Raw genomic sequence first — 111,410 nt, 5'->3', positions numbered from 1 at the left:
AGTCCAGGCTGACTCCACCAACCTCGCGGTCTTACGCCAACTGGGCGTTGCTGACTTTGCCCACGCTATCGTGGGCATTGGTACCGATATGGCTGCCAGCCTCATGACCATCATGGCGTTGACTGAATTGGGTATCCGGGATATCTGGGTCAAGGCACGAACGGCCGAGCATGGGCAGATAGCTCAGCGTATAGGTGCTCACCATGTCGTCTACCCAGAGGCGGATATGGGGGAGCGCGTCGCGCACCTCATTACGGGGCGGATGATCGATTTCATCGAGTTTGATGACGGCTTTGCAATCGCAAAAATTCACGCCCCACTGCCGAGTCACAACAGCACACTTATTGACTCCAATATTCGTGAGAAATATGGCATCACAGTCGTCGGATTGAAGCGCGCCAATGAAGACTTCCAGCATGCCACTCCCAGTACCCTGATCCTGCCGGGAGATGTACTCATCGTGTCTGGTTTGACCCATCTCATCCAGAAATTTGCGGGGCACTCAAAGTAACTTGGGCTGCCTCCTTCACTGCCCCATTCAGTACACACAAACACCTGATTTTTATAGAGACGGTCGAGGGAGCTGTGGTTTCTGGCGTCTGAGAAACGGCAGCCCGGTCGCGACACTGGTGGAATTGATAGTGAACAATCCGAGTCTCAGGATGGGAACAAATGGTCATGCAAAAACAAAATACTTCCGTACTGTCTCTACCACTTCCCAAGTTCCTTTCATGCCAGGTTCAACTATAAAAATATCCCCCGCTCTAAGGTGGATAGGGTCTTTTCCATCGGGAGTGATTATGCAATATCCTTCCCTAAAATCGCAGTATTCCCATTTCAGATAATCAATTCGCCATTTTCCTGGGGTGCAGATCCAGGTACCCATGATCTTGCTGCCGTCTTCGCTGGTGTAGGCGTTGAGGTTGACGGTATGCGGGTCGCCTTCGAGTTTTTCCCATTTGCAGGCATCCAGGACCGGCAGGGGATGGGTGTCGCGCAGAACAGTGATCGGCTGGGGCATGATGACTCCGAGGCAAGGAAACAGAAGTTGAACCCTATAGCGCCGAGCTGTTTGCCAGTGGTCTGAACTCGACATCGGGATGCCCAGAACCGCAGCAGTCAACTGTGGGAGGGGGCAAGCCCCCTCCCACAGGGTCATCGCGTGAAACTTCCGAGCGTGAATACGCTATTTCTTCGCAGTAAGTGCGAAAGATTTCCCGCTTTGCGCCAGAATTCGCAAGAAAATTCACAGCTGGCCCTCGTATCATTCACCTCAGTGACAGCCGAGAGCCTTGAAATGAACCCAATAAAAACGTGGTGGGATATCAGCCCGCCCTTGAGCGCGGCGACCCCGACCTGGCCGGGCGATACGCCGTTCCAGGAAGAGCGCGTGTGGCAGTTCGGTCCGGAGTGTCCGGTGAATGTGGGGCGCGTGACCTTCTCGCCGCACACCGGCGCCCACGTGGATGCGCCGCTGCACTACAGCGCCGACGGCGCGCCGATTGGCGAGGTGTCGCTGGATATGTACATGGGCCCGTGCCGGGTATTGCACTGCCTGGGTAGCGGTGCTCTGGTGCAGCCCCATCAACTGCAAGGGCGTGTGGATAACCTGCCTGAACGGGTCTTGCTGCGCACTTATCCACAAGCGCCAGTGACGCGATGGGATTCAAATTTCACCGCCATCGCCCCGCAGACCATCGAGCTGCTCGCCAGCCTTGGCGTGCGCCTGATCGGTATCGACACCCCGTCCCTGGACCCGCAACAGTCCAAGACCATGGATTCGCACAACGCCGTGGCGCGTCATGGCATGGCGATCCTCGAAGGCATCGTGCTCGATGATGTGCCGGAAGGCGACTATGAACTGATCGCGCTGCCGCTGCGCTTTGCCCATCTGGATGCCAGCCCGGTCCGCGCAATCCTGCGCCCGCTTTTGGAGCCCACGCGATGAGCCAATGTCCCTTCTCGCCAGAATATAAGCCTGCCGACGACCAACCCCCGCAGGATTGGCACAACGCTGAGCTGAATTTTTCCGAGTCCATGAGCTACGGCGACTACCTGGACCTGGGCAAAGTCCTCAGCGCCCAGCACCCGCTGTCGCCGGATCACAACGAAATGCTGTTCATCATCCAGCACCAGACCTCGGAGCTATGGATGAAGCTGATGCTGCACGAACTCAAAGCGGCCCGCGAACATGTGCGCCTGGGCGAGCTGCCGCCGGCGTTCAAGATGCTGGCGCGGGTCTCGCGGATCTTCGACCAACTGGTGCACGCCTGGGCGGTGCTGGCGACTATGACTCCGTCGGAATACAAGGCGATCCGCCCGTTCCTCGGGCAGTCGTCGGGGTTCCAGTCGTTCCAGTACCGTGAGATCGAATTCATCCTCGGCAACAAAAGCCCGGCGCTGTTGCGGCCCCATGCCCATCGCCCGGAGTTATTGCTGCAATTGCAGGTGGCGATCGCCACGCCGTCGCTGTATGACGAGGCGATCAACCTGATGCTCAAGGCGGGCCTGGCGATTGACCCCAAGCGCGCCGAACGCGACCCGACGGCCGCTACCGTGCACGATGACTCCGTGGAAGCCGCGTGGCGTGAGGTGTACCGCGACCCGAGTCGGTACTGGGATTTGTATCAATTGGCCGAGAAGTTCATCGACCTGGAGGATTCGTTCCGCCAGTGGCGCTTCCGGCACGTGACCACGGTGGAACGGATTATCGGCTTCCAGCCCGGAACTGGCGGCACCGAAGGTGTGGGGTATTTGCGCAAGATGCTCGATACGGTGCTGTTTCCCGAGTTGTGGCGAGTGCGCTCTACGCTCTAAACAAAAATCTTCATATGCAATGCAATCCAATGTGGGAGGGGGCTTGCCCCCGATAGCGGTGGGTCAGTAAACATATCAATGACTGACACACCGCCATCGGGAGCAAGCCCCCTCCCACATGGGTTACTGCGCTGTCACAAGTTTCGTGTTTCGGACCCGCAAGCGGTAGGCCACATAGATAATCGCTACCCACACCGGCATCGCATACACCGACTCACGTATCCCCGGAATGGCCAGCATCACGCTGATGATCATCAGCATGAACGCCAGGCACAGGTAATTGCTGAACGGGAACCAGAAGGTCTTGAACGACGGCGTCACGCCTTGTTCGCCCATGGCCTTGCGGAACTTGATGTGGGTGATGCTGATCAGCGCCCAGTTGATCATCAGCGAGGCAACCACCAGAGCGAACAGCAGCTCCAGGGCACTCTGCGGCGCGACGTAGTTGACCACCACGCACAGCAGGGTCACCGCCGCCGAAATTGCCAGCGCGCGCAACGGCACGCCTTGCTTGTTGAGCTTCATCAGCGCCTTGGGCGCGTCGCCTTGCTCGGCCAGGCCGAACAGCATGCGGCTGTTGCAATACACGCCGCTGTTGTACACCGACAGCGCCGCGGTCAGCACCACGAAGTTGAGGATGTGCGCCGCGGTGTCATTGCCGATCAGCGAGAAGATCTGCACGAACGGGCTGCCGCTGTAGGCATCGCCCGAGGCGCCGAGGGTTTGCAGCAGTTGGTCCCACGGGTACAGCGACAGCAGCACGGTGAGGGCGCCGACGTAGAAAATCAGGATCCGATACACCACCTGGTTGATCGCCTTCGGGATCACCTTGCGTGGCTCGCTGGCCTCGGCGGCGGTGATGCCCACCAGCTCCAGGCCACCGAACGAGAACATGATGAACGCCATGGACATCAACAGCCCCATGCCGCCGTTCGGGAAGAAACCGCCGTGGCTCCACAGATTGCTGACCGACGCCTGCGGGCCGCCGGTACCGCTGAACAGCAGGTAGCAGCCGAGCACGATCATGCCGACAATCGCCACCACCTTGATGATCGCGAACCAGAACTCGGCTTCACCGAAGAACTTCACGTTCAGGGTGTTGATCAGGTTCACCGCGACGAAGAACACCAGCGCGCTGACCCAGGTCGGGATTTCCGGCCACCAGAACTGGATGTATTTGCCCACGGCCGTCAGTTCGGCCATGCCCACCAGCACGTAGAGCACCCAGTAGTTCCAGCCCGCCAGAAAGCCCGCGTAGCCGCCCCAGTATTTATGCGCAAAGTGGCTGAAGGAACCGGCCACCGGCTCCTCGACGATCATCTCGCCGAGCTGGCGCATGATCAGGAAGGCGATAAAACCGGCGATCGCGTAACCCAGGATCATCGACGGCCCCGCCGACTTGAGCACCCCGGCCGAGCCGAGGAACAACCCCGTGCCGATCGCCCCTCCCAAGGCGATCAGTTGAATGTGCCGGTTTTTCAGGCCGCGCTTGAGGCCCACCGGGTTAACCATGTCATCCGCCATTAACGTTCCCTTCTACTTGTTTTTCTTAAGGGTGAGCGCAGGCCGCATCAGCCCCTCAGAAGTGCTGAGGGTCAGATATTACTCTGCGTAAACTTTTCGTAATACAGCTGAACGCCATCAAGTGCCTGATCCGCCAGCCATTGTTGGATCGATTCGACCATTGGCGGCGGGCCACACACATACATATCCGCCGATCTGTCCCGTAATTCGGCCAGGTCGAAATGTTCGGTGAGGTAGCCGCGCTTGCCGGTCCACTGGGTCGAGGCGTCGCTGAGCACTTCGGTGTAGCGAAAATTCGCGATCTTCGACGCATAGCCATTGATGCGCGCGGCTTCGCACAGGTCCTGCTCAGTGCGCACGCCATAGTAAAGGTGCACCGGTTGATCGCAGCCGCGCGCCACCAGCTCATCGAGCATACCCAGCAACGCCGACAACCCGGTGCCGCCAGCGACCAGCACCAGCGGTTGAGTGACGTGCCGCAGGTAGAACGCCCCCAGCGGCGCTTCCATCAACAGCTCATCGCCCACCTGGCAACGCTCGCGCACGTAGTTGCTCATCACCCCATCGGGCAACAGGCGCACCAGGAACTGCAATTGATTACCCGGCAGGTTGGCGAAGGAATAGGAGCGCCAGCTGTCGGTACCGGGCACCGCCAGCCGCGCATATTGGCCCGGTAGAAAATCCAGCGCAGCGTCCACCTGCAGGCGCAGAATTGCCGTACCGGCCGACACCAACTGCACCTCGCTTACCGTGCCGCGCACGTGCACCGGCCCCGGCGCGTTGCACAGGCTCGAATCGAAGTCGAAGTAAAAGGTAGCGTCGGACTGCACCCGCGTCTGGCAACTAAGCATTTTGCGCTGTTGCACGTCGAGGCTCGACAGCGCTTCTTCGTCGACATAATCCTGGGTGTAAGCGCCGGATTCGCAGCGCCCCTGACAGGTGCCGCACACGCCTTCGCGGCAGTCCAGCGGGATGTTGATGCCGTTGCGCAAGGCCGCGTCCAGCAGGAGTTCATGAGCGCCCATCGGGAAGAACAAGGTCTTGCCGTCGGCGAAACTGAAGGCCACTTTGTGATTCATTCGCGAAACTCCACGCGTGTATGGCTAGCACATGATCTGTGGCGAGGGAGCTTGCTCCCGCTGGAGTGCGCAGCGCTCCCAAGCTTTTTGGGGCCGCTGCGCAGCCCAGCGGGAGCAAGCTCCCTCGCCACAGGTGGGATGTGCTTCAAAGGTGATAGAAATCCAGCACCGAGTTGATGGTGTCGTTCAGCAATAACGCGTGCTTGCGGGTGATCAGCCAGCTGTCGCCGTGTGGCTTGAGGCGGTAAGTGGCCTGCCCGTAGAACTGCTCCGAGGTCGCCAACCGGTAGAACAGCGTGTGCCAATTCAACTTCACGTCCAGCCCGCCGCCCGCCAACTCGGCAATGCGCACGTTGTTGATCAGGTGCAAGGTGCGCGGCATCGGCGTGGCCGAGGCGGCCTTGCCGGTTCGCAGGCGGAATACCCGGTCCTCCAGCCCTGAGCGGTTGGCGTAATAGATCAACGACATCTCGCGCTTGGGGTCCTGGGTGTAGACATGCTCTGAGTCCCATTGCGGCAAGTGGAATTCGCTCTGTGGGTCGAACAGCTGCACATAGGCATCCCAGTCCTGGGCGTCGCACAGTGCGGATTTGCGGTAGAAGAATTGCTCGATCTGGTACTGCAACTGCGCGTTCATCACTTCACCTCTCGCAGTTTCAGCGCTTGCTGGTCCAGGCCGTTGAGCAGGAATTGCTGCCAGTTGCGGTGCTGGTTGACGTACAGGCCTTCGTGGGTGAATTCGGTGCCGGTCATGGCCGGCTGGATACCAATGGCTTCGCTGTTGGGTGTCGGCCCGGTCTGCCAGCGGTGGCTGCCGCGCGAGATATCGCTCCAGCGCTCCAGGCGGCCCTGGAAACCGCGCTGGGCTTCGCGAAACTCCACCAGGTCATCCGGCGTGCCCATGCCCGACACATTGAAAAAGTCCTCGAACTGGCGAATACGGTTTTCGCGGTCGGCGTCGGACTCGTGCTTCACCCCCAGGCACTGGCTGATGATCTCGGTCTTGTTCCACGCCAGCGGGCGGATGATGCGCAGTTGGGAGCTGATCTGGTCGAGAAAGAATAGGCTCGGGTAGATATTCAGGTTGCGCAGGCGGTGCATCATCCATTCGGCCTTCTGCTGGCCGTGTTCGGCCACCAGGCGCGGCATGATGGTGGCGTAGCCGGAGCGCACGCTGGGGTTGGGCATGTCGCTGAACAGCAGGCTGTGGCCGTTATTGAACGCAAACCAGCCGTCGTCGGTATTGGCGTCGCCGGCGCCGAGCTTGCTGTAGTCCAGGGTGGTGCCGGCACTGGCGCCGTTTTCGCTGTTCACCTGCTGGCGATGCTGCACCGTGGCCACGTAGTTATAGTGCACGGTGCTGACGTGATAACCGTCCAGGCCGTTTTCGTTCTGCAGCTTCCAGTTGCCGTCGTAGGTGTAGGCGGACTTGCCCGGCAGCACCTCCAACTCACCGGTGGAGGACTGCGCCACCATCATGTCGAAGAACGCTTTGGCATCGCCAAGGAAGTCTTCCAGGCTGTCGGTTCCAGTCACATCGAGGCTGATAAACACAAAGCCCTTGTAGCTGTCGATGCGCGCCTTTTTCAGGCCACGGGTGGCTTTGTCGAAACCTTCCGGGTATTCCCCCGGCGCCTTGACCTTCACCAAGCGGCCATCGCTTTTGTAGCACCAGGCGTGGAACGGGCAGGTGAACGTAGACTGGTTACCCTTGCCCACGCGGGTGAGGGTGGTGCCGCGATGCTGGCAGGCATTGATCAGCGCATTGAGCCGACCTTCGCCGTCGCGGGTGATGATCATCGGCTGGCGCCCGGCGCGCATTGTCACGAAATCGTGGTTATTGGCCAGTTCGCTTTCGTGGCAAGCGTAGATCCAGTTCTTCTCGAAGATCAGTTCCATTTCCAGGTCGAACAGTTCGGGCTCGGTGAACATGTCGCGGGCGATGCGGAACACTTCATCGGCCGGGCGAAAGTCCAGGCAACTTTCGATAAAGGTTTTCCACTGCTCGACGTTTCTTGCACCACTCATGGGAGGCACCTTGTTTGATCGGGGCTAATCGGTGATTCATTAGAGGCAGCGGTGCAGGGTGCGGGCTATCCGCTTAATCGGGGAAGATGGGCCGCAAAGTTGGGCGGCAAATACCCAACCCGGTGCGCTGCGGTGACGTGATGCGCTACTGTCAGTGCGGGTAAGGGCCGAAAACCGCCGGGCGTTATCCACTTAGTCGACCTTTGCTATCCACCCAGTGAGCACTGCGCTGGCGTGGCGTGGAACTTGCTGTCGAACCCTGACGACGCGCCGCCAGAGCGCGCAAACGCCTGACCGCCGTGGGTGCACCTGATGAATAGCCAGACACGCGATATCCGTATTCAACGCTTCGACCTTGAAGGCGCCTGCAGCTGGATGTGCGGCATCTGCGGGCCCCATCGTTTGGCGACGGCCACGCCGGAACGCCTGCGCTTTCACCACAGCGCCAATGTGTTCAAGTCCCGTGCCACCACCCTGGGCGTGATCGAATACGGCACCGACGTGACCATCGACATCGAAGACGCCGAGCACTTCAGCAGCTACAGCCTGAGCCTGCCGTTGATCGGCGAACAGGAGCTGAGCAAGAACGGTGAGCGCCTGAGTTCGAACCGCGACCAGGGGGTGATCATTGCGCCCAACGAGCATCAGGTGCTGGCGATTTCCGGTGACTGCCGCAAGCTGCAGGTAGTGATCACGCGTGCGGCCATGAGCGAGTCGCTGGAAGGTTTGCTGCAACGGCCGATCGAGGCGCCGCTGCGCTTCGAACCGGTGATGGACGCGGTGGACGGCGCCCCGGCCTCGTGGTGGCGTATGGCACGCTACTTCATTGCCGAGTTTGAGCACCGTAGCGAGTTGTACGAGCAAGCGGCGTTTACCCGCGACCTGGAAAGCTCGCTGATCAAGGGCTTGATCCTGGCCCAGCCGAACAACTACTCCGAAGAACTGCGCGACGTGTTGGGCGTGAAGTTGCCGCACTACCTGATCCGGGCGCGCCAGTACCTGCACGACAATGCGCGCGAGGCAGTGCACCTGGAAGACCTGGAGGCGGTGGCCGGCGTGTCGCGCTTCAAGCTGTTCGATGCGTTTCGCAAATACTTCGCGCTGTCGCCCATGGCGTATTTGAAGAAGCACCGGCTGGTGGCGGTGCGTCAGGACATCCTCGAGCAGGGTGACACGCGTACCATCTCCGAAATCGCCCTGGGCTGGGGCTTTACCCACTTGGGACGGTTCTCGGCGGAGTACCGCAAACTGTTCGATGAGACCCCCAGCCAAACCTTGCAACGCAAGCGCCTGCGCAGTCTCTAAAAACCATGAAGATCCAATGTGGGAGGGGGCTTGCCCCCGATTGCGGTGTTTCAGTGACAGATGTACTGACTGACACTGCGCTATCGGGGGCAAGCCCCCTCCCACATTTGAATTGCAGCGACTGGGATAACTCAGAGCAGCTCTTCAACCAGTTGCAGGCAATGCCGCAGCCCCGGCGATTGATCATTCACCCGTCGGCTGAGAATGATCGGCGAGGTCGCGGTCGCTTCCACAATCGGCGTGTAGCCGATATCCGCCCGGTGCAGCGCCTGCACCGACGCCGGTACCAGCGTCACACCCATGCCGGCGCCCACCAGGCCGATAGCGGTCTGCAGCTCGTTGGTCCACTGCGCCACGTTAAGGCTCAGGCCATGGGCGTCGAACAGCGCGATCACGTGGTCGGCGTAGCTGGGTCGCGGGTTGCCGGGGTACAGCACAAAGGGTTCGGCGGCCAGTTGCGCAAGGCTCGCGGGCGCGCCGAGCAACGGGTGACCACTGGGCAACACCGCCACCAGTCGGTCTTGCACCAGTACACGCTGGACGATGGCCGGGTCGTCGATGCGGATCCGCCCGAAGCCCACATCGATGCGCCCGGCCTTGAGCGCTTCGACCTGCTGCACGGTGGTCATCTCCGACAAGCCCAGTTCCAACGCCAGCGACTCATGGGTGCGCAGCCGCCGAATCAGTTCCGGCAGCACGCCGTACAAGGTCGACGGCGCAAAGCCGATGCCCAGCCAGGTCTTCTCGCCCAGGCCGATGCGCCGGGTGTTGTCGCACACCGTGCCCAATTGCTCGAGCAGCACATTGGCGTGCTCATAGAAAAACCGCCCGGCCTCGGTCAGCCGCAGCGGTCGACCGCGTTCGAGCAGCACCACGCCCAATTCGTCTTCCAATTGCTGGATCTGCCGACTCAACGGCGGCTGGGCGATGTGCAGGCGTTCGGCCGCACGGGTGAAGTTGAGGGTCTGCCCCAGTATCTGGAAATAGCGCAGGTGACGCAGTTCCATGTTGGCTCCTTTAATACCTTCAAGGTATTGAACCAGACCAATTCTATATTGGAACCCTCTAACCACGCAGCACAGAATCGACGCAAACCTATAAAGAACCCAACGGGTATTGCCATGCCGATTTGCCCCATCGAGTCGATCGAAACGATCATCGTCGATCTGCCCACTATCCGCCCGCACACGCTGGCGATGCACACCATGCAAAACCAGACTCTGGTGATCATCCGCCTGCGTTGCGCCGATGGCATCGAGGGTATCGGTGAGTCCACCACCATCGGCGGCCTGAGCTATGGCAACGAGAGCCCTGAGAGCATCAAGGTCAACATCGACCGGCACTTCGCGCCGCTGCTGATCGGCCAGGACGCGAGCAATATCAACGCCGCCATGTTGCGCCTGGAGCGCAGCATTCGCGGCAACACCTTCGCCAAGTCGGGGATCGAAAGCGCGTTGCTCGATGCCCTCGGCAAGCGCCTGAACCTGCCGGTCAGCGCACTGCTCGGCGGGCGTGTGCGCGATGCCTTGCCGGTGGCCTGGACCCTGGCCAGCGGCAACACCGCCCAAGACATTGCCGAGGCCGAGAAGATGCTCGACTTGCGCCGCCATCGCGTCTTCAAATTGAAGATCGGTGCCGGTGCAGTCGAACGTGACCTGGCCCATGTACTCGCGATCAAGCGCGCGCTGGGTGAGCGTGCCAGCGTGCGCGTCGATGTCAATCAGGCCTGGGACGAGGCCGTGGCCCTGCGCGCCTGCAAGGTGCTGGGAGACAGTGGTATCGACCTGATCGAACAGCCGATCTCGCGCAACAACCGAGGCGGCATGGCGCGGCTGAACCTGTCGAGCCCGGCGCCGATCATGGCCGATGAATCCATTGAATGTGTCGAGGATGCCTTCAACCTGGCCCGCGAAGGCGCGGCCTCGGTGTTCGCCCTCAAGATCGCCAAGAACGGCGGTCCGCGTGCGGTATTGCGCGCGGCGGCGATTGCCGAAGCGGCGGGCATCGGCCTCTACGGCGGCACCATGCTCGAAGGCGGCATCGGCACGCTGGCCTCGGCACACGCGTTCCTCACGCTGAACAAGCTGGCGTGGGGCACCGAACTGTTCGGCCCGTTGCTGCTCACCGAAGACATCCTCACCGAACCGCTGCTGTATCGCGACTTTGAGCTGCATGTCTCCACCGCGCCGGGCCTGGGCCTGGCGATCGATGAAGAGCGCCTGGCGTTCTTCCGTCGGGATAAACACTAAGAGGCGCCTGCCATGTTGTTCCACGTAAAAATGACCGTGAACCTGCCGCTCGACATGCCCCCCGAGCGCGCCGCCAACCTCAAGGCCGAAGAAAAAGCCCTGGCCCAGCACCTGCAACAAGAGGGCAAATGGCGCCACCTGTGGCGCATCGCCGGGCACTACGCCAACTACAGCGTGTTCGATGTGGAGAGCGTGCAAGACCTGCATGACACGCTGATGCAACTGCCGTTGTTCCCCTATATGGCTATAGAAGTGAATGCGCTGTGTCGGCACCCGTCGTCGATCCATGACGACGACCGCTGAGCCTTTTTTGCACCCGATAATTACAAGATGAGGATTGCACCATGTCCATCCGACTGTCCCAGACGGCCCACGCCCAGCAGTTTCTCGAACAAGCCAGCGGCAATCTCAATGATGGCGGCAACCCGCGCACCAAGGCGCTGATCTACCGGATCCTGCGCGACACCGTGAACATCATCGAAGACCTGGAAGTGACCCCGCAAGAGTTCTGGAAGGCGGTCAACTACCTCAACGAACTGGGCAAACACCAGGAAGCCGGCTTGCTCGCCGCCGGGCTGGGCCTGGAGCATTACTTGGACCTGTTGATGGACGCCGCCGACATCGAAGCCGGCAAATCCGGTGGCACGCCACGCACCATCGAAGGCCCGCTGTACGTGGCCGGTGCGCCGTTGTCCAAGTACGAAGCGCGCCTGGATGATGGCACGGACGATGCCGTACCGCTGTTCATGCGCGGGCAGGTGCGCGACACCGACGGCAAGCCGTTGGCGGGGGCGATTGTCGATGTGTGGCAGGCCAATACCGGCGGCACGTATTCGTGGTTCGACCCGACGCAATCGGAGTTCAACCTGCGCCGACGCATCGAGACCGACGCCCAGGGCAACTACCGTTTTCGCAGCATCGTGCCGTCCGGCTACGGCTGCCCGCCGACCGGGCCGACCCAGCAGCTGCTCGACCAATTGGGGCGTCACGGGCAGCGTCCGGCGCACATTCACTTCTTCATTTCGGCGCCGGGGCATCGGCACCTGACCACCCAGATCAACCTGTCGGACGACCCGTACCTGCATGATGACTTTGCCTACGCCACGCGCGATGAATTGATCGCCGAGATTCGCTTCAGTGACGACCAGCAACTGGCGCGGGAGTTTGGCGTGGAGGGTCGGTTTGCGCAGATTGATTTTGACTTTGAATTGCAGCCAGCCGCGGCGCCGATAGAGCAGCAGCGCATGCAGCGAGTCCGAGCCCTCGAGGACTGAACGCGGTCAAAAAAATGTGGGAGGGGGCTTGCTCCCGATAGCGATGTGTCAGTCAGTAAATATGTCACTGACCCACAGCTATCGGGGGCAAGCCCCCTCCCACATTTGAACAGTGGTGTTGCTGGTTATTTGCGCACCACCAGATCCAGCACCTCATCCCGATCCTTGATCTTCTGCAACACAATCTCCGAACGGATATCCATCACCCCCGCCGTGCGGTTCAGGTGGTTCACGATAAAGTCCGAAAAATGCTTGAGGTTGCGCGCCTGTACCCGGAGCACATAATTGCTGGCGCCGGTGATCACATAGGCACTGGCCACTTCCGGCCAGCCCTGCACTTTCTGGATGAACGTCTCATGCCAGTCCTCCACATCCTGGCGCAACGACAGGTGCACGATGGCCTCAAGCTCAATGCCCAACTGCTCGGCATTGAGCACCGCGCGATAGCCGCTGATCACGCCTTCGCTCTCCAGCAGGCGCAAACGGCGCAGGCAGGCGGAAGGCGACAGCGCGACTTTTTCCGCCAGTTCCTGGTTGCTGATGCGGCCATCCTGTTGCAGGAAATGCAGGAGGCGCAGGTCGGTGGCGTCAAGAATCATGGTTGGCATAAATCCGCGTGTTTGCAGGTTAAATTCGAATTTCCTACAGCTTAAATAGCTCTTCGCCCACCACTTTGCACGAAAATTCTCTAAAAGTTCGTTCATTATTTGCTGCATATTCCCGATAAAAACCAGGACCACCCATGACCACCCGAAGCCATTGCCAAGCCCTCGACGCCCAGGACCCGCTGGCGCCATTGCGCCGCGAATTTGCCTTGCCCGAGGGCGTGATCTACCTCGACGGCAACTCCTTGGGCGCGCGCCCGGTGGCGGCGTTGGCGCGGGCGCAACAGGTGATCGCGCAGGAGTGGGGCGATGGCTTGATTCGCAGCTGGAACAGCGCGGGCTGGGCGGATTTGTCCCAGCGCCTGGGCAATCGCCTGGCGCCGCTGATCGGTGCGCGGGAGGGCGAAGTGGTGATCACCGATACCACTTCCATCAACCTGTTCAAAGTCCTCAGCGCCGCGCTGACCGTGCAGCGCCAGCGCCAGCCGGCGCGCAAGGTGATCGTCAGTGAAGCGAGCAACTTTCCCACCGATCTGTACATCGCCGAGGGGCTCGCCGAGTTGCTGCAACAGGGTTACTCGTTGCGCCTGGTCAACAGCCCGGACGAACTGCCCCAGGCCATCGATGAGGACGTGGCGGTGGTGATGCTTACCCACGTCAACTACAAGACCGGTTACATGTACGACATGCGTGCGCTCACTGCCTTGAGCCATGAATGCAGCGCGCTGAGCATCTGGGACCTGGCCCATTCGGCGGGCGCGGTGCCCATCGACCTGCACGCGGCCGGCGCCGATTATGCGATTGGCTGCACCTACAAATACCTCAATGGCGGCCCCGGCTCCCAGGCGTTCGTGTGGGTCAACCCGGCGTTGGTGGACCTGGTGCGCCAGCCGCTGTCGGGCTGGTTCGGGCATACCCGCCATTTCGCGATGGAATCCAACTATGCGCCGAGCGCCGGCATCGCCCGCTACCTGTGCGGCACCCAGCCGATCACCTCGCTGGCCATGGTCGAGTGCGGCCTGGAGATTTTCGAGCGCACCGATATGAGCAGCCTGCGCAGCAAATCCCTGGCCCTGACCGACCTGTTTATCGCCCTGGTCGAAGCACGCTGTGCGGCCCATCACCTGGTGCTGATCACACCCCGTGAACATGCCCGGCGCGGCAGCCATGTCAGCTTCGAACACCCGCAAGGCTATGCAGTGATCCAGGCCCTGATCGCCCGCGGTGTGATCGGCGACTACCGCGAGCCGCGCATCATGCGCTTCGGTTTTACCCCGCTGTACACACGCTTTACCGACGTGTGGGACGCCGTGGAAATCCTCGCTGACATTCTCGACAACGTCACCTGGGACCAGCCGCAATTCAAGGTTCGTAACAGCGTTACTTAAGAGCACCACAAAACCAATGTGGGAGGGGGCTTGCTCCCGATAGCAGTGTGTCAGTAGGCATATCAGTGACTGACACACCGCTATCGGGAGCAAGCCCCCTCCCACAGGGGATCTGTGGCAACAGCAGCAATCACAATAATAAAAGAGGCACATCACGTGACCACGCCAGACAACGGCTTTGCAGACATTACCCACCGCGAACTGGGCCTGAGGCGCCAGCTCACTTCGGGCCAGATGAGCATGATCGCCATCGGTGGCGCTATCGGTACCGGGCTGTTCATGGGCAGCGCCTACGCCATCGGCTATGCCGGGCCCAGCGTGTTGCTGAGCTATGCCATCGGGGCGTTGATTACCTTGATATTGATGGGCTGCCTGGCGGAGATGACGGTGGCCCATTCCACCTCCGGCTCCTTTGGTGCCTACGCCGAGTTCTACATCAGCCCCTTGGCCGGGTTCCTGGTGCGTTACGCCTACTGGGCGGCAATTGTGTTGGCGGTGGGGGCCGAGGTCACGGCGGTGGCGATGTACATGAAGTACTGGTTCGCCAACGTGCCGGAGTGGGTGTGGATCGTGTCGTTTTCCAGCGTGCTGATCCTGCTCAATGCGATCAGCGTGAAGACCTTCGGCACCTTCGAATACTGGTTTTCCACCATCAAGATCAGCGCCATTGTCGGCTTCATCATCTTGGCGGTGTACGTGGTGTTCGGCTCCGGCAATCCGGATTACGGCGTGCAGAACTACACGGCCCACGGCGGGTTTTTCCCCCATGGGTTAAGCGGTATGTGGGTGGCGGTAATCGTGTCGATCTTCAGCTATTTGAGCGTGGAAATGATCGCGGTGGCGGCCGGTGAAGCGGCCGACCCGGAGCGGGCGGTGAAGAAAGCCTTTCGCGCGACCATCGTGCGCCTGGTGGTGTTCTACCTGCTGACCCTGGCGCTGATGCTCGCCATCGTGCCGTGGAACCAGGCCGGCCAAGCCCAGAGCCCGTTCGTCACGGTGATGCAGACCATCGGCATTCCCGGCGCCACCGGGGTGATGAATTTCGTGATCCTGATCGCGGCGTTGTCGGCGATGAACAGCCAGCTCTACATCACCACACGCATGATGTTCAGCCTGTCCCGCGCGGGTTTTGCGCCCAAGTCCATGGGCGCGTTGAGCAAGAGCGGCATCCCGCTGAATGCCTTGCTGCTGTCCAGCTCCGGTATCGCCTTGGCGACCTTGCTCAACCTGGTGTACCCGGAAAGCTCGTTCACGCTGATGATGGCGATCTCGATGTTCGGCGCGATCTTCACCTGGTTCATGATCTTTCTCACGCACCTGTTTTTTCGGCGCTACCGCAAGCGCCACGGCGGGGCGAAGTTGTCTTTCGAGATGCGCCTGTTTCCCTACAGCACCCTGCTGGGGCTGTTGCTGATGGGCGCGGTGATGATCACCACGTATTTTACCGAGGCGTTCAAGATGACCCTGGTGTTTGGCGTGCCGTTCCTGCTGATCCTGAGCGCGGTGTACTACGGGTTTTTCCGCAAGGGCAGGGCCAAGGCATCGAACAAGGCCCTGGCATAACCCGGCAGCTGTTCGAACGAGCGTGCGCAGAGCAGCAAGTGGCGACAGGCCCAGTCCTCCTTGAGTGGCTGGGCCTTGATGCGAGCGTCCGGCGGCCAGCGGTCCAGGGCGGCCTTGGGCACGATGCCCAGGCCCGCGCCCCGGGCGACCATGCGAATCACCCCATCGAAACCCTCGGCGCGGATCCGCGTTTGCAGGCGAAACCCCGCATGCAGCGCCTGTTCCTCCAGGTACACCGCCAACGCACTGCTGGCGGCGAGGCCGACGTAGTCGTGTTGCAGGCTGTCGATGAAACTCACCGTGCCGGCTGCCAGCGGATGCTCCACGGGCATGATCAGCACCAGCGGATCGTCGTGAAAGGGCAGGGTTTGCAGGCCGGAGGTGTCCACCGCATCGGAAATGATCCCCAGGTCGGCCGTGCCTTGGCGCAGGGCTTGGGTGATGCGCAGGCTGGGCAGCTCCTGCAGGTCGATATCGAGATTGGGATGCGCGCACAGAAAGTCCGCCAATCGCTCCGGCAGGTATTCGCTCAGGGCCGTGGTATTGCACAGCAGGCGCACCTGGCCTTTGACGCCGTTGGCGTATTCAGCCAGGTCTTGTTGCAGATGCTCGGCCTGTTGCAGCAGCAGGCGGGCGTGGCGGCCCAGGGCTTTGCCGGCGGGTGTCGGGGTGACACCACGGCGGCCACGCTCCAGGCATTCGACGCCCAGTGAAGCCTCCATCGCCCGAATGCGGGCGCTGGCGGCAGCCAGGGATAAATGGCTGCGGGCGGCGCCGGCGGTGATGTTGCCGGCGTCCAGTATGTGCAGGTAGAGGCGCAGGTCGATCAGGTCAAAGTGCATGGCTCAAGATTTCCTCTGCCTCATCCAAAACAAGAGGCTGCCTCAGTATATGGCGAATTTCCAACGGTTCATCCACACCGCACACTTACGTCATGACGACTTTATTGGCTTTCTACCAAACCCTCGGCCCGGCCCTGACGGTGCTGGTAATCGGCACTTTCCTGCTGGCTGGCACGGTGAAGGGCGTGATCGGCCTTGGCCTACCCACCGTGGCCATGGGCATGCTCGGCCTGGCTATGTTGCCGGCACAGGCTGCGGCGTTACTGATCATCCCTTCGACGGTCACCAACCTCTGGCAACTGGCGCTGGGCGGTCACCTGGGCACCTTGCTCAAGCGCCTGTGGCCGATGCTGTTGCTGATTTTCCTCGGTGCCGGGCTGGGCACGCTGTGGCTGGGCATGGACGCCGGGGCGTGGATGGTGCGCGCGTTGGGCGGGGCGTTGTTGCTGTATGCGGTGAGTGGATTATGCCTGCCCACTTTCCAGGTCGGGCCGCGAACCGAGCGCTGGTTGGGCCCGTTGTGTGGGCTGATCACGGGCTTCATTACCTCAGTCACCGGCGTGTTTGTGATTCCTGCGGTGCCGTATCTGCAAGCATTAGGTTTGGGCCGTGATCAGCTGGTGCAGGCGCTGGGGCTGTCGTTCAGCGTGTCGACCCTGGCGTTGGCCGCCGGGCTGGCCTGGCGCGGTGCGCTCGGTGGTGGTGAAGTCGGTGCGTCGTTGTTGGCGCTGGTGCCGGCCTTGCTGGGAATGTGGCTGGGCCAGGCGCTACGCCAGCGCATCAGTGCGCTATGGTTCAAGCGGGTTTTTTTCACCGGCATGGCGCTGTTGGGAGGCCATTTGTTGCTGAGTGGTCAATAATGAGCCCGAGCCCATAACCAGGACCGCCCGTGAAAGCCCGATCCGATGAACTGCAGATATTTGTCAGCGTGATTGAATGCGGCTCGATTTCCGCCGCCGCCGAGCAGGTCGGGCAGACGCCATCGGCGGTCAGTCGCACCTTGTCGCGCCTGGAAGCCAAGCTCGATACCACCCTGATCAACCGCACCACGCGGCGCATGGACCTGACCGAGGAGGGCCGGTATTTCTTCGAGCAGGCCAAGGTGATCCTGGCGCAGATGCAGGCGCTGGAAGAACGCCTGTCGTCACGCCAGAAAAAACCGGCTGGGCGGCTGCGCATCAATGCGGCGGTGCCGTTCATGCTGCATGGGATCCTGCCGTACGTCGGCGAGTTTCGTGATCTGTACCCAGACATCCAGTTGGAGCTCAACAGCGACGACGTGATCATCGACCTGCTGGAGCAAAGCACCGACATCGCCATTCGTATCGGCACCCTGGCCGACTCGACCCTGCATGCCCGCGCGCTGGGCAACACGCCGCTGCACATCCTGGCCAGCGCCGACTACCTCAAGCAACACGGCACACCGAGCACCGTCGCCGACTTGGCCGAGCATACCTTGCTGGGCTTCACCCAGACCGACACCCTCAACCATTGGCCGCTGCGCCATGGCGAGGGCGACCGCTGGCTGATCCAGCCGGGCATTGCCGCGTCCAGCGGTGAAACCGTGCGCCACCTGGCTTTGCAGGGGCAGGGCATTTGTTGCCTGTCCAACTTCATGACCCACGAAGACATCGAGGCCGGGCGCCTGGTACCGCTGCTGGAAGCATTCAATAGTGGCTATCGCCAGCCGATCCATGCGGTGTATTACCGCAATTCGCAACTGGCGTTGCGTATCCAGTGTTTCCTGGATTTCATCCAGGCCAAGCTGGCACGTTATGCGGTGTGATTCGTGACTGGCGCGCAAGAGTGAATTGGCCTGTACGGGGTTATTCGACGCCAGGGCGTGCTTGATACTGGGGTCATCACTTACCCAGTCAGGAGCACTCTCCATGAATGTATTCGTTACCGGCGCAGCCGGTTTTATCGGCGGCTCCATCGCCACCGGCCTGGTCAAGGCCGGCCACGCCGTCACCGGCCTGGTGCGTAGCGCCGAGCAAGCCGCGCAAATGACGGCACTGGGCATCACTCCAATGATCGGCACCCTGGATGACGCCGCTGTATTGACCGAGCAGGCGCAGCACGCCGATGCGGTGATCAATGCCGCCAGCAGCGACCACCGTGCGGCTGTCGAAACCCTGCTGGGTGCCTTGAAAGGCTCCAACAAGGTGTTCCTGCACACCAGCGGTTCGAGCATCGTTGGCGATGCGTCGGGCGGCAAGGCCAGTGAGGTCATTTACGTTGAGGACAACCTGCCGGAGCCGACCGTCGACAAGGCCGCTCGCGTGGCGATCGATAACCTGATCCTGGCCGCTGCCCAGGAAGGTGTGAATTCGGCGGTGATCTGTAACACCCTGATCTATGGTCACAGCCTGGGCGTGAAGCGTGACAGCGTGCAATTGCCACGCTTGCTCAAGCAGGCCCGCAAGAGTGGAATCGTGCGCCACGTGGGACCGGGGCAGAACATCTGGTCCAACGTGCATATCGAAGACGTGGTCGCGCTGTACCTGCTGGCGCTGACGAAAAATGTGCCGGGCACGTTCTACTTCGTGGAAAGCGGCGAAGCCTCGTTTATCGACATGACCACGGCCATCGCGCAAGCGCTTGAACTGGGCGAACCGCAGGACTGGCCGCTGGCCGAGGCTGAGGCCGAGTGGGGTTATGAAATGGCCAACTACGGCCTGGGCTCCAACAGCCGGGTGCGCGGCAAGCATGCCCGTGAGCTGCTGGGCTGGGCGCCGAAGCGTACCTCGGTGGTGGAGTGGATTCGCCACGAGATGGTGTGATGTTCGCTTGATATTGAGGTGAGGCTATCGGGGGCAAGCCCTAATGCCGGTCAGTTAAGAAGTAGCAGGAGCGAGAACTAACTTGTGGCGAGGGAGCTTGCTCCCGCTGGGGCGCGAAGCGGCCCCAAACAATGGGACTGCTGCGCAGTCCAGCGGGAGCAAGCTCCCTCGCCACAGGTTCGGTGTCGCCTTAACTGACTGGCATTAGGGCAAGCCCCCTCCCACACTAGACCGCGTCGCACCGGCTGTGCTCGGTCAAATGTGGGAGGGGGCTTGCTCCCGATTGGCCGCGCCTCGGTCCCGAAGGCTAGCCCCGCGCCGCTCAATTCCGTACCATTCCTCGCCTCTTCCCCCGCAACTCCCTGGTATTCCATGAAGCTCACCCGTCTGCGCGCCGATGCCCTGGCCGGCCTCACCACGTCATTTGCCTTGCTGCCCGAATGCATCGCCTTTGCCTTGGTGGCCCATCTCAACCCGTTGATGGGGCTTTACGGCGCTTTCATCATTTGCACCCTCACCGCATTGTTCGGTGGTCGCCCCGGTATGGTGTCGGGGGCAGCCGGTTCGATGGCGGTGGTGATCGTGGCGCTGGTGGTGCAACACGGCGTGGAATATTTGCTGGCGACGGTGCTGCTGGGCGGGTTGATCATGGTCGCTTTCGGCCTGTTGCGCCTGGGCAAGCTGGTGCGCATGGTGCCGCACCCGGTGATGCTGGGGTTCGTCAACGGCCTGGCGATTATCATTGCGCTGGCGCAGTTGGAGCACTTCAAGAACGGTGAAACCTGGCTCAGCGGTACGCCGTTGTACATGATGGCCGGGCTGGTCGTGGTGACCATGGCCATCGTCTACCTGCTGCCACGCCTGACCCGCGCCGTACCACCGGCCCTGGTGGCGATCCTCGGCGTGGGCCTGGCGGTGTACCTGCTCGGCCTGCCCACCCGCACCCTGGGCGATATGGCGCACATCGCGGGTGGCCTGCCGACCTTCGCCCTACCGCAGATTCCCTTGACCTTGGAAACCCTCGGCATCATCGCGCCGTATGCGTTCCTGATGGCCATGGTCGGTCTGCTGGAAACCCTGCTGACGCTCAACCTCACCGACGAGATCACCGAAACCCGTGGCTACCCCGACCGCGAAAGCGTGGCCCTGGGCGCGGCGAATATGGTCTCGGGCCTGTTCGGCGGCATGGGCGGATGCGCGATGATCGGGCAAACCGTGATCAACCTCAGTTCCGGCGGGCGTGGACGTTTCTCCGGGGTGTTCGCCGGGGTGATGATCCTGCTGTTCATTCTGTTTCTGTCGCCGCTGATCGAGCGGATTCCGCTGGCGGCCCTGGTGGGGGTGATGTTCGTGGTGTCCCAGCAGACCTTTGCCTGGGCGTCGTTGCGGGTGATCAACAAGGTGCCGCTCAATGACGTGCTGGTGATCATGGCGGTGACGGTCATCACCGTGTTCACTGACCTGGCGACCGCAGTGCTGTGCGGCATCGTGATCGCGGCGCTGAACTTCGCCTGGCAACAGGCCCGTGAGCTGTATGCCGATGAACACCTGGAAGCTGACGGCAGCAAACTTTACCGTCTGCACGGCACGTTGTTCTTTGCCTCGACCACTCCGTTCCTGAATCAGTTCGACCCAGCCAACGACCCGGCCCAGGTGACGCTAGATTGCCGGCACCTGAGCTTCGTCGATTATTCAGCGATTGCCGCGCTGATGACCTTGCGCGAGCGCTACCGCAAGGCGGGCAAGCATGTGCGCGTGCTGCATTTGTCGGAGCGCTGCAAGAAGCTGCTCAAGCGGGCGAAGGTTCATCACGACTAGGGTTACGGGCCGACCAGGTCTTCCAGTTCCTGGGCGCGGGTCTGGGTCATGTCCAGCACGCAGCCGGAGCCGTTGACTTGGTCGATGGTGCCGCCGGTGGCACTGCCGGCAAAGGCGCAATTGGCGTCACGGTATTTGATCCACAGGCGCTGCAGGTCCTGCAACTGGTCCTTGCGGTTGCCTTCCTGAGCGGCCAGCGCGGTCTTGTAAGCCTTGTTCAGCCGGGCATCCTGCACCTTGGCCTCCTTGACGTTGCAACCGACCATCTCGGCGGTGGTGTTGGCGCCGTCCATGCATTTTTTCAGCGCCGGGTTATCGGCGGCGGCGGCGCTGCCGCACAGGGTAATCAGCAGGGCGGCTAGTGTGATACGCATCATGTTCAGTTCCTGGCAGCAGTGGATGTGCATTCTATGACTCAACCGCGTGGGTTGAGTTTCCAGCCTTTTCTGATCCTCATGTAAGAACACTCCTCGAATTTTCATACGACAGTGTCGGGCATATCCCACCGCGACAGCGCTTATCCCTAGGCGAAAATTACTTTCATATAATTTGAAAATCCTCCTCGGTAATGATTTATGAGTTTCACAACCTATTCGACGTGACCCTTTCCGAGGAGTACCGCATGGCCGCATCACCGGGCTTCGGGCTATTGGCATACGCTGCCATCGCCATCATTGCTTTGATCGTGCTGATTGCACGTTACCGACTCAACCCGTTTATCGTTATCACGCTGGTGTCCATTGGCCTGGCGCTGATGGCCGGGATGCCGGCGGACACCATCATGGGCTCGTACGAAGCGGGGGTCGGCAAGACCCTGGGGCATATCGCTTTGGTGGTGGCGCTGGGCACCATGCTCGGCAAGATGATGGCCGAGTCCGGTGGCGCCGAGCAGGTGGCGCGCACGTTGATCAACCGTTTCGGCGAACGCAATGCCCACTGGGCCATGGTCTGCATCGCGTTTCTGGTGGGGCTGCCGCTGTTTTTCGAGGTGGGCTTCGTGTTGCTGGTGCCGATCGCCTTTACCGTGGCGCGGCGCGTGGGCGTGTCGATCCTGATGGTCGGCCTGCCGATGGTCGCCGGCCTGTCGGTGGTGCATGCGCTGGTGCCGCCGCACCCGGCGGCGATGATGGCGGTGCTGGCGTATAACGCCTCGGTCGGGCAGACCGTGCTGTATGCGATTCTGGTCGGTGTTCCTACGGCGATCATCGCCGGTCCGGTGTATGCCAAGTTCATCGTGCCGCGCATTCACCTGCCGGCGGAAAACCCGCTGGAACGCCAGTTTATCGAGCGTGAACCGCGTACCCGTCTGCCGAGCTTCGCGCTGACCATGGGCACTATCCTGTTGCCGGTGGTGCTGATGATGATTGGCGGCTGGGCCAATGTGATTTCCACGCCGGGCACCGGCTTCAACCAGTTCCTTTTATTCATCGGCAACTCGGTGATCGCGCTGCTCGTGGCGACCCTGGTGAGTTTCTGGACCCTGGGGCTGGCCCAGGGCTTCAACCGTGAGTCGATCCTCAAGTTCACCAATGAATGCCTGGCGCCGACGGCGAGCATCACCCTACTGGTGGGCGCGGGCGGTGGCTTGAATCGCATCCTGGTGGACGCCGGTGTCACCCACGAAATCCTTGGCCTGGCCAATGCGTTCCAGCTGTCGCCGCTGGTGATGGGCTGGTTGTTCGCCGCGCTGATGCGGATCGCCACGGGCTCGGCCACGGTGGCGATGACCACGGCGTCCGGCGTGGTCGCGCCGGTTGCCTTGGGCCTGGGTTATCCACACCCGGAATTGCTGGTACTGGCGACCGGTGCGGGTTCGGTGATTTTTTCCCACGTCAACGACGGCGGCTTCTGGCTGATCAAGGAATACTTCAATATGACGGTGATCCAGACCTTCAAGACCTGGACCGTGCTGGAGACGTTGATTTCGGTGGTTGCCTTCGCTCTCACCTACGGCCTGTCTCTGGTTTTATGAGCCGCATCCTGTCACTCGGAGCCCCATGGACATCCTCTACCAGATCCGCGCCCGCCAGGCTTCCTTCAGCGCCGGCGAAGGGCGTATCGCCAGGCTGCTGCTCGATGACGTGGGCTTTGCCGCGTCGGCCAGCCTGGAAGCGTTGTCGCAACGGGCCGAGGTCAGTACGGCCACCTTGTCGCGCTTTGCCCGCAGTGTCGGTTGCCGCGACTTGCGTGACCTGCGCCTGCAACTGGCCCAGGCCAGCGGCGTGGGCAGCCGCTTTCTCGACCCGGCGGGGTTGCCGGAACAGTCGGCGTTTCATCGGCAGATTCTGGGTGATATCGAAGCGACGCTGCGCCAGCACCTGTCGGGGTTCAATCAAGACAGCTTTGTCAATGCGGTGAGCCTGTTGGGTAAGGCGCGGATGATCCACGCGTTTGGCATGGGCGGCCCGTCGAGCCTGTGCAGCGATGAGTTACAGGTGCGCCTGGTACGCCTGGGCTATCCGATTGCAGCCTGCCATGACCCGGTGATGATGCGCGTGACCGCCGCGACCCTGGGGCCGGAACACGCGTTGATTGTGTGCTCGCTGACCGGCCTTACGCCCGAGCTGTTGGATGTGGTGACGCTGGCGCGCAACTACGACGCGCGCATTGTCGCCATCACCCTGGCTGATTCCCCGCTGGCCGAGTTGGCGGATGTGCTGTTGCCACTGCAACCGGCTGAAACCAGTTTTATCTACAAACCCACGGCTGCGCGCTACGGCATGCTGCTGGCTATCGACCTGCTTGCCACCGAACTGGCGCTGGCCATGCCTGACGCCAACCAGGAGCGCCTGCGCCGGATCAAGCTGGCCCTGGATGACTATCGCGGCGGCCCCGACAGCCTGCCGCTTGGAGACTGATATGAAGTACGACACGCTGATTCGCCAGGCGCAGATCATTGATGGCAGCAACAGTGCAGGTTATGTCGCTGACGTGGGCGTACGTGATGGGCGCATCGAGGCGATCGGCGACTTGTCGACAGCGATGGCCGAGCAAGAAATCGACGCGACAGGCCGCGTATTGGCGCCGGGGTTTATCGACGTACACACCCACGATGACACGGTGGTTATCCGCCATCCGCAGATGCTGCCCAAACTCAGCCAGGGCGTGACCACGGTGATTGTCGGTAATTGCGGCATCAGCGCCTCACCGGTCAGCCTGCGCGGCAATCCGCCCGACCCGATGAACCTGCTGGGCAACGCCGACGCTTTTGCCTACCCGCGCTTTGTCGACTATCGCGCCGCCGTGGAACGCGCCCACCCTGCGGTCAACGTCGCCGCCCTGATCGGCCACACGGCACTGCGCAGCAATCATATGGACGACCTGCACCGCACGGCCACGGCCCCTGAAATCACAGGCATGCGCATGCAGTTGCAGGCGAGTCTGGAGGCCGGAGCCCTGGGTTTATCCACTGGCCTTGCCTACGCCAGCGCATTCAATGCAGACACCGACGAGGTGCTGCAACTGAGTGAAGAGCTGACGGCTTATGGCGCGGTGTACACCACTCACTTACGCAGTGAATTCGAGCCGGTACTGGAGGCAATGGACGAAGCGTTCCTGATCGGCCGGCACGCCAGGGCCCCGGTGATTATTTCCCACCTCAAGTGTGCTGGTGCGGGAAACTGGGGACGTAGCCCGCAACTGCTGGCGGCACTTGAAGCGGCGGCGAAAACCCATCCGGTAGGGTGTGATTGTTATCCCTATGCGGCCAGCTCTTCGACTCTGGACGTCAAGCAAGTCACCGATGCGTTCCGTATCACCATCACCTGGTCTACACCGCATCCTGAAATGGGCGGGCGTGACCTGCAGGACATTGCCGCCGACTGGGATATTTCGTTGATGGACGCAGCCCGCCGCCTGCAACCGGCGGGTGCGGTGTACTACGGGATGGATGAGGCGGATGTGCGGCGCATTTTGGCGCACCCCTTGTCGATGGTCGGGTCGGATGGGTTGCCTGAAGACCCGTTTCCCCATCCGCGCTTGTGGGGCGCGTTTCCCCGGGTGCTGGGGCATTTCAGCCGGGATGTCGGATTGTTCCCGTTGCACACCGCTGTGCACAAAATGACCGGGCTGTCGGCGGCGCGTTTTGGCCTGGCTGAGCGAGGCGAAATTCGTGAAGGGCACTGGGCTGACCTGGTGTTGTTCGACCCGTTACGCGTGCGGGATGTAGCGGACTTCAAAGAACCACAGCGGGCAGCCGAGGGCATTGATGGCGTGTGGGTCAACGGTGTGTTGAGCTACCGCGAAGGGCAGGCGACGGGGCAGCGCTCGGGTCGATTCCTGGCGCGCAACGGGGATTTGCGTCGGGGTTTTTCGCCTCTATAGTGGGGGCTTTCAAACAGGGAGCCATCGCGATGCACTTAGGAAAAGTCACCCCCATCCTGCGGATTTTCGACGAGGCCAAGGCGCTGGAATTCTATGTCGACTTTCTCGGGTTCAAGGTCGATTGGCAGCATCGTTTCGAGGCGGATTTTCCGTTGTACCTGCAGGTGTCGCTGGGCGAGTGCGTGCTGCATTTGTCCGAGCATCATGGCGATGCGTCGCCGGGCGCAGCGGTGCGTATCCAGGCGCAGGGGATAGACGCGTACCAGCAGCAATTGCAGGCCAAGGGCTACCGCTATGCCAAGCCTGGCGTGGAGGAAACACCTTGGGGCTCGCGGGAGATGAGTATCAAGGATCCGTTTGGGAATCGTGTGGTGTTTGTTGAGGAGGGTGAGAGCTGAGAGGTAAATCGCAGACAATAAAAAACCGCCTTAGTAGGGCGGTTTTTTTGCAATCCAGTGAGTGGCTGGATCGCGACCTCAAAGATGCATTGACCTGCAGGCGGATATTAACCTTGGTCTTATCATCACGCAAGATTGAACGGTGGCCAGTGCTCCTCGATTATCAAACTTCTCTCTCAGTCGAAAAATTCTGCAATAGATCCCACGAACAATACTGGATATTTGGCCACTGCTTGTCACACCTTCACGTGGAGTTTTGGGTAGTCTCTCCTTCGTTCTGCGTTTGTCGCTTTTGGGTGTGCCGGGTATGCGCGCGATTTTTTGGACCGACCGCCACGGGCTAGTAATCCGTGCCGGATTCAAGCGGAAGGCCCATCAACCCGGCCGCCTCAAAGATGCATTGACCTGCATCCAAAGGCCCACATGTTCCGGTAAGTGCGCTGGAGGTAAGGCCCAACTCACGGAGGGCCGAGTATGTCTAAGTTTGCACGACGTACATGGAACCTCGTAGTGAACTGCCTGCGTGCTTATCACGTATGGAAGTTTCTGCGGGACAGCTTCGATGACCGTTAAGGTTTGAGAAGTGAAGCCGCCTCGGTTAATCCCGAGGCGGTTTTTTTGATTTCTTACACCCGGAAATGACTGACCATCTGCTGCAACTGGCTACCCAAACGCGCCAATTCCACGCTCGACTTGGCCGTCTCGTCGCTCGCCGTTGCGGTCTGCTCCGACACGTCGCGCACGTTCACAATGCTGCGGCTGATCTCTTCGGCCACGGCGCTCTGCTCTTCGGCGGCGGCGGCGATCTGCTGGTTCATCGACTGGATATTCGACACGGTACGGGTGATGTTTTCCAGCGATACGCCAGCCTTGCGCGTCAGCTCGACGCTGCTGTCGGTGAGGCTGCGGCTGTTGTTCATCACGTTGGCCACTTGTTGGGTACCGTTCTGCAAGCCGGCCACCAGGCCTTCGATTTCCTCGGTGGATTTTTGCGTGCGCTGGGCCAGGCCACGTACTTCGTCGGCGACCACGGCGAACCCACGACCGGCTTCACCGGCGCGCGCAGCTTCAATCGCCGCGTTGAGTGCCAGCAGGTTGGTCTGTTCGGCCACGGCCTTGATCACATCCATCACGCTGCCGATCTTGTTGCTCTCTTGTTGCAGATGGGCCATGGCGTCGGTGGAGCGCGCCACTTCAGCCGCCAGGCGTTCGATCTGGGCGATGGCCTCGGCCACAACTTTATCGCCCGCGCGCGCTTGGCCGTCGGCATCGGCGGCGGCCAGTGAGGCCTGTTCGGCGTTGCGTGCCACTTCCTGCACGGTGGCGGTCATTTCATGCATCGCCGTAGCGACCTGGTCGGTCTCGATCTTCTGGCTGTTGACGCCGGCGCTGGTCTGCTCGGTCACCGCCGACAGTTCCTCAGCGGCGCTGGCGATCTGGGTCACGCCATCACGAATCCCGCTGATCAATTCGCGCAAGGTGGTGCCCATGCGCTGGATGCCTTGTTGCAGCACGCCCAGTTCGTCACGGCGAGTCACCTGGATGTTGTGGCTCAAGTCGCCCGAGGCGATGCGTTCGACCACCGCCAGGGTGTCTTGCAGCGGACGGGTGATCTGGCGAGTGATCACTAGCGCCGCGATGATGCCCACCAGCAGGGCGAGCAAGGTGCTGATCAATTGCAGGCTACGGGCCTGGGCACTTTCGGCGTCGCGACGTTCCAGCTGGATGTCGTACAGCTTGTCGCTGATCGTGACGATATCGGTGCCTTGGGTGGTCATCTCGGCACGGGCAGTGACGATGTTGGCGTTGGCGGCCTTGTAGCTCTGCACGGCACTGCGATAAGCACCGAGTGCGGTGTCCAGCGAAGCCAGCGCGGTTTGCTGGCTGCTGCCGAAGACGGCGTTGAGGCTTTTCAAACTCGCGATGGCTTTGTCGATTTGTGCAGCGGCGCGGGCTTCGTTTTCTGCGTTGACGGTGTTGGTGTAACCCCGCACTTCGTAGCGCGCCAGCATGAACTCTTCCTTGGCGTCGGTCACGGCCTGGAACTGTGCGAAACGCTCCGGGCTGTCGGGCATCTGCTGCACGCTGGTGTCCAGGGCGTTGATTTGTGCGTTGGCGATGTCGGCTTTGTCGCCCATGACCTGGCGCGCAGCGTTGCCGTTGCGATAGGCCTCGCGCATTTTGTTCAAGGACTGCTGATAGGCCGTGATGACGGCTTTCTGTTCATTGAGCAGCTTGAGGTTTTCCGGGCTCTTGAAGCTGTCCAGCAGTTTCTGTTGCTGGGCGGCGAAGGCGTCGAGGCTGGTCTGCACGTTCTGCGCCACGGCTTCGTCACCGTTGGCCAGCATGTATTGCAGGCGCACGATGCGCAGCTTGGTCAGCGAGGCATTGAGCTGGGTGATGTCGCTCATCCAGTTGCTGCGGTCGATCAAACCGCCCAGGCTGGTCCAGCCGGTGAGTGCCAGGATCGAGGTGAGGACCAGTACCAGGCCAAAGCCCAGGCCGAGTTTGAGGTTGACGCTGATGTTACCGAACCAGCTGTTCATCGAAAGCTCCTTGAGAGTGATGTCTGTCTGCTGGACGGGGTGTTGTTGTTTGAGCCAGCCAAGATGTGTAGGGCTGTATCGGCGGCAAAGGGCAATTCTGAAATACTTTTGTTGAGGGGCGACGAAGGGGCGCTATTACCGCGCAGCAATGGCGACCCTCCGGGCTCAGGACACAGTGGTAGGCACCACAGTTAGCCTCATGCACGAAGCGGCGGTGTGGTTCAGGTGCACGCTATTGTGGGCAACCCGAGGCCGGCTGGCCTGACCTGAAGGTTCGCCGCTGTTGGGGTTGACGTCAAAGCGCGGGAAATTGCTGCTGGCGATATCCAGGCGCAGCCGATGGCCGCGCTTGAACAGGTTGCAGGTAGCGAAGGGTTCGATCAGCACCTTGACCCGTTCGCCTGGCGTCAGGAGAGTGGGCTGCTCCCACGACGCTCGGTAACGGCAGCGGCGGATGCCGTCGGTGATATTCATGGCAAATCCATCGGGATAATCGACGCTGGGTGGATACACGTCCACCAGCTTGGCGGTGAAGTCGGTGTCGGGTGCATCGCTCTCGATCCACAGTTCGATTTGCACCTCACCGGCGACGATCAGGTCTTCGTCGAGTGGCTCGGTCTGGAAGCTCAAGACGTCATCACGCTGGGCCAGGGGGCGGTTATCACCTTGGGTGCCGAAAAAGTCGGGACGCTCCCGTTGATCGAAGGCTCCACCGACGAAGACGGGGGCGCCAGAGGTCAGCGCGCCGCCGATGGTCGGGACCGGGTGAGCCGGGTCGGCGCGATAACTCAAGCGGGCGTCTATCTCCACAGGTGCGGTGCGGCTCAACTGTCTGCATGCATTCAGGTAGAGGGTCAGTGTCTGGCTGCCGGGCAGTGGCCATTGCGTAGTGTGCAACCAGCGGCCGCCATGGTGCAGCCGCCCGTTTTCGTCGCGACGACCGCTGCCGCCCCCCATCAGAAACACCTGCACGCTGGCCGTCGTGGTGCGGGGCGACGGCTTCAGGGTTTGCTCGAACCAGGCCAGGCGACAACTGAGCCAGTCCTGATCGACCTGCCCATCGAAAGCGGCTTGCGGGCCGAACTCCACATCGCCGCTGTGGCTGATATTACGGTCGCCATGCAGCCACGGGCCCATCACCAGCCGTTGGCGGGCGGTACCGTTTTGTGTGAAGGCGCGGTAGTTGGCGAGGGTCGAGCTGACATAGGCGTCATACCAGCTGGACATGAACAGCACCGGAATATCGGGCAGTTGACCATAGTGGCCTTCAGCATAGATGCCGGACTTCTGCCAATACTCATCGAAGCGGCCCCGCGCCCACTGCTCCAGCACATAGGCTTCATATTCCGGGACATGGCGCAGTGGCGATTTCCCGGCTTGCCACGGCATGCGAGTGAACCACTGATAAATATCCTCCTGCTCCAGCGCTTCACGAATCAGCGGATCGGCCAGCGCCGCCGGGCTTTCCTTGGCCTGGCGAAAAGCCCAGGTTGCCTGCTTGAGTTCGAAGGCGCCGCCCTGGCGAATTCCGCACTGGTAGGCATTGGCGAAGCCGCCGCTGTCCAGCACCATGCTGCTCAGGCCAGGAGGGTGCAGGCAGGCCATCGCCAGTTGGGTGTGGGCAGCGTAGGACAAGCCCATGCTGCCGATCTCGCCGTTGCACCAGGGCTGTTGGACGATCCAGGCCAGGCTGTCGAAACCGTCGTTGCCCTCGGCGGTGTATTTGGTGAACGTGCCTTCGGAGGCGTAGCGCCCACGGCAGTCCTGGAAGATCGCGACGAAGCCTTGCTCGATAAACCGTCCGGCCATCTGCTCGCGGGAGATGTGCTGGCCGTCGAGCTGTTTTTCCGAGCGCGAGGGCTTGCTCTTGTCGTAGGGCGTGCGTTCGATCACCACCGGAAAAGGTCCATCACCTTCCTTCGGCAGATAAATATCGGTGGCCAGGTGGACGCCGTCACGCATCGCAATCATTTGGTTGCGCAGGACTTGCATGGCGATAACACTCATCGATTCAGTACCCGCTCGTCACCGCAATGGCCAGCAACACCATCGCCAGCACGGCGTAGATCAAGAATAAAGGCAGGATGAAACGCGCCCACTGGCCCCAGCCGACATTGGCGGTAGCCAACAGCACCAGCAAGCCGCTGGAAGTGGGGGTGATCATGTTGGTCAGGCCATTGCCCAGCAAAAATGCGAACACCGTGGTCTGTGGGCTGACCCCGGACAGTTGGCCCAAGGGGCCGAAAATCGGCATGGTCACGGCGGCCTGGCCCGAGGTGGACGGGATCAGCACATCCAGCCCCAGTTGTGCGAAGAACATTCCGTAAGCCGACACAATCGGGCCGTGATCGCCCACCAAGTTGGCCAGGCTGTTGACGATGGTGTCCAGTACCTGGCCGGTACTGAGGATAATTTCCACGGCGGTGGCCAGGCCGATCAGTACGCCGGCGATCAGCACCTTCTTCATCCCATCGACAAAGGCGCTGGCGGCAACGCTTGCACCGAGCCCGGCGATCACACTGAAGGCCACCGTCAGCAGTAAGTAGAACGCCGACAGCTCGTGGTATTTCCAGGCCCAGCGGTTGGAGGCGTAGACCAAAAAAGCGATGCCCGTCAGCAGCACGATCAGGTTGCCCAAGTGCCGCATGGGCAGCGGTGTGCTTTGGAATGTGATCTGCGCTGTGGCATCGAAACCGTGCTTGCGAATGCTCCACAGTACGAAGGCAATTCCCACCAGCAGGAACGTGCAGTAGGCCAACACGCGCATGCTCAGGCCGCTGAAGATCGGCAAGCCAACCATCGGCTGGGCGACGGACAGCGCCACAGGATTGGAGATTGAGGCCAGGTAGCCGATCTTCACCGAGATCGTGACAATGGCCAGGCCGATCAGGTTCGACAGCCCCAGCCGGTTAGCCATGGCAACCATCAAGGGCACGATCAGGATGAATTCCTTGGCCAGGCCCATGAAGGTACTCCCGGCGGAAAACACCAGCATCAGGCACGGCACCAATACGTAGATATTGCCCCGGGTCAGCCCCAGCATGCGTTCCAGCCCGGCATCGATCACCCCGGCCTTGTTCAGCACACCGAACATGCCGCCGATGAACAGCACCATGAAAATCAGCGCCGCACGTTTCTCGATGCCCTGGGGAATGGCCATGAAGCCTTCCGCCAGAGACACCGGACGTGCCACGGTGTCGAAGACTTTGCGTGGCTCCAGGGCGAACAGTTGGCTCAGGGAATCGTGTTTTTCCAGTACCTGATACGAGCCCGGCACCACCAGGCCATTCTGGCGCTGGAACGTGCCCGAATTCACGGCGTAGGTAAACGCCACCGCGAGCAGGACAATACTCAGCAAGATGATGGCGGGATTGATCTGTTTGCGTTGCGTGGTTTTCCCTACCGCTGCTTGGGTGGGGGTGCTCTGCGATTCACTCATGCTGGTGGCCCCGGCGTGCGCCGTTATTGTTATAGGGGTGACACGTGTGGGGCGGACACTAGGGCAAACTTTTCGCGGCGACAACGTTATGCGTAGGGTGGGTTGGGCTATGCGTTTTGTTCGGCAAGACGCTGCTTGAGATGCTCGGCAAACGCGTTCACCAGTTGCGAGCGCGGTTCATTGGCGCGAAACGCCAGGCCGAATGCGTAGGGCAGCGCCGGGCGGAAGGGGCGCGTGACGATGGGCAAATGCAGGAAGTGACTGGCCAGCAGACCGTTGACGATCGACACCCCCAGCCCCTCGGCAACGAAGCTGCACGCCGCCCCTACCGAGTGCACCTCGACCCGTACCTGCGGCGTGAGGTTGGCCGCGCGGAACACCTGGTTCAGTTCGGCTCGCAGTGCCCGTTGCCGGCCGAGCATCACCAGCGGCACGTTGCGCAGGTGCTGCACTTCGATGCAAGCGTGACGGGTCAGCGGATGCTCGGCCGGCATCACGCAGACGCCTTCGGTTTGCAGCACCGGCTCGACGTCGAAGTCGGGGATTTCCGTGGGCAGGCGCACAAAACCCAGGTCGGCGGAACGGTCCAGCACCGCACGCTCGATCATGTCGTAGGAACCGGTCAGCAACTCGACGACGATGTCGTCATGGCCCTTGAGAAACTCGGTCACGATGCGTGGCAACAGTCCCTGGGCCATGCTGGTGGGCACCCCGACCTTGAGCAGGCTTTTGCGTAAGCGTCCTGCACGCATCTCGTCGGCCAGGCGCTGGATCCGCTGCATGCCATCCACCAGCCCGGCGACTTCGGCAAGCAATTCCTCGGCTTCCGGCGTGGCCATCAGGCGGCCCTTCTTACGCAGGAACAAGACAAAACCCAAGTGCTCTTCCAACTGGCTCAGCAGGCGGCTGACCGCCGACTGCGAGAGGCCCATGCGCGTCGCTGCGCCGATGGTCGAGCCGGTGGACATGATCGCCTTGAAGGCTTCGAGTTGCTTGAGATTCACCGTGGTTTTCCTATCGGTTGGGAAGGGCGGCCGGTGCTTCACGCATAGCCTGATGCGCTTCTCGCATAACGTTGTGAGGCGGCGGGCGAGTCGTTAGTGTCCGCTCCAACGCGACACGCCGTCCAGCTGCCGCGCCGTGCAATCGCCCATAAAAAACACAACATGGCATTGAGGAAAGGTTTATGCGTGAGCTTTTCACGAAGCGGGAAATAGTTTCGGCGGGACTGCTGGCGAGCCTGTCACCGGCATTGATGGCCCAGGGGTTCTGGGAGGATTCCTACGGCCGATTGACCTTGCGCAACTTCTACTTCAACGACGGCTACCGCGACGGTGGTGAAGACCGCAAGGAGTGGGCCCAAGGCTTTCTGCTCAATCTTCAATCGGGTTATACCGAGGGTACCGTAGGCTTTGGCCTGGATGCTCTGGGGCTGGCGGGACTGCGCCTGGACTCCAGCCCAACCCACGCCGGCACAGGTTTGTTGCCCGTGCATGATGATGGTCATGCGGCCAGCGAGTTCTCCAGCCTGGGCGTCACAGCCAAGATACGCTGGGGCAACACCGTACTAAAAAACGGTACCTTGCTGCCGAAGATTCCGGTGCTGGTGCACAACGATGGTCGCCTGTTGCCGCAGACGTTCCAGGGCACCCAAGTGGAATACAGCGGCATTCGTGACCTGTACCTGCATGTCGGACACCTGGATAAATTCAAGCTGCGCAACTCCACCGACAGCGTGGCTATCTATCCCCAGGGCTACAGTGGCAAAAAAGGCAGTGACTTCAATTTTGCCGGCGCCACCTATGCCTTTACGCCCAAGCTCAGCGGTAGCTGGTACTACGGTGAAATGCGTGAATTCTATCGGCAGCAGTTCTTCGGCCTGGTGCACAAGCAGCCGGTGGGCAGCGGCACGCTGACCAGCGACTTGCGCTACTTCATCAGCACCCAAGCGGGTGAAGCTCGCAACGGTCAGGTCGACAGTGACATGTTCAGCGGCTTGTTTACTTACCGCCTGGGCGCGCAGGCGCTGGGTGTGGGCTATCAGAAGGTCAGTGGCGAGACCGCCGTGCCGTATGCCAGTGTGTCGACGGTGTATTCCTTCAGTAACGCGGGTGTGGGCAAGTTCATCCAGGCGGGTGAGCAAACCTGGATGCTGCGCTACGACTATGACTTCGCAGCGCTACTGCCGGGTTTGAGCTTCATGACCCGTTACTACAAAGGACAAAACGGTGACGTCAGGGGGCGCGAGGCGCGGGAGTGGGAATCCGACACTAACTTGCGCTATGTGATCCAGAACAGCACCCTCAAAGGCTTGGGAGTGGAGTTGCGCAAGGCCACTTATCGTTCGACCTATGCCAGTGACCGTGACAATTTCCGGTTGTACCTGACTTACGACCTGGCGCTCTGGTAGTCGGGGGAGGGGGCTGATCATGGGCCGGTCTTGTGTGCTAGTCTGCGGGCCCTTTTAGTTCTGGATGGCACGGGAAACCGTGTTGTCCTACAGCGGAGCCTCTTCATGTCCGAAGTTAATCTGTCCACCGACGAAACCCGCGTCAGCTACGGTATCGGCCGTCAGTTGGGCGACCAACTGCGCGACAACCCGCCACCAGGCGTCAACCTCGATGCAATCCTGGCCGGCCTGACCGACGCGTTCGGTGGCAAGCCAAGCCGTGTTGACCAAGAGCAAATGGCGGCCAGCTTCAAGGTGATCCGCGAAATCATGCAAGCTGAAGCCGCGGCCAAAGCTGAAGCCGCTGCAGGCGCCGGCCTGGCATTCCTGGCTGAAAACGCCAAGCGTGACGGCATTACCACCCTGGCTTCGGGCCTGCAATTTGAAGTGCTGACTGCCGGTGATGGCGCCAAGCCGACCCGTGAAGACCAGGTGCGCACTCACTACCACGGCACGCTGATCGACGGCACTGTATTCGACAGCTCCTACGAGCGTGGCCAGCCTGCAGAATTCCCGGTGGGCGGCGTGATTGCCGGCTGGACCGAAGCCCTGCAGTTGATGAATGCCGGCAGCAAATGGCGCCTGTACGTGCCGAGCGAACTGGCTTACGGCGCTCAAGGCGTTGGCAGCATCCCGCCGCACAGCGTTCTGGTGTTCGACGTCGAGCTGCTCGACGTTCTGTAAGACCTGCTGTTGATCACCTGTAGGAGCGAGCTTGCTCGCGAAAAACGTCAACGATGACGCGGGCATTCTGGATGAGCGCGTTGTTTATGCGGTCTTCGCGAGCAAGCTCGCTCCTACAGCGTTTTGCAGGGTGGTTCATGGGTGGAACTTGCCATTGAGCTCCGTCGCCGGGCGCAACGCTCGGGCATAGCAGAATAAAAACAGGTTCCTCACCACTTCCTTCAGCACCCCAGGCTCACTGGAGCTCAGGCCATTCACGTCCAGGTCGCCCTGGTCCTGCAGTTCATTCAGCGCTTCTTCTTCCAGCACGGCACAGACTTCGCCGGTTTCCCGATGCAGGATCCGCAGGTAGGGGTGAGGGCGGTCCAGCCAGGCGTCTATCAAATAAGTCATGGTCGTTCTCCTTGATGGGTTTCAATGAGAATAATTCTTATTCGTAGAATAGCAAGTGCCTATTGGCGGTTTGCGCTTTTTTCTGTGTGGAGATTGAGGCGGGTCAAGCAAGAGGGCGAAACGCCATCCCACGGCGGGCGTGGGATGGTTGCAGCACGATCAGACTTTACGCACGAACTCGGACTTGAGTTTCATCGGGCCGATGCCGTCAATCTTGCAATCGATATCGTGGTCGCCGTCGCACAGGCGGATGTTCTTGACCTTGGTGCCGACTTTCACCACCAGAGAAGTGCCCTTGACCTTGAGGTCCTTGATCACGGTGATGGTGTCGCCGTCCTGCAGGACATTGCCCACAGAGTCCTTCTTGACGGTTTCATCGCCGGCTGCTTCGGCCTCGCCATTGGCGGACCACTCATGGGCGCATTCCGGGCAGATCAGCTGGGCGCCGTCTTCGTAGGTGTATTCGGAATTGCATTTCGGGCAGGGTGGCAACGTGCTCACTAAAGCTCCTTGAGAGTCAGGATGGCTAAAAGTCGCACATTATATAGGGGATTGTGGTCTTACAGGTTGTATGAAATCCAAATGTGGGAGGGGGCTTGCTCCCGATGGCGGTGTAACAGCCAACTTATCCATTGGCTGACACTCCGCTATCGGGGGCAAGCCCCCTCCCACATTGGCCCGGGTGTATTTTAGTGCGTACGCGCCACCGCAAATTCGCTCAGCTCAACCAAGGCATCCCGGTATTCGCTGGCGGGCAGGGCTTGCAGGCACTGGATCGCACGGGCCACGTAGTCACGCGCCAGTTGTGCGGTGTACTCCAGCGAGCCGGACGCTTCGACGGCGGCACGGATGGCTTCCAGGTCTTCGATCCCGCCTTTCTGGATCGCCTTGCGCACCAGGGCGGCCTGTTCCGGCGTGCCTTCGCGCATGGTGTAGATCAGCGGCAGGGTCGGTTTGCCTTCGGCCAGGTCGTCACCGACGTTCTTGCCCAGGGTCTCGGCGTCGCCACGGTAGTCGAGCAGGTCGTCCACCAGTTGGAACGCCACGCCCAGGTGATCGCCAAAGGTGCGCAGCGCTTCGGCCTGTTCGGCGCTCGCGCCACACAGCGCGGCGGCGCTGTGGGTGGAGGCTTCGAAGAGCATCGCGGTCTTGCCGCGAATCACTTCCATGTAGGTTTCTTCGGTGGTGCTGGCGTCGCGTACCTTCGACAGTTGCAACACTTCGCCTTCGGCGATGATGCGCGTGGCCTGTGAAAGAATTTTCATCACTGGCATCGAGCCCAGTTCGACCATCATTTCGAACGAGCGCGAGTACAGGAAGTCGCCCACCAGCACGCTCGGGGCGTTGCCCCACATGGCGTTGGCGGTCTCGCGACCACGGCGCATACCGGACATGTCGACCACGTCGTCGTGCAGCAGGGTGGCGGTGTGCAGGAATTCGATGGTGGCCGCCAGCAGGCGCAGGTCATCGCCTTCGCGGCCCAGGGCCTTGCCGCACAGCAACACTAATAAAGGACGCAGGCGCTTACCGCCCGCCGACGTAATGTAGTCGCCAATTTTGGCGACCAGCGGCACTTTAGACGTCAGCTGCTGCTTGATGATGCCGTCGACGGCGCTAAAATCGTCCGCGACCGCGCGGTAGAAAGCTTGGGGTTGCATCAGCGACAGTCGCTCCAGAAGGGTTGCGCGGCATGCTAGGACCCATGCCCCTGGGTGTCAAGGCGCGATGGACGGCCTCTTGCAACGCGTCTATTGCTTGCGTACAATCGCGCACCCTGAACTTCCTGGGCAGCACCTGCCTTACGCAATTGCATTCGGGACGTCCATCCCATGCAGCCATGCCAGCCAATACCTCTTCTTATAAAGCGCTGGGTGAGCAGGATTATCGGAGAAATACCATGTCGTACGCAGTAATTGTTACTGGTGGCAAGCAATACAAGGTCGCCCCAGGTGAATACCTGAAGATCGAAAAACTGGAAATCGCTACTGGCGAATCCGTGACTTTTGATCGCGTTCTGTTGGTCGCCAATGGCGATGACGTGAACATCGGCGCTCCAGTTGTTGCTGGCGCTACCGTTGTGGCTGAAGTGATCTCCCAAGGTCGTCACGATAAAGTCCGCATCATCAAGTTCCGTCGTCGTAAGCACCACATGAAGCGTATGGGCCACCGCCAGTGGTACACCGAGATCAAAATCACCGGTATTCAGGCTTAATTTCAGCCTAATTCCTCACTAGGAGAATTGACTCATGGCACACAAAAAAGCTGGTGGTAGTACCCGTAACGGTCGCGACTCAGAAGCCAAACGCCTTGGCGTGAAGATGTATGGCGGCCAGAAGATCATTCCGGGCAACATCATCGTGCGTCAGCGCGGCACCCAATTCCACGCCGGTTACGGTGTTGGCATGGGTAAAGATCACACCCTCTTCGCGAAAATCGAAGGCGTGATCAAGTTCGAAGTAAAGGGCGCGTTCAACCGCCGTTACGTGAGCGTTGTCGCAGCTTAATTGCGAGATCGCTGGAAAAGCCCTGTCTTGCGACGGGGCTTTTTCGTTTGTGGAGTGAGTCTCTTGCAAAGCTGTTTGTAATGGCGAGGGCAGCAGGTTTTGCAGTCGTTGCTTGAGGTCGCTGCGCTCATTTTTGCAAGAGTCTTATGTCTTGGTTTCTTAAGCTCGTCCGTGCGGCGAGAGGCGTTTTGTTATGAAGTTCGTTGATGAAGTTTCCATCCGAGTAAAAGCAGGCGACGGCGGTAACGGTTGCATGAGTTTCCGTCGCGAAAAGTTCATTGAAAACGGTGGCCCAAACGGCGGTGACGGCGGCGACGGCGGTTCCATCTACATGATGGCCGACGAAAACCTCAACACCCTGGTCGACTACCGTTACACCCGGCACTTCGATGCCGAGCGTGGCTCCAACGGCGGCAGCACCGACTGCACCGGTAAAAAAGGTGAAGACCTGGTACTGCGCGTACCGGTCGGCACCACGATCATCGACTCGGCCACCCAGGAAGTGATCGGCGACCTGACCAAGGCCGGCCAGAAGTTGATGGTTGTGCAGGGCGGCTGGCACGGGCTGGGTAACACCCGGTTCAAGTCAAGTACCAACCGTGCACCGCGCCAGACCACGCCGGGCAAACCGGGCGAGCAGCGCGACCTCAAGCTGGAAATGAAAGTACTCGCTGACGTAGGCCTGCTGGGCCTGCCGAACGCCGGCAAAAGTACCTTCATCCGCTCGGTGTCGGCCGCCAAGCCGAAAGTCGCCGACTACCCGTTCACCACCCTGGTGCCAAACCTGGGCGTGGTCAGCGTCGACCGTTGGAAGAGCTTCGTGGTCGCCGACATTCCTGGCCTGATCGAAGGCGCTTCCGATGGCGCAGGCCTGGGGATTCGCTTCCTCAAGCACTTGTCGCGCACCCGTTTGCTGCTGCACCTCGTCGACATGGCGCCGCTGGACGAAACCAATGCTGCCGATGCCGCCGAAGTGATCGTCAGCGAACTGACCAAGTTCAGCCCGGCCCTGGCCGAGCGTGATCGTTGGCTGGTGCTGAACAAGTGCGACCAGATCCTTGAAGAAGAGCACGAAGAGCGCGTCAAGGAAATCGTCGACCGCCTGGAGTGGGAAGGTCCGGTCTACGTGATCTCGGCCATCGCCAAAGAAGGCACCGAGCGCCTTTGCCGCGACATCATGCGTTATCTGGAAGACCGCGCCGACCGCCTGGCGGCCGACCCGGTCTTCAAGGCCGAACTCGCCGAGCTCGACCAGCAGATCGAAGACGAAGCCCGTGCCCAGCTGCAAGCGCTGGACGACCAGCGTGCCCTGCGCCGCAGCGGCGTGAAGTCGGTGCATGACATCGGCGACGATGATTGGGACGAGGAAGACGTGGATGATGAAGACGGTCCGGAAATCATTTACGTGCGCGACTGATTCGTTGCGATAAACTTGAACGCCGCTCCTCTGGAGCGGCGTTTTGGTATCCGGGTATAACGTTATGGGCGGCGCTGGGTCGCGCGGCCCTCACTCTAAGGTTGAAGATGATGCGGAGCAAAGTGACAGGTGCGCAGCGCTGGGTCGTAAAGATCGGCAGCGCGTTGCTGACGGCCGATGGCAAGGGACTCGATCGCGCAGCCATGAGCGTCTGGGTCGAGCAGATGGTGGCCTTGCATGAGGCCGGTGTCGAGTTAGTGCTGGTCTCGTCCGGGGCAGTTGCCGCCGGGATGAGCCGCCTCGGCTGGACCGCGCGACCCAGCGCGATGCACGAACTGCAAGCCGCCGCCGCCATCGGCCAGATGGGCCTGGTGCAAGCCTGGGAATCGAGCTTTGCCGAGCACGGCCGCCACACGGCGCAGATCCTGCTGACCCACGACGACCTGTCCGACCGCAAGCGCTACCTCAACGCCCGTAGCACCTTGCGTGCGCTGGTGGAGCTCAAGGTCATCCCGGTGATCAACGAGAACGACACGGTGGTCACCGACGAAATCCGCTTCGGCGACAACGACACCCTGGCTGCCCTGGTGGCCAACCTGGTGGAAGCCGACCTGCTGGTGATTCTCACCGACCGCGACGGCATGTTCGACGCCGACCCGCGCAACAACCCTGATGCCCAGCTTATCCATGAAGCGCGCGCTGATGACCCGGCGCTGGACGCCGTTGCCGGCAGTGTCGGCGGGGCCTTGGGCCGTGGCGGCATGCAGACCAAGCTGCGTGCCGCCCGCCTGGCCGCGCGCTCCGGTGCCCACACCATCATCGTCGGCGGGCGCCTGGAGCGCGTGCTCGACCGTCTCAAGGCCGGGGAGCGCATCGGTACGCTGCTGTCGCCCGAGCGCGGCATGCTGGCGGCGCGCAAGCAGTGGCTGGCCGGGCACCTGCAAACCCGTGGCACCCTGGTGCTCGACGCGGGGGCGGTGTCGGCATTGTCCCAAGGCAACAAGAGCCTGCTGCCGGTGGGCGTCAAGTTGGTGCAAGGCAGCTTCCGCCGAGGCGAGATGGTGGTGTGCGTGGCGCCGGATGGTCGTGAGATCGCCCGCGGCCTGGCCAACTACAGTGCCCTGGAGGCGCAGAAGATTATTGGACAATCGTCTGAAGCGATTGTCGGACTCTTGGGCTACATGGCGGAACCGGAACTGGTGCACCGCGATAACCTCATTCTGGTTTAAACGAAGGAATACCCGATGCGCGTAATGAAGGGATTGCTTGGCCTGTTGCTCGCCATGCCACTGCTGGCCTCGGCCGAAGAGATTGCCCAGGTGTCGACGGTGTTCAAGTTTGTCGGCCCCAACGACCGGATTGTGGTCGAAGCGTTTGACGACCCCAAGGTCGATGGTGTGACTTGCTATCTGTCCCGTGCCAAGACCGGTGGCGTCAAAGGCGGCCTGGGCCTGGCCGAAGACCGCGCCGAAGCCTCGATTGCCTGCCGCCAGGTCGGCCCGATCCACTTCAAGGGTGAACTCAAGGACGGTGACGAAGTGTTCAAGGAGCGCACCTCGCTGGTGTTCAAGACCATGCAGGTGGTGCGTTTCCTCGACAAGAAGCGCAACACGTTGGTGTACCTGGTCTACAGCGACCGCCTGATCGAAGGCAGCCCGCAGAACGCGGTGACGGCGATCCCGATCCTGCCGTGGCCGACCGCTCAGTAACCTGCAGGCGGGTTTTGTTACGGGCGTCTATAATTGCGGGCTTGCGGGTTGTAAGCTCAAGGCGTCGCGAGGCGTAGAAAAATAGGATATCTGGAGTTCGTCATGAGTGCTTTCCACGACCTGAAACTCAAAGCGTTGGATGGGCAAGAGCTGCCGCTGGCGCCTTACAAGGGGCAAGTTGTGCTGGTGGTCAACGTGGCCTCCAAATGCGGCCTGACCCCGCAATATGCGGCGTTGGAAAACCTCTATCAGCAGTACAAGGATCGGGGTTTCACCGTGCTCGGCCTGCCGTGCAACCAGTTTGCGGGCCAGGAACCGGGCACCGAGGAAGAGATCCGGCAATTCTGCAGCCTCAACTATGGGGTGACCTTTCCCCTGGGCAGCAAACTCGAGGTGAACGGGCCGGAGCGTCACCAGCTCTACCGCCTGCTGGCGGGCGAGGGCGCTGAATTTCCTGGGGATATCACCTGGAACTTCGAGAAATTCCTGCTCGGCAAAGATGGCCGCGTGCTGGCGCGTTTTTCACCACGTACGCCACCGGAAGATCCATCGATCGTCCAGACCATCGAAAAAGCCCTAGGCTAAACCGCCTTCACTGTAGGAGCGAGCTTGCTCGCGAAAATCGCCAACGATAACGCGTGTGCTCTGGATGTACGCGGCGTCCTCAGGCGCTTCGCGAGCAAGCTCGCTCCTACAGGTATTCGGTTGCTTTTATCGCCTTAATCACCCAGATCAATAGTGCTATCCAGCAAGTTGCGGCGCCCATATTATCCACATCATAAATCCGTCTTATGTGGAGTGCTCCATGCCCGTCCAAGCCTTGTTCAAACCCTTCCAGCTCGGTGCACTGCAACTGTCGACCCGCGTGGTCATGGCGCCAATGACCCGCTCATTCTCCCCGGGTGGCGTGCCCAATGCTCAAGTGATCGAGTACTACCGCCGTCGCGCCGCCGCCGGCGTTGGGCTGATCATCACCGAAGGCACCGTGGTCGGCCATCAAGCCTCCAACGGTTACCCCAACGTTCCGCACTTTTACGGCGAAGCGGCGTTGGCCGGCTGGAAGAAAGTGGTCGATGCGGTCCACGCCGAAGGCGGCAAGATTGTTCCGCAGTTGTGGCATGTGGGCGCCGTGCGCCGTATCGGTACCGAACCTGACGCCAGCGTGCCAGCCTACGGCCCGATGGAAAAACTCAAGGATGGCAAGGTAGTCGTCCATGGCATGACCACCCAGGACATCAAGGACGTGATCGAGGCGTTCGCCCAGGCGGCCAAAGATGCTCAACGCATCGGCATGGACGGAGTGGAAATCCATGGCGCCCACGGCTACCTGGTCGACCAGTTCTTCTGGGAAGGTAGCAACCAGCGTACCGATGAGTACGGCGGCAGCCTGGCCAACCGTTCACGTTTCGCTATCGAATTGATCCAGGCCATCCGTGCTGCGGTCGGCCCGGATTTTCCGATCATCCTGCGTTTTTCCCAGTGGAAGCAGCAGGACTACACCGCGCGCCTGGTGCAAACCCCCGAGGCGTTGGGCGAATTCCTCAAGCCGTTGTCCGACGCTGGCGTGGATATTTTCCACTGTTCCACGCGCCGGTTCTGGGAGCCTGAATTCGAAGGTTCCGACCTCAACCTGGCCGGCTGGACCCGCCAGCTGACGGGGAAACCGACGATCACCGTGGGCAGCGTTGGTCTGGATGGTGAGTTCCTGCAGTTCATGGTCAACACCGACAAGGTCGCGCAGCCGGCCAGCCTGGAGAACCTGCTGGAGCGTTTGAATAACGACGAATTCGATCTGGTCGCCGTGGGTCGTGCGCTGCTGGTGGATCCGGATTGGGCCGTGAAGGTGCGCGAAGGTCGCGAGGCCGACATTCTGCCGTTCAGTCGTGAGGCGTTGACGAGCCTGGTGTAAGCGACGCCAGGGCGGGCACCGGAGGCCCGTCCTTGCATACATCGCGCAGCTGACGCTCGAATTGCTCGATGATCGCCGGCCATCCTTGGCGACTGGCGTGTTGCCGGGCATTGAGCCGCGCTCGGCGCAGCGTCTCGCGCTCTTCCAGCAGCCACACGGCCGCATCGCAAAACGCGTTCTCATCCCCCGGCATCGCCAGCACACCGTTGTAGCCGTGGCGAATATGCTGGGTCGCGGCTGCCTGGTCGTAGGCCACCACACCCAGCCCGGACGCCATGGCTTCCAGCACCACATTGCCGAATGTTTCGGTCAGGCTGGGAAACAGGAACAGATCGCCCGAAGCATAATGCCGCGCCAGTGCTTCACCGCGCTGGGCGCCGCAGAACACCGCGTCGGGCAAATCGCGTTGCAACAGGCTGCGCTGCGGGCCATCGCCGACAATCACCAGCTTGAGCCGCCGCGATGGATAGGTGGTCTGCAACGTGTCGAAACAGCGTTTGAGCAGCCCGAGGTTTTTCTCTTGGGCCAGGCGTCCTACGTGCAGCACCACAATGTCGTCGTTCTCCAAACCCCAGCTCGCGCGCAAAGCGTCGTCGCGTTTGGCCGGATGGAACAGTTGGCTGTCGACCCCCCGCGACAGCATGCCAAGACGCTCGAAGTGCCGGCGCTCCAGCTCCAGGCGCTGACTCGCGCTGGGAACCAGGGTCAACGTCGACCGGTTATGAAACCAGCGCAGGTAATGGGTGACCAGGCGACTCAACAGGCTCAAGCCGTACTGGTTCGAATACTGTTGAAAGTTGGTGTGAAAGCCGCTGACCACGCTGATGCCCAAGCGCCGCGCCGCGCGTAACGCCGACAAGCCCAACGGCCCCTCGGTGGCGATGTACAACACATCCGGACGCTGGCGGGTCCAGCGGCGCAGGAGTTTGTGCATCGACGATTGGCCCCACTGCAGCCCTGGATACCCCGGTAACGGCCAGCCGCGGCACAGCAGCAACTCATCGTCACTCGGCCGGCTCTGGTCGACGCCTTGGCGGGGGCGTACCAGTTCGATTTGATGGCCGCGCGCGCGCAAACCGTCGCACAGGCGGCCAAGGGTATTGGCCACCCCGTTGATTTCCGGCGGGAAGGTTTCGGTGATCAGGGTGATGTGGAGCGAAGCTATCGTCATGACCCACAGTGTCGCTGCGGGCCATGTCTTCATTGTGTCACTGGGATGATGGATTTATGACCGGGCCACCTGTTGCCCGGCCATCGCTTCGGCACCTTGCTCGCGCACCCAGAACAACGTAGCCCCGGCTACTGCTGCCGGCATCATCAGCAAGTTGACCACCGGCACCAGCAGCACCAGGTAGACGATCCCGCCAAAACTCATGCTCTGCCAGCGCTTCTGGCGCAGCCAGGCGAGCATTTCGTTCCAGCCCAGCTTGTGGTTGTCGGCCGGGTAGTCGATGTATTGGATCGCCATCATCCACACGCCGAACAACAGCCACAATGGCGCGGCGATCAGGTTGACCACGGGAATGAACGACAGGATGAACAGGCCGATGGCCCGTGGCAGGAAGTAGCCCAGCTTGCGCATTTCCCGGGCCAGGGTGCGCGGAATCATCGCGATCAGCTCGCCCCAGCTGAACGGTGGGAAGTCGTCGGTGCCACGCACCACGATCTCGACTTTCTCCGCGAGAAAACCATTGAACGGCGCCGCGATGATATTGGCGAGCATGGTAAAGGTGAAAAACACCATCAACACCACCAGCACCACGAACAGCGGCCACAGCAGGTAATTCAAAAAGCTCAGCCAGCCGGGCAGCGTGGGCATCAGGTGGTCGACCCACAGGCTGAATTGGTGGCCTGCAAAGTAGATCAGGCCGACGAACAGCACCAGGTTGATCGCCAGCGGCAGCAGTACGAACAGGCGCAGGCCGGGGCTCAACACCAGTTTGAGGCCTTCGCGCAGGTATTGCGGGCCGGAAAGAGCGGGGGCAGGCATGGAAGACTCCGAGCAGAAGGGCGAACGCGCCGACCTTACCGGCTTTGCCGTGGCGGTGAAAGTGGCGACATCAGCGGTTACACCTGAGTGGACAATAAGGTCGATCAAACCGGTCGACTGCATAGAGACCACCTATGAGCTGGATTGTTATTCCGTATTTCCTTAATCTTGCCCCCCTCTATACGCTGCACCCATTATTTTCAGGATCTGCGAGTTCAAGCCTTCCCCAAGTGCTTCGCGGTCCTTTTTTATTCCAGCCGTCTTGTTGTCCGGACGGTCGATAGGAGTGAGTCATGTCTGATACCCGTCATTCGCGAGTGATTATTCTCGGTTCCGGCCCTGCCGGTTACAGCGCTGCGGTCTACGCTGCCCGCGCCAACCTCAAGCCGCTGCTGATCACCGGCATGCAGGCGGGCGGTCAGTTGACCACCACCACCGAAGTCGACAACTGGCCGGGCGACGTCCACGGCCTGACCGGCCCGGTGCTGATGGAGCGTATGAAAGAACACGCCGAGCGCTTTGAAACCGAGATCGTGTTCGACCACATCAACAAGGTCGACTTTTCCAAGAAGCCTTACAGCCTGACAGGCGACAGCGGCGTGTACACCTGTGACGCGTTGATCATCGCCACCGGCGCCAGCGCCCGTTACCTGGGCCTGCCATCGGAAGAAGCGTTCATGGGCAAGGGTGTTTCCGCCTGCGCGACCTGCGACGGTTTCTTCTATCGCAACAAGCCAGTGGCTGTGGTCGGTGGCGGCAACACCGCAGTGGAAGAGGCGCTGTACCTGGCCAACATCGCCAGCACCGTGACCCTGGTGCACCGCCGCGAAACCTTCCGCGCCGAGAAGATCCTGATCGACAAGCTGCACGCCCGTGTCGCTGAAGGCAAGATCATCCTCAAGCTCAACGCCACGCTGGACGAAGTCCTGGGTGACAACATGGGCGTGACCGGTGCGCGCCTGAAGAACAATGACGGCAGCTTCGACGAGCTGAAAGTCGACGGCGTATTCATCGCCATCGGCCACACCCCGAACACCTCGTTGTTCGAAGGTGTGCTGGAAGCCAAAGACGGTTACCTGGTGGTGCAGGGCGGCCGTGAAGGCAATGCCACCGCCACCAACATCGACGGCATCTTCGCGGCCGGCGACGTGGCTGACCACGTCTACCGCCAAGCCATCACCTCGGCCGGCGCCGGTTGCATGGCGGCCCTGGATGCCGAACGTTACCTTGACGGTCTGAAAGACGCCTCGTTCTAAGCAACGCTGCAAAACAAATGTGGGAGGGGGCTTGCTCCCGTTAGCGGTGTTTCAGTCAGCACATTTGCTACTGAACCACCGCAATCGGGGGCAAGCCCCCTCCCACATTTTGATCTTTATTTGGCTCAGGATTTGCGGGTCAGGGGTTGTGCTGCAAATTTCACTCCGGCCAGGCCGTATTTGATCAACGCACGGATATTGCCATGGTCACTGCCTTCCGGCGTAGCCACCACTGAACGGTAATGCTCGCCAAACGCCAGCAACGCTTCCTGATCGCTCAACCCTTCCAGCAACGCCAATCCAAGTGTCTTGCACGAACCTTCGTTCTGGCCGGCGGCATTTTCCACCTCGCCGTTGGTGAAGGCTTGCGGCTGGTAGTCGTAACCTGCGGCAACAAAGGCCAGGGTGTCGGCAAACGCGTGTTTGCCGCTGTTAAGGCTGGCGCGCAGGGTGTTCAGGTCAGTCATGGGCTTTTCCTTTGGCAAACGCCGCGTGTTGGTCGGCGCTGGCTTCTTTCTGGTATTGGGCTTTCCACTCGGCGTACGGCATGCCGTACACCACTTCACGGGCGTCATCGAGGCTCAGTTCGATCTGGCGCTCATCGGCCTCGGCCTTGTACCACTTGGACAGGCAGTTACGGCAGAAGCCGGCCAGGTTCATCAGGTCGATGTTCTGTACATCCTTGCGGCTGTCCAGGTGTGACACCAGCCGGCGAAAGGCGGCGGCTTCGAGTTCGAGGCGTTGTTGGTCGTTCATAGGGCTCACTTGACTATCAGCGGCTGGCCGCCAGAGTGATCGAAACCGACTCGGCAAAGCGCAGCGCATGGGGTTTGTCGACTTCGACTTCGGCGTACAGCACCGACTCGTTGCTCATCACCAGGTCGAGCAGCTCCTGGGTCAGGCGTTCGAGCAAGGCGAAGCGGTTGCTTTCGACGTGGGCAATGATGGCCTTGGTGATGGTGCGGTAGTTCAGCGCGTGGTCGATGTCATTATCGCGCACGGCTTCCTGGGCGGCATACAGGATGGTCAGGTTGATCAGCACATCCTGCTTGTTGAGGATTTCGTCCTCGTTGATGCCGATAAAGGTGCGCAGGCACAGGTCCTTGACCCGGATGCGCGCCATGCCTGGTTGAAGTTGTGGCATTGCTACTTGCTCCGTCCAATCAGTTGCAGGAACTCCATGCGCGTGGTGTTCGACTCGCGGAACGCGCCGAGCATCACCGAGGTGTTCATGGTTGAATTCTGTTTTTCCACGCCGCGCATCATCATGCACATGTGCCTGGCTTCGATCACCACCGCCACGCCGGCGGCCTGGGTCACGTCCTGGATGGCGTCGGCAATTTGCCGCGTGAGGTTTTCCTGGATCTGCAGGCGCCTGGCGTACATGTCGACGATGCGCGCCAGTTTCGACAGGCCCAGCACCTTGCCGGTCGGAATGTAGGCCACATGGGCCTTGCCGATAAAGGGCAACAGGTGGTGCTCACACAGCGAGTACAGCTCGATGTCCTGGAGGATCACCATCTCGTCGTTATCGGAGGCGAAGAGCGCGCCGTTGACGATTTCTTCCAGGTTCTGCTCGTAGCCATGACACAGGTATTGCATCGCCTTGGCGGCGCGCTTGGGGGTGTCGAGCAAACCTTCGCGTTCCGGGTCTTCGCCCAGGCCTTTGAGGATTTCGCGGTAATGGTGGGGCAGGGACAAGGTCATACAACATCCTCAAAACGGCTTACTTGATATGCCGCCCGCCGTTGACGGTCAGGGTGGTCCCGGTGACATAGGGGTTGTCCAGCAGGTAACGCACGCTCTGGTAGATCACCTCAGGCCCGGGCTCGATGCCCAGCGCCGACTTGGCCAGGACCTTGGCACGGTAGGCCGCGTCGTCGCCTTCATTGAACATCACCATGGCCGGCGCGATGCCGTTGACCTTGATCAGCGGCGCGAACTCTGCGGCGAACGACAAGGTAAGGCTGTCGAGCCCGGCCTTGGTGGCGCAATACGCGATGTGCTGACGGCTGCCCTTGCGTACCACGTCATCGCTGATATGCACGATATCGGCCGGTGTCGAACGTTGCAGCAGGGGTGAACAATGCCGGTTGATCAGGTACGGCGCAAGCATGTGCACGCTGAACATGTCGGTAAAGGCGTGGCTTTCGTCGTCATGCGTTTCCGCGATCCAGGCCGAGGCGTTGTGGATGATCGCGCGCAGCGAGTCGGTATGTGCCTTCAACTCAGTGATGAACGCCACAATCCCCGCTTCGCTGGAAAAATCGGCAAACAGGCCGAACGCACCGCGTTCGCGCAGCAGCTGCACCCCTGGGCGTTCGCTGCGGTAGCTGAAGATGACCGATTGCCCTGCGTCCAACAGACGCTCGGCGCAATACAGGCCGACGCGCTGGCCGGCACCGGTGATCAGGATCGGGGCGTTGGTTGCAGTCATGGGAGGCTCTAGTCGCTGGCAGGTGGAAACTATACCAGCGACCCGTCTCCCCTGTACTCAGGCAGCGGCTTCGCTGGCCTTGCGTGGTGGCGTGGGATGCAGCCAGTTCGCCAGCAGGTGCGTCGACAACGGAATAAAGAAGTACACCATCAGCGGTGTGAGCGCCAAGGTGCTGACCAGCACCCGGCTGAACAGGTCCAGTTCGCCGAGCAAGGGGGCCAGGCCAAAATTGAACAGCAGCGACACCGGGAAAAACGCCAGCCAGATCGCCACCGCCTGTTTCCAACGGGGTGGGCGGGCTCCCACGGCGCCAAACCAGCCATCGATGCCGCTCACGCGGTGTTCGGACGGGTCGGCAAACAGCTCGCTGCCACGGCTCAGCCAGGCACTGCGCGAAGCGGAAAACTCCCAGGCATGCAGGGTTTTTTCGTCGGCGAAACGGAAGATGATCTGGAATTCATCGTCATTGGGCGGCGGGGCCAGCACGCCGGAACCCAGGTAACCGGGGAAGTCGGTGGCCAGTTGTTCGCCTTCGCGCAGCCAGGCCATCAGCTCTTCATAGCGTCCTTTGGCCACGCGGCGCGCGACCATCAAGGTGACGGGTGAGGTAGACATGGTATATCTCCAAATGTACGGGTGCGCTGAACCGGGTAGGTGGCGCACAAAGAGGCGGCCGGGTGAGGCCGCTCTCTTAAAAAACAGGCAAGGATTATTCCTCTTTTGCCGAAATACACCAGAGACATTGGTCCGATAAGTGCGGCCTTGAAAAAGACAGGTCGATAAGCGTTAAATACCCTTCAGCCAGCATTGCCACATTTGGTCACCAATGCCCTTGATTACTGCTCCGATTGATAGCATTTCGCGTCTGATTTCGACAGATTCAGATCAGCTGTTTCCCATTCGGGAAGTCTCGAGATTGACAGGCGTAAACCCGGTCACCCTGCGAGCGTGGGAGCGGCGCTACGGGCTGATCCAGCCCATGCGCACCGAAAGCGGGCACCGTCTCTACTCCACGGCCGATATTGAGACGGTCCAGCGTATCCTTGATTGGACTGAACGCGGCGTGGCGGTGAGCAAGGTTGGCAAGATTCTGGCGCGTGACGATCAACAGATCGAAGCGATTCGTGCCGAGCGCGACGCGGCCGAAGACAGCGAATGGCCGCAGTGGCGAGCCCGGCTGATGCATGCCATCAGCGCGTTCGACGAGCGTCAGTTGGAGAGCGTGTATGGCCAGGTGTTCTCGACCTATCCACTGAACGTTGCGTTTCAGGACATTCTGATGCCGTTGTGGCGCGACTTGCTGCGCCACCAGGGCCGTTTCGGCCAGGCCAGTGAATGGCTATTTTTCGACTCTTTTCTGTGTATGCAGACTTTGCTGCGCTTGCAGGTGGCAAGCGCATCGCCCGCCCCCCAGGTATTACTGAGCGCCCTGCCGGGCGATTGCCGCAAATTGGAGCTACTGGTGGCGGCGCTGTTGATGAGCTGGGAGGATTTGTCCGTGAAGGTGCTGGGCTTGGACCAGCCGGTCGATGAGTTGACCCTGGTCTGTGAAAAGATCCGCCCCCAGGCGCTGGTCATGTTCTCCAATCACTCGCATAAGCATGACCTGGCTGCGCGTCTGAACCGCTTGGCGTTGACCCTGGACTGCCCGCTGTTTCTCGCAGGCGCTGCATCGGACCTGTTGCAGGCCGATCTGGCCGGCACGTCCATCGGCTGCCTCGGCAGCGAAGGGCGCCAGATGCAGCGCCGTTTGCAGCAGTTTCTCAGTGGCGGTCTGGATACCTGATCTCAGGCATGTACATGGGGATGCACCAGACGATGCTGGTGCAGGATGAATTGGCGCAGGCGCTCGATTTCACCTGCGTCACTCTGATTCAGGCGGTAGGCAAACAGGCCCCGGGCGGTTTCCCGCTCCAGCGTGCCACGCAGCGCAATACGTTCGTAACCGGACGGACTGAACCACAAAGAAAAGGTTTTCGGCGGTTTGGCTCGGCCACGCCCTTCCACCAGCACACCCTTGAATGACACTTCGTGCACCCACAGCGCACTGGCGTAGCCCTTGATGTTCTCCAGGGCCACCGGTGTTTCAAGGGCCAGGCGCCACGGGCGGATCATCGGCCCGTCTTCAAAGATACTCGGCACGCCCAGGCGCAGATGCACCGCATGAAACTCATCTTCCACCAGATGCAGGGGAAAGGTCAGTTGCTGGTTATCGAACTGCGCCTGGATGGTGACTTGGTCGTGAGCGGCCAACCGCGTGAGCAAATCGCGAATCTGCGCACCGCCATTCACCGTCAGGCTCGACCATGCATCCCGCAGGTTGAGCTGCGGGTTGTGCTGCATGTCCTGGATAAACGCCAGTTCGTCCTGGGTCAAAAGAGCATCGCGGTGCATGGATATAGCTCAAAGTTGGGCGTTAAAAGGCCATTATCGCTCTAAAGACCGCCATTTTTACAGCTTGTTAATTTCACTCGTCGCCTTGAGCGCCGCCAGCTCGGCTTTAAGCTCGGCTACCTGGGCTTCCAGCTGGGCGGCGCGTTGCTGCGCTTTTACCTGGACGGTGACGTCTTTTTGCACGCCGACGAAATACGTCTGCTGGTCGGCCGCGTTGTACACCGTTGACAGTGATAACTCGTTCCAGAAATGTGTGCCGTCCTTGCGGTAGTTGCGCAGGATTTCCCGGCACGCGCCACCGCTGTCGAGCGCCTCGCGGATCGCCATCAGGCCTGGCTGGTCACGGTCGCCCGCCTGCAGGAAACGGCAATCCTGATAAAGGATGTCGTCCAGAGTGTAGCCGGTCAGGCGTTCGAAGGCCGGGTTGACGTAGATCAGTGGCTTGTCTTCGCCTTCTCGTTCGGCGACGACAATCCCGTCGTTGGAGGCGTTGATGACCATTTGCATCAGCTTGGCGTTGATCATTGAGCGGTCCATGGCTTGTTGTTGAGGTCTGAAGTTTATGACACGTCTTGAATGTTGCACGGCGCGCGCTGAGAAAACTGCGCCAGCTGCTAATATCCTACGCTTTCGCTCAATTACAGGATCAGATTGATGAAAGTCGCCATCCTTTCCGGCTCGGTCTACGGCACAGCTGAAGAAGTCGCTCGCCACGCCGAAAAAATCCTCAAAGCAGCGGGTTTTGAAGCCTGGCACAACCCGCGTGCCACGCTGGCCGACGTGCAGGCCTTCGCGCCCGAGGCGTTCCTGGCGGTCACATCGACCACCGGCATGGGCGAGCTGCCCGACAATCTGCAACCGCTGTACTCAAGCATTCGCGACCAGTTGCCCGCCGCCTGGCGCGGCCTGCCCGGTGCGGTCATTGGCCTGGGCGACGCCAGCTACGGCGATACCTTCTGCGGCGGCGGCGAGCAAATGCGCGAAGTATTCAGTGAGTTGGGCCTGCGCGAAGTGCTGCCGATGCTGCGCCTGGACGCCAGCGAAAGCGTGACCCCGGAGACCGACGCCGAGCCGTGGCTGGCCGAGTTGATTACTGCACTGCAGCGCTGACCGACCCCGTGAGGCGCTGTCCGCGTGTTTTTATTGACGGCGCTTCTCTGACACCGTTTGTACTATTCTCCAGGCTGACTCGCTCAGTCATCAAGCTGGCTGCGAAGGCAACTCCGCAAGCCAGGGCGTCTGACTAGACTGGCTCATCACTTAAAAAATAATAATAAATGCGCCAAGGAGGTCATTATTGTGAGCCTAGCCCCCGTTCTATCGTCACAGAATGTCAAAGATCAGGTCAGCGCGGCCGAATGGCAAGCCCGTGTCGACCTGGCGGCCTGCTATCGCCTGGTGGCGATGCACGGTTGGGATGATCTGATCTTCACGCATATTTCCGCCAAGGTGCCGGGCACCGATGATTTCCTGATCAACCCCTATGGGCTGATGTTCCACGAAATCACCGCCTCAAGCCTGGTCAAGGTGGACCAGGCCGGCAACAAGCGCATGGACAGCCCCTATGAGATCAACCCCGCGGGCTACACCATCCACAGCGCCATCCACGAAGTGCGCCACGACGTGACCTGCGTGCTGCACACCCATACTGCCGCCGGTGTCGCCGTGTCTGCGCAAAAGCAGGGCGTGCTGCCGATCAGCCAGCAGTCGCTGTTTGTGCTGTCGAGCCTGGCCTATCACGCCTATGAAGGCGTCGCACTGAATCACGATGAAAAGGCGCGCTTGCAGGCGGACCTGGGCGAACACAACTTTCTGATGCTGCACAACCATGGCCTGCTGACGTGCGGCGCGACCATCGCTGACACCTTTCTGATGATGTTCACGTTCCAGCGTGCCTGTGACATCCAGGTACTGGCGCAGAACGGCGCTGCCGAGTTGATTGCCATCGAGCCGCAGATTCTGGCCGGTGCCAAGGCGATGGTGGCGGCTGTCACAAAAAGCGCCCAAGGTATGGGCGGTGCGCTGGCCTGGCCGGCGCTGCTGCGCAAATTGGATAACCAGGACCCCGGGTATAAAAGCTGATGCCACTTGCCGAGATACCCCTCAGCGCCTGGCGCAAACGCGGCCAGGATTTCGTCTTTCGCGGCCGCTCCATTCGTTATTGGGTGGCCGGGCAGGGCGAGCCGCTGCTGCTGATCCATGGCTTTCCCACGGCCAGTTGGGACTGGCATTACCTGTGGCAGCCCCTGGCCCAGCGCAATCTGGTGATCGCCTGCGACATGCTCGGCTTCGGCGAATCGGCCAAACCGCTGGATCACGAGTACTGCCTGCTGGAGCAAGCCGACCTGCAACAGGCGTTGCTTGAACACCTGGGGGTGGCAGAGCCGGTGCACATATTGGCCCATGACTATGGCGACAGCGTTGCCCAGGAACTCCTGGCCCGGCATTACGAAGGGCGGTTCCAGATGGCCAGTTGTGCGTTTCTCAACGGTGGGCTGTTCCCCGAAACCCATCGCGCAACCTTGGTGCAGAAGTTATTGCTCAGCCCCTTGGGCTGGATGATCGGCCGAGCCTCTGGGCGAAGTAGCCTGGCCAACAGTTTTAACCAGATTTTTGGTCCCCGGACGCTACCCAGCGAAAGCGCCCTGGATGATTTCTGGAGCCTGATTGAACACAACGACGGCCCGCGCATCCTGCACAAGCTGATCAACTACATTCCCCAGCGCCGTCGCCTGCGTGACCGCTGGGTGGCGGCAATGCAGCGCGGCGACGTGCCGTTGCGGGTCATCGACGGTGAGGTCGACCCCATTTCCGGCGCGCATATGGTGGAGCGCTATCACCAACTAGTGCCGAATGCCGATGCCATCTTGCTGGCCGATATCGGCCATTACCCACAGATCGAGGCGCCGGTCCAGGTGCTCAGGCATTACCAGGCGTTTCGCGAGCGTATTGGCCTGCGGTCAGCGCGTCCGGCCTATTCCTGAGCCTTGCGCCCCCAGGCGGCATCATCCCGCTGCCTTATCGAGCACCATTCAGCGTCGGCCGTATTTATTGTGACCCAAGGCCCGGTGCCGGACACTCTGCCCATTGCCATTGTCGCCCAAGGAGTTCGGTATGAGTCAGTCAGTGCAGTTGCAGGATAAGGTCGTGATCGTCACCGGTGCTGGCGGCGGTTTGGGCCGCGCCCATGCGCTGCTGTTCGCTCGGCACGGGGCCAAGGTGCTGGTCAATGACCTCGGTGGCTCGACCCAGGGCGAAGGCGCCAATGCCTCGGCGGCCGACCGCGTGGTGGCCGAAATCCGCGCAGCGGGTGGCATTGCGCACGCCAACCATGATTCCGTCACCGACGGCGATAAAATCGTACAGAACGCGCTGGATGCCTTCGGCCGTATCGATGTGGTGGTGAACAACGCCGGTATCCTGCGCGACAAGACCTTCCACAAGATGGACGACAGCGACTGGGACCTGGTTTACCGGGTGCATGTCGAAGGCGCCTACAAAGTCACCCGCGCCGCCTGGCCGCATCTGCGCGAGCAGGGCTATGGCCGGGTGATCTTCACCGCGTCCACCTCGGGCATCTACGGCAACTTTGGCCAGTCCAACTACGGCATGGCCAAGCTTGGCCTGTATGGCTTGACCCGAACCCTGGCGCTGGAAGGGCGCAAGAACAACATCCTGGTCAACGCGATTGCGCCCACCGGCGCCACACGCATGACCGAGGGGCTGATTCCGCCGCAGGTGTTCGAGCGTCTCAAGCCGGAGCTGGTCAGTCCGCTGGTGGTGTACCTGGGCAGCGAAGCCTGCCAGGAAACCTCAGGCTTGTTCGAAGTGGGCGGCGGCTGGATCGGCAAGACCCGCTGGGAGCGCAGCCTGGGCGTGGGTTTTGACCCCGAAGCGGGCTTTTCGCCGGATGACGTGGCGGCGCACTGGCAGCAGATCTGCGACTTCGAAGGGGCGGCGCACCCCAAAGACACGATCGAGGCATTGAAGGAGATGATGGCCAACTTGCAGAAGTTCAGCCTCTGATCGTTGCGTAAAAATACTGAATCCCACGGGGCGTCAATGGCGCCCCGTTTTTATTCCAGGCATAAAAAAGGCCGCTGCACAGGCAGCGGCCGAAGTAAGACGTTGGATCAAGGAGCGATAAATCAACGTCAGTGAACACTGGTAACAGATTGAATGTCTTGGCAATCCGTCGAATTCAAGCTTTTCTCCAGAACCTCGGAGCGGGCTGTTTGCCCTGAAAGCGAAGTAAGCATAGTCGGTTGTAACAGAATGAGTAATAGCGGTTCAGGACAAGGACTGTTACCAAAACGACAATAATTCGGCGCATGCCATCGATGCTTCTGATAGGCCACCATCCATCCAATCCATGACGCACGCCGCACCCATGGCCCGCGCGGCCCGTCATCCTTTCGAGCTACAACACGAATACCTCCTTGGTGCGCTTATCGCTCCTCCTGGGCAGCAGTAGGGTGGGGCCTTCTGTCACTCACCGGGGAAGACGCATGACAAAAACAACAATGCGCGCCATCTTCACGCCACAGGCGCTGGCCGCTGCGGTTGCCTTGGGTTGCTGTGCCCAGGCCCACGCTGTTTCGTTCAACATCGGCGAGATCGAAGGGCAATTCGATTCCTCGCTATCGGTCGGTGCGAGTTGGGGCACGCGGGATGCCGACAAAAGCCTGGTCGGCACCGTCAACGGCGGCACGGGCCAGGCGTCCACCGGGGATGACGGGCGCCTGAACTTCAAGAAGGGCGAGACCTTCTCGAAAATCTTCAAGGGTCTGCATGATCTTGAACTGAAATACGGCGACACCGGTGTGTTCGTGCGCGGCAAGTACTGGTACGACTTCGAGCTCAAGGACGAAGATCGTGAGTTCAAGCAGATCAGCGACCACAACCGCAAGGAGGGCGCCAAATCCAGCGGTGCGCAGATTCTCGATGCCTTCGTCTACCACAACTATTCCCTGGGCGACCTGCCCGGCACCGTGCGCGCCGGCAAGCAAGTGGTCAGTTGGGGCGAAAGTACCTTCATCGGTAACTCCATCAACAGCATCAACCCGATCGACGTGTCGGCGTTCCGTCGTCCGGGGGCCGAGATCAAGGAAGGCTTGATCCCGGTGAACATGCTGTTCGCCTCCCAGAGCCTGACCAATCAGCTCACCGTAGAAGGTTTCTACCAACTGGAATGGGACCAGACTGTGCTGGACAACTGCGGCACCTTCTTCGGCGGTGACGTAGCGGCGGATGGCTGCACCGGTAACTACACGGTGGGCAGCCCGGGGATTGCACCGCTGCAACCGATTGCAGCGGCACGCGGCCAAGGCTTCGTGGTCACCCGCGAGGGTGTGGTGGTGCAGCGCGCTGCGGACCGTGATGCGCGTGACTCCGGCCAGTTCGGCGCCGCCTTGCGCTGGCTGGGTGACGACACCGAATACGGTCTGTACTTCATGAACTACCACAGCCGCACCCCGACCGTGGGCACGATTACCGCCAATACCAACCTGGCAACCATCGGCGCCATTGGTGCCGCCGCCCCGCCGGGCTTTGGTGGGGCCCTGGCCCAGAGCACCATGCTCGGGCGTGGCCAGTACTACCTGGATTACCCGGAGGATATCCGTCTGTTCGGTGCCAGCTTCTCCACCACCTTGCCCACCGGCACGGCGTGGACCGGCGAAATCAGCTATCGGCCCAATGCGCCCGTGCAACTCAACACCACCGACCTGACCCTGGCGCTGGTCAACCCGATTGCCGGCAACACCGCGTCGCCGATCCGCAGTTCGTTTGGCGCCGACAACAAAGGCTACCGTCGCAAGGAAATCACCCAGATCCAGAGCACCATGACCCAGTTCTTCGACCAGGTGCTGGGCGCCGAGCGCCTGACCCTGGTGGGCGAAGCGGCCGTTGTGCACGTCGCCGGCCTGGAAGACAAAACCCGACTGCGTTATGGCCGTGACTCGGTGTACGGCGCCTATGGGTTCCAGGGTGACACCGACGGTTTCGTCACCTCCACCTCCTGGGGCTACCGCGCGCGGGCGATCCTTGACTACAACAACGCGATTGCCGGGGTGAACCTCAAGCCCAACCTGTCCTGGTCCCATGACGTGGCCGGCTACGGCCCCAACGGCTTGTTCAACAAAGGCGCCAAGGCGATCAGCGTCGGTGTGGATGCGGATTACCGCAGCACCTACACCGCCAGCCTCAGCTACACCGACTTTTTTGGCGGCGACTACAACACCCTGACCGACCGTGACTTCCTCGCCCTCAGCTTCGGCGTGAACTTCTGATCTGGCTTAAAGAAGGACAAGAACTATGCGTAAGACAATTGCAGCGTTGGCCCTGAGTCTGCTGGCCGCCCACGTGATGGCCGCGGTATCGCCTGAAGAAGCCGCCAAGCTCGGCACCAGCCTGACCCCGGTCGGCGCCGAAAAAGCCGGCAACGCCGATGGCTCGATCCCGGCCTGGACCGGCGGCATTCCGAAAAACGCCGGCGCGGTGGACAGCAAGGGCTTTCTCGCCGACCCGTTTGCCAGTGAAAAACCGCTGTTCGTGATCACCGCAGCCACCGTCGACAAGTACAAAGACAAGCTCTCCGACGGCCAGGTGGCGATGTTCAAGCGCTACCCCGAGACCTACAAGATCCCGGTGTACCCGAGCCACCGTACGGTCAACCTGCCGGCGGATATCTACGAGTCGATCAAGCGCAGCGCACTGAACGTCAAGGCGATCAACGACGGCAACGGCCTGGAGAATTTCACCGGTAACCGTTACTACGCGTTCCCGATTCCCAAAAACGGCGTGGAGGTGTTGTGGAATCACATCACCCGTTACCACGGCGGCAACTTGCGCCGCATCATCACCCAGGCCACGCCACAGACCAACGGCAGCTACACGCCGATTCGCTTCGAAGAGGAAGTGGCGGTGCCGCAGGCCATCCCCGATATCGACCAGGCCAAGGCGGCCAACGTGCTGAGCTATTTCAAGCAATCGGTCACGGCGCCGGCGCGGCTGGCCGGCAACGTGTTGCTGGTGCACGAAACCCTCGACCAGGTGAAGGAGCCACGCCTGGCCTGGATCTACAACGCCGGCCAGCGCCGGGTGCGGCGGGCGCCGCAGGTCTCGTATGACGGGCCGGGCACCGCCTCCGACGGCCTGCGCACCACCGACAACTTCGACATGTTCTCCGGCGCGCCCGACCGCTATGACTGGAAGCTGGTGGGCAAGAAGGAGCTGTACATCCCTTACAACAGCTACAAGCTCGATTCGCCGACCCTCAAATACGACGACATCATCAAGGCCGGGCATATCAACCAGGACCTGACCCGCTATGAACTGCATCGCGTCTGGGAAGTGGTCGGCACCGTCAAGCCGAGCGAACGCCACATCTACGCCAAGCGCCACATGTACATTGACGAAGACAGCTGGCAAGTCGCCCTGGTGGACCACTACGACGGTCGCGGCCAACTGTGGCGCGTCGCCGAAGGCCATGCGCAGTTCTATTACGACCACCAGGTACCGGCCTACACCGTGGAAACCCTGTACGACCTGATCGCCGGGCGTTATCTCGCGTTGGGCATGAAGAACGAAGAGAAAAGCAGCTTCGTCTTCGGCTTCGCGGCCAAGGCAGCGGATTACACCCCAGCCGCGCTCAGGTCCGAAGGCGTGCGCTAAAGATCATTCCCACGCTCCCGCGTGGGAATGCAGCCCGTGACGCTCTGCGTCACCTGTGCGCGGCGGTTGGCGGGACGCGGAGCGTCCCAGGAGGCATTCCCACGCAGAGCGTGGGAATGATCATTCGGGGGCCCCCTCCCACATTGGGTTTTGCGCATATCTTTCAATCACCCCGCTGAATACTTCTTCAACAACCGCCCACCACAGGACTAGGGTTGCATCACAATAAAAAAGCAGGATGCAGCAATGACCGCCATGACACGCTGCCTGGACCGTCCTGGATTCATGCCCCGGCTGTCCGCTCACCATCTGCTGCGCCCGCGCCTGGCCGCGCCTTTGCTCGCGGCACCGGCGCGGGTGAAGCTGCTGTGCGCGCCGGGCGGCAGTGGCAAAAGCGCGTTGCTTGCCGAGTGCGCGTTGCAGGCGCCGCCCGGGTGCCAGGTTCACTGGTTGGCGCTCAATGGCGTGGTTGCATGCCCCGTGGACTTCTCCCGGCGCCTGGCCCACAGCCTTGGGCTGTCTTACACCGATGAAGCGACGTTATTGCTGGACCTGGGGCGCTGGCAACACACGGCGTGGCTATTCCTCGACGATTTTTGCCGGCTGCCCGCGCCTGCACTGGACGCCTTGCTGGACCGGTTGCTCACCGCCAGCAGCCCGGCGCTGACCTGGTGGCTGGGCGCGCGGCGGCGGCCGGCGTGCAATTGGCCGCGCCTGTTGCTCGATGACGAATTGTTGGAGTGCGGCAGTACCGAACTTTCGTTCAGCGCGACGGAAATCCAGGCGTTGCTCGGCCCAGGGCAGAGCGTCGACCACATCATGCAATTCAGCGCCGGATGGTGCGCCGGGGTGCGTATTGCGCTGCTCGGTGACGGCCATCCCGATAAAACCCTGCTCGATTATCTGCAACACGAAGTGTTCAGCAGCTTGCCGGCGGAATTGGCCGAAGCCTGGCGGGTGCTGGCCAACCTGCCGCGCTTCAATACCGGCCTGTGTGAACACCTGTTCGGCTCGGGTGACGGCGCTCAGTACCTGCGCGAGCTTCAAGCGCTCGGTGCGTTTATCCAACCCTGGGAAGGCACCACCGATTGGCTGCACATTTTTGCGCCCCTGGCGCGTTTGCTGCGCGAAGAACCCTGGCCGGCCAAGCGCGCCTGGCACCGGCGCGCGTGCCAGTGGTTCAGCGCCGAGCAGGACTGGCAGGCGGCCTTCGAACAGGCGCTGCTGGCGCAGGAATATGAGGGCGCAGTGAGCCTGTTGCAGCACTTCAGTTTCGAAGACTTGTTCCGCGGGAAAAATGCTGTGCTGCTGTTGCGCCTGCATGAGCAGCATGGCGATGAACTGATGCTCGGCTCGGCACCGCTGGTGGGCCTGGTCACGGCGGCACTGCTGTTTGCCGGGCGGTTCGAGCAGGCGGCGGTGTGCATCGACCAGTTGGCTCGATTCTCGCCGCGACCGACGGCGGCGGCGCAGCGGCATCTGGTGGCGCGCTGGCAGGCGCAAGTCGGCTGGTTACTGCACCTGAGCGGCGATGCCGAGGGTTCCCGCGAGCATTTCCTCGAGGCCCTGCAAGCCTTGCCCGAGAGTGCCTGGACGTCACGCCTGATGTGCCTGTCGGGCCTGACCCAGCAGGCCATGCTGCGCGGTGAGCTGGACGTGGCCCAAGCGCTGAATCGCGAAGCGCTGTGCCTGGCCCGCGCACACGGTTCGCTGGTGCTGGAAGCCTTGCTTGAGTTGGATCACGCCCAATTGCTGGAACAACGCGGCGCGCCTTACCGGGCGCAGAGTTTGTTGGAAAGCGTGCAGGCGATGCTGGTCGAGCAACGCTTGCAGGCTGGGCCGCTGATGGGGCGTATCGCCCTGCGACGTGGGCATCTCGCCTTGCGCCAAGGGCAGGACGCCTTGGCGCATGAGTGTTTCGAGGCTGGTTTGAACATCTGCCTGCACAGCCAGGACAAGCGGGTGCTCTACGGGTTTCTCGGGCTGGCGCTGCTGGCGGCGAATCGCGGTGATTACGCCCAGGCGTTTATACAGTTGCGCGATGCCGAGCGGCTGATGCAGCAGCGTCACGTCCCCGACCTGGTGTACCGCGCGGTGCTGTTGTTGGTCAGCGCGCATTTCTGGTTGCAGCAAGGGCGCGCGGAGTTGACGGTGCAAGCGATGCGCCGCGTGTTGCGTCACTTCCATGGGCCCTGCGCCAAGCAGGCGCCGCCGGCCACGCTGGAATTGATCCCGCGTCTTGAGTACCTGTTGGTGCTGGCCGAGGTCAGGCTGGGCTGCGCCGAACACCCGCTCGAGCGGCTTGGCGCTTTGCTCGACAGCACCCGCCAACGCGGCATGCTCTGCCTGGAAACCGAACTGCAGTTGGTGCTGGGGGAGGTGGCCTGGCGGCTGGGCGAGCCGGCGCGGGCGCGACTGGCCCTGCAAGCGGGCCTGGAATTGGCGGCGCGTTGCCAGGTGCAGCAGGCGGTGCGCGAGTTGCGTTTGCGTGCGCCGGGGTTGCTCAGTGAGTTGGGGCTGGAACCGCAAGCCGCGCCAGTCGGCGCCACGCAAAATCCGCTGAGCCTGCGCGAGCTGGAAGTGCTGCAGTTGATCGCCCTGGGCAACTCCAATCTGGAAATTGCCGAGCGCCTGTATATCTCCCTGCACACCGTCAAGACCCATGCGCGGCGTATCCACAGCAAACTCGGGGTAGAGCGGCGCACCCAGGCAGTGGCCAAGGCCAAGACGCTGGGTTTGATGGGCTAGGTGCGAAAGGCCTGGCGATAGTCCCCAGGTGCCGCCCCTATGGCTTGGCGGAAGCGCTGGTTGAAATGGCTGGCACTGGAGAACCCGCACCGCCAGGCAATCTCACCCACGGCCAGGGCGCTGTCGCGCAACAGCGCCCTGGCACGGGCCAGCCGGCGCGCCAGCAGGTATTGGTGGGGTGGCAGACCGAAGCTTTGCCTGAACATGCGGGCGAAATGGTATTCCGACAGCGCGCACAGGCCGGCCAGTTGGCCGAGGCTGATGGCGTCCTGCAGGTGATGGTCGATGTACTCCACCAAGCGCCGTCGCTGGTGCGCGGCCAGCCCACCTTTGACCCGCAGGCCTTCGCGGGCACCGACCTGGCTGAGCAGGGTGTGACTGAGCATTTCATGGGCCAGGCTACTGGTCAGCAGGCGCTCACCGGGCTCCTGCCAGTTGAGGGCGATCAACTGGTGAAAGCGTGCGGCCAGGCTGGCGTCCTCGAGGAAGGTGCTTTCGCGCAGTTGCAGTTCACGGGGTTCGCGGTCGAGCAGGGTGACGCAGCCGAGGGCGAATTGTTCGGGGCTGAAATAGACATGGGCCAGGCGAATCTCGCCATTGATCACCCAGGCCGATTGATGCTCCGCCGGCAGGATGCACAGTTTGTCGGGGCCGCCCTTGGTGCCCGGTTGGTCACGGCGAAAAGTGCCGGTACCGCCGCCGACGTAGCATGACAAGGTGTGATGGCTGGGCGCCTGGTAATCCTGAGCATCGTGGTGGTTGCTCCACAACGCCGCAGACAAACCGTCACCGAGCTCGGCGCAGGCTTCCAGGCGTGCGTTGGGCGAGCGGTTAAGGGCTTGAAAGACGTGCAGCGATTGCAGCTCTGGCATGGTGTGTTCTCCGACGTTTTGCATCCTACTCCGCCGTCATGGCGCTGTGATCCCCGCCCCCTGAAAAAGCGCAAGAATGTGCAAGAGCGTCGCACACGGAAAACGCGACACTGTGGCTCACTCACCGGAGCCCGCTATGAACCTTTTCCTGTATGTACTCACTGTACTGATCTGGGGCACGACCTGGATCGCGCTCAAATGGCAGTTGGGCGTGGTGGCGATTCCCGTGTCGATCGTTTACCGCTTCGCCTTGGCGGCCCTGGTGCTGTTCGTGCTGTTGCTGCTCAGCCGCCGGCTGCAGGTGATGAACCGGCGCGGGCACCTGATTTGCCTGGCCCAGGGCCTGTGCCTGTTCTGCGTCAACTTCATGTGTTTTCTGACCGCCAGCCAGTGGATTCCCAGCGGCCTGGTGGCGGTGGTGTTTTCCACGGCGACCTTGTGGAACGCGCTGAATGCCCGGGTGTTTTTCGGCCAGCGGGTCGCGCGGAATGTGTTGATGGGCGGCGGCCTTGGCTTGCTCGGCCTGGGCTGTTTGTTCTGGCCCGAATTGGCAGGGCACGCCGCCAGCCCACAGACCCTGCTCGGCCTGGGCCTGGCCTTGCTGGGCACGCTGTGTTTTTCGGCGGGCAATATGCTCTCGAGCCTGCAACAGAAAGCCGGGCTGCGGCCCTTGACCACCAACGCCTGGGGCATGGCCTATGGTGCGGCGATGCTGGCGGCGTATTGTGCGGTGCGCGGTATTCCGTTCGAGATGGACTGGAGCACGCGTTACATCGGCGCCTTGTGGTACCTGGTGATTCCAGGCTCGGTGATTGGCTTTACCGCCTACCTGACACTGGTCGGCCGCATGGGGCCGGAGCGGGCGGCGTATTGCACCGTGTTGTTCCCAGTGGTGGCGCTGAATGTATCGGCCTTTGCCGAGGGTTATCAGTGGACGGCACCGGCCCTGGCGGGGTTGGTGCTGGTGATGTTGGGTAATGTGTTGGTGTTTCGCAAGCCGAAGGGTGTGAGCCCGGTCTTCAAGGCAAAGGCAGTCTAAATGTGGGAGGGGGCTTGCTCCCGATAGCGGTGGGTCAGCTGTAAATGTGCTGGCTGACACACTGCCATCGGGAGCAAGCCCCCTCCCACATTGACCGGGTTGACCCTGGTTATTTTATGCCAAGGCGCTTGGCCATGCGGCCAAGGTTGGCGCGGTCCAGGCCCAGTTCTCGGGCGGCGCCGGCCCAGTTGTGTTGATGGCGTTCGAGGCAGGCGTTGATGATCTGGCGCTGGTAATGCTCGGTGGCCTGGCGCAGGTCGCCGGTGACGTCGCGGGCGACAGCGGCCGGTGCTTCGATGGCGGCTGCGCTGACATCAGGCAGGTCCAGATCCGCCGCGCTCAGGCTGAGAATCTTCGGACGTTCGCGGCAATGCCCCAGGGCTTTGAGCGCACTGCGTCCGATCAAATGTTCCAGCTCGCGCACATTGCCCGGCCAGTCGTAGGCCAGCAGCGCCGTCTGGGCATCGCTGGTCAGGCGCAGGCTGCCCAGGCCCATGCGTGAGCGGTTGTGTTCCAGAAAAAAACCGGCCAGCAGCAACACGTCGCGCCCGCGTTCACGCAACGCAGGCACTTGCAGTGGGTAGACGCTCAAGCGGTGGTAGAAGTCGGCGCGGTAGCGGCCATGGCGCACTTCTTCGGCCAGGTCGCGGTTGGTGGCGGCAATCAGGCGCACATCCACCTGATGCTCTTTGTCCGACCCCAGGCGCTGCAACTGGCCGCTTTGCAACACCCGCAGCAGCTTGGCCTGCACGCTCAGCGACAGCTCGCCGACTTCATCCAGAAACAGCGTGCCGCCATTGGCCAGTTCGAATTTGCCCCGGCGCTCATTCAGTGCGCCGGTGAAGGCGCCGCGTACATGGCCGAACAGCTCGCTTTCCACCAGGGTTTCGGGCAGCGCGGCGCAGTTGAGGCTGATCAGCGGTTTGTCGGCACGCGACGACGCGGCGTGGATCGCCTGGGCGACCAGCTCCTTGCCGACCCCGGTTTCACCGGTTATCAGCACGGTCAGGTCACTGCCGCCCACCAGGTTGATTTCCTCGACCAGGCGCTTGTGCGCCTTGCTCTGGCCGATCATTTCCTTGTGCTGCTGGCCGCTGGCCTGGCGGTAGATCTCGGCGCGCTGATGTTCGTCTTCGGCGCGCAATGCCAGGCGCTCAATGCGCTCGGCGACGTTGACCGTGGCGGCGGCGAGGCTGGCGAAGGCTTGCAGGGCGTCGAGTTCGACCCGTTCGAAGCGCTCGGTGTCGAGGGCGTCCAGGGTCAGCAGACCCCACGGCTGGTCGTCGATAAACAACGGGCAGCCCATGCAGTCGTGGACTTCCAGGTGCCCGTGCAGACCCTCCACCAGGCCGTCGTAGGGGTCGGGCAATTCGCTGTCGCTGTCAAAGCGGGTAGGGCCGGGGCTGCTCAGCAGCAGCGCAAAGCGTGGATGTTCGCTGATCTTGAAGCGCCGACCCAAGGTATCGGCGCTCAAGCCATCCACGGCCAGCGGCACCAGCCATTCGCCCTCCAGGCGCAGCAAGGCGGCGGCATCACATGGCAGCAGGGCGCGCATGGCATGCAGCAAGCGTCGATAGCGCTCGCCTTCGGGCAAGTCCCGTGACAGGTCGGCTACGAGGGGCAGCAGGGTGGTGAGCAGCGAGTGTGCAGTCATAATGACTCCTTGTAGTCCTTATGACTATAAGCTGTAGGAAGTCATTCTGACTACGCTGTATTTAAGTTACTGAAAAACATGGGTTTATTAGTTGGCACGATTACTGAGTACCTGAGGGCAACGAATGAAAAGACCCAGGAGTCTCCCATGCTGAGCGCCCAAGACCGTGCCATCGTCAAATCCACTGTGCCCCTGCTGGAAAGCGGTGGCGAAGCGTTGATCACCCATTTCTACCGCATGATGCTGTCCGAATACCCCGAAGTTCGCCCTCTGTTCAACCAGGCCCACCAGGCCAGCGGCGACCAGCCGCGCGCCTTGGCCAATGGCGTGCTGATGTACGCGCGGCATATCGACCAGTTGGACCAGTTGGGTGACCTGGTCGCCAAAATCATCAACAAGCACGTGGCCTTGCAGATCCTGCCGGAACACTACCCGATCGTGGGGGCCTGCCTGCTGCGGGCGATCTCCGAAGTGCTGGGCAGCGAGATTGCCACGCCTGAGGTGATGAGCGCCTGGGGCGCGGCGTATGGGCAGTTGGCGGATATCCTGATCGGTGCCGAAGCGGCTATCTACGACGAAAAAGCCCAGGCGCCCGGCGGCTGGCGCGGTGCGCGGCCGTTCCGGTTGGTCAAACGCGTGGAGGAGAGCAACGAGATCACCTCATTCTACTTCGCCCCGGTGGACAACGGCCCGATCCTCAGCGCTGCTCCCGGCCAATACATCGGCATGAAGCTGGTGCTCGACGGCGAGGAAGTCCGTCGCAACTATTCCCTGTCGGCCCTGAGCAATGATGGCCTGTACCGCATCAGCGTCAAGCGCGAAGCCGGTGGGCGAGTGTCCAACTATTTGCATGACCAGTTACACGTCGGCGCGACCCTTGACCTGTTCCCGCCCTCGGGCGAGTTCACCCTGGCCGCCAGCGACAAGCCGCTGGTGCTGATCAGCGGCGGGGTAGGCATTACCCCGACCCTGGCGATGCTCGAGGCGGCCCTGGCGACCGAGCGCCCGGTGCACTTTATCCACTGCGCGCGCAACGGTGCGGTGCATGCGTTCCGGGACTGGGTAGACGCGCTGGCGGCGAGGCACCCGCAGCTCAAGCGCTTCTACTGCTATGCCGAGGATGACGGCGTAAGCCCGGCGGCGGACAAGGTCGGCCTGCTGAGCCAGGATCAACTGGCGGCGTGGCTGCCCGAGGCGCGCGACATCGATGCGTACTTCCTGGGGCCCAAGGGGTTCATGGCAGTGATCAAGCGCCATCTCAAGGCCCTTGGCGTACCCGAGAAACAAAGCCGCTACGAATTCTTCGGCCCGGCTGCGTCGCTGGAGTAGGTTCTTCGCAGCAACAGTGAACCAGTGTGGGAGGGGGCTTGCTCCCGATGGCGGTGGGTCAGCTACACATAAGCTGGCTGATCCACTGCTATCGGGAGCAAGCCCCCTCCCACATTTAGCTGTTCATTTTTCCTGATTAATCCGTTGTTAACTCCTCTCTGTTTTAACGGGTGCCTGTGTGTAAACTTGTTGCCATTGGCACAAACAAAGGAAAACGGGGATGAGTGACGAATTGCGTTTGGGCAGGGAGCGGCGCTTTCTGGTGTTGCTGGGCATCATCTGCCTGGCGCTGATCGGCGGAGCGCTGTACATGCAAGTGGTGCTGGGCGAAGCGCCGTGCCCGCTGTGCATCCTGCAACGCTATGCCTTGCTGTTGATCGCGATCTTCGCGTTCCTCGGCGCTGCCATGCGCAGCAAGGGGGCGGTCACGTTCTTTGAAGGGCTGGTGGTCCTCAGCGCCCTGGGCGGTGTGGCCGCTGCCGGTCATCATGTGTACACCCAGTTCTTCCCTCAGGTCAGCTGCGGCATCGATGTGCTGCAGCCGATCGTCGATGACCTGCCCCTGGCCAAAGTGTTTCCCCTGGGCTTTCAGGTCGATGGTTTCTGCAGCACGCCCTATCCGCCGATCCTCGGCCTGTCCCTGGCGCAATGGGCGTTGGTCGCGTTCGTGCTGACGGCAATCCTGGTGCCCCTGTGCATCTATCGTAATCGTCACCCCAAAGCCTGAACCCGTTCACTAAAACGCCCCGGTCTCCTTGAGTGAAGGCCGGGGCGTTTTTGTGTGTAGGGATTTGTGAAAGAGCCGTGACGAGCGGCAATGAATAGTGCGCGCAGCGTGCGACATGTTGTCACACGGAGGCTGTCGCAGGGCATTTCTGAATGGCCGAACCGGCTGCCGAATTTGCATCCGGGGCACAAAACGTGCTGTCAATTCGTGGTTTGAAAGACACCGCAGGGCGCGTGAGGTTTGAGCCCATGAGCGCTCTGCAAATGCCTTGTTTTATGGGGACTTTGCCACGTTTGCCATGCCCTTACACAGCGTAAGGGGAGTGGCAATCTGCCCAATAACAGCGCAATTTTTGTGGTTTTTGTTGAGAATTGAACGCGATAACATCGCGAACCCTTGCAGGAATGGTGAAGTATTATTGCTGTAATCGATAAAAATTATTTCTTTATCAGACATGGTTTATACATCGCTAGCTAACTACAATCGCCCGCACTGAATGTCCGGTGCTGTTCAATATTTGAGCATTGGAGCGGTCGAGGAGCAGATGGAAGGCTCTGTGCGATCCCAGGTTCCGGCAGCCTTTCAACTTTCCGCACCAAATGGAATTGGTCTGTAACAAGGCCTTTAGCCACGAAATCGAATAAGAACTCACCGCAGGTCCGTGCGACGTACAGCTATGACGTAACGGGCAGGCTCTTATTCAATCGAAGAGAAATGCCAACCCTTGGCAGGGTGAAGTGTTGGCGATCAAAACCCAACTGCATTGCGCAAGCTGCTTTAGAGGTCGTGAGATGAGTAAAAACAGGTACCCCCGATTACTAGGCTTTTTGCCGCTGCTTGGCATGATGTTAATGCTGGGAGGCTGCAAGTGGACCTTGCTCGACCCAAAAGGACAGGTCGGTCTGGATGAACGAAACCTGATCATCACCGCCACCCTGCTGATGCTGCTGGTCGTGATCCCTGTGATCATCATGACCTTCGCCTTCGCCTGGAAATACCGCGCGTCCAACACCAGCGCTACCTACGCGCCGAAGTGGTCGCACTCCACCAAGATCGAAATCGCGGTGTGGCTGGTCCCGATCCTCATCATCATTGCCCTGGGTTATGTGACCTACAAGTCCACCCATGCACTGGACCCGTACCGTCCGCTGGAATCGGACGTCAAGCCGATCAACATCGAAGTGGTCGCGCTGGACTGGAAGTGGCTGTTCATCTACCCGGACCTGGGTATCGCCACTGTGAACCAGATCCGGTTCCCGGAGCACACTCCGCTTAACTTCAAGATCACCTCCGACGCCGTGATGAACTCGTTCTTCATCCCAGCCCTGGGCGGCCAGATCTATGCGATGGCAGGCATGCAGACCAAGCTGCATCTGATCGCCAACCAGAAAGCTGAAATGGAAGGCATCTCCGCCAATTACAGCGGCGCTGGCTTCACCGGCATGAAATTCAAAGCGATCTCGACGAGCCAGGAAGAATTTGACGCCTGGGTAGCCGAAGTCAAGGCCGCACCTAAACAGCTTGATCAAGCTGAATACGACGCCCTGACCAAACCAAGCCAGAACAACCCTGTCGCCCTGTACTCCGCGTTTGAGCCGAACCTGTTTCAGAAAATCGTCGACAAGTACGAAGGTATGAAGCCAGGCAAGCCGGTCAAGCACGAGAAGAAAGAAGTGGCCGTGGTTGAAGGTTCTGACACAGGCGCGCATTCAACTGCTGGGGCAGAGGAGTAAACGATGTTTGGTAAATTAAGTTGGGACGCGGTCCCTTTCCACGAGCCGATTGTGATGATTACCATCGCCATGATCGCGCTGGGTGGTCTGGCACTGTTTGCGGGTATCACCTACTTCAAGAAGTGGACCTACCTGTGGACCGAGTGGCTGACTTCGGTCGACCACAAGAAAATCGGCGTCATGTACGTCATCGTTGCCATGGTCATGCTGCTGCGTGGTTTTGCCGACGCCATCATGATGCGTACCCAGTTGGCCATGGCCACCGAGGGTTCGCCTGGCTACCTGCCGCCTGAACACTATGACCAGATCTTCACCGCCCACGGTGTGATCATGATCATCTTCATGGCGATGCCATTCTTCACCGGCTTGATGAACCTGGCCTTGCCGCTGCAGATCGGTGCGCGTGACGTTGCCTACCCGTTCCTGAACTCCCTGAGCTTCTGGCTGCTGGTATCCGGCGTGGTACTGATCAACGTGTCCCTGGGCGTCGGCGAATTCGCCAAGACCGGTTGGGTTGCGTATCCGCCATTGTCGGGCCTGCAATACAGTCCGGGCGTGGGTGTGGACTACTACATCTGGGCGCTACAGTTATCAGGACTCGGGACGACATTGACGGGGGTCAACTTCCTGGCCACCGTGCTGAAAATGCGCGCCCCTGGCATGAAACTGATGGACATGCCGATCTTCACCTGGACCTGCACCTGGGCAAACGTGCTGATCGTGGCTTCGTTCCCGATCCTGGCCGCTACCATGGCGCTGCTGTCGCTTGACCGTTACCTGGATTTCCACATTTTCACCAATGAACTTGGTGGCAATCCAATGATGTACGTGAACCTGTTCTGGGCATGGGGTCACCCTGAGGTGTACATCCTGATCCTGCCAGCGTTCGGTATCTTCTCCGAAGTGATCTCGACCTTTACCGGCAAGCGTCTGTTCGGTCACCACTCGATGGTTTATGCATCGGGCGCGATCTCGGTACTGGGCTTCATGGTGTGGCTGCACCACTTCTTCACCATGGGTTCGGGGGCCAGCGTCAACGCCTTCTTCGGCCTGGCGACGATGCTGATTTCCATCCCGACGGGGGTGAAGCTATTCAACTGGCTGTTCACCATCTACCACGGTCGTCTGCGCATGACCAGCCAGGTCCTGTGGACCCTGGGCTTCATGGTGACCTTCGCCATCGGCGGCATGACCGGCGTACTGCTGGCCATCCCGGGTGCTGACTTCGTACTGCACAACAGCCTGTTCGTGATCGCTCACTTCCACAACGTGATCATCGGTGGTGCGGTATTCGGCTACATCGCTGGTTTCAGCTTCTACTTCCCGAAAGCGTTCGGCTTCAAGCTGCACGAAGGTTGGGGCAAGGCTGCATTCTGGTTCTGGATTTCTGGCTTCTTCGTCGCGTTCATGCCGCTCTATGCACTGGGCTTCATGGGCATGACCCGTCGTCTGAACGCCACCACCAACCCTGAGTGGGTGCCGTACCTGTACGTCGCCATGTTCGGTGCGGTGATGATCGCTGTGGGCATCGCCTGCCAGCTGATCCAGCTGTACGTCAGCGTGCGTGATCGCAAGCAGAACCTGTGCGAATCGGGCGACCCGTGGAATGGCCACACCCTGGAATGGTCGACCTCGTCGCCACCGCCGTTCTACAACTTCGCCGTGATTCCTACCGCGAACACCATCGATGCGTTCACCGAAGCCAAGGAAGACGGTACTGCGTACCAGCAACCCAAGCACTACGAGCCGATCCACATGCCAAACAACACCGCCACTGGCGTGGTGATGGGTGCGCTGTTGACCGTGTTCGGTTTCGCGATGATCTGGCACATCTGGTGGCTGGCAATTGCGAGCCTGGTGGGCACTATCGGTTACTTCATCATTCACGCTGCCCGTGATGATCAAGGCTACATGGTGCCGGTCGAAACGATCGAACGCATCGAAGCCGAGCAGCACGCTCGCCTGGTAGCCGAGAAGAAGATCCCGGCCAACCGTGTAGAAACCTCGTTGGAACAGGCTTAAACCATGTCGAACTTAGTGACCAATGCTGGACACGCCCATGTCGATGACCATGGGCACGATGACCATCACCACGACTCGGGGCCAATAACCGTCTTCGGTTTCTGGCTCTACCTGATGACCGACTGCATCTTGTTTGCGTCGATCTTCGCGGTGTACGCGGTACTGGTAAACAACGTAGCGGGTGGCCCGTCGGGCCACGACATCTTCGAACTGCCTTACGTGCTCGGCGAAACCGCCTTGCTGTTGTTCAGTTCGATCACCTACGGCTTCGCCATGTTGGCCTTCTACAAAGGCAACAAGAAAGGCGTGCTGAGCTGGTTGGCACTGACCTTCCTGTTCGGCCTGGGCTTCATCGGCATGGAGATCAACGAGTTCCACCTGCTGATCTCCGAAGGCTACGGCCCGCACCGTTCCGGTTTCCTGTCGGCGTTCTTCACGCTGGTCGGTACCCACGGTCTGCACGTATCCGCCGGCCTGCTGTGGATGGCGGTGATGATGTATCAGGTCAATAAACACGGCCTGACCAACACCAACAAGACCCGCCTGAGCTGCCTGAGCCTGTTCTGGCACTTCCTGGACGTGGTCTGGATCTGCGTATTCACCGTCGTTTACTTGATGGGGACTCTGTAATGGCTAATGCACACTCCCATGACAGCCACGATTCAAGCCACGGCAGCGTAAAGTCTTACGCCATCGGCTTTATCCTGTCGGTCATCCTGACCCTGATCCCGTTCGGCCTGGTGATGTACCCAACCCTGCCGAAGTCGATCACCTTGATGATCGTGTTGGCGTTCGCGGTGATTCAGGTCCTGGTTCACCTGGTGTACTTCCTGCACCTGGATCGTTCCAAAGAGCAGCGCGAGAACGTGATTGCGTTCGTGTTCGCAGGCCTGGTGATTGTTCTGCTGGTTGGTCTGTCGCTGTGGATCATGTTCAGCATCCACACCTACATGATGGCGAAGTGAGGTAAGACCCGATGTCGCTTAAGCACTTTATCCAAATCACCAAACCGGGGATCATTTTCGGTAACGTGCTTTCTGTGGCGGGCGGTTTCTTCCTGGCCTCCAAGGGACATGTCGATCTGGCCATCTTCCTGGCTGCAATGATCGGCACGTCCCTGGTGGTAGCTTCCGGATGCGTGTTCAACAACTGCATCGACCGTGACATCGACGTCAAGATGGAGCGCACCAAGAATCGCGTGCTGGTCCAGGGCCTTATCTCCCTGAAGCTGGCACTGATTTTCGCGACCGTCCTAGGTGTTGCGGGCGTGGTGTTGTTGTACAAAGTGGCCAACCCGTTGGCGGCGCTGTTTGCCGTAATCGGTTTTGTCATCTACGTCGGCCTCTACAGTCTCTACCTCAAGCGCAAGTCGGTACACGGCACGCTGGTGGGCAGTCTGTCGGGGGCGATGCCGCCGGTGATTGGTTATGTGGCTGTAACCAATAGCTTCGACATGGCCGCGCTGGTGCTGCTGGTGATGTTCAGCCTGTGGCAGATGCCGCATTCCTACGCCATCGCGATTTTCCGCTTCAATGACTACCTGGCTGCGTCGATTCCGGTTCTGCCGGTCAAGCGTGGCATCCAGGTGGCCAAGAAACACATTCTGCTCTACATCCTGGCCTTCCTCGTGGCGACCCTGATGTTGACCTTCAGTGGCTACGCCGGCATGAGCTACCTCGCCGTAGCCGCGGCCATGGGCATGTACTGGTTGTACATGGCCTGGACCGGCTACAAGGCGGTGGATGACACCGTCTGGGCGCGCAAGCTGTTCGTGTTCTCGATCTTCACCATCACTGCGCTCAGCGTGATGATGTCCCTGGATTTCCAAGTGCCGAAAGAGCTGTTGCTGACGTACGCGCCCTGAGTGGTCTGGCAGTGAAAAACCCCGCCTTCGAAAGAGCGCGGGGTTTTTTATTGAGTGGCCTTTAAACTATTCCCCATTCTTCGAAGGCAGGAAGCAAAGCAATGAGTAAAAAAGCCGTGATGGTGTTCAGTGGCGGGCAGGATTCGACCACCTGCCTGATCCAGGCGCTGAAGCTGTATGACGAAGTGCACTGCATCACCTTCGATTATGGTCAGCGCCATGTGGCGGAAATCGAAGTGGCCCAGAAGTTGGCCAAGCAATTGGGCGCCACCGTGCACAAAGTGATGGACGTGTCGCTGCTCAATGAACTGGCGATCAGCAGCCTCACCCGTGACAACATTCCGGTACCGACCGTGAACAGCTCAGGCGAAAGCCTGCCGAGCACCTTCGTGCCGGGGCGCAATATCCTGTTCCTGACCCTGGCCGCGATCTACGCCTATCAAGTGAAGGCTGAGACCGTCACCACTGGCGTGTGCGAAACCGACTTCTCGGGATATCCGGATTGCCGTGACGAGTTCGTCAAGGCACTGAACCAGGCGCTCAAGCTGGGCATGGAATACGACGTACGTCTCGACACCCCGTTGATGTGGCTGAACAAGGCCGAGACCTGGGCCCTGGCCGATTACCACGGGCAACTGGAGCTGGTGCGCGAGCAGACGCTGACCTGCTACAACGGCGTCATTGGCACCGGCTGTGGCGAGTGTGACGCGTGCAACCTGCGCGCCCGGGGCTTGAATGAATATCTGCAAAACAAGGCGGATGTGATGCAGAGCCTGAAGCACAAGTTGCAGTTGAAGTAATTCGATCCAGAGCCAAGTGAGGTCTACCTGATAGAGGACGATCAAAGTGTGGGAGGGGGCAAGCCCCGATGAGGCAGTGTCAGTGAATGCCTGTGTAACTGACACACCGCCATCGGGAGCAAGTCGAATCGTCGCACCGCCCCTCCCACATAAGTTTCGCGGTAGGGCCCTGAACCTGTGGCGGCTCAGGAGTCGAAGCCTCGCTGACTGACACCCCGCGTTCCAAATGTGGGAGGGGGCTTGCTCCCGATGGCGGCCTGACAGCCGACCAGGATGCTGAATCAGAGCGAGTACATATCCGTTGCTGCGGTAACGGCGGCTAATCCGGTGGTGCTAAATCGGGCGACATTCTCCTCGTCATACTCTTCTGTATGACCCGTACGAATCCCCCGTCCGCCTACAAGGAGTAGTCACCATGGTCAGCGTCAGTCGTCGATCCCTTCTCGCCCTGGGCGCGGCCTTGCCTGTGCTCGGGCATCTCGATTGGGCAGTCGCAAGCCCTGCGCCGGCGGCCTCTGACGATGTATTGCTCAACTACAACGAAAGCCCATATGGGCCGTCGAAAGCGGCGCTTGAGGCGATGCAGCGTGGTATTGCGGCAGCCGGGCGTTATCCCTACCCGCACATGTACGCGCTGGCTGCGCTGTTTGCCCAACAGCAAGGCATTAGCGAAGACAACGTGGCGGTGTTCGCTGGCTCCATGGCCGCGTTGCGCTATGCCGTATTGGCATTCACCCACCCAACCCGTGGCCTGGTGATGGCCACGCCGTCCTATGAAGTTCCGCGCCAGTCGGCCGAATCGAACAAGGCGCCGGTACACGAAGTCAGCCTCGATGCCCAGCATGCCCATGATGTACCGGCGATGCTCGCGGCTGATCCCCAGGCCGGCATGCTGTACCTGTGCAACCCCAATAACCCGACCGGCACCCTGACGCCGACCGAGGCTATCCGCCAGGCGCTGGTGAACAAACCCAAAGGCAGCGTGCTGGTGGTGGACGAAGCCTATATCGACTTCTGCGACGCCCCCAGTTGCGTGAGTTGGATCAAGGACCACGACGATCTGCTGGTACTGCGCACCTTCTCGAAAATTTACGGCATGGCCGGTGCGCGCCTCGGTTTGGCGATCGGCCATCCCTCGCTGTTGGAGCGCCTCGCGGTGTTTGGCGGCGACAATGTGCCGGCCGGTGCCAGCCTGCTGGGTGCCCATGCCAGCCTGGAAGACGTCAAGCTGCTGGGCCAGCGCAAGGCGCTCAATGCCGGCGAGCGTGACGAGACCATCGCTTGGCTGAAGGGCCGGGGCTATAGCTGCACGGCTTCCCAGAGCAATTGCTTCATGATCGACGTCAAGCAGCCGGCAGAGCAGGTGGTTGCGCGTCTGGCAGCACAGAATGTGCTGGTAGGACGTGTCTGGAAGGATTGGCCGCAGTGGGTGCGGGTGACGGTAGGCAATAAGCAGCAAATGCAGCGGTTTCGCGAGGTGTTTGCGACACAGATAGCCTGACCAGACACTGCTGCGCCTGCTCGCGGTCGGTTCAGCGCTGGAAGCACTGGACAAGGTTGGTAGGCATGTTTCATTCTTTCCCTGGTATAGAGGAATTTTCCTACGGTGTAGGTCGATTTTGATCGGAAGCTTACGGATTGAAGCACTCCGGTCAGGTCGCTAACCTCACCCGTTGTCACTCATCAGGGACGATAGTCATGCGAAGCGATGGTCAAGCCAATAACAATACGCTCATGCAGCCCACCGATGTGCGCCAATTGCTCGATGTTGAGCTGAGCCGACGCGGCCTCGGGCATTTCGAGGTCTATCAATGTGGGCCGACGCTGGATGAAGCGGAAATCATCACTAACTACCCCGACGCGCTGGACCGTGGTGACGCTGCAGATGACTTTTACCAACGCGGTCAATTGCTGTCCTTGTCCAAACGCCGCATAAAGCCGTTTTTCTGGAGCGATGAAAACATCCTCGCGCCCGCTGCAGACGCGGTCCCGGTGCCAGGGCCCTGTGCCCCCGTCGGCGAGGGCGCCAGTTTTATCGTGCATGGTAATCGGGGCTTCTATTCCATCCTCAACCTGTGCAGCTTTGGCGAACATCAACAGTTTCGCGAGCGAGTGCTGGCCAACAAAAGTGAACTGCAGATGCTGCTGGTCTCGGTTTACGACGAGGCGTTGGAAAGCAGTACCACCATGCCCCCTCCGGTTGTACCGGAAACCGTGCTGACACCCCGGGAAACGCAGGTGTTGTCCTGGACCAGTCAGGGCAAGACCTATAACGAAATAGCACTCCTGGTCTCAATGAGCCCGCGTACGGTCAAGTTCCATATGAAGAATATCTTCAGCAAGCTGAATGTGCCCAACGGCAAGTCCGCCATTCGCAAAGCCTTGCAGCTGGGCTATATCCGCGAACAGGCCTGATTCGCCGGTACTTCTTTTTCCATTGCCACGCCCGCCGATGATTTATTACCGGCGGGCGTGCGCGTGCGCGTGTGATTTGGCGCTACCTGTCTAAAAGGGCAGCTTGTTCACTTTCAAGCGGTGCTTTAGTTTTTTTGCAGCCAATGAGTTTAGCTCAGGCAAAAAAAACAAGAGCCGCAACATCCCAAAAAATCATCGTCGCTCTAGGCGATAGGCGTGTTGCAGCGTGCCGCTTAATTATGGAGTGATTATGCTGGTCGATAAAAACAAAGAGCCAGGTGGCCAAAACGCTGCGGGTATTTCCCGTGAAACCTTCGGGATGCTCAAGCACCTGTGCAAGAAAGATAACTACCATTGGGCCATCGCACTGGGTAAGGATTATTCAATCATCGCCTTTGCCATTTATCTGTCCGTAGGCGTCAGCTATTGGTTTTATCCCGTTTCGCTGTTTCTCATCGGCACCACTCAACGTGCCCTGGCGAACGTGTTGCACGAGTCAAGTCACAAACTGTTGGCGAAAAACCGGGCGATCAACTGGTTTGCCGGTACCTTTCTCTCGGGGTACCTGATCTTCCATCTTTACCAGTCCTACAGCACCTCGCACGTCAAAAACCACCATGTGCACCTGGGGCACCCGGAAAAAGACCCGGACTACAATTTCCATCTCAAGTGCGGCCTGTACGACCTCCAGCAAAGCGAGCGCGAGTTCTTCCTGAAGAACGTGGTGATGGCGTTATCGGGTTACCGCACCCTTCAATACATCAAGTACATCGTCAAGGACCGGCTCCAGGGCCAGGACGCACGCATCCGCAAGGAACGCGTGCTGATGTGGGCCTACTGGGCAGTGATTTTTGCAGTGGTTGCCTGGTTTGGCCTTGCGGTTGAACTGGTGCTGTTCTGGTTCGTGCCGCTGTTCACCACCGCCGTGGCCGTGGGCTGGATCATCGAGCTGGCCGAGCACTATCCGTTGCCCGCCGTTGAAAGCGAAAAGCTGCTGCTGACCCGTAACCGTAAAGGCAACGCGCTGGAAAACTTCTTTTTTGGCCGCCACGACGATAACTACCACCTTGTGCACCACCTGCACCCGTCGATTCCTCATTGGAACATGCGCAAGGCCCATAAGCTGCTGATGTCGCACCCCGAGTACGCACGCTGGGACAACCTGTGGGCGGGGATTTTTACCCGTGACCGGCATAGCCGCCACAAGGAAACCCTGCTCAGTTACGCGGCCAAATTCCGCGCCCACAAGATCGCCAACCACACCGACGATTCGAGTTTCGCACGTCGCATGCTCAACCAGTCCTACGGGGTTTAATGCCATGAACACGACAGATAACAGCCTGCTGGCAACCCTGGCCCTGAAGAAACTGGCGGCGAACAAGACCTATCGCGACTTGTTCCTGGAGAGCGAGACGCTGCGTGATTTCCTGCGACCTGCGGCGCTTCGCTACATCATTTCCGAAGATCGCCTGGAGATGCTCGACAAGCTGGGAGCCCTGTTGGCCAAAGGCTATCGCACCGGTGTCGAGTTCGTCGGCGAGGAAGCGACGACGCTGGCCGAGGTGACCACGGCAACCGATGAATACCTGCAGCTGATCGACTTGATCGCCCAGCATCCCAAGCTCGGTGAACCTCCTCAGTTGGGGTTCGATTTGTCGAACGTCGGTACCATCATTTCCCGCGAGCTGGCAGTCGAGAACTGCTCGAAGATCCTGGCCCATGCAGCCGATAAGGATGTCGGCGTGATCATCAGCATGGAGCGCTCCCAATGGACGGATTCGATCCTCGAGATCTTCCTGCACCTGAGCGGGCGTTTTCCCAACGTGGGCATCACCCTCCAGGCGCAGTTGAACCGAACCCCGGATGACCTGGGAGCGGTGCTGGAAACCGGCTGCAAGGTGCGCCTGGTCAAAGGCGTCTATGCTGAGCCTGCCGCCATTGCCTTGCCCCGTGGCGAGGCGCTCAACGAGCGTTACCTGGGGCTGCTGGACCGGATCAATGGTGGCCGCGGGCAGTTTGCTTTCGCCACCCAGGACCCGCTGCTGGTTGAAGAAATCCTCACCAGCCGCATCGCCGACCGAGGTGAGCTGGAGATGCTCCACGGCGTGCGCCCTGAGCTGATCAAGGCGGTAAAAGACCAGGGCAAGGTCAAGGCCCGGGTGTCGGCGGTTTACGGCACCAACTGGTACTTGCACCTGTTGCACCGTGTGGCTGAGTTTCCGCAGAACATTTTCCTGGCGCTCGATGACGTGGCGTCGCCACGGGCCTCTGAAACCGCCACTCATTACTGAAAAGGACATTCTTATGAAGCAGTACGTCGCATTGGTGGATGTCTACTCGAGCGGTAATTTCCTGCCGCAGTATTTCCGGGATGCCGGTTTCAGCCTGATCCATGTACAGAGTACACCCGAGCTGATGCCAAGCATGCTCGGGCCGAACCTGTCTGAGTTCGAGCACAACCTGGCACTCAACGACAACGCCGAGGATATAGTGCGACGCTTGCGTGAGTTCAACGTAGTCGCCGTCATTGCCGGCCAGGAGCCGGGCGTGCCATTCGCCGATTACTTGAGTGAACAGTTGCAACTGTCCACCTCCAACGGCAGTGCAGGCTCACGCGCTCGCCGCGACAAGTTTGAAATGATCAACAAAGTCGCCGCCGCAGGCCTGTTGACCGCACGCCAGATCAAATCCTCGGACCCCGCCGAGCTGCTGGCCTGGGTCGAGGCCGGTCAGGTGTTTCCCTGCGTAATCAAACCGCTGAGTTCGGCATCCACCGACGGGGTTTCGATCTGCCACAACCTCGAGGACGTCAAGCGCGCCTGTGAAGAGGTGGTGTCCAACCCGGATATCTTCGGCCTGCCCAACACGGAAATTCTTTGCCAGTCCTACCTCAAGGGCCCGGAGTACATCGTCGATACCGTCAGCCGTGATGGGCAGACTTACGTGTGCGGGATCTGGCGCTATGTGAAGCGTGAAATCAGCGGCGGCAAGAACATCTACGACCGCGACGTGCTGATTGCCCCGGACAGCGCCGAGGCCAACGTGCTGGTGGACTACATCGTGAAGGCGCTCAAGGCGCTGGGTATCGATAACGGCCCGGCCCATTCGGAAGTGATCCTCACCGAAGCCGGCCCCGCGCTGGTGGAAGTCGGTGCTCGCCTGAACGGCAACATGGAACCAAGGTTCCATGACATCAGCCTGGGCGGCAACCAGGCGCAGCTCACCTACCTGGCGTACTGCGACGGTGAGGCGTTCAAGGCCAACTACGCCGGCAAGCGCTACCACAAGCTCAAGGAAGCCTGTGTCATCAACACCGACACCACGCTGCAAGGCGAGGTCACCGGCTTCAATGAATCGGCCATCCACCGGATCGAGGCGTTGCCTTCGGTGCACAAGCTGAGCGTCAAATACAAGGCCGGCAAGCTGATGAAAAAGACCGTGGACCTGCTCAGCAGCCCGCTGCGGGTGTTTCTGGTATCGGATAGCCAGGGCACTATCGACCAGGATTACGAGCAGATCCGCCAGTACAAAGACAACGTCTATGTGATCCGCTGATGATAGGCACTTATCGCGCGTTGCGCGGGCTCAACGCTCGCTTGCAGTTGCTGTTCCTGATCACCCTGGTCTTCCGCATGGGCACCATGGCGTTCCCTTTCTATGCGGCTTACCTGATTCATCAGCACGCCGTGTCGGCGGCAATCGCAGGGTTGCTGGTGGGCGTTTATGGCGCGGGCGCATTGTTTGTGGACTTGATCATCGGCGGGGTGATCAAGCGGTTTTCCGCCAATCGGGTGATCCTCGGTTCGTTGCTGCTTAACGCGGTGCTGCTGCTGATCATTCCGTCGGTGGATAACACGGCGCTGCTGTTTGTGCTGTCGTTTCTGTGGGGTGCCTGTTACGAGGCATTCACGCCGGCGACATTCTCCGAAACAGTCACCCACAGCAGCAGTGAATCGCGCAAAGTGGCGTTCTCTTGCAACCGTTTGGCGATCAACATCGGCATGGCGATCGGGCCGCTGTTGGGCAGCCTGATTTTCTTGAGTAACGCCGACGCGGTGTTCTACCTCAACGCGGCGTTGTCCCTGGTGGCCTTCGTTGCCTGCCTGCGGTTCGGGCGTGCGGTGCCGGTGGCCCAAGGGGCTGCCGTCGTCAGCAAGGGCAACGGCTTGCCGGAGAGCGCAGTGCACGAGCGCTCGCGCTTGCTGGTGATTTTGCTGGCGGCATTGCCGGTGCACGTGGCCTATGCGCTGCCGCCGACGTTTCTGTCGGCCTACATCATCAATTACACCGAGTTGCCGGCGTACTACGTCGGGATCATCTTTTTCATCAATGCACTGCTGGTGATTCTGTTCGAAGTGCCGATCAACCAACGTATGTCGCACCTGTCGAGCAGCCGCTCGCTGGTGGCCGGGTTTCTCGTAGCCGGCGTGGGGTTTTTCCTGATGGGCTTCAGCCAGGTCGGCGCGCTGTTGCTGGTGGCCACCGTGCTCTGGAGCCTGGGCGAGATGATCGTCTTTCCCGGCATCACCCATTACGTCAGCAGTATCTCCAGCCGTCACACCGTGGACCGCAACCTCGGCTATTACTCGGCGGGGGTAAACATCGGCGTGATGATCACGCCTTCGCTGGCGTTCATGCTGGTGTCACAGCCCTCGCTGCCTTCGCCGTGGCTGCTGGCGGGCACGATATTGCTGCTGTTCGCGGTGGCGGTAGGCGTGATGAAAGGCTCGGCTGTCTTGTGGAACAAGGAAGCATGAAATGAACAGGATTCATTTGAACACTGCCGGTGCGGGCCTGATGTCACCGGCCACGCTGAATGCGATCCAGGGTTTTACCACCACTGAAGCGCAAATGGGCAGCTATGAAACCGAGCTGGCCTACGAGGCGTTGCTCAACGACGACCTGTACCGCCTGGTGGCCAAGCTGTTGAATGCAGAGCCTGCGCAGATTGGCTTTTTCAGCAGCGCCACCGAGGCCTGGACCAGCATTCTCGGCAAGTTGCAATTTCCCCGAGGTAAGCGGGTGTGGGTGTCGACCTCGGAATACGCCGCGAACCTGATCTTTTTCAACTACCTCAAGCAATCGCGCGAGATTCGCGTTGAAGTGATCCCAACCACGGCCACCAGCCCGCTGGACCTGGATTGGGTGCGGCGTCATCTGGACGACGATGTGTTTCTCGTCAGCGTGTCGCACCTGCCGTCCTGCTGCGGGGTGATCAATCCGGTGGAAGCGCTGGGTGCGCTGCTCAAGGGTTCGAACGCACTGTATGTGGTGGATGCGTGCCAATCGCTGGGGCAGTTGCCGCTGGATGTGCGGGATATGCACTGTGATTTATTGACAGGCGCGGGGCGCAAGTTTCTCTGCGGGCCCCGTGGCAGCGGGATTGCTTATGTGTCGCCACGCCTGCTGGGCCAATTGCAGCTGAATTTTGCAGACCTGCACGCCGCCAGCACCGATGGCCAGGTCAACCAGGTGGATGCGTCCGGCGCTCGGGTGCTGGAGATCGCAGAAAAGAGCCTTTCGGCCCTGGTGGGTTTGCACACGGCGGTGCAGGAATACCTGCAAGTAGGCGGCGGGCAGGTGAGCACGGAGCCCTATGCGTTGCTGGCGCAGGCGTTGCGGCGCCTGCCGCAGTTAACGCTGATGTGTGACCAGTTCGAACAGACCGGGATTGTCTCGTTCGTGCCACACAACGTGCCGGCCAAGGCATTTGTTGACCAGGCCCGCGCGCTGGGGCTCAACCTCTGGGCAGGCGCTGCCGCCCATACCCCGTTGCTGCTCAAGGACCTGGGCGTCAGCCACTTCGTGCGTGCCTCGGTGGGCCGGCATATCACCCTCGCCCAGGTCGAGCAGGCGCTGGTCATCCTGCGCAGCTTATAGCTTCGGCGCTTACTGGGCGGCGATGGAGTAACCGTCAAAAGCGCTTTGCTGTTGCAGTGCGGTCACGATGCTCTTGCGCGTGACCGGCTGCTCCACGCCGCTGTTGTCAACGAAGGTGTCACTTTCCAGCTCCGCCTCGCTGCCTTCACCTACAAAGGTAAGGCCCAGGAACTCCAGCGCTTCGCGGTCCACATTGAGCTTGGAGCGCGGCGTGCGCAGCGGCAGGGTGACGCTGATGCCATCCTTGCTGATTACGAACACCTCGGCTTCCTTCTTGGCGCGTGCGGCCTTGCCCTTGCCGGCGCTCGGGTTGCTGATGGCCTGGTGCGACTGGTTCAGCACCTTGAGGGCCAGGCCGTAGACCAGCTCCTGGAATTCGGGGTCGTCCTTGAAGCTGGACAGCAGGCGGCTGATGGAGAACTTGCTGCTCAGGTCTTCCAGGGCAGCGTTGTCGGCGGCTTCGGCGTCCTTCAATTGCTTGAGCTGGCCCATGAGGTCGTAGGCTTTGTCATCGTCGAAGGCGTCATGGGCCTGACGAATGGCCACGCGCAACTCGCGGATCTGGTCGCTTTCCTTGGAAGTGTGAAACGCGTCCAGCACCATTTCGCTGATGATCTTGGCCGCTGGCACATGCTGTGAAAGATTGATGGCGTTTTCATACTCGGCTTTGGCGTGCGAGACGACGACGGAGGCTTCGGCGGATTCAGCGGTGTACGAATCGGACATTGAAATTTCACTACTTCAGTAAACGGGGAGAGACAAAAAAGCGTCGGGCATTTTCAGGGGGCCGGGGAGTCAGGTCAAGGCGCCCGCGTCAGACGGCTCAGCGAACGTATGCATCAGTCCAGTTGCTTGAGGCACGCTTCGAGCTTATCCAGGCCTTCCTCCAGCACGGCCGGCTCGATGGTCAGCGGTGCCAGCAAGCGGATGATATGCCGTGACTTGCCGCTGGGCATCAGCAGCAGGCCGGCAGCCCGCGCCAGGCTCAGCAGTTGGGTCAGTTGCTTGGCGGCGGGCGTGCCGTCGGCATGCGCCAGTTCAATGCCGCGCATCGCGCCGACACCGGTGAGGCGGCCCAGATAAGGCGACAGGTGCTGTGCGCGCCATGCTTGGTAACGTCGCACGATCGCCTCTTCCTGCCGGGAACCCCATACCTGCAGGTGTTCATCGGTCATCACATCGAGGGTTGCCAGCGCGGCGGCGCAGGCGATGGGATTGCCGGAGTAGGTGCCTCCCAGACCGCCCTTGGGCAGGTTGTCCATCAGTGCCTTGCGCCCCACCACCGCCCCCAGCGGCACACCGCCGGCGATGCTTTTGCCGAGCAGGATCAGGTCAGGTTCAATGCCCAGGCGCGAGAAGGCGAATCGCTGCCCGGTGCGACCGAAACCGGACTGGATTTCGTCGGCGATCAACAGGATGTTGTTCTCGTCACAAAAACGCCGCAGGGCCCGGGCGAATTCGGTATCCAGGGCGAGGAAACCGCCTTCGCCCTGTACCGGTTCAATGATGAAACAGGCTACGTCGTTGACGTCGATTTCCACACTGAACAGGCGGTCCATGGCCTTCAGCGCTTCGGCACAGGTCACGCCGTTGTCGGCGCTGGGGTAGGGCAGGTGATACACCGGGCCGGGCAGTACGCCGACTTTTTGCTTGTAAGGCGCGACCTTGCCATTGAGGTTGAGGGTGGCCAGGGTGCGCCCATGAAACGCTCCGTCAAACGCAATCACCGCCGTGCGGCCAGTGGCGCCGCGCACAATCTTCAAGGCATTTTCCGCGGCCTCAGCGCCGCTGTTGGTGAGCATGCCGCTGACCGGATAGCTCACCGGAATAAACGCGGTCAGGCGCTCCATCAAATCGATATAGGGCATGTGCGGCGCGGCGTTGAACGCGTAGTGGGTGAGTCTGGTCGCCTGCTCGCGAATCGCGTCCACCACGGCCGGGTGACAATGGCCGAGGTTGAGTACGCCGATACCGCCGATAAAATCGATATAGCGCTTACCTGCGGTGTCCCAGACCTCAGCGTTTTTTCCATGGCTGAGGTTGATGGGATGGACGATGGAAATCGATTGGCTGATCGTTTCGCGGCTCATGAATCGTTGACTCGGCAGTAATGGGCTCGGTTTATCTAAGCTGCGTGAGCGCCTCTGCCGCAAACGAAATAAAGTCGCCGGGTCATTATTAAAAGTCGGGATCATTCATTCCGAGACTCCATTCTTCCCCGCCGCCTTGGATCGATATAACGCCTGATCGGCGCGCGCCATCAGGGCTGCCGGTGACTTCCCGACCCGCCGTTCCACCACGCCCAGGCTCAGGGTTATCTTGGGATCAGCGACGGCGAACAGGTTCTGGATTGTGTGGCGCACACGTTCGGCCTGTTCCTTCGCCGTCTGCAGAGTGCTGTTAGGCAAGACCAGCATAAATTCATCGCCGCCCCAGCGGGCCAGCACATCACCGGCACGTACGCAGGTTTCCAGGCCTTCCACTACCTGGACCAGCGTCTGGTCGCCTACGCCATGGCCATATCGGTCATTGATCGGCTTGAAGTCATCGATATCCATAGCCACCAGCGCCAATGGCAAGCGAAAGCGCTCGGAGCGGTCGCATTCCTGGAGCATCACTTTTTCCAGGCGATAACGGTTGGCGATGCGCGTCAGGGCATCCCGTTCGGCCAGGGAGCGGTTTTCGACCAGTTGCAATTGCAACTGCTGATTGACGCGCGACAATTCAAGGGTGCGCTCGAGCACCAAGGTCTCAAGGGAGCGGTTACGCTTTTGAAGACGTTCAATCGAGCATTTGCGTGCATGGATATCGCGGTGTGCGCCCACCATGCGCGCTACCGAAGTGTCGGGATTGCGCGTAATGATGTAGCCACGGTCCTCGATCCAGAGGTACGTGCCGTCGTATTTTCGACAGCGGTATTCGGCTCGGTACAGGGGCGCGCGTTGGCAGACATAGTCATCAAATCCGGCCATCACATGGGGATAATCCTCGGGATGGATCACGCTTTCCCAGGTGAATACGCTGTTTTCCAGGGAGTGGCGCGGGTAGCCAAGCATTTCGTACCAGCCGGGATTGCGGTAGACGAACCCGGTATTGGCATTCCAATCCCATATCCCGTCGCTGACCAGTTCCATGATGGCATGCAACATGTCGGTGCTGATATTGGCAAGGTCATTACGCAGCGGTTCGGTGCCGGGTGTATCGTCCATTACACGCTTCCTGCATGAGCGGGCTTTCAAGGCCAGCTTTCGTTGACGCCGATACTCCGTGGCTGACGCTACTGTACAACGTGGTTGGCGGCCTTTGAATAGGGCAGGCAGACTGTTTCAGGAGCGCGGCGCAATCATTTTCGTCCGAGACTTGCCATCCGCGTTGTGCTGGTAAATCGCCTCAGGCTGGCCCTGCCCGTTGAAAAACACTTGGCCGATCCCGGCTGAATTCCATAACCGCTCGCCGGCTTCGGCATGTTCCGGAATGTGCGGTACCACCTGCATGGTGCGGCGCCGGGTAAACCAGTTCAGCGGCGAGCGTGGGGAGTAGAGCCAGCGGTTGAGACGGTCGAACCATTCGAGCAGGCGTGGTGGGAATTCGTTCTTGATGCCGCTGCTGGTGATTTGCCAGATCCTGGGGCCACCGTTTCGGTGGCGGATCAACACTTCGTAGACGAACGAATAATGCACGTCGCCCGACAGAATCACGTAGTTACCCGGTGTGCGGGAATGGCGGAAGATGTTGAGAATCACCTGGGCGGCGCCGCGATGGGCCATCCAGTTTTCAGCGTCTACCAGCAGCGGGTAACCGCACCAGCTGAATACTTTTTGCACGGTCTCGATCAGCTTCACGCCGAAAACCGGTGCAGGCGAGACGATGATGGCCGAAGGGTGGTCGAGCAGCTCCTGCTGCAGTTCGCTCAGGGCTTCCCAATCCAGCAGGCCGGAAGGTTGCTTGAGGGTGAACTCGCTGCGCCAGCGTCGGGTGCGGGTGTCGAGCACCACCAACGCGGGGGTGGTCGGCAGTACGTAGTGCCAGTGCTGGAATTTACGCAGCGCCTCGAGTAATTCGTCCTGCGCGGCTGCGTCCAGGTGGTTGGCCTGGGCCTGGGTGGTCAACGCTTGGGTCTGGCTCACCAGTTCGACAAACGCATCCGGCTGGTTGCCCCAGCCCTGGCATAACAGGTAGGCCAGCAGGGCGTTGCCGATGATGCGCCTGGAGAAGGGGTGGCCGTAGGCGGTTTCTTCCCATTGGGCGCTGAGGTTCCAGTCGTCGGTGATGTCATGGTCGTCAAAGATCATCAAGGTCGACAGGTGGGCAAATACCCGCGCGACACCGGGCAGGCTGTCGCGGAATCGCTCGATCTGGACCTCTTCGCGGGCGTAGCGCTGCTGTCGTTCCAGGCTCAGTGGCGGGCCCTGAAGCGTGGTCAGCGTCCAGGGCGTGGGCGACCACACCAGCAGGTACATCGCGATGACTTCGGCAAAGGTCACCAGGTGGTTGTCGGCGGTGCTGCTGGTGAAAATCGGCTTTTTCACGCCGCCAAAGAAGCGCTCGCGCAAGGTCTCGTTGCTGTCCAAGGCCGGCAGCAAATCGGCACGGTGATAATAACTGGCCGGATGCCCATAGAGGCTGGCGCTGTCATCGACCACAGCGCCTTCGAGGTATTCATCGAACAGGCCCAGTCGTGCTATCAACCCATGAATCGCCCGTAGCATCGGCCCGGCGACATCGTCGGCATAGACCTGATCGCCGCTCATCATCAACAAGGCCGGACGTTCGGCCGGCGTTTTGGCCTCGGCCAGCAGACGGTCGACGCACAGCAATCCTTCGTCGGCACTGTGATGGGGTTTGCGGCATGAGCCGTGCACCAACTGATGGATACGGCTATGCAACACGAAACTGGGGTATTGAGCATTCGCGTACAGCAGGTGCGGTGCCCAGTCGGCGATGCCGGTGTCGTCAAACAGCAGGTCGTAGCTGATCGCCACGTCCAAAGGCAGCGCTTCGTCCAGCGCCACATCGATCAAATGAATAAACGCCTGGCGCCCCACGGGTACCACCTGGCATTGGTCCAGGGGAATTTCCAGTGTTTGCGCCGGCAGGTGCAGCTTCAGCGTCAGTGCCAGTGCTCGACTGCCTACCAGCCACAACACCAGGCGCCGAGCTTCTAGACGTCGTAGCAGTGGGCCGGCTAATACGGCGGGCAGTGTGTCGGAGTGCGGCATGCAGACAGTGGCCCCAGGCTGGATTGAACCGGCGAGTTTAAGCGAGTGAATGTGATGGTTTTGTTAAGGAGGGATGTACGAAGGGCCGTGCACTGCCCTTCGTACGCGGCTAGTTAAAGAAGGTTGCCTTGACCCAGGCTGTCGAGCCCACCCCCTGTGTTTTTGCGTCGGTCATTGGTCGCCATGCCATCAGGCTCGGCGGCGTTGAGCTGCATGTGGGTGGTGTCGATGCTGCGTTTCTTACGCTGGGGCTCTGCATCATCCTGTTGCAGAGGTGGGTATTGAAAGCTGCCCAGTGAGGGGTTGATTCCGCTGACCATGGATGTTTCCTTCTATGAGGAGAGGATGCTTCGCCCGTCGGGACGAAGTAAGGCCAACCTTAATAGCGGCAGAAACGAGGCTGCTATAAACGCACTGCTGCAAGATATGACTGTGGCTGACGAGCCTCTTCAGAAATCATCCGCAGGGCGGTCAGCGCAGTTGTCCATTCCCGCAGAAGTCGCGCCTTCCTCGCCTTCCTGCACAAAAGCCGCGCGATGTTCCGCCACCACATTACGCAACGCGCTGTAGTAGTCCGGGAGTTTTTGCAGGCTGTCGGTGAGCGGCAACAGCGATGCGCGGGTGTCGACAGTACCGCCGACCAGGCTGATGGTACCCAGGGTCTGCACCGTATCGCTGTCGCCCAATGGCGAAACCAGGAAGCTCAAGACTTTGCCCGCCGCATCCCGGCTGTTGTGGGTGCCCAGCAGTGGCAGTTCGACAATGGGGCCATTGCCCACGCCCCATACGCCGAATGTCTGGCCGAAGTCGGCTGTATGGCGTGGGATGCCCAGCCGATCCGACACATCGAACAGCCCCACCACGCCCACCGTGGTGTTCACGGCGAAGCGCCCCAGGGTGTTGACCGAGCGCCGAGGGTTGCCTTGCAGCAGGTCGTTGATAAACACCTGCGGCTCACTGAAGTTGCTCGCGAAGTTATGCACACCCGCCTGGAAAAATTCCGGCAGGTAACGGTAACCGCGCGCCACAGGTGCCAGGGCGTAGTTATCCACAGCACGGTTGAACGCAAATACCCCGCGGTTGACCGGTTCGGCAGGGTCATACACCGGATTGTTCACCTGCGCGCAGCGGGTGGTGGGTGTCAAGGGTGGAGGGCTCACACAGCCCGCCAGGTAAGACACAGTCAGTAACAGCACGGCGTGGCGGGCCAGATGCCGTGAGTTGGTCAACGCGTGCATGGGCACAGTCTCCGCAAAAGGGAGGCCGATGCTGGCATTGCCGCCTTGCGCAAAGATGTCTGCTTTATTGCGTTGCTGACGCTTTATTGCACGATTGAAATATATGACGGAGCGCGTCGAATAGTTTTAGATGGCGCCTTGACCCAGTCCAGTGAAGCCTGCCGGTGAGCAACCTGTTAATCGTCGACGATGACCTTGAAGTCCTCGCCCTGCTGAAGAAATTTTTCCTGCGCCATGGCTATTCGGTAGAGACCGCGGCCAGTGGCGCTGAGCTGTGGGCGGCCATGGAGCGCCAGCCCGCCGACCTGATTATCCTCGACCTGATGCTCCCCGGCGACAACGGCCTGCTGCTGTGCCAGCGCCTGCGCCAGCAATACGCTACGCCGGTGATCATGCTCACGGCCATGGGTGAACTCAGCGACCGCGTGGTGGGCCTGGAAATGGGCGCCGACGATTACCTGAGCAAACCCTTCGATGCCCGCGAACTGCTCGCCAGGGTGCGTGCGGTATTGCGCCGGGCGGGTGAAAGCCGGCCACCGATGGGGGAGGCCGCACGCCCGCTGATCCGTTTTGCCGGCTGGCAACTGGACCTCACGCGTCGCGAGCTGCGCTCGCCCGACCAGGTGATGATTCCGCTGTCGTCCGGCGAGTTCGATCTGCTGCTGGTGTTTCTCGAACATCCGCAACGCGTGCTCACCCGCGAACAGTTGTTGAACCTGGCGCGCGGCCATAGCCATGATGCCTTCGACCGCAGCATCGACGTGCAGGTGAGCCGCCTGCGCCGCAAGCTGGAATTCGATACCAAGCGCCCGGCGATGATCCGCACCGTGCGCAATGGTGGCTATCAATTCACCGCCAGCGTGACCCGTTCATGATCCAGCGTCCGCGCGACACGGTGGCGCGCTGGATCGCGCTGACCGTGCTGGTCGCAATGATCACCGCGCTGGGATTCAACGCTTTGTTCGTGCAACTGGCGGGGGTATGGGCCAGGCCGCCGTTGGCTGAAACCGGCCTGCTGGAAAAAGTTGCGGTGGTGGTTCGTGTGATCGAGGCGTCCGAACCGGCGCAGCGAGCGCATCTTGCCCAGGTGATAGGGGACGGGTCCTTCAGGGTGACGTGGGCGGCGCAGCGGGCGGCGTTTAATCTGCCGGTGCTGGCTGACCCGGATTTCAACACCGGCGAGCAGGTGTTCAAGCACCTGCTTGAAGGCCCGACGCGCCCCATGGAGGCCTATGAACCTGCCGACTGGCCCGACGGCAACGGCCAGTACGTGCTGTTGATGCAACTGGCCGATCGATCCTGGCTGATGTTCAGCACCGGTACTCGCAGCTGGGGATTGGACGATGGCGTGCGCAGCCTGATTGTGGCGCTGCTGGTGCTGGTCTCCACCGCCTTGGTCACCTTGGTCGCGACCCGACGCCTGGCCCACCCGCTGCAACACTTCGCCCGAGGTGCGCGGCGTTTTGGCAGCGACTTTCGCGCGCCGCCGATCGAGCCGGTGGGGCCTCACGAAATCCGCCAGGCGATTCTTGCCTTCAACAGCATGCAGGCGCAGTTGCGCCATTTCATCCAGGACCGTACCCAAATGCTTGCCGCCATCTCCCACGACCTGCGCGCGCCGTTGACCCGCCTGCGCCTGCGCGGTGAGTTCATCGAGGATAGCGACCAGCAACAGCGACTGTTCCGCGACGTGGATGAAATGCAGGCCATGATCAACACCGCCCTGGAATTTTTCCGCGATGACGCGCGCCTGGAACAGGCCACCCAATTGGACCTGGCGGAGTTGCTGCAGACCCTGATCGACGATTATCGCGACCAGGCCATCGACTTCACGTTTAACGGGCCGCCACGTCTGGTGTATTTCGGCCGGCCCCTGGGCCTCAAACGCGTGATGACCAACCTGATGGACAATGCCATCCACTACGGTGCGGCGCCGCAAATCGAGTTGCAGCACAAGCAGGATACGGTGGTGATTCGCGTGCTGGACCGTGGCCCGGGCATTCCCGCAGCGCATCGGGAGGATGTATTCCTGCCGTTCTATCGCTTGGAGGGGTCACGCAACAAAAGCACCGGCGGCGTAGGGCTTGGGCTCTCTACCGCACGAGCGATCGTGTTGGAACATGGCGGCACCCTGACCCTGGCCGAGCGCCAGGGGGGTGGGTTGGAGGCGATGGTGATCTTGCCGATATGAGATTTACCAGGCAACGCTTCAGATAGGCGAGCCTTCAATCACCCTGGGCACCGTGAACCGGAATTCACTGCCCCTGCCCACCTCACTTTTGGCAGAAATTTCGCCGCCATGGGCCTGGACGATGCCTTGGGTGATGTACAGCCCCAAACCGCTGCCGGTGGGGTTGTTTTCGGTTTGTGTCCAGTAGCGCTCGAACACGTGAGGCAACTGCTCCGGTGCAATGCCTTCACCGGAGTCGCGCACCGAGAACACGATTTCTGCACCGTTGCTCATGGCGCTGACGCCGATATTGCCCAGGCGCGGGGTGAATTTGATGGCGTTGCCAATCAGGTTCGACAACACCTGGAACAAGCGCTCCGGGTCGGCATTGATCAGCAGACCGGGCTCGGCGTTGAACGACAGGTCGATGCCTTTTTCCAGCGCCAACGGTGCGAGCAACGAATAAGCCTCATCGAACATATGACTCACATCCAGCGCCACGGGTTTGACGACATAGCGCCCGGCCTCGATTTTCGAGGTGTCGAGCAGATCCTCCAGCAGTGTGTTCATGCGCCCGGCCGCCTGTTGCATGGTGTCGATAGCCGAGGAGATGCGTCGCGAAGTGTGCGGGCCCTCGGAGCTGAACGCTTTTCGCATCATGCCGCAGAGCATGGAGATGACGGTCATCGGGTTACGCAAGTCGTGAGATACCACGGCCACCAGGTCATCACGCGCCCGCACGGCCTGCTGCTCACGCTTTACCTGGCGTGCCAGGTCGTTTTCCAGGGCCGAGCGGCGCAGGTCGTTGGCGGCGAACAGGTCGCCATGGCTCCACTTGGTGGAAATGCCCGCCATGACCACTTTCCACACTTCAAACGAGGTGCGTGGGCGAAGGTGCAGGCCCGCGTGGGAGTTTTCCAGGTCCAGCGGCTTTTGCGGGTCACCGCTCCAGTGGATGTTTTCCTTCACCTCCGGGCGGAACCACAGCACACCGTTATCCACAGGCTTGGGCAGATGCATGGCCAGGACGCCGCTGGCCAACTGCTGGAACTCGGCGGCCGGCGGGTATACCGAGACCAGGTTGTGGCTGGCGAATACTGGTTCGTCGCGCTCTTGCAGCCACTTGTGCAGTGCGCGGATCTGCGCCGGTTCCGGGCAGTGACCGTAGCAGTGCAATTGCTTGTCCTCGATGATCGCCACGCCGCCTGCCTCTGTCAGGTCCATCAGCAACTGGCTTTGTTGGGCCAGGCCGTCGAACACACTGTCCGGCGAGGCCTTCAGCGCTTGATCGAGAAGTGCCAGCGCCTGAACTTTTTCCTCGCGTTGACGGCTCAGTTCCAGGGTCTCCATGGCGCTGATCTGCAACGACAGCACTTGGCCGACGGTCTGGCAGGCGGTGCGCAACTCGTTCGGCACCAGCAGCGGCTCGCGGTTGCCGCAGCTGATCAGGCCCCATAGCTTGTCGCCCTTCATCAACGAGATGCTCATGGACGACAGTACGCCCATGTTCTTCATGTATTGGCAGTGAATCGGCGACACGCTGCGCAGGGTGGCGAAGCTCAAATCCAGCGGCTCGCCGGTGTCTGGGCGCAGCTTGGGCAGCAACGGTACCGGCTCGTAGGCCGCGTTGGGGATAATGCGCAGCCAGTTGGTGCGATACAGCTCGCGGGCCTGCTCCGGAATGTCGGAGGCGGGGAAAAACAACCCGTTGAACAGCTCCATGGACGGCGCTGACGCTTCGGCAATCACCTGGCCGTGGCCTTCGTCCTCGAAGCGGTAAATGAGCACGCGGTCGTAACCGGTCATGGCCTGGATTTCATTCACGCTGATTTCGTACAGCGCTTGCAGGGTTTTCGCCGCCTGCAAGCGTTGCAGCATCTTGCCCAGGTTACTGGTGCGACCGTTCAGCGCGCGTGGGCGGAAATCCTTGATTCGCGGTTCGAACTCCAGCACCAGCACGTTCTGGTGGCGGTGCAGCAAGCCTTCGAAGTCCGCGCCATTGAGCGTGACATGCAACGGTGGCATGTCGAAGAACGTGTCGGTTTGTGCCATAACCTGCACCGCCTGGGCGTGCTCTGCGCCGATCAAACTGTGCAGCGGCTGGCCGAGCAGCGCTTCGGGCGCCTGGCCGAACAAGCTGCCGACGTTGGCGCTGACCTGGATGATCTCCAGGCCGGGTTCCGACAATGTCAGCAGCACACCGTGAGGCTGGATCGCTCCGGGAAAGCGGATGGGCTCGTCGGCGCAGTTGGCAAGCAGCTCTTTAAAATCGTCGGGTTTCATAACAGTATCTCCTGGCTGTCGAGCCATTGCTCAAAGCCGCTGAATGTGGAGCGGGCAGCCATGACTGCGCGCGCCCTGGCTGTTGTGTCCAGCGGCAGGCGACCCAGGTAGTCGAGAAAGTCTTTCCAGTGTCGGCCGGTCTCGGCGCCATAAATATCGAGAAACGCACCGCCGTTGTCGGCATCGATCCCCAGGCGCAGGGCCATTTCGCGGCGCAACACTTGCCCACCGAGGGTCGCGCCTTCCAGCACATACAAGGCGCCAAGGCAGGCAGCGGGTGTGTCCAGAGGCGGGAGTCGGGTGCAACGGGGCAGGGTGCTGATGGTGTGCTCATTCAGGCCGAGGGCGCGGAGGTCACTGACCAGAGTCGGCGTTTTCGTACGCAATACGGCGTCATATCCATGGGGAATCAAGCCGCCGTCATACAGCGCCGCTTCCATCGGCTGATAGAAACCGTAGTAGGCCTGGAGCAAGCGCCGGTACCAGTCTGTATCCAGGCGCTCGGAAAAGAACGGCAGGCGCTTTTCCAGCGCGACATGCAACAGCCCGGTGCCTGTGCGCAACGTTTCCAACAAGGATGGCGCACCAACGTCATGGGCTTCTGAGTGCATTAATGAGCTCGAACTGTGGGCCTCTCGGCCATGAAGGACGCATGAAAATGGGCGACGATTCTACACAATTCATTGTCGTCAGCTTACGCAACAAGCGAAAAGGCTGACCGGTAGATCAGAAAAGTCACTCCTTGTAGATAAAATGACCGCAGGCCTTGCCACGAAGTTCGGGTTGAATGATGTCGCCGCGCTATTAATGCATGGGCAGACGTTGCTGGGTCAATGCTTTTTGCACGCAGTCAAGCAAGTGGTCGGTACTCCAGGGTTTGGGCAAAAACCGCACCGAGCCGCCCAGTTGCGACGCTATCGTGGTGTTGCCGGACGTCAGCACCACCTGAACCTCAGGCCAACGATGAGCCACCACTCGGCTCAAGTCATAACCGTTGAGCAAGCCGGGCATCTGAATATCACTGACAATCAAGTCCACGGGGTCATCGCCCCGCTCCAGATAAATCATCCCTTCATCCGCCGAAGAGAACGACTTTACCAATGCGCCGAAGTCCTCCAGCACATCCACCATCAACGCCCGAATGATCTCGTCGTCTTCCAATATTAAAATCGATGGCTGAGCCATGATCCTTACTCCACCATCAGGGTTCAGTAGGGTGGAGTGGAGGCGGGGCATATAGGTTCGATTGGATGTTTTTTAAACGATGGGTGGTCGTTTGGTGGTCTGCAGGAACGTGGCTGGGGGGCGCCAGTTCATAGCACTGGCCCGCACGGTTATCGTAAAGCGGCTGGGGAAACGGCCATTTAAACGGGCATAATTGTCGGCAACACTCGATGCGGAGCCCTCTGATGAAGTACGCCTGGTTGACCCTTGCCCTGATCTTCAACACATACGGGGCCTTTGCTGCCGGCGATGCCGAGGCGGGCGGCAAGCTCTTCACCAAGACTTGCGGTGGCTGCCACAGTGTGGGCGAAGGCGCACGCGGCGGGTTCGGACCGCAGCTCAACGGCATCATCGGCCGGCCTGCGGGCACTACTACGGATTACCAGTATTCCGACGCGATGAAAAACTCAGGCGTGGTCTGGACCCGCGACAAACTTGCCGCCTACATCGAAGCGCCGAAAAAAGTGGTGAGCGGCACGCGGATGATTTTTTGGGGGATCAGTGATCAGGAGAAAATTGAGAATATATTGGCGTATTTGGAGACGTTTCAGTCCAAATAAGCGTTGAGGCACGGCGGAACACCTTTGGAAACTGTCGTGCCCGACTGCCTACCGTTCGCGTGGTAAAGCCTGTGCGAACACCACGCCGTTGAACGTTTGGGTGCAGCAGTCGCAGAAGGGTTTCATGTGCTCGGGCGTCAGCTGTGGGTTGACCTTTTGCAACAGGCCTGCCTCGTCCACCCACAATCCGCTGTAGCAGCTATTCTCGCCCGTACTCACGTATTCCTGCTTGTCGCTTTCATGCAGCGCAACCATCCAGAACACCGGCTCCGGACGGTCCAGGCGGGCGTTGGCTTCGCTGAAAACCTTGCTCCAGGGGTGGCCGACTTTGGACAGGAGAAAACGGAATAGAGGCGTGTAATCGTACCCGTGTCTTTGATGACTGTGCATTGAGCCACGGGTTGATAGCGCTCGCTTTTCGCTTTTGCTGTGTCGTTCATATCTGTAAGCACAGCAACTCCCATGGCGTACGCCATGGGTTCGGGTGTTGACTGAGCGATAGAGGAGAGGCTTTTGCAGTGTAGGTCTCATTGCATCAAGACCTCTTCTTAGGTTGATTCGGAGGCGGTGGCCACGCGCCTTGGTAACGGAAGGAAATCTGGTAGTCGAGGTGGTCGGGTTCGATCATGTGCTGGAAATATGGCTGAATAATCGTTATCCAGTTAGGCAGCATATTGAATACATCGGCATATATCGCGGTTTCCTCGCCTAAACCCAACGCGTTGAGAATACTGTCTGAGTCCTCGATATCTGCTGAATACTCATCCGCCTTCAAGTTATTACTGTGTTTTTCGTACCACCGCAGTCTGATTTTCATGACCATTTTCCACGTTCCTCTTTATCGGTAAATTCGGCGTTTTGGGTCAGCCGCGCCCGCGCCCGCCCAACAGACTTAAACGGGCGAACTCTTTGAACAACTTCAGCGGCAAATAACCAGTGGGGTCAGCGAAACGGGTGAAGCCGTCCGGCAGTTGGCACGGCTTAATGAAGACGCAGCCGGGAGGTTTGGTTGGCGTGGGAGTTGGGGCAGGAGATGGCTCAAATGGAATAATCGCCGGCGAATAGGGCACGCGTGACGGTTGCGGGGTCAGGATTCGTTGCCTGCGTAGCTGTTCTTCAGTCGGTGGATAAAAACGTTCTGACATGACCGGCTCACTTCCTTGTGCGAGGGAGTGAGCCTACGGGGGGGATCAGGGGGCTGGAATTGGCAGTATTCGACGGTGGGCGTGGGAAAAGTAGACAGAAATAACACTGGGTTTCGAATATTGCGATTTTCGTTTGTTTCGTTTAGGTTGAGCCCATTGAGTTAAGTTACGACGGAGTAGCACCATGATCACCAATCACCTTCCCAAAACAATTCCTCCGCTGGAGAGGGAAGTCGAAGCCGCTGTGCAAGGCCAACGCGAGCTGGCTTCGTTGCTATCGACCAAATTCGAAACCCAGCGCATCGACATCTTCGACAAAGAAGACAAGCCTCACACCCTTGTACTCCCCACATCCGCGCTGCGCCTGCTGGTTGATATTTTGGGTGAGCTGGCGCTGGGTAATGCCGTCAAAGTTGTACCCGTCCATGCTGAATTGACCTCTCAGGAAGCTGCCGACCTGCTTAACGTTTCACGCCCGCATCTGGTCAAGATGCTGGAAGAAGGCGCCATTCCCTTTACGAAAACCGGTCGTCATCGGCGTATTCGATTTTCCGATTTGATGGCGTTCAAACAGCGCCGCGATGAAGAAAGTCAAGAGGCGATGGAGGAACTGGTACGGCAGACCCGGGAGTTGGGATTGGGGTATGACGAATGAGGTGTTCGCCTTTCACTGCGGTTTACGACGCCTGTGTTCTGTACCCGGCGGCTCTCAGGGATTTGTTGATGTGGCTTGGTTTATCCGGGTTGTACCGGGCGCGATGGACCCGACAGATTCATGAAGAGTGGAAGCGTAACGTCCTCAAGAACCGACCTGATCTCACTCCCGACCAAGTAGATAAAATTTCGGCATTGATGGACAAGGCCATACCGGACGCGTTGGTAACAGGGTACGAAGACTTGTGTTCAAGTTTGGATTTGCCTGATCCAGATGATCGTCACGTATTGGCCGCGGCGATTCGGAGTAAGGCGGAAGTTATCGTGACCTTTAACTTGAAAGATTTTCCAGTGCGGGTACTCGCGGCTTATGACATAGAACCGATGCATCCCGACGACTTTATCTCGGACCTTTGGGACTTGGATCAAGCGGCCGTGTTGGCGGCAGTGCAGAAGCAGAGGCGTGCACTAGTTAGGCCGCCGATGAATGGGGAAGGGTATCTCGAGATGTTGATGCGGCAGGGGCTAGTGCAGACCAGTAAGCTGCTTGGGCCTTATGAGGTAATGTTGTAGTTTTAGACTACGATTGCTGTACTTAACCAGCTCCCCATTTTGATCGGAATACATCGTTTAATCCGTGTGCAGGCAGTAAAAAAGACCTTGGGACGCCAGGGTCTTTTTTGCCCGCTGATCAAATAAGCAAGTGCTTGGAAATCAACCGTGAAATTTCCACAATCGACGTCTTGCCGGTGAACTCGAACTTCACCTTCCCCAGCGACGAAAAGTAAATCTCCAACTCCGAATCCAGATCAAACGTCCCCGACGTTTCCACCGAATACGCCACGATGTTCTTATAGGGCAGCGACGTGAAATCCTTCTTGCTGCCGGTAATCCCCTGCACGTTCACCGCGATGATGCGCTTGGTGGTGAACACCACGCCGTCGCGCATGGCCTTGTACGCATCCACTACCTCTTCGCCATCCAGCAGCAATGAAGCCACGCGTTCGGCGTACTCGTTGTTTTGTTTGAGCTTGAAGAAACCTTTGTCATTGAAGTCAATCATGTGCCTGCCCCTGGGTGAATGGTGTGGACGGTGTATGACGTTTTGATCACGTATCTGTATCTAACGCGCGCATTTTGAACGCCCTACCATGGCGTCCAACCCTACAACGTTGACCAAATATTTCGGGAGCCCGACCATGCCTGAACTGTCCAGCTGGCTTGCCTATGCGCTGATATCACTCGGCATGGTGCTGACGCCCGGTCCGAACATGATTTACCTCATTTCGCGCTCGATTTGCCAGGGGCGCACCGCCGGGTTTATTTCCCTGGGCGGCGTTGCGTTGGGCTTTTTGGTTTATATGCTGTGCGCGGCCTTGGGTATTACGGCGCTGGTGATGGCGGTGCCCTTTGCGTACGACGCCCTGCGCTTTGGCGGGGCGCTGTACCTGGCTTATCTGGCCTGGCAGGCGATCAAACCGGGTGCCCGCTCGCCGTTCCAGGTGCAGCGCCTGCCCCAGGACAGCCCGCGCAAACTATTCACCATGGGCCTGCTGACCAACCTGCTGAACCCCAAAGTGGCGGTGATGTACCTGTCGTTGCTGCCGCAGTTCATCGACCCGGACGGCCACGGCAGCGTGCTGACGCAATCCCTGGTGCTGGGCTTCACGCAGATTCTCATCAGCGTGAGCGTGAATGCGGTGATTGCCACGCTGGCGGGGTCTATCGCAGTGTTTTTCGTCACCCGGCCGGGGTGGCAGGTGGTGCAGCGCTGGTTGATGGGGTCGGCGTTGATGGGGTTGGCGGTGCGGATGGCGGTAGAGGGGCGTCGATAGCCCCAGTTCACAGGATGGCTTTCAGATAATCCTTGAGTGCGTCGAGCGGGGCATTGAGGGTTTCCAGTGTTGGCGCTTGGCGCACCTGCAGCGCAAGCCGTTGCAGCTCGAACCCCATCACGGTCGTTGCGCCGCCCAGCGACTCGAGCGCTAACGTCAGGCACTCATCCAGCTTCCACTGAATCCCAGACAAATCCCCCTGCCGCACCAACAACCCAAACACCTCGCGGTCGTACGCTTGCATCACCGGATCATCCCGCAAAACCGGACTGCCGCCGTCTGTCTCGTGCACGAGCTTCAGTGCAAAGAGCGCAACCGCTTCCAGCGTCAATTCCATGGTCTCTGTTCCTGGGGCTTTAGGGGAGGGCGATGATTACTGTTCTGCGCGTGAAAAAAAAGACCCCATGTTGTGAAGCGTTTGGCAGTTGTTAGAGGCTTATGGGATACGTGGAGTAAGTGTTGCCCACATTGCTCGCCAGCTTTTGATGAGGTATTACAGCGGTCAATTATTTGAAAGGAGGCAAACAATGCGTTGTTTAATTGGCTTTATGGTCTTGTTGTCATCAGCGGCCGCCCTCGGCACAGAAGCGCAGCTGAAGCAGTGGGAAAAAATGGATCGCTGCTCAAGTGCCGCCTTTATCGCGGTATCTATCGTTGAAGAGAGTGCCGACACCTACAAACAGGCGCTCGCACTGCATGGTGCAATTGGCGGGCTCAAGAACAATACAAAACTGGGGGAGGCGACTCCGAGTGAAAGCGAAGTCACGGGTGCCCACAGAATGGCACTTCGGGTCTCTGCCGGGATGCCACGGCCCTTCGCCAAACGTGATCATGATTGGCTGATCGCCCAGGCCGCAACATCGTGCACATTGTGGGTGCCTGACGCCAAGCCTGAGTGAGGGCGCTGGGTTCATAGCTTCGGCGACCTGCGCTTCGCTCAGCGACTATTTTCCAGCCGTCTAATTTTTAAGAAAGAACCACTAGGACTTTATGGCGTGGTGTAAGCCTGCCGCACTTTGCCGGCGAGCCAAGATAGCGTTATCGCCGGAATTGAGAGAACAGCCGCATACAGGATACCGACAGCCAGCAACGGGGAAGCACCAGAAGTAACTAAAATCACCGGGATCTGAGCAAGCATTACCACGGCGCCTGCGGACCACTGGGCGCTTTTTAGCACGGCTCCAAGAATCGCTGACAGAGCAAGCGCGGCGGGATAGATGATGGCCAATAACTAGCCAGGTCCCAAGGCTCCTTGGTTCCTGTGATTGCTGAAACAACAGTCCAAAAAAACAGGGACACAACGCAGGTAGCTGTGAATGCCATGATTTCCTATGTTACTTCGTCGAAAGACCGGTAGACGCAATCGGAAACCCGAAAAGGGGATGGGTTTAATTTTCCTGGAAACAACCCCGTCCTCTTTTAATGGCCGGTGCAACAGAATGCAGGTAATCAAAACCTTATTGGAAAAGCGGGTCAACATGAAAACAACACGGGCGGCAATTCTTCTGGTACTAACCGCCGCCGCAGGCCTGAACGGTTGCTATGACTACCGCAGTGGCAAGCATTGGAACCTCACAGACGACCGCGATTGGAAACCGGTGTCCCACCTGGAGTGGATCAATCAGTCCTGTAACCCACCCGTCACGGTCTCAACGGTAAGGGCCGGGGAAAGCTACGCTCATTCTCTGTTCTTTATTCCGCTGGGGTTTGGGGGTGGTGCTGGTAACCCGTCAACCACCTCTTTTATTGTCACGGGGGAGGGTTTGGCTGGCCACTGTGACAGCACTGCGTTGGCCGTATCTGTGAATGGGCGCACGCGAAATGACACGACAATTTCAGCCTGTTCAAAAACCCCGGACTGCTGCGCAATATCCGTCCCTGTCAGCCGCGACGACATGGAGTCGGTGCAAGTCGCTATCAACAAAACCGGTGCGTCTTGCAGCTATGCCCCGCTGGTGCTCAATAGCTGGCGGCATGTTTGCTTGCGGGAGACCCGATTTGGTGGGTCGGACGGATGTTACTACTGAATAGCCCGAAAAGGGGACAGTGATCGTTCCCTCGCTCCGCGTGGGAATGCATCCCGTGACGCTCCGCGTCCCCATTGCGCAAGTGCCGGATTTTGCGCTGAAAGCAGGACGCGGAGCGTCAGGGGGGGTCGCAAGCTGTACCACGAGCCCTAACTGGCCGCCGCAATCAATCCGCGTCGTTCCAAAGCCACTTGCGCCTCCTCTGGATTCATCCGCACCAGGTTCACTGGGATGGATTTCGCCGCCGGTGTGTTACTGCGGCTATCCCGATTCGCCAGTGGCAGCAAGCCGTTGGTTTCTGGGTAATACGCGGCGCAACAGCCTTGCGGTACGTCGAAGGGGATAACTTTGAAGCCGGGCGCACGACGCGGCGTTGTCATGTCGAGGGCGGTCTGGAATTCGACATAATCCCCCGCCTTGAGCCCCAGGCGCTCGATGTCTTGCGGATTGAGCATCACGACCATGCGGTCGCCGTAGATGCCCCGGTAACGGTCGTCGTTGGAATACACCGTGGTGTTGAACTGATCATGGCTGCGGATCGTCATCAACTGCAGATGATCAGCGCCCGGTGGCGTGTCGTCCTCGTCAAAAACCCCTTCAGGAAAGAGGAAGTTGGCCTTGCCTGACTCGGTGTTCCACTTGCGCTCGCTGGCGCCGTTGGGCAGGCGGAAACCGCCGGGCTCCTTGATGCGCTGGTTGAAGTCATAAAACTGCTCGGGCAGCACGGCTTCGATCTTGTCGCGAATGCGCGCGTAATCGTTCACGTAGCTGTCCCAATCCACGTTGGGGTTGGGCGCAAGTGTCGCCTTGGCGATACCGGCGATGATCGCCACTTCGGAGATCAGGTGTTTCGATGCAGGTTCCAGCATGCCGGTCGAGCCGTGCACCATCGACATCGAGTCTTCGACCGTAACGGTTTGCGCCACACCGTTTTGCATGTCCAGCTCCGAGCGGGCGATGCACGGCAGCAAAAACGCTTTCTGGCCATGTACCGTTGCACTGCGGTTGAGTTTGGTATTGACCAGCACGGTCATTTTCAAGCGCTTGACGGTCGGGCACACCACGTCGATATCCGGGATGGCCCGGAAGAAATTGCCGCCCATTGAAATAAACGCTTCGATCTCGCCGCGCAGCAGCGCTTCACAGGCTTCGGCCACATCATGCCCACCTTTGCGGGACGCTTCGAAACCGAACACCTTGCTCATACTGGCCAGGAACGGCTCGCCGGCTTTTTCGTAGATGCCCATGGTGCGGTCGCCCTGCACATTGGAGTGGCCGCGAATAGGGCAGGCACCCGCGCCCAGCTTGCCGATGTTGCCGCGCAGCAGCAGCAAATTAATGATTTGCTGCATCGCGTCGCCACCGCGCTTGTGTTGAGTGATGCCCATGCCCCAGCAACAGATGACCCGCTCCGAACGCATGTACACCGCCGCCACCTCTTCCAACGCCTGACGAGTCAGGCCCGAATGACGCTCGATGATCTCCCACGGCAACTGTCGGCAGTAATCGGCGAATTGCTCAAGGCCGTGGGTGTGTTCTTCGATGAAGGCTACATCCAGCACACGGGGCAGCCCTTCACGCTGAGCCGCATCGTCCGCTTCAATGACCACCTTACAGATGCCCTGCAGGGCAATCATGTCGCCGCCGATCCTGACCTGATGGTACTGGGAACTGATCTTGACGCCGCTGCGACTGAGCATGTCGCGCGGGTCCTGGGGGGATGCAAAACGCACCAAGGCCTTTTCGCGCAACGGGTTGAACGAGATGATGCTCGCGCCACGGCGTGCGGCGGCATGCAGCTCGGACATCATGCGCGGGCTGTTGGTCCCGGGGTTCTGACCGAAGATGAAAATGGCGTCGGCGTTCTCGAAGTCTTCCAGCGTCGTGGTGCCTTTGCCTACGCCGATCGACTCGGGAAGGGCCACGCTGGTGGTTTCGTGGCACATGTTCGAGCAGTCAGGAAAGTTAGCCATGCCATACAGGCGGCCAAACAACTGATACAGAAACGCCGCCTCGTTTGAGGTACGCCCCGAGGTGTACAACTCCAGTTTCCACGGGTCGCTCAGTTGGCGCAGCTCTTGCCCGATCTCGGCGAACGCCTCGTCCCAACTGACGGGCAAGTATTTGTCGCTGCCAGCGTCATAGCGCATCGGTTCGGTGATACGGCCCTGATCCTCCAGGTCGTGATCGCTCCAGGTGGCCAGCTCACTCACCGTATGTTGAGCGAAGAACTCGGGCGTGACGCGTTTTTTGGTCGACTCCCAAGCCAGTGCCTTGGCACCGTTCTCACAGTATTCAAAGGTGTGCGGCTTCTTGGGGTCTGGCCAGGCGCAGCTGGGGCAGTCGAAACCGTCCGGTTTGTTCATGGATAGCAGGGTTCGGTTGCCCTTGAGCAAGACGTGCTGGTGTAGCAGGTGCTTGTTGACGGCATTTAGGGCAGGCCAGCCGCCGGCGGCGGAGCCGTTGGACTGGGAGCCTTGGAGTGGGGGCTGGGGATTTTTGGGTTCAGACATGACGGAGGTTCTCCCTGTTGACATCCGTGAAGGCGTGGTGCGTATGGTTGTGATGCATACGCATGGGGAGAATTCGGCTTGATCGACGAGCGTTAGCGACCAGATGGATCGGTGGGAGGTTCAGTCAGAATGGCGGCGGGTGTGGTCGGATTGATCATGGCTGGGCGATTGTATGCAGCGCTTCCATCCGCCTGATCCAGGCATCGAATCGAGCGCATTGTTGCCGAATGATCGGCAGTCCGATCTCAATGGCAGCAAGTGAACCGTGCAACGGTTTTTCATAGCCGGCGTACAGCTTCTGCAATCTTTTGCTCGGCGCGGTCATCGGGCTGTTGTTAATCGCTTCCGGCGTTTCAAACTCATTTCGTATGTGCAAAAAACGGTCTTCGAGGGCCGGCTGGTTGATCCCGACAGCTAACCCTGTTGGGCAACTGAATAGCAGACCCTCGAATTCATACATTTGCACGTAGGGAATGAATCGACGCATGGCTTCATCACCCAGTTTGTTCGCCAACTTCTCCACCATCGCTTCAAGCAGGCACTCAGCTTTTTCATCCATGGTGTTCCTGCCACCGGCATTCGCCTTGCCAGGGAATTCTTCGGGTAGGCCATAAAAGTCAAAAAACGTGGTGCAATATGCCTGACGGTCACCTAGCAGGCGCTTTTCAACATCGCTGAGCAGACGTTCGAAACGAAAGTTGCCGCCCTTGTGGCCGGGCTTCCCGATCAGCGCGGGCATCAGGTAAATATCCAAGTGCTGGAAGGCTAGAGCCAGCACCTCGTTGATGAACATCTCTTCTGTCTGGCCCTCGCAGATCACGTGGACTCGAATCATTTACGCGGCCTCCCGCCCAGGATGTTTTTCTCCCACAACTCACCTACCGAATAATCGTCCAGCCATGTTTCGAAGGCTTTTTCGTCGAGACGCTTGAAGACGGTTGCGCCTTTTTCCCGCTCGACGATGATCAGGTCGTCGATTGAAAACTCGTTCACCAGAGGCACTGACTGCGTTGAGACAATCACCTGCATTCGGGTGGAGGCTGATCGCAGCAGTGAACCCAGTAGGGTGATGGCGTAGGGATGCAGGCCGAGTTCCGGCTCATCAACGATGATGGTCGATGGCGGGTCGGGCTGGAGCAGGGCGGTTACCAGGCATATGAAACGGATCGAACCGTCCGACAGTTGGCTCGGCCAGAAGGTGTAGTCGCTGTCCTTCTGACGCCATTGCAGGTTGATCAGTTCTTCCTGGCTGTCCAGTCGCACAGGCTTGAGCACAAAGTCGTCGAAGAATGGAATCGCCAGTTGGATCGCTTTTCGGATCTGCTCATACACCTCAGGCGTTTCGGTGGCTAAACGATGCAGATAGGCCGCCAGGTTCGACGCGTCTGGACGCAGATAGTCGTCGATATGGGCCGGTCCGTAGCGTTTGACACTCGCGGTTTCGCTGGTGTCGTGGAAGTGGAAAACCTTCCAGCTGGAAATTGATTCGTAGCAGTCCGCTGCGACTTTGTTTTCGTAGGGTGCTTGGAATAATTTGATTTCGAACGCTTTTTTGAGATTGGCCTCCTGATGCCCGGAGCCCAGCGGAATCCACTTGGGCCCATCGATGGAGTCGTCAAAAAAAAGCCGTTCGTTGGAAAAAACAAAGTTACCTTCAACGGTCGGTTCCAACTCGAACTCATAGCCGTTCAAGCCAAAACGGACATAGGAACTGATCCGCTGGGTTTCCTTGACGCCTAAGCTGACGACGCGGTCCGCCGAGCCTTGTTGGGTCGTCCACTTTTTAAGGCGCAGCTCCATCATTTCGCTGAGCATGCGAAAGTAGGAAACGAAGCTGCTCTTGCCCGCACCGTTGGCACCCAGCAGCACGTTCAGGCTGCCCAGGTGCAAGTCTTCAAGATTCTTGATGGACTTGAAGCCTTTGATGGTGAGCCGGCTGATCGGGTTCTTTGTGCTCATTGCTGCTTGATTCCTTTCGCGGCGCTGCTTGTTGAGTGCAAAGCCGCTGTCGTTGATAGCTGTGGCGGATTTTGCCATTGATTTTGGACGCTGGCTTCCCGCTTGATGACGCCATCCTAACGTTAATTTTTACTAGCTAATACCGGTGCTTTGGCTCGTGGGCATGCAGTCACGGCAACGTCGCATTTCGATATGGATCAAGTGGCTGTCGCGTAGGTCGCAGTGTGGAGGCTGAATTGGGAGAAAGCTGCGTAGCTATAAAGACTGCTTCTCTTAGTCAAGGGCGGCTATCGGCCGATGGTGTTGAAAAAGTCGGTTTTCCCAAAGTACTCGAATATTGATGCATGAAAACACCTCTGTTGCACGCTGCTACGTGAAATCCGAGTCCTGAACCTTCTGCCAAAAATTCAGATTTCAATCTCAGGCGCGTACTTTTCTGGCGTGGAATTCAAAGCCGACTTTTTCAATACAATCGGCCAGAAGCGGACATTCCGTCTATTACAAACCAAGACCAGAACGCTTAGGGCTTGCGCTGGTTCGAACCTTTCTTGGAGGGTTCAGTGGCAGTATTTGCGCGATGGCAAATCCGACTTCGAAACAGGTGAAGCCAAGGATCAAAAAACTGGCTCCGTGGGCTACCGCGAATAGTTGCCAGATAGTGAACAGTATTCTCGCCAGTGCGTCATATAAACCAATGCTGCGGCTCGGCTCTCGTAGCCGCCAGAGCGACCAGACCACCACCACGCTGCCCAGCAGGTTGGCGAATAACATGGCGGTAACGTCCAGTGTCGGTACTGGTCGGTCCAATGCAAGCATGCCGGAGAGCACGGCGAAGCCTTTAAAAACCAATCCTGCGGTCCAGGGCGTCATAAAGCCCGCGGTAACTACCAAGTCATAGAAAGCGCTGACCCGGACAATTTGTAGATTTCTATTTACGCTGATCATAATGGCCCCTTACAGTTCGAGCCCGCAGGCTAAAGCCTGGTGTTAGGTCCAGAGTCAACGCGAGATTGAAATTTTATGAAGATCGGAGAAGTGGCAGCCCACATGGGGGTGTCAGTCGACGCCCTAAGATTTTATGAAGAGAAAGGCTTGATCAAGCCGCTTCGTGCTGCCAACGGCTATCGGTTTTATCCCGAGCAGACGCTGCAACTGGTGGGGTATATCAAGCTGGCGCAGCAGCTTGGATTTTCGCTAAGAGAGATTGGCGAAAATTTGCCATTGCTGTGGGAGAGCGAAGGTGCCTCCGACGACCTGTTGACTCAGTTATTTGAAGAGAAAATCGCTTTACTGGATGAGCGTATCGGACAAATGCAAACGCTGCGCAATCTCCTTGCCGAGCAAGCAGTGCAGATATGTCCGTTAATGGGCACCCGTCCAGCTGCCTCTGCCTGAATGACCGATCCCCTTGCGGGAAACCTTTCGCCACAGATCCGACCTTCCAGCCCCAGCCGTTCCCGCGCTACCTTCCACCGTCGCTTCCAATCCAGCGACCGGACCTGATAATCCGAAAACAATAGGCTCACTTACTTAGGAGCTTATCAATGAGCGTTTCTGATCAGTCGTACCCTCGCAATCCCGCAACTCACGCTCCCATCCACCTGGGAGGTGCCCAATGATCAACCCACCCCTCAACAAAACCCTCGGCGTCATCACCTTTTCCACCTGCGGCAAACAGCCCAACCTCCACCGTCTATTCCGCGTCAATTCCGGCGTGCCCATCCGCGATGCCTTGGAGCACGCCTCCGAGCTTCTCCACTGTTCAAAAATGCTGGCATTGGATGCAGCGATGGATACAGGCGCGGATCGTTTTGCTTGGGCAGCGCATTATTTGGGGGAGATGGCGAAGGCAGTGGTGGATGATTTGGCGAATGGGATGTTGCCAAATGGGGTGACGGAGGAGGGTGATTCGGTTGGGGTGTAGGCAGGTGGTTTGAGGGTGTCTGAGCCGGCGAATCGCAGGCAAGCCAGCTCCCACATTTGGACTGTGTTTCAGGCTCGGAGTGGGCGGTGAGCGATGAATCAGCTGGCCACCCACTTTTCTACAGGCGAAAAAAAAGACCTTGAATTTCAAGGTCTTTTTTTAAGATGGTGCCCCGAGGGAGACTCGAACTCCCACTCCTTTCGAAAACGGATTTTGAATCCGCCGCGTCTACCAATTCCGCCATCAGGGCTCAATGGCGGCGAAGTATAGAGATGAGATTACCGTTGGTCAATCACGTTTCATGGTCAATTTTCACTATTTCCGCTAGACTTCCCGGCCCTGCTAGACGAACCCCATCATGCGCGTTGCTGACTTTACTTTTGAGCTCCCTGATTCGCTGATCGCTCGCCACCCGTTGGCCGAGCGTCGCGCCAGTCGACTGCTGACCCTGGACGGGCCGAGCGGTGCCCTCGCACACCGTCAATTCACTGATTTGCTTGAGCATTTGCGCCCGGGCGATTTGATGGTGTTCAACAATACCCGGGTGATTCCGGCGCGGCTGTTTGGCCAGAAAGCCTCCGGCGGCAAGCTGGAAATTCTGGTGGAGCGGGTGCTGGACAGCCATCGCGTGCTGGCCCATGTGCGCTCCAGCAAGTCGCCGAAACCGGGGTCGAGTATCTTGATCAATGGCGGTGGCGAGGCCGAGATGGTCGCGCGTCATGACGCCTTGTTCGAGCTCAAGTTTGCCGAAGAGGTGTTGCCGATGCTGGAACGCGTCGGCCATATGCCGTTGCCTCCTTATATAGACCGTCCCGATGAAGACTCGGATCGCGAGCGCTATCAGACGGTGTACTCCCAGCGCCTCGGTGCGGTGGCGGCGCCGACGGCCGGGTTGCACTTCGACCAGCCGCTGCTGGATGCCATCGCCGCCAAGGGCGTCGAAAGCGCTTATGTGACCCTGCACGTGGGGGCCGGGACGTTTCAGCCGGTGCGTGTGGAGAACATTGAAGACCACCATATGCACAGCGAGTGGCTGGAAGTCAGCCAGGACGTTGTGGATGCGGTCAATGCGTGCAAGGCGCGCGGTGGGCGTGTGGTGGCCGTGGGCACCACCAGCGTGCGCTCGCTGGAGAGTGCGGCGCGCGATGGTGTGCTCAAGCCGTTCAGCGGCGACACCGATATCTTCATTTATCCGGGCCGGCCGTTCCATGTGGTCGACTGCCTGGTGACCAACTTCCATTTGCCGGAATCCACGCTGTTGATGCTGGTGTCGGCCTTTGCCGGTTACCCGGAAACCATGGCCGCTTATCAAGCGGCCATCGTCAACGAGTACCGCTTTTTCAGCTACGGTGATGCGATGTTTATCACCCGCAACCCGGCGCCGCGCGGCCCTGAGGACAACTTATGAGTCGTATGTCGTTTGAATTATTGGCCACCGACGGTAAAGCTCGTCGTGGTCGCGTGACTTTCCCGCGCGGCACCGTGGAGACCCCGGCGTTCATGCCGGTCGGCACCTATGGCACCGTCAAGGGCATGCTGCCGCGTGACATCGTTGCCACTGGCGCCGAGATCATCCTCGGCAACACCTTTCACCTGTGGCTGCGCCCCGGCACGGAAGTGATCAAGAAGCATGGCGACCTGCATGACTTCATGAAGTGGCAGGGCCCGATCCTCACCGACTCCGGTGGTTTCCAGGTGTTCAGCCTGGGCGCCATGCGCAAGATCAAGGAAGAGGGCGTGACCTTCGCCTCGCCGGTGGACGGTTCCAAGGTGTTCATGGGCCCGGAAGAGTCGATGCAGGTGCAGCGCGACCTGGGCTCCGACATCGTGATGATTTTTGACGAGTGCACGCCGTACCCGGCTGACGAAGACGTCGCGCGCATTTCCATGGAGTTGTCGTTGCGCTGGGCGCAGCGTTCGAAGAATGCCCACGGCGATAATACGGCCGCGTTGTTCGGTATCGTCCAGGGCGGCATGCACGAAAGCCTGCGCAAGCGCTCGCTGGAAGGCCTCGACAAGATCGGCTTTGACGGCCTGGCCATCGGCGGTTTGTCGGTGGGCGAGCCCAAGCACGAAATGATCAAGGTGCTGGATTACCTGCCGGGCCTGATGCCGGCTGACAAACCTCGTTACCTTATGGGCGTTGGCAAACCGGAAGATCTCGTAGAGGGTGTGCGCCGCGGTGTGGACATGTTCGATTGCGTGATGCCAACCCGTAATGCCCGCAATGGGCATCTGTTCATCGATACAGGCGTGCTGAAGATCCGTAACGCGTTCCATCGCCATGATGATTCGCCGCTGGATCCCACCTGTGACTGCTACACCTGCCAGAACTTCTCCCGTGCTTATCTGCACCATCTGGACAAGTGCGGGGAAATGCTGGGTAGCATGTTGAATACCATCCACAATTTGCGTCATTACCAAGTCCTGATGGCTGGTTTGCGCGAGGCTATTCAACAGGGTACATTGGCCGCCTTCGTCGATGCCTTCTATGCCAAGCGCGGGCTCCCTGTGCCGCCCTTGGACTGAGTTTCCCGACCCTAAGATTCACTATTTGCAACTGGAGTGCTAAATGAGCTTTTTTATCTCTAACGCCATGGCTGACGCCGCTGCGCCTGCCGCTGCCGGCCCGATGGGCGGTGGTTTCGAGTGGATTTTCCTGGTCGGCTTTCTGGTCATCTTCTACCTGATGATCTGGCGCCCACAGGCCAAGCGCGCCAAAGAGCAGAAAAACCTGCTGGGCAGCCTGCAGAAAGGCGACGAAGTCGTGACCACTGGCGGTATCGCCGGCAAGATCACCAAGGTTTCCGATGCTTTCGTGGTACTGGAAGTCTCCGACACCGTGGAAATGAAGTTCCAGAAGGGCGCCATCGCCGCCACGCTGCCTAAAGGCACGCTCAAAGCGATCTAAGTAACAACCTTTACCAATCGACGGGGCGCGCAAGGCGCCCCGCGTTATAAGCGGGCGGCGTGATGCTGAACAAATACCCTCTGTGGAAATACGTACTGATCCTGGCGGTGCTGGCGGTCGGTTTTATTTATTCCGCTCCCAATCTCTATCCTGATGACCCGGCGATCCAGATCTCTGGCGCCAGCACTTCGCTGCAGGTCAACCAGGCTGATCTGGAACGCGCGAGCAAAGCGCTCAACGACGCGGGCATCCAGGTTAAAGCGGCAACATTGGCGGCTGGTGCGAAGGGCGGCTTGTTGCGCCTTACCAAGCAAGAAGACCAATTGCCGGCCAAAGACGTCGTGCGCAAGGTCATGGGTGATGACTATGTTGTCGCACTCAACCTGGCACAGACCACGCCACAATGGTTGCGCAGCATTGGCGCGCACCCGATGAAGCTGGGTCTGGACTTGTCCGGTGGTGTGCACTTCCTGCTGGAAGTCGACATGGACAAAGCCCTCGACGCACGCCTGAAAGTCTATGAAGGCGACGTGAAGAGCCTGCTGCGCAAAGAGAAGCTGCGTTATCGCAGCCTGCCGCAGCTCAATGGCGCCATTCAGTTGGGCTTTGCTGACGAAGCATCCCGCGAACAGGCCCGTGCGCTGATCCGCAAGAACTTCAACGATTTCGACATCGTGCCAGCCGACTTGAATGGTCAGGCTGTGCTGCGTCTGGCGATGAGCCCGGCCAAGATCGCGGAAATCCGCGAATACTCCATCAAGCAGAACTTGACCACGGTGCGTAACCGCGTCAACGAGCTGGGTGTGGCCGAGCCGATCGTGCAGCGCCAGGGCGCCAACCGCATCGTGGTTGAATTGCCGGGCGTGCAGGACACCGCTGAAGCCAAGCGTATCCTGGGTAAAACCGCCAACCTTGAATTCCGCCTCGCGGCTGAGCCGGGTGCTTCGCGCGCCACTTCCGAAGAATTCGAATTCCGTGAAGGTAACCGTCCTCCGGCGCTGATCGAGCGTGGCTTGATCATCACCGGTGACCAGGTCACTGACGCCAAGGCTGGTTTCGATTCGCAGCACGGCACCCCTGAAGTGAACATCCGCCTGGATGGTCACGGCGGCGAACTGATGAGCCGCGCCACGCGCAGCAACGTCGGTCGCAGCATGGCGGTGATCTTCATCGAGCAGCGCCCTGTTACCACCTACACCAAGCAGATGGTCAACGGCGTCGAGAAAGACGTGCCGGTGCAGACCTTCAAGGAAGAGAAGAAGATCATCAGCCTGGCGACCATCCAGTCGCCGCTGGGTGCGCAATTCCGCATCACTGGCCTGAACGGCCAGGGCGAGTCCTCCGAGCTGGCGCTGCTGCTGCGTGCAGGTGGCCTGGCCGCGCCGATGTACTTCGCTGAAGAGCGCACCATCGGCCCGAGCCTGGGTGCCGACAACATCACCAAGGGTGTCGACGCGGCACTGTGGGGCATGCTGTTCGTGTCCTTGTTCATCATCGCCATCTATCGCTTCTTCGGCATCATTGCCACCGTGGCCCTGGCGGGCAACATGGTGATGCTGCTGGCGCTGATGTCGCTGCTGGGCGCTACGCTGACCCTGCCGGGTATCGCCGGTATCGTGCTGACCATGGGTATGGCGGTGGACGCCAACGTGCTGATCTTCTCGCGGATCCGTGAAGAGATCGCGGCGGGCATGACCGTACAGCGTGCAATCAACGAAGGCTTCGGCCGGGCATTTACCGCGATTCTCGACTCCAACCTGACCACTTTGCTGGTCGGCGGGATTCTCTTTGCCATGGGCACAGGCCCAGTCAAAGGTTTTGCGGTGACCATGTCCCTCGGTATCTTTACCTCGATGTTCACGGCCATC

General features: G+C 60.0%; 111 protein-coding genes, 1 tRNA gene and 3 pseudogenes (2 of these 115 running past the window's edge). 66 read left to right on the top strand and 49 right to left on the bottom strand.

Annotated features, from left to right (window positions below; genetic code table 11):
• Positions 1-511, top strand: the 3' portion of a protein-coding gene (locus C4J86_RS22085; protein ID WP_177412759.1) for a TrkA family potassium uptake protein. 185 nt of this gene lie to the left of the window's left edge; 511 of the gene's 696 nt are visible here — the last part of the coding sequence; its start codon lies off the left edge, out of view; it ends in the stop codon at positions 509-511.
• Positions 512-676: 165 nt separating this feature from the next.
• On the opposite strand, the gene C4J86_RS22080 is transcribed toward C4J86_RS22085, so the two are convergent.
• Positions 677-1,021, bottom strand: coding sequence for a cupin domain-containing protein (locus tag C4J86_RS22080; RefSeq protein WP_124371846.1), 345 nt, complete (start codon positions 1,019-1,021; stop codon positions 677-679).
• 276 nt (positions 1,022-1,297) lie between these two features.
• Between C4J86_RS22080 and kynB the strand changes: the two genes are divergently transcribed.
• Positions 1,298-1,948, top strand: coding sequence for an arylformamidase (kynB, locus tag C4J86_RS22075; protein WP_124371845.1), 651 nt, complete (start codon positions 1,298-1,300; stop codon positions 1,946-1,948).
• Positions 1,945-2,817, top strand: coding sequence for a tryptophan 2,3-dioxygenase (gene kynA / locus C4J86_RS22070; protein ID WP_124371844.1), 873 nt, complete (start codon positions 1,945-1,947; stop codon positions 2,815-2,817). The genes kynB and kynA overlap by 4 nt, the downstream gene beginning before the upstream one ends.
• Positions 2,818-2,940: 123 nt before the next feature.
• On the opposite strand, the gene C4J86_RS22065 is transcribed toward kynA, so the two are convergent.
• From C4J86_RS22065 to antA, 4 genes are all read right to left on the bottom strand, one after another.
• Positions 2,941-4,341 carry an amino acid permease gene (locus C4J86_RS22065; protein WP_124364393.1) on the bottom strand — a complete coding sequence of 467 codons (1,401 nt, stop codon included), beginning with the start codon at positions 4,339-4,341 and terminating at the stop codon, positions 2,941-2,943.
• Positions 4,342-4,412: 71 nt separating this feature from the next.
• Positions 4,413-5,420, bottom strand: a complete 1,008-nt coding sequence (gene antC / locus C4J86_RS22060; RefSeq protein ID WP_124371843.1) for an anthranilate 1,2-dioxygenase electron transfer component AntC — start codon at positions 5,418-5,420, stop codon at positions 4,413-4,415.
• A gap of 145 nt (positions 5,421-5,565) precedes the next feature.
• Positions 5,566-6,057: an anthranilate 1,2-dioxygenase small subunit gene (gene antB, locus C4J86_RS22055; RefSeq protein WP_124371842.1), complete on the bottom strand. Its 492-nt coding sequence runs from the start codon at positions 6,055-6,057 to the stop codon at positions 5,566-5,568.
• On the bottom strand, positions 6,057-7,448 hold the full coding sequence (antA, locus tag C4J86_RS22050) for an anthranilate 1,2-dioxygenase large subunit (protein ID WP_124371841.1): 1,392 nt from the start codon (positions 7,446-7,448) through the stop codon (positions 6,057-6,059). Before antA ends, antB begins: the two co-directional genes overlap by 1 nt.
• Before the next feature lie 312 nt (positions 7,449-7,760).
• Here antA and C4J86_RS22045 point away from each other — a divergent pair, with 312 nt between their 5' ends.
• The gene (locus tag C4J86_RS22045) at positions 7,761-8,753 is read left to right on the top strand and encodes a helix-turn-helix domain-containing protein (protein ID WP_124371840.1); all 993 of its coding nucleotides are present in this window, start codon (positions 7,761-7,763) and stop codon (positions 8,751-8,753) included.
• Between the two features lie 131 nt (positions 8,754-8,884).
• Here the strand turns inward: C4J86_RS22045 and C4J86_RS22040 are convergent, their stop codons facing one another.
• Positions 8,885-9,760, bottom strand: a complete 876-nt coding sequence (locus tag C4J86_RS22040) for a LysR family transcriptional regulator (protein WP_124371839.1) — start codon at positions 9,758-9,760, stop codon at positions 8,885-8,887.
• A gap of 114 nt (positions 9,761-9,874) precedes the next feature.
• Between C4J86_RS22040 and C4J86_RS22035 the strand changes: the two genes are divergently transcribed.
• Genes C4J86_RS22035 through catA form a run of 3 tightly spaced genes read left to right on the top strand, consistent with a single transcriptional unit; the run spans position 9,875 to position 12,276 of the window.
• Positions 9,875-11,002 carry a muconate cycloisomerase family protein gene (locus C4J86_RS22035; protein WP_124371838.1) on the top strand — a complete coding sequence of 376 codons (1,128 nt, stop codon included), beginning with the start codon at positions 9,875-9,877 and terminating at the stop codon, positions 11,000-11,002.
• 12 nt (positions 11,003-11,014) lie between these two features.
• The gene (gene catC / locus C4J86_RS22030) at positions 11,015-11,305 is read left to right on the top strand and encodes a muconolactone Delta-isomerase (protein WP_124371837.1); all 291 of its coding nucleotides are present in this window, start codon (positions 11,015-11,017) and stop codon (positions 11,303-11,305) included.
• A gap of 41 nt (positions 11,306-11,346) precedes the next feature.
• The gene (gene catA / locus C4J86_RS22025) at positions 11,347-12,276 is read left to right on the top strand and encodes a catechol 1,2-dioxygenase (protein ID WP_124371836.1); all 930 of its coding nucleotides are present in this window, start codon (positions 11,347-11,349) and stop codon (positions 12,274-12,276) included.
• A 125-nt stretch (positions 12,277-12,401) separates the two neighbouring features.
• Here the strand turns inward: catA and C4J86_RS22020 are convergent, their stop codons facing one another.
• Positions 12,402-12,875 (bottom strand): Lrp/AsnC family transcriptional regulator, encoded by a 474-nt coding sequence (locus C4J86_RS22020; RefSeq protein WP_124368330.1) that lies wholly within the window; start codon positions 12,873-12,875, stop codon positions 12,402-12,404.
• 143 nt (positions 12,876-13,018) lie between these two features.
• Here C4J86_RS22020 and kynU point away from each other — a divergent pair, with 143 nt between their 5' ends.
• Positions 13,019-14,269, top strand: coding sequence for a kynureninase (gene kynU, locus C4J86_RS22015; RefSeq protein ID WP_124371835.1), 1,251 nt, complete (start codon positions 13,019-13,021; stop codon positions 14,267-14,269).
• A 156-nt stretch (positions 14,270-14,425) separates the two neighbouring features.
• The gene (locus C4J86_RS22010) at positions 14,426-15,832 is read left to right on the top strand and encodes an amino acid permease (RefSeq protein ID WP_124371834.1); all 1,407 of its coding nucleotides are present in this window, start codon (positions 14,426-14,428) and stop codon (positions 15,830-15,832) included.
• Here C4J86_RS22010 and C4J86_RS22005 read toward each other — a convergent pair.
• Positions 15,778-16,674, bottom strand: coding sequence for a LysR substrate-binding domain-containing protein (locus C4J86_RS22005; RefSeq protein ID WP_124371833.1), 897 nt, complete (start codon positions 16,672-16,674; stop codon positions 15,778-15,780). The genes C4J86_RS22010 and C4J86_RS22005 overlap by 55 nt on opposite strands.
• Positions 16,675-16,766: 92 nt before the next feature.
• Between C4J86_RS22005 and C4J86_RS22000 the strand changes: the two genes are divergently transcribed.
• The 4 genes from C4J86_RS22000 (at position 16,767) to C4J86_RS21985 (ending at position 21,275) form a co-directional block, all read left to right on the top strand.
• Positions 16,767-17,534: a sulfite exporter TauE/SafE family protein gene (locus tag C4J86_RS22000; RefSeq protein WP_124371832.1), complete on the top strand. Its 768-nt coding sequence runs from the start codon at positions 16,767-16,769 to the stop codon at positions 17,532-17,534.
• Positions 17,535-17,563: 29 nt separating this feature from the next.
• A complete protein-coding gene (locus C4J86_RS21995; RefSeq protein ID WP_124371831.1) occupies positions 17,564-18,460 on the top strand; it encodes a LysR family transcriptional regulator in 897 nt (298 codons plus the stop codon).
• Positions 18,461-18,563: 103 nt separating this feature from the next.
• Positions 18,564-19,457, top strand: a complete 894-nt coding sequence (locus C4J86_RS21990; protein WP_124371830.1) for an NAD-dependent epimerase/dehydratase family protein — start codon at positions 18,564-18,566, stop codon at positions 19,455-19,457.
• Positions 19,458-19,829: 372 nt separating this feature from the next.
• Positions 19,830-21,275, top strand: coding sequence for a SulP family inorganic anion transporter (locus C4J86_RS21985; protein WP_124371829.1), 1,446 nt, complete (start codon positions 19,830-19,832; stop codon positions 21,273-21,275).
• A 2-nt stretch (positions 21,276-21,277) separates the two neighbouring features.
• Here C4J86_RS21985 and C4J86_RS21980 read toward each other — a convergent pair whose 3' ends face one another.
• Positions 21,278-21,652, bottom strand: a complete 375-nt coding sequence (locus C4J86_RS21980; protein WP_124371828.1) for a lysozyme inhibitor LprI family protein — start codon at positions 21,650-21,652, stop codon at positions 21,278-21,280.
• A gap of 245 nt (positions 21,653-21,897) precedes the next feature.
• Here C4J86_RS21980 and C4J86_RS21975 point away from each other — a divergent pair, with 245 nt between their 5' ends.
• The 4 genes from C4J86_RS21975 to C4J86_RS21960 are packed head-to-tail and all read left to right on the top strand — an operon-like array spanning position 21,898 to position 25,996.
• The gene (locus tag C4J86_RS21975; protein ID WP_256657813.1) at positions 21,898-23,247 is read left to right on the top strand and encodes a gluconate:H+ symporter; all 1,350 of its coding nucleotides are present in this window, start codon (positions 21,898-21,900) and stop codon (positions 23,245-23,247) included.
• A 25-nt stretch (positions 23,248-23,272) separates the two neighbouring features.
• A complete protein-coding gene (locus tag C4J86_RS21970; protein ID WP_124371826.1) occupies positions 23,273-24,133 on the top strand; it encodes a MurR/RpiR family transcriptional regulator in 861 nt (286 codons plus the stop codon).
• A 1-nt stretch (position 24,134) separates the two neighbouring features.
• Positions 24,135-25,598 carry an amidohydrolase family protein gene (locus C4J86_RS21965; protein ID WP_124371825.1) on the top strand — a complete coding sequence of 488 codons (1,464 nt, stop codon included), beginning with the start codon at positions 24,135-24,137 and terminating at the stop codon, positions 25,596-25,598.
• A 29-nt stretch (positions 25,599-25,627) separates the two neighbouring features.
• Positions 25,628-25,996 carry a glyoxalase superfamily protein gene (locus tag C4J86_RS21960; RefSeq protein WP_124371824.1) on the top strand — a complete coding sequence of 123 codons (369 nt, stop codon included), beginning with the start codon at positions 25,628-25,630 and terminating at the stop codon, positions 25,994-25,996.
• 626 nt (positions 25,997-26,622) lie between these two features.
• Here C4J86_RS21960 and C4J86_RS27465 read toward each other — a convergent pair.
• The 5 genes and pseudogenes from C4J86_RS27465 to C4J86_RS21940 all read right to left on the bottom strand — a co-directional run.
• Positions 26,623-27,216: pseudogene (locus C4J86_RS27465) on the bottom strand (methyl-accepting chemotaxis protein); the annotation flags it as partial.
• Between the two features lie 309 nt (positions 27,217-27,525).
• Positions 27,526-28,542, bottom strand: a pseudogene (locus C4J86_RS27460) (methyl-accepting chemotaxis protein); the annotation flags it as partial.
• Between the two features lie 165 nt (positions 28,543-28,707).
• Positions 28,708-30,534, bottom strand: coding sequence for a CocE/NonD family hydrolase (locus tag C4J86_RS21950; protein WP_124372475.1), 1,827 nt, complete (start codon positions 30,532-30,534; stop codon positions 28,708-28,710).
• A 19-nt stretch (positions 30,535-30,553) separates the two neighbouring features.
• Positions 30,554-31,981 carry a YfcC family protein gene (locus C4J86_RS21945; protein WP_124371822.1) on the bottom strand — a complete coding sequence of 476 codons (1,428 nt, stop codon included), beginning with the start codon at positions 31,979-31,981 and terminating at the stop codon, positions 30,554-30,556.
• A 107-nt stretch (positions 31,982-32,088) separates the two neighbouring features.
• The gene (locus tag C4J86_RS21940) at positions 32,089-32,985 is read right to left on the bottom strand and encodes a LysR family transcriptional regulator (RefSeq protein WP_124371821.1); all 897 of its coding nucleotides are present in this window, start codon (positions 32,983-32,985) and stop codon (positions 32,089-32,091) included.
• Positions 32,986-33,167: 182 nt separating this feature from the next.
• Between C4J86_RS21940 and C4J86_RS21935 the strand changes: the two genes are divergently transcribed.
• Together C4J86_RS21935 and C4J86_RS21930 are read left to right on the top strand one after the other, a co-directional pair.
• Positions 33,168-34,391 (top strand): OprD family porin, encoded by a 1,224-nt coding sequence (locus tag C4J86_RS21935; protein WP_124371820.1) that lies wholly within the window; start codon positions 33,168-33,170, stop codon positions 34,389-34,391.
• A gap of 105 nt (positions 34,392-34,496) precedes the next feature.
• A complete protein-coding gene (locus C4J86_RS21930; protein WP_124364370.1) occupies positions 34,497-35,114 on the top strand; it encodes an FKBP-type peptidyl-prolyl cis-trans isomerase in 618 nt (205 codons plus the stop codon).
• A 135-nt stretch (positions 35,115-35,249) separates the two neighbouring features.
• On the opposite strand, the gene C4J86_RS21925 is transcribed toward C4J86_RS21930, so the two are convergent.
• The 3 genes from C4J86_RS21925 to C4J86_RS21915 all read right to left on the bottom strand — a co-directional run bounded on the left by C4J86_RS21925 (position 35,250) and on the right by C4J86_RS21915 (position 37,165).
• Positions 35,250-35,507, bottom strand: a complete 258-nt coding sequence (locus tag C4J86_RS21925; protein ID WP_003194088.1) for a hypothetical protein — start codon at positions 35,505-35,507, stop codon at positions 35,250-35,252.
• 159 nt (positions 35,508-35,666) lie between these two features.
• On the bottom strand, positions 35,667-36,008 hold the full coding sequence (locus C4J86_RS21920; protein WP_017254008.1) for a zinc ribbon domain-containing protein YjdM: 342 nt from the start codon (positions 36,006-36,008) through the stop codon (positions 35,667-35,669).
• Positions 36,009-36,196: 188 nt separating this feature from the next.
• Positions 36,197-37,165: a polyprenyl synthetase family protein gene (locus C4J86_RS21915; RefSeq protein ID WP_124371819.1), complete on the bottom strand. Its 969-nt coding sequence runs from the start codon at positions 37,163-37,165 to the stop codon at positions 36,197-36,199.
• Positions 37,166-37,404: 239 nt separating this feature from the next.
• Between C4J86_RS21915 and rplU the strand changes: the two genes are divergently transcribed.
• The 7 genes from rplU to C4J86_RS21880 all read left to right on the top strand — a co-directional run bounded on the left by rplU (position 37,405) and on the right by C4J86_RS21880 (position 43,046).
• Positions 37,405-37,719, top strand: a complete 315-nt coding sequence (gene rplU / locus C4J86_RS21910; RefSeq protein WP_003176051.1) for a 50S ribosomal protein L21 — start codon at positions 37,405-37,407, stop codon at positions 37,717-37,719.
• A gap of 34 nt (positions 37,720-37,753) precedes the next feature.
• Entirely contained in the window at positions 37,754-38,011 is a 258-nt protein-coding gene (gene rpmA / locus C4J86_RS21905; RefSeq protein WP_003176049.1) for a 50S ribosomal protein L27, read from the top strand.
• Between the two features lie 193 nt (positions 38,012-38,204).
• The gene (cgtA, locus tag C4J86_RS21900) at positions 38,205-39,428 is read left to right on the top strand and encodes an Obg family GTPase CgtA (protein ID WP_124364368.1); all 1,224 of its coding nucleotides are present in this window, start codon (positions 38,205-38,207) and stop codon (positions 39,426-39,428) included.
• A 110-nt stretch (positions 39,429-39,538) separates the two neighbouring features.
• A complete protein-coding gene (gene proB, locus C4J86_RS21895; RefSeq protein WP_124365208.1) occupies positions 39,539-40,657 on the top strand; it encodes a glutamate 5-kinase in 1,119 nt (372 codons plus the stop codon).
• A gap of 15 nt (positions 40,658-40,672) precedes the next feature.
• Entirely contained in the window at positions 40,673-41,137 is a 465-nt protein-coding gene (locus C4J86_RS21890) for a CreA family protein (protein WP_124364367.1), read from the top strand.
• Between the two features lie 102 nt (positions 41,138-41,239).
• Positions 41,240-41,722 carry a glutathione peroxidase gene (locus C4J86_RS21885; protein ID WP_124371818.1) on the top strand — a complete coding sequence of 161 codons (483 nt, stop codon included), beginning with the start codon at positions 41,240-41,242 and terminating at the stop codon, positions 41,720-41,722.
• A gap of 220 nt (positions 41,723-41,942) precedes the next feature.
• Positions 41,943-43,046 carry an NADH:flavin oxidoreductase gene (locus tag C4J86_RS21880; protein WP_124371817.1) on the top strand — a complete coding sequence of 368 codons (1,104 nt, stop codon included), beginning with the start codon at positions 41,943-41,945 and terminating at the stop codon, positions 43,044-43,046.
• Here C4J86_RS21880 and C4J86_RS21875 read toward each other — a convergent pair.
• Complete coding sequence (locus tag C4J86_RS21875) at positions 43,015-44,217, bottom strand: glycosyltransferase family 1 protein (RefSeq protein WP_124371816.1); 1,203 nt, start codon at positions 44,215-44,217, stop codon at positions 43,015-43,017. The two genes, C4J86_RS21880 and C4J86_RS21875, sit on opposite strands and share 32 nt — an antisense overlap.
• Positions 44,218-44,271: 54 nt before the next feature.
• Positions 44,272-45,036: a sulfate transporter CysZ gene (gene cysZ, locus C4J86_RS21870; RefSeq protein ID WP_124371815.1), complete on the bottom strand. Its 765-nt coding sequence runs from the start codon at positions 45,034-45,036 to the stop codon at positions 44,272-44,274.
• Between cysZ and C4J86_RS26900 the strand changes: the two genes are divergently transcribed.
• Both C4J86_RS26900 and trxB read left to right on the top strand, forming a co-directional pair.
• Positions 45,035-45,202 (top strand): hypothetical protein, encoded by a 168-nt coding sequence (locus tag C4J86_RS26900; protein ID WP_164487786.1) that lies wholly within the window; start codon positions 45,035-45,037, stop codon positions 45,200-45,202. The genes cysZ and C4J86_RS26900 overlap by 2 nt on opposite strands.
• A gap of 127 nt (positions 45,203-45,329) precedes the next feature.
• Positions 45,330-46,292: a thioredoxin-disulfide reductase gene (gene trxB / locus C4J86_RS21860; protein WP_124364362.1), complete on the top strand. Its 963-nt coding sequence runs from the start codon at positions 45,330-45,332 to the stop codon at positions 46,290-46,292.
• Positions 46,293-46,417: 125 nt separating this feature from the next.
• Here trxB and C4J86_RS21855 read toward each other — a convergent pair whose 3' ends face one another.
• The 6 genes from C4J86_RS21855 to C4J86_RS21830 are packed head-to-tail and all read right to left on the bottom strand — an operon-like array spanning position 46,418 to position 49,344.
• Positions 46,418-46,759, bottom strand: coding sequence for a HopJ type III effector protein (locus C4J86_RS21855; protein ID WP_124371814.1), 342 nt, complete (start codon positions 46,757-46,759; stop codon positions 46,418-46,420).
• A complete protein-coding gene (locus C4J86_RS21850; RefSeq protein WP_124364360.1) occupies positions 46,752-47,048 on the bottom strand; it encodes a DUF1244 domain-containing protein in 297 nt (98 codons plus the stop codon). The genes C4J86_RS21855 and C4J86_RS21850 overlap by 8 nt, the downstream gene beginning before the upstream one ends.
• 16 nt (positions 47,049-47,064) lie before the next feature.
• Positions 47,065-47,436 (bottom strand): dihydroneopterin triphosphate 2'-epimerase, encoded by a 372-nt coding sequence (folX, locus tag C4J86_RS21845; RefSeq protein ID WP_124371813.1) that lies wholly within the window; start codon positions 47,434-47,436, stop codon positions 47,065-47,067.
• 2 nt (positions 47,437-47,438) lie between these two features.
• Positions 47,439-47,999 carry a GTP cyclohydrolase I FolE gene (gene folE, locus C4J86_RS21840; RefSeq protein ID WP_124364359.1) on the bottom strand — a complete coding sequence of 187 codons (561 nt, stop codon included), beginning with the start codon at positions 47,997-47,999 and terminating at the stop codon, positions 47,439-47,441.
• 19 nt (positions 48,000-48,018) lie between these two features.
• Entirely contained in the window at positions 48,019-48,729 is a 711-nt protein-coding gene (gene folM, locus C4J86_RS21835) for a dihydromonapterin reductase (RefSeq protein ID WP_124371812.1), read from the bottom strand.
• A 57-nt stretch (positions 48,730-48,786) separates the two neighbouring features.
• The gene (locus tag C4J86_RS21830; RefSeq protein ID WP_124371811.1) at positions 48,787-49,344 is read right to left on the bottom strand and encodes an antibiotic biosynthesis monooxygenase; all 558 of its coding nucleotides are present in this window, start codon (positions 49,342-49,344) and stop codon (positions 48,787-48,789) included.
• Between the two features lie 211 nt (positions 49,345-49,555).
• Here C4J86_RS21830 and C4J86_RS21825 point away from each other — a divergent pair, with 211 nt between their 5' ends.
• Positions 49,556-50,515, top strand: a complete 960-nt coding sequence (locus C4J86_RS21825) for a MerR family transcriptional regulator (RefSeq protein ID WP_124371810.1) — start codon at positions 49,556-49,558, stop codon at positions 50,513-50,515.
• Between the two features lie 2 nt (positions 50,516-50,517).
• Here C4J86_RS21825 and C4J86_RS21820 read toward each other — a convergent pair whose 3' ends face one another.
• Both C4J86_RS21820 and C4J86_RS21815 read right to left on the bottom strand, forming a co-directional pair.
• Positions 50,518-51,123 (bottom strand): hypothetical protein, encoded by a 606-nt coding sequence (locus tag C4J86_RS21820; protein WP_124364355.1) that lies wholly within the window; start codon positions 51,121-51,123, stop codon positions 50,518-50,520.
• A gap of 57 nt (positions 51,124-51,180) precedes the next feature.
• Positions 51,181-51,648: a PAS domain-containing protein gene (locus C4J86_RS21815; RefSeq protein ID WP_124371809.1), complete on the bottom strand. Its 468-nt coding sequence runs from the start codon at positions 51,646-51,648 to the stop codon at positions 51,181-51,183.
• Positions 51,649-51,777: 129 nt separating this feature from the next.
• On the opposite strand from C4J86_RS21815, the gene C4J86_RS21810 reads away from it, so the two are divergent.
• From C4J86_RS21810 to C4J86_RS21780, 7 genes are all read left to right on the top strand, one after another.
• A complete protein-coding gene (locus C4J86_RS21810) occupies positions 51,778-52,233 on the top strand; it encodes a flavodoxin (protein ID WP_124371808.1) in 456 nt (151 codons plus the stop codon).
• A gap of 189 nt (positions 52,234-52,422) precedes the next feature.
• Positions 52,423-53,205, top strand: coding sequence for a class II aldolase/adducin family protein (locus tag C4J86_RS21805; protein ID WP_124371807.1), 783 nt, complete (start codon positions 52,423-52,425; stop codon positions 53,203-53,205).
• Positions 53,205-54,107, top strand: coding sequence for an alpha/beta fold hydrolase (locus tag C4J86_RS21800; protein ID WP_124371806.1), 903 nt, complete (start codon positions 53,205-53,207; stop codon positions 54,105-54,107). The genes C4J86_RS21805 and C4J86_RS21800 overlap by 1 nt, the downstream gene beginning before the upstream one ends.
• A gap of 130 nt (positions 54,108-54,237) precedes the next feature.
• Positions 54,238-55,149, top strand: coding sequence for an SDR family oxidoreductase (locus C4J86_RS21795; protein ID WP_124371805.1), 912 nt, complete (start codon positions 54,238-54,240; stop codon positions 55,147-55,149).
• A gap of 482 nt (positions 55,150-55,631) precedes the next feature.
• Positions 55,632-57,413, top strand: coding sequence for a DUF1302 domain-containing protein (locus C4J86_RS21790; RefSeq protein WP_124364349.1), 1,782 nt, complete (start codon positions 55,632-55,634; stop codon positions 57,411-57,413).
• A gap of 25 nt (positions 57,414-57,438) precedes the next feature.
• Positions 57,439-58,797 carry a DUF1329 domain-containing protein gene (locus tag C4J86_RS21785; RefSeq protein ID WP_124364348.1) on the top strand — a complete coding sequence of 453 codons (1,359 nt, stop codon included), beginning with the start codon at positions 57,439-57,441 and terminating at the stop codon, positions 58,795-58,797.
• Between the two features lie 246 nt (positions 58,798-59,043).
• Complete coding sequence (locus tag C4J86_RS21780) at positions 59,044-61,545, top strand: LuxR C-terminal-related transcriptional regulator (RefSeq protein WP_124371804.1); 2,502 nt, start codon at positions 59,044-59,046, stop codon at positions 61,543-61,545.
• Here the strand turns inward: C4J86_RS21780 and C4J86_RS21775 are convergent.
• Positions 61,542-62,417: a helix-turn-helix domain-containing protein gene (locus C4J86_RS21775; protein WP_124372474.1), complete on the bottom strand. Its 876-nt coding sequence runs from the start codon at positions 62,415-62,417 to the stop codon at positions 61,542-61,544. The genes C4J86_RS21780 and C4J86_RS21775 overlap by 4 nt on opposite strands.
• 136 nt (positions 62,418-62,553) lie before the next feature.
• Here C4J86_RS21775 and C4J86_RS21770 point away from each other — a divergent pair, with 136 nt between their 5' ends.
• Positions 62,554-63,456, top strand: coding sequence for a DMT family transporter (locus C4J86_RS21770; protein WP_124371803.1), 903 nt, complete (start codon positions 62,554-62,556; stop codon positions 63,454-63,456).
• 109 nt (positions 63,457-63,565) lie between these two features.
• Here the strand turns inward: C4J86_RS21770 and norR are convergent, their stop codons facing one another.
• Positions 63,566-65,110 (bottom strand): nitric oxide reductase transcriptional regulator NorR, encoded by a 1,545-nt coding sequence (gene norR, locus C4J86_RS21765; RefSeq protein WP_124371802.1) that lies wholly within the window; start codon positions 65,108-65,110, stop codon positions 63,566-63,568.
• Between the two features lie 147 nt (positions 65,111-65,257).
• Here norR and hmpA point away from each other — a divergent pair, with 147 nt between their 5' ends.
• The 15 genes from hmpA (at position 65,258) to C4J86_RS21685 (ending at position 81,880) form a co-directional block, all read left to right on the top strand.
• On the top strand, positions 65,258-66,439 hold the full coding sequence (gene hmpA, locus C4J86_RS21760; protein WP_124371801.1) for an NO-inducible flavohemoprotein: 1,182 nt from the start codon (positions 65,258-65,260) through the stop codon (positions 66,437-66,439).
• A 220-nt stretch (positions 66,440-66,659) separates the two neighbouring features.
• The gene (locus C4J86_RS21755) at positions 66,660-67,166 is read left to right on the top strand and encodes a disulfide bond formation protein B (RefSeq protein ID WP_124364343.1); all 507 of its coding nucleotides are present in this window, start codon (positions 66,660-66,662) and stop codon (positions 67,164-67,166) included.
• Between the two features lie 791 nt (positions 67,167-67,957).
• Positions 67,958-68,899 (top strand): ubiquinol oxidase subunit II, encoded by a 942-nt coding sequence (gene cyoA, locus C4J86_RS21745; RefSeq protein WP_124359764.1) that lies wholly within the window; start codon positions 67,958-67,960, stop codon positions 68,897-68,899.
• Between the two features lie 3 nt (positions 68,900-68,902).
• A complete protein-coding gene (cyoB, locus tag C4J86_RS21740) occupies positions 68,903-70,921 on the top strand; it encodes a cytochrome o ubiquinol oxidase subunit I (protein ID WP_124364342.1) in 2,019 nt (672 codons plus the stop codon).
• Between the two features lie 3 nt (positions 70,922-70,924).
• On the top strand, positions 70,925-71,551 hold the full coding sequence (locus tag C4J86_RS21735; RefSeq protein WP_057723999.1) for a cytochrome o ubiquinol oxidase subunit III: 627 nt from the start codon (positions 70,925-70,927) through the stop codon (positions 71,549-71,551).
• Positions 71,551-71,886, top strand: coding sequence for a cytochrome o ubiquinol oxidase subunit IV (cyoD, locus tag C4J86_RS21730; RefSeq protein WP_003194051.1), 336 nt, complete (start codon positions 71,551-71,553; stop codon positions 71,884-71,886). The genes C4J86_RS21735 and cyoD overlap by 1 nt, the downstream gene beginning before the upstream one ends.
• 11 nt (positions 71,887-71,897) lie before the next feature.
• A complete protein-coding gene (gene cyoE / locus C4J86_RS21725) occupies positions 71,898-72,785 on the top strand; it encodes a heme o synthase (protein ID WP_124364341.1) in 888 nt (295 codons plus the stop codon).
• 101 nt (positions 72,786-72,886) lie between these two features.
• The gene (gene queC, locus C4J86_RS21720; RefSeq protein ID WP_124371800.1) at positions 72,887-73,585 is read left to right on the top strand and encodes a 7-cyano-7-deazaguanine synthase QueC; all 699 of its coding nucleotides are present in this window, start codon (positions 72,887-72,889) and stop codon (positions 73,583-73,585) included.
• A gap of 415 nt (positions 73,586-74,000) precedes the next feature.
• On the top strand, positions 74,001-75,086 hold the full coding sequence (locus tag C4J86_RS21715; protein WP_124371799.1) for a pyridoxal phosphate-dependent aminotransferase: 1,086 nt from the start codon (positions 74,001-74,003) through the stop codon (positions 75,084-75,086).
• 197 nt (positions 75,087-75,283) lie between these two features.
• Positions 75,284-76,000, top strand: a complete 717-nt coding sequence (locus tag C4J86_RS21710; protein ID WP_124371798.1) for a LuxR C-terminal-related transcriptional regulator — start codon at positions 75,284-75,286, stop codon at positions 75,998-76,000.
• 250 nt (positions 76,001-76,250) lie between these two features.
• The gene (locus C4J86_RS21705) at positions 76,251-77,315 is read left to right on the top strand and encodes a fatty acid desaturase family protein (RefSeq protein WP_124371797.1); all 1,065 of its coding nucleotides are present in this window, start codon (positions 76,251-76,253) and stop codon (positions 77,313-77,315) included.
• Between the two features lie 4 nt (positions 77,316-77,319).
• Positions 77,320-78,291 carry a proline dehydrogenase family protein gene (locus tag C4J86_RS21700; protein WP_124371796.1) on the top strand — a complete coding sequence of 324 codons (972 nt, stop codon included), beginning with the start codon at positions 77,320-77,322 and terminating at the stop codon, positions 78,289-78,291.
• 13 nt (positions 78,292-78,304) lie between these two features.
• Entirely contained in the window at positions 78,305-79,555 is a 1,251-nt protein-coding gene (locus C4J86_RS21695) for an ATP-grasp domain-containing protein (protein ID WP_124364335.1), read from the top strand.
• The gene (locus C4J86_RS21690) at positions 79,555-80,757 is read left to right on the top strand and encodes an MFS transporter (RefSeq protein ID WP_124371795.1); all 1,203 of its coding nucleotides are present in this window, start codon (positions 79,555-79,557) and stop codon (positions 80,755-80,757) included. The genes C4J86_RS21695 and C4J86_RS21690 overlap by 1 nt, the downstream gene beginning before the upstream one ends.
• 1 nt (position 80,758) lies before the next feature.
• Positions 80,759-81,880, top strand: a complete 1,122-nt coding sequence (locus C4J86_RS21685) for an aminotransferase class V-fold PLP-dependent enzyme (protein ID WP_124371794.1) — start codon at positions 80,759-80,761, stop codon at positions 81,878-81,880.
• 9 nt (positions 81,881-81,889) lie between these two features.
• On the opposite strand, the gene C4J86_RS21680 is transcribed toward C4J86_RS21685, so the two are convergent.
• The 6 genes from C4J86_RS21680 to C4J86_RS21655 form a co-directional block, all read right to left on the bottom strand.
• Complete coding sequence (locus C4J86_RS21680) at positions 81,890-82,606, bottom strand: hypothetical protein (RefSeq protein ID WP_124371793.1); 717 nt, start codon at positions 82,604-82,606, stop codon at positions 81,890-81,892.
• A gap of 113 nt (positions 82,607-82,719) precedes the next feature.
• Positions 82,720-83,970, bottom strand: coding sequence for an aspartate aminotransferase family protein (locus tag C4J86_RS21675; protein ID WP_124371792.1), 1,251 nt, complete (start codon positions 83,968-83,970; stop codon positions 82,720-82,722).
• A 105-nt stretch (positions 83,971-84,075) separates the two neighbouring features.
• Positions 84,076-85,089: a diguanylate cyclase domain-containing protein gene (locus C4J86_RS21670; RefSeq protein WP_124371791.1), complete on the bottom strand. Its 1,014-nt coding sequence runs from the start codon at positions 85,087-85,089 to the stop codon at positions 84,076-84,078.
• 117 nt (positions 85,090-85,206) lie between these two features.
• Positions 85,207-87,099: an alkaline phosphatase D family protein gene (locus C4J86_RS21665; protein WP_124371790.1), complete on the bottom strand. Its 1,893-nt coding sequence runs from the start codon at positions 87,097-87,099 to the stop codon at positions 85,207-85,209.
• Between the two features lie 113 nt (positions 87,100-87,212).
• On the bottom strand, positions 87,213-87,419 hold the full coding sequence (locus tag C4J86_RS21660; protein WP_124371789.1) for a hypothetical protein: 207 nt from the start codon (positions 87,417-87,419) through the stop codon (positions 87,213-87,215).
• Between the two features lie 129 nt (positions 87,420-87,548).
• Positions 87,549-88,337 carry a VacJ family lipoprotein gene (locus C4J86_RS21655; RefSeq protein WP_124371788.1) on the bottom strand — a complete coding sequence of 263 codons (789 nt, stop codon included), beginning with the start codon at positions 88,335-88,337 and terminating at the stop codon, positions 87,549-87,551.
• A 164-nt stretch (positions 88,338-88,501) separates the two neighbouring features.
• Here C4J86_RS21655 and C4J86_RS21650 point away from each other — a divergent pair, with 164 nt between their 5' ends.
• Together C4J86_RS21650 and C4J86_RS21645 are read left to right on the top strand one after the other, a co-directional pair.
• Complete coding sequence (locus C4J86_RS21650) at positions 88,502-89,212, top strand: response regulator (RefSeq protein WP_124371787.1); 711 nt, start codon at positions 88,502-88,504, stop codon at positions 89,210-89,212.
• Positions 89,209-90,528 (top strand): cell wall metabolism sensor histidine kinase WalK, encoded by a 1,320-nt coding sequence (locus C4J86_RS21645; RefSeq protein WP_124371786.1) that lies wholly within the window; start codon positions 89,209-89,211, stop codon positions 90,526-90,528. The genes C4J86_RS21650 and C4J86_RS21645 overlap by 4 nt, the downstream gene beginning before the upstream one ends.
• An 18-nt stretch (positions 90,529-90,546) precedes the next feature.
• Here the strand turns inward: C4J86_RS21645 and C4J86_RS21640 are convergent, their stop codons facing one another.
• The 3 genes from C4J86_RS21640 to C4J86_RS21630 form a co-directional block, all read right to left on the bottom strand.
• On the bottom strand, positions 90,547-92,790 hold the full coding sequence (locus tag C4J86_RS21640) for an ATP-binding protein (RefSeq protein WP_124371785.1): 2,244 nt from the start codon (positions 92,788-92,790) through the stop codon (positions 90,547-90,549).
• A complete protein-coding gene (locus tag C4J86_RS21635) occupies positions 92,787-93,401 on the bottom strand; it encodes a biliverdin-producing heme oxygenase (RefSeq protein ID WP_124371784.1) in 615 nt (204 codons plus the stop codon). Before C4J86_RS21635 ends, C4J86_RS21640 begins: the two co-directional genes overlap by 4 nt.
• A gap of 193 nt (positions 93,402-93,594) precedes the next feature.
• The gene (locus C4J86_RS21630) at positions 93,595-93,975 is read right to left on the bottom strand and encodes a response regulator (protein ID WP_124371783.1); all 381 of its coding nucleotides are present in this window, start codon (positions 93,973-93,975) and stop codon (positions 93,595-93,597) included.
• 224 nt (positions 93,976-94,199) lie between these two features.
• Here C4J86_RS21630 and C4J86_RS21625 point away from each other — a divergent pair, with 224 nt between their 5' ends.
• Positions 94,200-94,574 (top strand): cytochrome c family protein, encoded by a 375-nt coding sequence (locus C4J86_RS21625; protein ID WP_124371782.1) that lies wholly within the window; start codon positions 94,200-94,202, stop codon positions 94,572-94,574.
• 48 nt (positions 94,575-94,622) lie between these two features.
• Here C4J86_RS21625 and C4J86_RS21620 read toward each other — a convergent pair whose 3' ends face one another.
• From C4J86_RS21620 to C4J86_RS21610, 3 genes and pseudogenes are all read right to left on the bottom strand, one after another.
• Positions 94,623-94,964 carry a hypothetical protein gene (locus C4J86_RS21620; protein WP_305955288.1) on the bottom strand — a complete coding sequence of 114 codons (342 nt, stop codon included), beginning with the start codon at positions 94,962-94,964 and terminating at the stop codon, positions 94,623-94,625.
• A 145-nt stretch (positions 94,965-95,109) separates the two neighbouring features.
• Complete coding sequence (locus C4J86_RS21615) at positions 95,110-95,397, bottom strand: colicin E3-like toxin immunity protein (protein WP_124371781.1); 288 nt, start codon at positions 95,395-95,397, stop codon at positions 95,110-95,112.
• 52 nt (positions 95,398-95,449) lie between these two features.
• Positions 95,450-95,719, bottom strand: a pseudogene (locus tag C4J86_RS21610) (detoxification); the annotation flags it as partial.
• A gap of 184 nt (positions 95,720-95,903) precedes the next feature.
• On the opposite strand from C4J86_RS21610, the gene C4J86_RS21605 reads away from it, so the two are divergent.
• Both C4J86_RS21605 and C4J86_RS21600 read left to right on the top strand, forming a co-directional pair.
• On the top strand, positions 95,904-96,374 hold the full coding sequence (locus C4J86_RS21605) for a helix-turn-helix domain-containing protein (protein ID WP_124371780.1): 471 nt from the start codon (positions 95,904-95,906) through the stop codon (positions 96,372-96,374).
• Positions 96,371-96,946: a PIN domain-containing protein gene (locus tag C4J86_RS21600; protein WP_124371779.1), complete on the top strand. Its 576-nt coding sequence runs from the start codon at positions 96,371-96,373 to the stop codon at positions 96,944-96,946. The genes C4J86_RS21605 and C4J86_RS21600 overlap by 4 nt, the downstream gene beginning before the upstream one ends.
• Before the next feature lie 118 nt (positions 96,947-97,064).
• Here C4J86_RS21600 and C4J86_RS21595 read toward each other — a convergent pair whose 3' ends face one another.
• Positions 97,065-97,436 carry a PH domain-containing protein gene (locus tag C4J86_RS21595; protein ID WP_124371778.1) on the bottom strand — a complete coding sequence of 124 codons (372 nt, stop codon included), beginning with the start codon at positions 97,434-97,436 and terminating at the stop codon, positions 97,065-97,067.
• Positions 97,437-97,572: 136 nt separating this feature from the next.
• On the opposite strand from C4J86_RS21595, the gene C4J86_RS21590 reads away from it, so the two are divergent.
• Positions 97,573-98,208, top strand: a complete 636-nt coding sequence (locus tag C4J86_RS21590; RefSeq protein WP_124371777.1) for a LysE family translocator — start codon at positions 97,573-97,575, stop codon at positions 98,206-98,208.
• 7 nt (positions 98,209-98,215) lie between these two features.
• On the opposite strand, the gene C4J86_RS21585 is transcribed toward C4J86_RS21590, so the two are convergent.
• The gene (locus C4J86_RS21585; RefSeq protein WP_124371776.1) at positions 98,216-98,545 is read right to left on the bottom strand and encodes a hypothetical protein; all 330 of its coding nucleotides are present in this window, start codon (positions 98,543-98,545) and stop codon (positions 98,216-98,218) included.
• 190 nt (positions 98,546-98,735) lie between these two features.
• Between C4J86_RS21585 and C4J86_RS21580 the strand changes: the two genes are divergently transcribed.
• Positions 98,736-99,107: a hypothetical protein gene (locus C4J86_RS21580; RefSeq protein ID WP_256681709.1), complete on the top strand. Its 372-nt coding sequence runs from the start codon at positions 98,736-98,738 to the stop codon at positions 99,105-99,107.
• 89 nt (positions 99,108-99,196) lie between these two features.
• Here the strand turns inward: C4J86_RS21580 and C4J86_RS21575 are convergent, their stop codons facing one another.
• Positions 99,197-99,436, bottom strand: coding sequence for a hypothetical protein (locus C4J86_RS21575; RefSeq protein ID WP_124371775.1), 240 nt, complete (start codon positions 99,434-99,436; stop codon positions 99,197-99,199).
• A 211-nt stretch (positions 99,437-99,647) separates the two neighbouring features.
• Between C4J86_RS21575 and C4J86_RS21570 the strand changes: the two genes are divergently transcribed.
• On the top strand, positions 99,648-100,235 hold the full coding sequence (locus C4J86_RS21570; protein WP_124371774.1) for a hypothetical protein: 588 nt from the start codon (positions 99,648-99,650) through the stop codon (positions 100,233-100,235).
• A gap of 149 nt (positions 100,236-100,384) precedes the next feature.
• Here the strand turns inward: C4J86_RS21570 and C4J86_RS21565 are convergent, their stop codons facing one another.
• The 4 genes from C4J86_RS21565 to C4J86_RS21550 all read right to left on the bottom strand — a co-directional run bounded on the left by C4J86_RS21565 (position 100,385) and on the right by C4J86_RS21550 (position 105,652).
• Positions 100,385-102,748, bottom strand: coding sequence for an FdhF/YdeP family oxidoreductase (locus tag C4J86_RS21565; protein WP_124371773.1), 2,364 nt, complete (start codon positions 102,746-102,748; stop codon positions 100,385-100,387).
• A gap of 154 nt (positions 102,749-102,902) precedes the next feature.
• Entirely contained in the window at positions 102,903-103,583 is a 681-nt protein-coding gene (locus C4J86_RS21560; protein WP_124371772.1) for a DUF4276 family protein, read from the bottom strand.
• Complete coding sequence (locus C4J86_RS21555) at positions 103,580-104,785, bottom strand: AAA family ATPase (RefSeq protein ID WP_256681708.1); 1,206 nt, start codon at positions 104,783-104,785, stop codon at positions 103,580-103,582. Before C4J86_RS21555 ends, C4J86_RS21560 begins: the two co-directional genes overlap by 4 nt.
• A gap of 420 nt (positions 104,786-105,205) precedes the next feature.
• Complete coding sequence (locus tag C4J86_RS21550) at positions 105,206-105,652, bottom strand: hypothetical protein (RefSeq protein WP_124371771.1); 447 nt, start codon at positions 105,650-105,652, stop codon at positions 105,206-105,208.
• A gap of 75 nt (positions 105,653-105,727) precedes the next feature.
• Here C4J86_RS21550 and C4J86_RS21545 point away from each other — a divergent pair, with 75 nt between their 5' ends.
• Together C4J86_RS21545 and C4J86_RS21540 are read left to right on the top strand one after the other, a co-directional pair.
• Complete coding sequence (locus tag C4J86_RS21545; protein ID WP_124371770.1) at positions 105,728-106,102, top strand: MerR family transcriptional regulator; 375 nt, start codon at positions 105,728-105,730, stop codon at positions 106,100-106,102.
• Between the two features lie 220 nt (positions 106,103-106,322).
• Positions 106,323-106,631 carry a DUF3077 domain-containing protein gene (locus C4J86_RS21540; protein WP_076949885.1) on the top strand — a complete coding sequence of 103 codons (309 nt, stop codon included), beginning with the start codon at positions 106,323-106,325 and terminating at the stop codon, positions 106,629-106,631.
• Between the two features lie 165 nt (positions 106,632-106,796).
• Here the strand turns inward: C4J86_RS21540 and C4J86_RS21535 are convergent.
• Positions 106,797-106,881, bottom strand: a tRNA-Leu gene (locus C4J86_RS21535).
• Between the two features lie 108 nt (positions 106,882-106,989).
• Here C4J86_RS21535 and queA point away from each other — a divergent pair.
• The 4 genes from queA to secD form a co-directional block, all read left to right on the top strand.
• Positions 106,990-108,039 (top strand): tRNA preQ1(34) S-adenosylmethionine ribosyltransferase-isomerase QueA, encoded by a 1,050-nt coding sequence (gene queA / locus C4J86_RS21530; protein ID WP_124371769.1) that lies wholly within the window; start codon positions 106,990-106,992, stop codon positions 108,037-108,039.
• A 5-nt stretch (positions 108,040-108,044) separates the two neighbouring features.
• A complete protein-coding gene (gene tgt / locus C4J86_RS21525) occupies positions 108,045-109,160 on the top strand; it encodes a tRNA guanosine(34) transglycosylase Tgt (RefSeq protein ID WP_162279259.1) in 1,116 nt (371 codons plus the stop codon).
• A 43-nt stretch (positions 109,161-109,203) separates the two neighbouring features.
• On the top strand, positions 109,204-109,542 hold the full coding sequence (yajC, locus tag C4J86_RS21520; RefSeq protein ID WP_003175975.1) for a preprotein translocase subunit YajC: 339 nt from the start codon (positions 109,204-109,206) through the stop codon (positions 109,540-109,542).
• A 62-nt stretch (positions 109,543-109,604) separates the two neighbouring features.
• Positions 109,605-111,410, top strand: the 5' portion of a protein-coding gene (gene secD, locus C4J86_RS21515; RefSeq protein ID WP_124371768.1) for a protein translocase subunit SecD. Its footprint extends 66 nt past the window's final position; 1,806 of the gene's 1,872 nt are visible here — the first part of the coding sequence; the start codon lies at positions 109,605-109,607; its stop codon lies beyond the right edge, outside the window.

It is taken from the genome of Pseudomonas sp. R2-7-07 (genome assembly GCF_003852355.1).
Lineage (GTDB): Bacteria > Pseudomonadota > Gammaproteobacteria > Pseudomonadales > Pseudomonadaceae > Aquipseudomonas.
The sequence above is the reverse complement of the archived record's forward strand: the minus strand, read 5'-3'. Positions and strand labels throughout refer to the sequence as shown.

Bases quoted from the DNA above. Each gene is read 5' to 3' on its own strand.
- C4J86_RS22080 (WP_124371846.1), bottom strand. From the start codon at position 1,021: ATGCCCCAGCCGATCACTGTTCTGCGCGACACCCATCCCCTGCCGGTC.
- kynB (WP_124371845.1), top strand. From the start codon at position 1,298: ATGAACCCAATAAAAACGTGGTGGGATATCAGCCCGCCCTTGAGCGCG.
- kynA (WP_124371844.1), top strand. From the start codon at position 1,945: ATGAGCCAATGTCCCTTCTCGCCAGAATATAAGCCTGCCGACGACCAA.
- C4J86_RS22065 (WP_124364393.1), bottom strand. From the start codon at position 4,341: ATGGCGGATGACATGGTTAACCCGGTGGGCCTCAAGCGCGGCCTGAAA.
- antC (WP_124371843.1), bottom strand. From the start codon at position 5,420: ATGAATCACAAAGTGGCCTTCAGTTTCGCCGACGGCAAGACCTTGTTC.
- antB (WP_124371842.1), bottom strand. From the start codon at position 6,057: ATGAACGCGCAGTTGCAGTACCAGATCGAGCAATTCTTCTACCGCAAA.
- antA (WP_124371841.1), bottom strand. From the start codon at position 7,448: ATGAGTGGTGCAAGAAACGTCGAGCAGTGGAAAACCTTTATCGAAAGT.
- C4J86_RS22045 (WP_124371840.1), top strand. From the start codon at position 7,761: ATGAATAGCCAGACACGCGATATCCGTATTCAACGCTTCGACCTTGAA.
- C4J86_RS22040 (WP_124371839.1), bottom strand. From the start codon at position 9,760: ATGGAACTGCGTCACCTGCGCTATTTCCAGATACTGGGGCAGACCCTC.
- C4J86_RS22035 (WP_124371838.1), top strand. From the start codon at position 9,875: ATGCCGATTTGCCCCATCGAGTCGATCGAAACGATCATCGTCGATCTG.
- catC (WP_124371837.1), top strand. From the start codon at position 11,015: ATGTTGTTCCACGTAAAAATGACCGTGAACCTGCCGCTCGACATGCCC.
- catA (WP_124371836.1), top strand. From the start codon at position 11,347: ATGTCCATCCGACTGTCCCAGACGGCCCACGCCCAGCAGTTTCTCGAA.
- C4J86_RS22020 (WP_124368330.1), bottom strand. From the start codon at position 12,875: ATGATTCTTGACGCCACCGACCTGCGCCTCCTGCATTTCCTGCAACAG.
- kynU (WP_124371835.1), top strand. From the start codon at position 13,019: ATGACCACCCGAAGCCATTGCCAAGCCCTCGACGCCCAGGACCCGCTG.
- C4J86_RS22005 (WP_124371833.1), bottom strand. From the start codon at position 16,674: ATGCACTTTGACCTGATCGACCTGCGCCTCTACCTGCACATACTGGAC.
- C4J86_RS22000 (WP_124371832.1), top strand. From the start codon at position 16,767: ATGACGACTTTATTGGCTTTCTACCAAACCCTCGGCCCGGCCCTGACG.
- C4J86_RS21990 (WP_124371830.1), top strand. From the start codon at position 18,564: ATGAATGTATTCGTTACCGGCGCAGCCGGTTTTATCGGCGGCTCCATC.
- C4J86_RS21985 (WP_124371829.1), top strand. From the start codon at position 19,830: ATGAAGCTCACCCGTCTGCGCGCCGATGCCCTGGCCGGCCTCACCACG.
- C4J86_RS21980 (WP_124371828.1), bottom strand. From the start codon at position 21,652: ATGATGCGTATCACACTAGCCGCCCTGCTGATTACCCTGTGCGGCAGC.
- C4J86_RS21975 (WP_256657813.1), top strand. From the start codon at position 21,898: ATGGCCGCATCACCGGGCTTCGGGCTATTGGCATACGCTGCCATCGCC.
- C4J86_RS21970 (WP_124371826.1), top strand. From the start codon at position 23,273: ATGGACATCCTCTACCAGATCCGCGCCCGCCAGGCTTCCTTCAGCGCC.
- C4J86_RS21965 (WP_124371825.1), top strand. From the start codon at position 24,135: ATGAAGTACGACACGCTGATTCGCCAGGCGCAGATCATTGATGGCAGC.
- C4J86_RS21960 (WP_124371824.1), top strand. From the start codon at position 25,628: ATGCACTTAGGAAAAGTCACCCCCATCCTGCGGATTTTCGACGAGGCC.
- C4J86_RS21950 (WP_124372475.1), bottom strand. From the start codon at position 30,534: ATGCAAGTCCTGCGCAACCAAATGATTGCGATGCGTGACGGCGTCCAC.
- C4J86_RS21945 (WP_124371822.1), bottom strand. From the start codon at position 31,981: ATGAGTGAATCGCAGAGCACCCCCACCCAAGCAGCGGTAGGGAAAACC.
- C4J86_RS21935 (WP_124371820.1), top strand. From the start codon at position 33,168: ATGCGTGAGCTTTTCACGAAGCGGGAAATAGTTTCGGCGGGACTGCTG.
- C4J86_RS21930 (WP_124364370.1), top strand. From the start codon at position 34,497: ATGTCCGAAGTTAATCTGTCCACCGACGAAACCCGCGTCAGCTACGGT.
- C4J86_RS21925 (WP_003194088.1), bottom strand. From the start codon at position 35,507: ATGACTTATTTGATAGACGCCTGGCTGGACCGCCCTCACCCCTACCTG.
- C4J86_RS21915 (WP_124371819.1), bottom strand. From the start codon at position 37,165: ATGCAACCCCAAGCTTTCTACCGCGCGGTCGCGGACGATTTTAGCGCC.
- rplU (WP_003176051.1), top strand. From the start codon at position 37,405: ATGTCGTACGCAGTAATTGTTACTGGTGGCAAGCAATACAAGGTCGCC.
- rpmA (WP_003176049.1), top strand. From the start codon at position 37,754: ATGGCACACAAAAAAGCTGGTGGTAGTACCCGTAACGGTCGCGACTCA.
- cgtA (WP_124364368.1), top strand. From the start codon at position 38,205: ATGAAGTTCGTTGATGAAGTTTCCATCCGAGTAAAAGCAGGCGACGGC.
- proB (WP_124365208.1), top strand. From the start codon at position 39,539: ATGCGGAGCAAAGTGACAGGTGCGCAGCGCTGGGTCGTAAAGATCGGC.
- C4J86_RS21890 (WP_124364367.1), top strand. From the start codon at position 40,673: ATGCGCGTAATGAAGGGATTGCTTGGCCTGTTGCTCGCCATGCCACTG.
- C4J86_RS21885 (WP_124371818.1), top strand. From the start codon at position 41,240: ATGAGTGCTTTCCACGACCTGAAACTCAAAGCGTTGGATGGGCAAGAG.
- C4J86_RS21880 (WP_124371817.1), top strand. From the start codon at position 41,943: ATGCCCGTCCAAGCCTTGTTCAAACCCTTCCAGCTCGGTGCACTGCAA.
- C4J86_RS21875 (WP_124371816.1), bottom strand. From the start codon at position 44,217: ATGACGATAGCTTCGCTCCACATCACCCTGATCACCGAAACCTTCCCG.
- C4J86_RS26900 (WP_164487786.1), top strand. From the start codon at position 45,035: ATGGAAGACTCCGAGCAGAAGGGCGAACGCGCCGACCTTACCGGCTTT.
- cysZ (WP_124371815.1), bottom strand. From the start codon at position 45,036: ATGCCTGCCCCCGCTCTTTCCGGCCCGCAATACCTGCGCGAAGGCCTC.
- trxB (WP_124364362.1), top strand. From the start codon at position 45,330: ATGTCTGATACCCGTCATTCGCGAGTGATTATTCTCGGTTCCGGCCCT.
- C4J86_RS21855 (WP_124371814.1), bottom strand. From the start codon at position 46,759: ATGACTGACCTGAACACCCTGCGCGCCAGCCTTAACAGCGGCAAACAC.
- C4J86_RS21850 (WP_124364360.1), bottom strand. From the start codon at position 47,048: ATGAACGACCAACAACGCCTCGAACTCGAAGCCGCCGCCTTTCGCCGG.
- folX (WP_124371813.1), bottom strand. From the start codon at position 47,436: ATGCCACAACTTCAACCAGGCATGGCGCGCATCCGGGTCAAGGACCTG.
- folE (WP_124364359.1), bottom strand. From the start codon at position 47,999: ATGACCTTGTCCCTGCCCCACCATTACCGCGAAATCCTCAAAGGCCTG.
- folM (WP_124371812.1), bottom strand. From the start codon at position 48,729: ATGACTGCAACCAACGCCCCGATCCTGATCACCGGTGCCGGCCAGCGC.
- C4J86_RS21830 (WP_124371811.1), bottom strand. From the start codon at position 49,344: ATGTCTACCTCACCCGTCACCTTGATGGTCGCGCGCCGCGTGGCCAAA.
- C4J86_RS21825 (WP_124371810.1), top strand. From the start codon at position 49,556: ATGCCCTTGATTACTGCTCCGATTGATAGCATTTCGCGTCTGATTTCG.
- C4J86_RS21820 (WP_124364355.1), bottom strand. From the start codon at position 51,123: ATGCACCGCGATGCTCTTTTGACCCAGGACGAACTGGCGTTTATCCAG.
- C4J86_RS21815 (WP_124371809.1), bottom strand. From the start codon at position 51,648: ATGATCAACGCCAAGCTGATGCAAATGGTCATCAACGCCTCCAACGAC.
- C4J86_RS21810 (WP_124371808.1), top strand. From the start codon at position 51,778: ATGAAAGTCGCCATCCTTTCCGGCTCGGTCTACGGCACAGCTGAAGAA.
- C4J86_RS21800 (WP_124371806.1), top strand. From the start codon at position 53,205: ATGCCACTTGCCGAGATACCCCTCAGCGCCTGGCGCAAACGCGGCCAG.
- C4J86_RS21795 (WP_124371805.1), top strand. From the start codon at position 54,238: ATGAGTCAGTCAGTGCAGTTGCAGGATAAGGTCGTGATCGTCACCGGT.
- C4J86_RS21790 (WP_124364349.1), top strand. From the start codon at position 55,632: ATGACAAAAACAACAATGCGCGCCATCTTCACGCCACAGGCGCTGGCC.
- C4J86_RS21785 (WP_124364348.1), top strand. From the start codon at position 57,439: ATGCGTAAGACAATTGCAGCGTTGGCCCTGAGTCTGCTGGCCGCCCAC.
- C4J86_RS21780 (WP_124371804.1), top strand. From the start codon at position 59,044: ATGACCGCCATGACACGCTGCCTGGACCGTCCTGGATTCATGCCCCGG.
- C4J86_RS21775 (WP_124372474.1), bottom strand. From the start codon at position 62,417: ATGCCAGAGCTGCAATCGCTGCACGTCTTTCAAGCCCTTAACCGCTCG.
- C4J86_RS21770 (WP_124371803.1), top strand. From the start codon at position 62,554: ATGAACCTTTTCCTGTATGTACTCACTGTACTGATCTGGGGCACGACC.
- norR (WP_124371802.1), bottom strand. From the start codon at position 65,110: ATGACTGCACACTCGCTGCTCACCACCCTGCTGCCCCTCGTAGCCGAC.
- hmpA (WP_124371801.1), top strand. From the start codon at position 65,258: ATGCTGAGCGCCCAAGACCGTGCCATCGTCAAATCCACTGTGCCCCTG.
- C4J86_RS21755 (WP_124364343.1), top strand. From the start codon at position 66,660: ATGAGTGACGAATTGCGTTTGGGCAGGGAGCGGCGCTTTCTGGTGTTG.
- cyoA (WP_124359764.1), top strand. From the start codon at position 67,958: ATGAGTAAAAACAGGTACCCCCGATTACTAGGCTTTTTGCCGCTGCTT.
- cyoB (WP_124364342.1), top strand. From the start codon at position 68,903: ATGTTTGGTAAATTAAGTTGGGACGCGGTCCCTTTCCACGAGCCGATT.
- C4J86_RS21735 (WP_057723999.1), top strand. From the start codon at position 70,925: ATGTCGAACTTAGTGACCAATGCTGGACACGCCCATGTCGATGACCAT.
- cyoD (WP_003194051.1), top strand. From the start codon at position 71,551: ATGGCTAATGCACACTCCCATGACAGCCACGATTCAAGCCACGGCAGC.
- cyoE (WP_124364341.1), top strand. From the start codon at position 71,898: ATGTCGCTTAAGCACTTTATCCAAATCACCAAACCGGGGATCATTTTC.
- queC (WP_124371800.1), top strand. From the start codon at position 72,887: ATGAGTAAAAAAGCCGTGATGGTGTTCAGTGGCGGGCAGGATTCGACC.
- C4J86_RS21715 (WP_124371799.1), top strand. From the start codon at position 74,001: ATGGTCAGCGTCAGTCGTCGATCCCTTCTCGCCCTGGGCGCGGCCTTG.
- C4J86_RS21710 (WP_124371798.1), top strand. From the start codon at position 75,284: ATGCGAAGCGATGGTCAAGCCAATAACAATACGCTCATGCAGCCCACC.
- C4J86_RS21705 (WP_124371797.1), top strand. From the start codon at position 76,251: ATGCTGGTCGATAAAAACAAAGAGCCAGGTGGCCAAAACGCTGCGGGT.
- C4J86_RS21700 (WP_124371796.1), top strand. From the start codon at position 77,320: ATGAACACGACAGATAACAGCCTGCTGGCAACCCTGGCCCTGAAGAAA.
- C4J86_RS21695 (WP_124364335.1), top strand. From the start codon at position 78,305: ATGAAGCAGTACGTCGCATTGGTGGATGTCTACTCGAGCGGTAATTTC.
- C4J86_RS21690 (WP_124371795.1), top strand. From the start codon at position 79,555: ATGATAGGCACTTATCGCGCGTTGCGCGGGCTCAACGCTCGCTTGCAG.
- C4J86_RS21685 (WP_124371794.1), top strand. From the start codon at position 80,759: ATGAACAGGATTCATTTGAACACTGCCGGTGCGGGCCTGATGTCACCG.
- C4J86_RS21680 (WP_124371793.1), bottom strand. From the start codon at position 82,606: ATGTCCGATTCGTACACCGCTGAATCCGCCGAAGCCTCCGTCGTCGTC.
- C4J86_RS21675 (WP_124371792.1), bottom strand. From the start codon at position 83,970: ATGAGCCGCGAAACGATCAGCCAATCGATTTCCATCGTCCATCCCATC.
- C4J86_RS21670 (WP_124371791.1), bottom strand. From the start codon at position 85,089: ATGGACGATACACCCGGCACCGAACCGCTGCGTAATGACCTTGCCAAT.
- C4J86_RS21665 (WP_124371790.1), bottom strand. From the start codon at position 87,099: ATGCCGCACTCCGACACACTGCCCGCCGTATTAGCCGGCCCACTGCTA.
- C4J86_RS21660 (WP_124371789.1), bottom strand. From the start codon at position 87,419: ATGGTCAGCGGAATCAACCCCTCACTGGGCAGCTTTCAATACCCACCT.
- C4J86_RS21655 (WP_124371788.1), bottom strand. From the start codon at position 88,337: ATGCACGCGTTGACCAACTCACGGCATCTGGCCCGCCACGCCGTGCTG.
- C4J86_RS21645 (WP_124371786.1), top strand. From the start codon at position 89,209: ATGATCCAGCGTCCGCGCGACACGGTGGCGCGCTGGATCGCGCTGACC.
- C4J86_RS21640 (WP_124371785.1), bottom strand. From the start codon at position 92,790: ATGAAACCCGACGATTTTAAAGAGCTGCTTGCCAACTGCGCCGACGAG.
- C4J86_RS21635 (WP_124371784.1), bottom strand. From the start codon at position 93,401: ATGCACTCAGAAGCCCATGACGTTGGTGCGCCATCCTTGTTGGAAACG.
- C4J86_RS21630 (WP_124371783.1), bottom strand. From the start codon at position 93,975: ATGGCTCAGCCATCGATTTTAATATTGGAAGACGACGAGATCATTCGG.
- C4J86_RS21625 (WP_124371782.1), top strand. From the start codon at position 94,200: ATGAAGTACGCCTGGTTGACCCTTGCCCTGATCTTCAACACATACGGG.
- C4J86_RS21620 (WP_305955288.1), bottom strand. From the start codon at position 94,964: ATGCACAGTCATCAAAGACACGGGTACGATTACACGCCTCTATTCCGT.
- C4J86_RS21615 (WP_124371781.1), bottom strand. From the start codon at position 95,397: ATGGTCATGAAAATCAGACTGCGGTGGTACGAAAAACACAGTAATAAC.
- C4J86_RS21605 (WP_124371780.1), top strand. From the start codon at position 95,904: ATGATCACCAATCACCTTCCCAAAACAATTCCTCCGCTGGAGAGGGAA.
- C4J86_RS21600 (WP_124371779.1), top strand. From the start codon at position 96,371: ATGAGGTGTTCGCCTTTCACTGCGGTTTACGACGCCTGTGTTCTGTAC.
- C4J86_RS21595 (WP_124371778.1), bottom strand. From the start codon at position 97,436: ATGATTGACTTCAATGACAAAGGTTTCTTCAAGCTCAAACAAAACAAC.
- C4J86_RS21590 (WP_124371777.1), top strand. From the start codon at position 97,573: ATGCCTGAACTGTCCAGCTGGCTTGCCTATGCGCTGATATCACTCGGC.
- C4J86_RS21585 (WP_124371776.1), bottom strand. From the start codon at position 98,545: ATGGAATTGACGCTGGAAGCGGTTGCGCTCTTTGCACTGAAGCTCGTG.
- C4J86_RS21580 (WP_256681709.1), top strand. From the start codon at position 98,736: ATGCGTTGTTTAATTGGCTTTATGGTCTTGTTGTCATCAGCGGCCGCC.
- C4J86_RS21570 (WP_124371774.1), top strand. From the start codon at position 99,648: ATGCAGGTAATCAAAACCTTATTGGAAAAGCGGGTCAACATGAAAACA.
- C4J86_RS21565 (WP_124371773.1), bottom strand. From the start codon at position 102,748: ATGTCTGAACCCAAAAATCCCCAGCCCCCACTCCAAGGCTCCCAGTCC.
- C4J86_RS21560 (WP_124371772.1), bottom strand. From the start codon at position 103,583: ATGATTCGAGTCCACGTGATCTGCGAGGGCCAGACAGAAGAGATGTTC.
- C4J86_RS21555 (WP_256681708.1), bottom strand. From the start codon at position 104,785: ATGGCAAAATCCGCCACAGCTATCAACGACAGCGGCTTTGCACTCAAC.
- C4J86_RS21550 (WP_124371771.1), bottom strand. From the start codon at position 105,652: ATGATCAGCGTAAATAGAAATCTACAAATTGTCCGGGTCAGCGCTTTC.
- C4J86_RS21545 (WP_124371770.1), top strand. From the start codon at position 105,728: ATGAAGATCGGAGAAGTGGCAGCCCACATGGGGGTGTCAGTCGACGCC.
- C4J86_RS21540 (WP_076949885.1), top strand. From the start codon at position 106,323: ATGATCAACCCACCCCTCAACAAAACCCTCGGCGTCATCACCTTTTCC.
- queA (WP_124371769.1), top strand. From the start codon at position 106,990: ATGCGCGTTGCTGACTTTACTTTTGAGCTCCCTGATTCGCTGATCGCT.
- tgt (WP_162279259.1), top strand. From the start codon at position 108,045: ATGTCGTTTGAATTATTGGCCACCGACGGTAAAGCTCGTCGTGGTCGC.
- yajC (WP_003175975.1), top strand. From the start codon at position 109,204: ATGAGCTTTTTTATCTCTAACGCCATGGCTGACGCCGCTGCGCCTGCC.